General features: G+C 41.0%; 111 protein-coding genes and 5 tRNA genes (2 of these 116 cut by a window edge). 17 read left to right on the forward strand and 99 right to left on the reverse strand.

All coding sequences use genetic code 11. The features are described 5' to 3' along the window. From WC848_03360 to rpsB, 25 genes are all read right to left on the reverse strand, one after another. Positions 1–500, reverse strand: partial view of a hypothetical protein gene (locus tag WC848_03360; GenBank protein ID MFA5961694.1) — the 5' portion only. Its footprint begins 223 nt before the window's first position; only the first 500 of its 723 coding nucleotides appear in the window; its start codon is at positions 498–500; its stop codon lies beyond the left edge, outside the window. Positions 501–520: 20 nt separating this feature from the next. Next, complete coding sequence (gene cgtA, locus WC848_03365) at positions 521–1,480, reverse strand: Obg family GTPase CgtA (protein ID MFA5961695.1); 960 nt, start codon at positions 1,478–1,480, stop codon at positions 521–523. A 24-nt stretch (positions 1,481–1,504) separates the two neighbouring features. After that, a complete protein-coding gene (gene yidD / locus WC848_03370; protein MFA5961696.1) occupies positions 1,505–1,747 on the reverse strand; it encodes a membrane protein insertion efficiency factor YidD in 243 nt (80 codons plus the stop codon). 63 nt (positions 1,748–1,810) lie between these two features. Further along, complete coding sequence (locus tag WC848_03375) at positions 1,811–2,518, reverse strand: ChbG/HpnK family deacetylase (GenBank protein ID MFA5961697.1); 708 nt, start codon at positions 2,516–2,518, stop codon at positions 1,811–1,813. A gap of 4 nt (positions 2,519–2,522) precedes the next feature. Next, the gene (gene murI / locus WC848_03380; GenBank protein MFA5961698.1) at positions 2,523–3,302 is read right to left on the reverse strand and encodes a glutamate racemase; all 780 of its coding nucleotides are present in this window, start codon (positions 3,300–3,302) and stop codon (positions 2,523–2,525) included. 19 nt (positions 3,303–3,321) lie between these two features. Beyond that, positions 3,322–5,103 (reverse strand): ABC transporter ATP-binding protein, encoded by a 1,782-nt coding sequence (locus tag WC848_03385; GenBank protein MFA5961699.1) that lies wholly within the window; start codon positions 5,101–5,103, stop codon positions 3,322–3,324. Positions 5,104–5,176: 73 nt separating this feature from the next. After that, positions 5,177–5,413: a hypothetical protein gene (locus tag WC848_03390; GenBank protein ID MFA5961700.1), complete on the reverse strand. Its 237-nt coding sequence runs from the start codon at positions 5,411–5,413 to the stop codon at positions 5,177–5,179. A gap of 4 nt (positions 5,414–5,417) precedes the next feature. Next, positions 5,418–5,738, reverse strand: a complete 321-nt coding sequence (locus WC848_03395) for a hypothetical protein (protein ID MFA5961701.1) — start codon at positions 5,736–5,738, stop codon at positions 5,418–5,420. A gap of 73 nt (positions 5,739–5,811) precedes the next feature. After that, positions 5,812–6,057: a GIY-YIG nuclease family protein gene (locus WC848_03400; GenBank protein ID MFA5961702.1), complete on the reverse strand. Its 246-nt coding sequence runs from the start codon at positions 6,055–6,057 to the stop codon at positions 5,812–5,814. 89 nt (positions 6,058–6,146) lie between these two features. Beyond that, on the reverse strand, positions 6,147–7,922 hold the full coding sequence (locus tag WC848_03405) for an ABC transporter ATP-binding protein (protein MFA5961703.1): 1,776 nt from the start codon (positions 7,920–7,922) through the stop codon (positions 6,147–6,149). A gap of 75 nt (positions 7,923–7,997) precedes the next feature. After that, complete coding sequence (locus tag WC848_03410) at positions 7,998–9,743, reverse strand: ABC transporter ATP-binding protein (GenBank protein MFA5961704.1); 1,746 nt, start codon at positions 9,741–9,743, stop codon at positions 7,998–8,000. Positions 9,744–9,880: 137 nt separating this feature from the next. After that, the gene (locus tag WC848_03415) at positions 9,881–10,084 is read right to left on the reverse strand and encodes a DUF2892 domain-containing protein (protein MFA5961705.1); all 204 of its coding nucleotides are present in this window, start codon (positions 10,082–10,084) and stop codon (positions 9,881–9,883) included. Between the two features lie 146 nt (positions 10,085–10,230). Continuing rightward, positions 10,231–10,581: a hypothetical protein gene (locus WC848_03420; GenBank protein MFA5961706.1), complete on the reverse strand. Its 351-nt coding sequence runs from the start codon at positions 10,579–10,581 to the stop codon at positions 10,231–10,233. 161 nt (positions 10,582–10,742) lie between these two features. Further along, positions 10,743–12,332, reverse strand: coding sequence for an oleate hydratase (locus WC848_03425; protein ID MFA5961707.1), 1,590 nt, complete (start codon positions 12,330–12,332; stop codon positions 10,743–10,745). A gap of 227 nt (positions 12,333–12,559) precedes the next feature. Beyond that, positions 12,560–14,902: a hypothetical protein gene (locus tag WC848_03430; protein MFA5961708.1), complete on the reverse strand. Its 2,343-nt coding sequence runs from the start codon at positions 14,900–14,902 to the stop codon at positions 12,560–12,562. Positions 14,903–15,043: 141 nt separating this feature from the next. Then, a tRNA-Trp gene (locus WC848_03435) sits at positions 15,044–15,114 on the reverse strand. A gap of 4 nt (positions 15,115–15,118) precedes the next feature. Then, on the reverse strand, positions 15,119–15,772 hold the full coding sequence (locus tag WC848_03440) for a hypothetical protein (GenBank protein ID MFA5961709.1): 654 nt from the start codon (positions 15,770–15,772) through the stop codon (positions 15,119–15,121). Between the two features lie 74 nt (positions 15,773–15,846). After that, a complete protein-coding gene (rpmG, locus tag WC848_03445; protein ID MFA5961710.1) occupies positions 15,847–16,002 on the reverse strand; it encodes a 50S ribosomal protein L33 in 156 nt (51 codons plus the stop codon). Between the two features lie 57 nt (positions 16,003–16,059). Next, a tRNA-Thr gene (locus WC848_03450) sits at positions 16,060–16,132 on the reverse strand. A 12-nt stretch (positions 16,133–16,144) separates the two neighbouring features. Next, positions 16,145–16,227, reverse strand: a tRNA-Tyr gene (locus WC848_03455). A 33-nt stretch (positions 16,228–16,260) separates the two neighbouring features. Further along, positions 16,261–16,332 (reverse strand) — tRNA-Thr (locus WC848_03460). Positions 16,333–16,465: 133 nt separating this feature from the next. Next, positions 16,466–17,251 carry a tetratricopeptide repeat protein gene (locus WC848_03465; GenBank protein MFA5961711.1) on the reverse strand — a complete coding sequence of 262 codons (786 nt, stop codon included), beginning with the start codon at positions 17,249–17,251 and terminating at the stop codon, positions 16,466–16,468. 13 nt (positions 17,252–17,264) lie between these two features. Next, entirely contained in the window at positions 17,265–17,996 is a 732-nt protein-coding gene (gene ricT, locus WC848_03470; protein MFA5961712.1) for a regulatory iron-sulfur-containing complex subunit RicT, read from the reverse strand. Positions 17,997–18,056: 60 nt separating this feature from the next. Further along, entirely contained in the window at positions 18,057–18,641 is a 585-nt protein-coding gene (locus WC848_03475; GenBank protein ID MFA5961713.1) for a translation elongation factor Ts, read from the reverse strand. Positions 18,642–18,707: 66 nt separating this feature from the next. Then, complete coding sequence (gene rpsB, locus WC848_03480) at positions 18,708–19,547, reverse strand: 30S ribosomal protein S2 (protein MFA5961714.1); 840 nt, start codon at positions 19,545–19,547, stop codon at positions 18,708–18,710. Between the two features lie 334 nt (positions 19,548–19,881). Here rpsB and rpmE point away from each other — a divergent pair, with 334 nt between their 5' ends. Continuing rightward, positions 19,882–20,169 carry a 50S ribosomal protein L31 gene (rpmE, locus tag WC848_03485; protein MFA5961715.1) on the forward strand — a complete coding sequence of 96 codons (288 nt, stop codon included), beginning with the start codon at positions 19,882–19,884 and terminating at the stop codon, positions 20,167–20,169. A gap of 257 nt (positions 20,170–20,426) precedes the next feature. On the opposite strand, the gene WC848_03490 is transcribed toward rpmE, so the two are convergent. The 11 genes from WC848_03490 to WC848_03540 form a co-directional block, all read right to left on the reverse strand. Continuing rightward, a complete protein-coding gene (locus WC848_03490; GenBank protein ID MFA5961716.1) occupies positions 20,427–21,200 on the reverse strand; it encodes a hypothetical protein in 774 nt (257 codons plus the stop codon). A gap of 543 nt (positions 21,201–21,743) precedes the next feature. Further along, positions 21,744–22,196, reverse strand: a complete 453-nt coding sequence (rpsI, locus tag WC848_03495; GenBank protein ID MFA5961717.1) for a 30S ribosomal protein S9 — start codon at positions 22,194–22,196, stop codon at positions 21,744–21,746. Between the two features lie 10 nt (positions 22,197–22,206). After that, a complete protein-coding gene (rplM, locus tag WC848_03500; protein ID MFA5961718.1) occupies positions 22,207–22,599 on the reverse strand; it encodes a 50S ribosomal protein L13 in 393 nt (130 codons plus the stop codon). Positions 22,600–22,603: 4 nt separating this feature from the next. Then, positions 22,604–22,969 carry a 50S ribosomal protein L17 gene (gene rplQ, locus WC848_03505; GenBank protein MFA5961719.1) on the reverse strand — a complete coding sequence of 122 codons (366 nt, stop codon included), beginning with the start codon at positions 22,967–22,969 and terminating at the stop codon, positions 22,604–22,606. A 22-nt stretch (positions 22,970–22,991) separates the two neighbouring features. Further along, positions 22,992–23,960, reverse strand: a complete 969-nt coding sequence (locus WC848_03510; protein MFA5961720.1) for a DNA-directed RNA polymerase subunit alpha — start codon at positions 23,958–23,960, stop codon at positions 22,992–22,994. Between the two features lie 73 nt (positions 23,961–24,033). Continuing rightward, the gene (gene rpsD, locus WC848_03515; protein MFA5961721.1) at positions 24,034–24,669 is read right to left on the reverse strand and encodes a 30S ribosomal protein S4; all 636 of its coding nucleotides are present in this window, start codon (positions 24,667–24,669) and stop codon (positions 24,034–24,036) included. A gap of 91 nt (positions 24,670–24,760) precedes the next feature. Beyond that, on the reverse strand, positions 24,761–25,246 hold the full coding sequence (rpsK, locus tag WC848_03520) for a 30S ribosomal protein S11 (protein MFA5961722.1): 486 nt from the start codon (positions 25,244–25,246) through the stop codon (positions 24,761–24,763). A gap of 122 nt (positions 25,247–25,368) precedes the next feature. Continuing rightward, positions 25,369–25,755, reverse strand: a complete 387-nt coding sequence (gene rpsM / locus WC848_03525; GenBank protein ID MFA5961723.1) for a 30S ribosomal protein S13 — start codon at positions 25,753–25,755, stop codon at positions 25,369–25,371. Between the two features lie 33 nt (positions 25,756–25,788). After that, entirely contained in the window at positions 25,789–25,902 is a 114-nt protein-coding gene (gene rpmJ / locus WC848_03530) for a 50S ribosomal protein L36 (protein ID MFA5961724.1), read from the reverse strand. Between the two features lie 132 nt (positions 25,903–26,034). Then, positions 26,035–26,256, reverse strand: coding sequence for a translation initiation factor IF-1 (gene infA, locus WC848_03535; GenBank protein ID MFA5961725.1), 222 nt, complete (start codon positions 26,254–26,256; stop codon positions 26,035–26,037). 481 nt (positions 26,257–26,737) lie between these two features. Then, a complete protein-coding gene (locus WC848_03540) occupies positions 26,738–26,974 on the reverse strand; it encodes a hypothetical protein (GenBank protein ID MFA5961726.1) in 237 nt (78 codons plus the stop codon). Between the two features lie 94 nt (positions 26,975–27,068). Between WC848_03540 and thrS the strand changes: the two genes are divergently transcribed. From thrS to miaA, 3 genes are read left to right on the forward strand one after another with little or no spacing between them, the layout of a single operon-like run. Then, entirely contained in the window at positions 27,069–28,814 is a 1,746-nt protein-coding gene (thrS, locus tag WC848_03545; GenBank protein ID MFA5961727.1) for a threonine--tRNA ligase, read from the forward strand. Next, entirely contained in the window at positions 28,814–30,280 is a 1,467-nt protein-coding gene (gene miaB, locus WC848_03550) for a tRNA (N6-isopentenyl adenosine(37)-C2)-methylthiotransferase MiaB (protein ID MFA5961728.1), read from the forward strand. Before thrS ends, miaB begins: the two co-directional genes overlap by 1 nt. Next, positions 30,247–31,302, forward strand: a complete 1,056-nt coding sequence (gene miaA / locus WC848_03555; GenBank protein ID MFA5961729.1) for a tRNA (adenosine(37)-N6)-dimethylallyltransferase MiaA — start codon at positions 30,247–30,249, stop codon at positions 31,300–31,302. Before miaB ends, miaA begins: the two co-directional genes overlap by 34 nt. A 154-nt stretch (positions 31,303–31,456) precedes the next feature. On the opposite strand, the gene gatB is transcribed toward miaA, so the two are convergent. The 3 genes from gatB to WC848_03570 form a co-directional block, all read right to left on the reverse strand. Beyond that, a complete protein-coding gene (gene gatB / locus WC848_03560) occupies positions 31,457–32,923 on the reverse strand; it encodes an Asp-tRNA(Asn)/Glu-tRNA(Gln) amidotransferase subunit GatB (protein ID MFA5961730.1) in 1,467 nt (488 codons plus the stop codon). Between the two features lie 82 nt (positions 32,924–33,005). Next, the gene (locus WC848_03565; GenBank protein ID MFA5961731.1) at positions 33,006–33,506 is read right to left on the reverse strand and encodes a dihydrofolate reductase family protein; all 501 of its coding nucleotides are present in this window, start codon (positions 33,504–33,506) and stop codon (positions 33,006–33,008) included. A gap of 24 nt (positions 33,507–33,530) precedes the next feature. After that, complete coding sequence (locus WC848_03570) at positions 33,531–34,121, reverse strand: HD domain-containing protein (protein MFA5961732.1); 591 nt, start codon at positions 34,119–34,121, stop codon at positions 33,531–33,533. Between the two features lie 86 nt (positions 34,122–34,207). Between WC848_03570 and thyA the strand changes: the two genes are divergently transcribed. From thyA to WC848_03590, 4 genes are all read left to right on the forward strand, one after another. Next, a complete protein-coding gene (gene thyA / locus WC848_03575; GenBank protein MFA5961733.1) occupies positions 34,208–35,143 on the forward strand; it encodes a thymidylate synthase in 936 nt (311 codons plus the stop codon). Between the two features lie 18 nt (positions 35,144–35,161). Next, positions 35,162–35,653 carry a hypothetical protein gene (locus tag WC848_03580; protein ID MFA5961734.1) on the forward strand — a complete coding sequence of 164 codons (492 nt, stop codon included), beginning with the start codon at positions 35,162–35,164 and terminating at the stop codon, positions 35,651–35,653. Between the two features lie 246 nt (positions 35,654–35,899). Then, positions 35,900–36,376: a hypothetical protein gene (locus WC848_03585; GenBank protein ID MFA5961735.1), complete on the forward strand. Its 477-nt coding sequence runs from the start codon at positions 35,900–35,902 to the stop codon at positions 36,374–36,376. A gap of 48 nt (positions 36,377–36,424) precedes the next feature. Continuing rightward, complete coding sequence (locus tag WC848_03590) at positions 36,425–36,856, forward strand: hypothetical protein (GenBank protein ID MFA5961736.1); 432 nt, start codon at positions 36,425–36,427, stop codon at positions 36,854–36,856. A gap of 67 nt (positions 36,857–36,923) precedes the next feature. Here the strand turns inward: WC848_03590 and WC848_03595 are convergent, their stop codons facing one another. The 9 genes from WC848_03595 to WC848_03635 form a co-directional block, all read right to left on the reverse strand. Further along, entirely contained in the window at positions 36,924–37,823 is a 900-nt protein-coding gene (locus WC848_03595; protein ID MFA5961737.1) for a deaminase, read from the reverse strand. Positions 37,824–37,835: 12 nt separating this feature from the next. Then, a complete protein-coding gene (locus tag WC848_03600; GenBank protein MFA5961738.1) occupies positions 37,836–38,483 on the reverse strand; it encodes an adenylyltransferase/cytidyltransferase family protein in 648 nt (215 codons plus the stop codon). A 40-nt stretch (positions 38,484–38,523) separates the two neighbouring features. After that, complete coding sequence (locus WC848_03605; GenBank protein MFA5961739.1) at positions 38,524–39,084, reverse strand: AAA family ATPase; 561 nt, start codon at positions 39,082–39,084, stop codon at positions 38,524–38,526. Between the two features lie 304 nt (positions 39,085–39,388). Next, on the reverse strand, positions 39,389–40,297 hold the full coding sequence (locus WC848_03610; protein MFA5961740.1) for a permease-like cell division protein FtsX: 909 nt from the start codon (positions 40,295–40,297) through the stop codon (positions 39,389–39,391). 46 nt (positions 40,298–40,343) lie between these two features. Beyond that, positions 40,344–41,027 carry a cell division ATP-binding protein FtsE gene (gene ftsE / locus WC848_03615; GenBank protein ID MFA5961741.1) on the reverse strand — a complete coding sequence of 228 codons (684 nt, stop codon included), beginning with the start codon at positions 41,025–41,027 and terminating at the stop codon, positions 40,344–40,346. A gap of 37 nt (positions 41,028–41,064) precedes the next feature. Further along, positions 41,065–42,157, reverse strand: a protein-coding gene (prfB, locus tag WC848_03620) for a peptide chain release factor 2 (protein ID MFA5961742.1) whose coding sequence is annotated in 2 segments (ribosomal slippage) — positions 41,065–42,090 and positions 42,092–42,157 — 1,092 coding nt in all. Because the reading frame shifts where the segments join, the coding sequence is not laid out codon by codon here. Between the two features lie 4 nt (positions 42,158–42,161). After that, a complete protein-coding gene (locus WC848_03625; GenBank protein MFA5961743.1) occupies positions 42,162–42,905 on the reverse strand; it encodes a ZIP family metal transporter in 744 nt (247 codons plus the stop codon). A 132-nt stretch (positions 42,906–43,037) separates the two neighbouring features. After that, positions 43,038–43,556 (reverse strand): ferritin family protein, encoded by a 519-nt coding sequence (locus WC848_03630; protein ID MFA5961744.1) that lies wholly within the window; start codon positions 43,554–43,556, stop codon positions 43,038–43,040. Between the two features lie 17 nt (positions 43,557–43,573). Next, a complete protein-coding gene (locus tag WC848_03635) occupies positions 43,574–45,244 on the reverse strand; it encodes a hypothetical protein (GenBank protein MFA5961745.1) in 1,671 nt (556 codons plus the stop codon). 65 nt (positions 45,245–45,309) lie between these two features. On the opposite strand from WC848_03635, the gene WC848_03640 reads away from it, so the two are divergent. Continuing rightward, a tRNA-Thr gene (locus WC848_03640) sits at positions 45,310–45,385 on the forward strand. 10 nt (positions 45,386–45,395) lie between these two features. Here WC848_03640 and WC848_03645 read toward each other — a convergent pair. From WC848_03645 to WC848_03825, 37 genes are all read right to left on the reverse strand, one after another. Further along, entirely contained in the window at positions 45,396–47,522 is a 2,127-nt protein-coding gene (locus tag WC848_03645; GenBank protein MFA5961746.1) for a hypothetical protein, read from the reverse strand. Between the two features lie 95 nt (positions 47,523–47,617). Then, complete coding sequence (locus WC848_03650) at positions 47,618–48,886, reverse strand: cell division FtsA domain-containing protein (protein MFA5961747.1); 1,269 nt, start codon at positions 48,884–48,886, stop codon at positions 47,618–47,620. 77 nt (positions 48,887–48,963) lie between these two features. Then, positions 48,964–50,064 carry a PAS domain-containing protein gene (locus WC848_03655; GenBank protein ID MFA5961748.1) on the reverse strand — a complete coding sequence of 367 codons (1,101 nt, stop codon included), beginning with the start codon at positions 50,062–50,064 and terminating at the stop codon, positions 48,964–48,966. Next, the gene (locus WC848_03660) at positions 49,947–51,080 is read right to left on the reverse strand and encodes a GAF domain-containing protein (protein MFA5961749.1); all 1,134 of its coding nucleotides are present in this window, start codon (positions 51,078–51,080) and stop codon (positions 49,947–49,949) included. Before WC848_03660 ends, WC848_03655 begins: the two co-directional genes overlap by 118 nt. Before the next feature lie 70 nt (positions 51,081–51,150). Next, positions 51,151–52,095: a lysylphosphatidylglycerol synthase transmembrane domain-containing protein gene (locus tag WC848_03665; GenBank protein ID MFA5961750.1), complete on the reverse strand. Its 945-nt coding sequence runs from the start codon at positions 52,093–52,095 to the stop codon at positions 51,151–51,153. 82 nt (positions 52,096–52,177) lie between these two features. Continuing rightward, a complete protein-coding gene (locus WC848_03670; protein ID MFA5961751.1) occupies positions 52,178–53,356 on the reverse strand; it encodes a glycosyltransferase family 4 protein in 1,179 nt (392 codons plus the stop codon). 9 nt (positions 53,357–53,365) lie between these two features. Continuing rightward, positions 53,366–54,700 carry a UDP-glucose/GDP-mannose dehydrogenase family protein gene (locus WC848_03675; protein ID MFA5961752.1) on the reverse strand — a complete coding sequence of 445 codons (1,335 nt, stop codon included), beginning with the start codon at positions 54,698–54,700 and terminating at the stop codon, positions 53,366–53,368. Between the two features lie 22 nt (positions 54,701–54,722). Further along, positions 54,723–55,661 carry a glycosyltransferase family 2 protein gene (locus WC848_03680; protein MFA5961753.1) on the reverse strand — a complete coding sequence of 313 codons (939 nt, stop codon included), beginning with the start codon at positions 55,659–55,661 and terminating at the stop codon, positions 54,723–54,725. A gap of 22 nt (positions 55,662–55,683) precedes the next feature. Next, on the reverse strand, positions 55,684–56,025 hold the full coding sequence (locus tag WC848_03685; protein ID MFA5961754.1) for a hypothetical protein: 342 nt from the start codon (positions 56,023–56,025) through the stop codon (positions 55,684–55,686). Positions 56,026–56,033: 8 nt separating this feature from the next. Then, complete coding sequence (locus WC848_03690; GenBank protein ID MFA5961755.1) at positions 56,034–57,686, reverse strand: hypothetical protein; 1,653 nt, start codon at positions 57,684–57,686, stop codon at positions 56,034–56,036. Continuing rightward, on the reverse strand, positions 57,676–59,811 hold the full coding sequence (locus WC848_03695) for a hypothetical protein (protein MFA5961756.1): 2,136 nt from the start codon (positions 59,809–59,811) through the stop codon (positions 57,676–57,678). The genes WC848_03690 and WC848_03695 overlap by 11 nt, the downstream gene beginning before the upstream one ends. Positions 59,812–59,965: 154 nt before the next feature. Continuing rightward, a complete protein-coding gene (locus tag WC848_03700) occupies positions 59,966–62,359 on the reverse strand; it encodes a hypothetical protein (protein ID MFA5961757.1) in 2,394 nt (797 codons plus the stop codon). A 280-nt stretch (positions 62,360–62,639) separates the two neighbouring features. Continuing rightward, a complete protein-coding gene (locus WC848_03705; protein MFA5961758.1) occupies positions 62,640–63,353 on the reverse strand; it encodes a methyltransferase domain-containing protein in 714 nt (237 codons plus the stop codon). Positions 63,354–63,364: 11 nt separating this feature from the next. Next, on the reverse strand, positions 63,365–64,039 hold the full coding sequence (locus WC848_03710) for a class I SAM-dependent methyltransferase (protein ID MFA5961759.1): 675 nt from the start codon (positions 64,037–64,039) through the stop codon (positions 63,365–63,367). A gap of 8 nt (positions 64,040–64,047) precedes the next feature. Then, positions 64,048–65,076 (reverse strand): glycosyltransferase family 2 protein, encoded by a 1,029-nt coding sequence (locus WC848_03715; protein MFA5961760.1) that lies wholly within the window; start codon positions 65,074–65,076, stop codon positions 64,048–64,050. Further along, on the reverse strand, positions 65,066–66,223 hold the full coding sequence (locus WC848_03720; protein ID MFA5961761.1) for a glycosyltransferase: 1,158 nt from the start codon (positions 66,221–66,223) through the stop codon (positions 65,066–65,068). Before WC848_03720 ends, WC848_03715 begins: the two co-directional genes overlap by 11 nt. 4 nt (positions 66,224–66,227) lie before the next feature. Continuing rightward, positions 66,228–67,205, reverse strand: coding sequence for a GDP-mannose 4,6-dehydratase (locus WC848_03725; protein MFA5961762.1), 978 nt, complete (start codon positions 67,203–67,205; stop codon positions 66,228–66,230). Positions 67,206–67,251: 46 nt separating this feature from the next. Further along, positions 67,252–68,151: a glycosyltransferase family 2 protein gene (locus WC848_03730; protein MFA5961763.1), complete on the reverse strand. Its 900-nt coding sequence runs from the start codon at positions 68,149–68,151 to the stop codon at positions 67,252–67,254. A gap of 11 nt (positions 68,152–68,162) precedes the next feature. Then, positions 68,163–69,575 (reverse strand): ATP-binding protein, encoded by a 1,413-nt coding sequence (locus tag WC848_03735; GenBank protein MFA5961764.1) that lies wholly within the window; start codon positions 69,573–69,575, stop codon positions 68,163–68,165. Positions 69,576–69,600: 25 nt separating this feature from the next. Beyond that, complete coding sequence (gene galE, locus WC848_03740) at positions 69,601–70,602, reverse strand: UDP-glucose 4-epimerase GalE (protein ID MFA5961765.1); 1,002 nt, start codon at positions 70,600–70,602, stop codon at positions 69,601–69,603. A gap of 28 nt (positions 70,603–70,630) precedes the next feature. Then, the gene (locus WC848_03745) at positions 70,631–71,476 is read right to left on the reverse strand and encodes a glycosyltransferase family 2 protein (GenBank protein ID MFA5961766.1); all 846 of its coding nucleotides are present in this window, start codon (positions 71,474–71,476) and stop codon (positions 70,631–70,633) included. Further along, positions 71,473–72,645 (reverse strand): glycosyltransferase, encoded by a 1,173-nt coding sequence (locus tag WC848_03750; protein MFA5961767.1) that lies wholly within the window; start codon positions 72,643–72,645, stop codon positions 71,473–71,475. The genes WC848_03745 and WC848_03750 overlap by 4 nt, the downstream gene beginning before the upstream one ends. 108 nt (positions 72,646–72,753) lie before the next feature. Further along, on the reverse strand, positions 72,754–73,503 hold the full coding sequence (locus WC848_03755; protein ID MFA5961768.1) for a class I SAM-dependent methyltransferase: 750 nt from the start codon (positions 73,501–73,503) through the stop codon (positions 72,754–72,756). Continuing rightward, positions 73,481–74,641, reverse strand: a complete 1,161-nt coding sequence (locus WC848_03760) for a glycosyltransferase family 4 protein (GenBank protein ID MFA5961769.1) — start codon at positions 74,639–74,641, stop codon at positions 73,481–73,483. Before WC848_03760 ends, WC848_03755 begins: the two co-directional genes overlap by 23 nt. A 12-nt stretch (positions 74,642–74,653) precedes the next feature. Then, positions 74,654–76,498 (reverse strand): asparagine synthase (glutamine-hydrolyzing), encoded by a 1,845-nt coding sequence (gene asnB / locus WC848_03765; protein ID MFA5961770.1) that lies wholly within the window; start codon positions 76,496–76,498, stop codon positions 74,654–74,656. Beyond that, positions 76,499–77,413 (reverse strand): glycosyltransferase family 2 protein, encoded by a 915-nt coding sequence (locus WC848_03770; protein ID MFA5961771.1) that lies wholly within the window; start codon positions 77,411–77,413, stop codon positions 76,499–76,501. Between the two features lie 16 nt (positions 77,414–77,429). After that, positions 77,430–77,921, reverse strand: coding sequence for an acyltransferase (locus WC848_03775; GenBank protein MFA5961772.1), 492 nt, complete (start codon positions 77,919–77,921; stop codon positions 77,430–77,432). A 31-nt stretch (positions 77,922–77,952) separates the two neighbouring features. Further along, positions 77,953–78,990: a glycosyltransferase family 2 protein gene (locus WC848_03780; GenBank protein ID MFA5961773.1), complete on the reverse strand. Its 1,038-nt coding sequence runs from the start codon at positions 78,988–78,990 to the stop codon at positions 77,953–77,955. Between the two features lie 2 nt (positions 78,991–78,992). Beyond that, positions 78,993–80,468 (reverse strand): radical SAM protein, encoded by a 1,476-nt coding sequence (locus tag WC848_03785; protein MFA5961774.1) that lies wholly within the window; start codon positions 80,466–80,468, stop codon positions 78,993–78,995. A 192-nt stretch (positions 80,469–80,660) separates the two neighbouring features. Continuing rightward, complete coding sequence (locus tag WC848_03790; protein MFA5961775.1) at positions 80,661–81,656, reverse strand: glycosyltransferase; 996 nt, start codon at positions 81,654–81,656, stop codon at positions 80,661–80,663. A 77-nt stretch (positions 81,657–81,733) separates the two neighbouring features. After that, positions 81,734–83,611 (reverse strand): hypothetical protein, encoded by a 1,878-nt coding sequence (locus WC848_03795; protein MFA5961776.1) that lies wholly within the window; start codon positions 83,609–83,611, stop codon positions 81,734–81,736. Beyond that, positions 83,586–84,485, reverse strand: a complete 900-nt coding sequence (locus WC848_03800) for a hypothetical protein (protein MFA5961777.1) — start codon at positions 84,483–84,485, stop codon at positions 83,586–83,588. The genes WC848_03795 and WC848_03800 overlap by 26 nt, the downstream gene beginning before the upstream one ends. Further along, positions 84,482–84,748: a hypothetical protein gene (locus WC848_03805; GenBank protein MFA5961778.1), complete on the reverse strand. Its 267-nt coding sequence runs from the start codon at positions 84,746–84,748 to the stop codon at positions 84,482–84,484. Before WC848_03805 ends, WC848_03800 begins: the two co-directional genes overlap by 4 nt. Before the next feature lie 91 nt (positions 84,749–84,839). Further along, complete coding sequence (locus WC848_03810; GenBank protein MFA5961779.1) at positions 84,840–85,781, reverse strand: UDP-glucuronic acid decarboxylase family protein; 942 nt, start codon at positions 85,779–85,781, stop codon at positions 84,840–84,842. Positions 85,782–85,806: 25 nt separating this feature from the next. After that, positions 85,807–87,261 carry a hypothetical protein gene (locus tag WC848_03815; GenBank protein ID MFA5961780.1) on the reverse strand — a complete coding sequence of 485 codons (1,455 nt, stop codon included), beginning with the start codon at positions 87,259–87,261 and terminating at the stop codon, positions 85,807–85,809. A gap of 136 nt (positions 87,262–87,397) precedes the next feature. After that, positions 87,398–88,267, reverse strand: a complete 870-nt coding sequence (locus WC848_03820; protein MFA5961781.1) for a hypothetical protein — start codon at positions 88,265–88,267, stop codon at positions 87,398–87,400. A 183-nt stretch (positions 88,268–88,450) separates the two neighbouring features. After that, entirely contained in the window at positions 88,451–88,948 is a 498-nt protein-coding gene (locus WC848_03825) for a hypothetical protein (protein ID MFA5961782.1), read from the reverse strand. A gap of 55 nt (positions 88,949–89,003) precedes the next feature. On the opposite strand from WC848_03825, the gene WC848_03830 reads away from it, so the two are divergent. Continuing rightward, entirely contained in the window at positions 89,004–90,746 is a 1,743-nt protein-coding gene (locus tag WC848_03830) for a tetratricopeptide repeat protein (GenBank protein MFA5961783.1), read from the forward strand. A 29-nt stretch (positions 90,747–90,775) separates the two neighbouring features. On the opposite strand, the gene WC848_03835 is transcribed toward WC848_03830, so the two are convergent. The 4 genes from WC848_03835 to WC848_03850 form a co-directional block, all read right to left on the reverse strand. After that, positions 90,776–91,711: a glycosyltransferase family 2 protein gene (locus tag WC848_03835; protein MFA5961784.1), complete on the reverse strand. Its 936-nt coding sequence runs from the start codon at positions 91,709–91,711 to the stop codon at positions 90,776–90,778. 4 nt (positions 91,712–91,715) lie between these two features. Beyond that, positions 91,716–92,981 carry an oligosaccharide flippase family protein gene (locus WC848_03840; protein MFA5961785.1) on the reverse strand — a complete coding sequence of 422 codons (1,266 nt, stop codon included), beginning with the start codon at positions 92,979–92,981 and terminating at the stop codon, positions 91,716–91,718. An 84-nt stretch (positions 92,982–93,065) separates the two neighbouring features. Next, the gene (locus WC848_03845; protein MFA5961786.1) at positions 93,066–94,019 is read right to left on the reverse strand and encodes an SDR family NAD(P)-dependent oxidoreductase; all 954 of its coding nucleotides are present in this window, start codon (positions 94,017–94,019) and stop codon (positions 93,066–93,068) included. Positions 94,020–94,047: 28 nt separating this feature from the next. Next, positions 94,048–95,121 carry a GDP-mannose 4,6-dehydratase gene (locus WC848_03850; protein ID MFA5961787.1) on the reverse strand — a complete coding sequence of 358 codons (1,074 nt, stop codon included), beginning with the start codon at positions 95,119–95,121 and terminating at the stop codon, positions 94,048–94,050. A gap of 195 nt (positions 95,122–95,316) precedes the next feature. Here WC848_03850 and WC848_03855 point away from each other — a divergent pair, with 195 nt between their 5' ends. Continuing rightward, positions 95,317–95,697 carry a hypothetical protein gene (locus WC848_03855; protein MFA5961788.1) on the forward strand — a complete coding sequence of 127 codons (381 nt, stop codon included), beginning with the start codon at positions 95,317–95,319 and terminating at the stop codon, positions 95,695–95,697. 98 nt (positions 95,698–95,795) lie between these two features. Here WC848_03855 and WC848_03860 read toward each other — a convergent pair whose 3' ends face one another. The 4 genes from WC848_03860 to WC848_03875 all read right to left on the reverse strand — a co-directional run bounded on the left by WC848_03860 (position 95,796) and on the right by WC848_03875 (position 101,521). Beyond that, entirely contained in the window at positions 95,796–96,974 is a 1,179-nt protein-coding gene (locus WC848_03860) for a glycosyltransferase (protein MFA5961789.1), read from the reverse strand. Continuing rightward, positions 96,971–98,434 (reverse strand): DUF4012 domain-containing protein, encoded by a 1,464-nt coding sequence (locus WC848_03865; GenBank protein MFA5961790.1) that lies wholly within the window; start codon positions 98,432–98,434, stop codon positions 96,971–96,973. Before WC848_03865 ends, WC848_03860 begins: the two co-directional genes overlap by 4 nt. Before the next feature lie 141 nt (positions 98,435–98,575). Next, a complete protein-coding gene (locus WC848_03870) occupies positions 98,576–100,093 on the reverse strand; it encodes a choice-of-anchor Q domain-containing protein (protein MFA5961791.1) in 1,518 nt (505 codons plus the stop codon). A 156-nt stretch (positions 100,094–100,249) separates the two neighbouring features. Continuing rightward, complete coding sequence (locus WC848_03875; protein MFA5961792.1) at positions 100,250–101,521, reverse strand: ATP-binding protein; 1,272 nt, start codon at positions 101,519–101,521, stop codon at positions 100,250–100,252. A gap of 225 nt (positions 101,522–101,746) precedes the next feature. Between WC848_03875 and WC848_03880 the strand changes: the two genes are divergently transcribed. From WC848_03880 to WC848_03890, 3 genes are all read left to right on the forward strand, one after another. After that, complete coding sequence (locus WC848_03880) at positions 101,747–103,516, forward strand: hypothetical protein (GenBank protein MFA5961793.1); 1,770 nt, start codon at positions 101,747–101,749, stop codon at positions 103,514–103,516. A 49-nt stretch (positions 103,517–103,565) separates the two neighbouring features. Next, positions 103,566–104,903 (forward strand): hypothetical protein, encoded by a 1,338-nt coding sequence (locus WC848_03885; GenBank protein MFA5961794.1) that lies wholly within the window; start codon positions 103,566–103,568, stop codon positions 104,901–104,903. 220 nt (positions 104,904–105,123) lie between these two features. After that, complete coding sequence (locus tag WC848_03890; GenBank protein ID MFA5961795.1) at positions 105,124–105,537, forward strand: hypothetical protein; 414 nt, start codon at positions 105,124–105,126, stop codon at positions 105,535–105,537. A 29-nt stretch (positions 105,538–105,566) separates the two neighbouring features. Here WC848_03890 and WC848_03895 read toward each other — a convergent pair whose 3' ends face one another. From WC848_03895 to WC848_03910, 4 genes are all read right to left on the reverse strand, one after another. Beyond that, a complete protein-coding gene (locus WC848_03895; GenBank protein ID MFA5961796.1) occupies positions 105,567–106,682 on the reverse strand; it encodes a glycosyltransferase family 1 protein in 1,116 nt (371 codons plus the stop codon). A gap of 159 nt (positions 106,683–106,841) precedes the next feature. Further along, entirely contained in the window at positions 106,842–108,326 is a 1,485-nt protein-coding gene (locus tag WC848_03900) for a hypothetical protein (protein ID MFA5961797.1), read from the reverse strand. Positions 108,327–108,420: 94 nt separating this feature from the next. After that, on the reverse strand, positions 108,421–108,825 hold the full coding sequence (gene speD, locus WC848_03905; protein ID MFA5961798.1) for an adenosylmethionine decarboxylase: 405 nt from the start codon (positions 108,823–108,825) through the stop codon (positions 108,421–108,423). Positions 108,826–108,886: 61 nt separating this feature from the next. Then, positions 108,887–109,795: a cysteine synthase family protein gene (locus tag WC848_03910; protein ID MFA5961799.1), complete on the reverse strand. Its 909-nt coding sequence runs from the start codon at positions 109,793–109,795 to the stop codon at positions 108,887–108,889. Positions 109,796–110,125: 330 nt separating this feature from the next. On the opposite strand from WC848_03910, the gene prfA reads away from it, so the two are divergent. The 3 genes from prfA (at position 110,126) to WC848_03925 (ending at position 113,527) form a co-directional block, all read left to right on the forward strand. Further along, a complete protein-coding gene (gene prfA, locus WC848_03915; GenBank protein MFA5961800.1) occupies positions 110,126–111,190 on the forward strand; it encodes a peptide chain release factor 1 in 1,065 nt (354 codons plus the stop codon). A 4-nt stretch (positions 111,191–111,194) separates the two neighbouring features. Beyond that, positions 111,195–112,067 carry a peptide chain release factor N(5)-glutamine methyltransferase gene (gene prmC, locus WC848_03920; protein ID MFA5961801.1) on the forward strand — a complete coding sequence of 291 codons (873 nt, stop codon included), beginning with the start codon at positions 111,195–111,197 and terminating at the stop codon, positions 112,065–112,067. Between the two features lie 824 nt (positions 112,068–112,891). After that, the gene (locus WC848_03925) at positions 112,892–113,527 is read left to right on the forward strand and encodes a hypothetical protein (protein MFA5961802.1); all 636 of its coding nucleotides are present in this window, start codon (positions 112,892–112,894) and stop codon (positions 113,525–113,527) included. 179 nt (positions 113,528–113,706) lie between these two features. Here the strand turns inward: WC848_03925 and WC848_03930 are convergent, their stop codons facing one another. Continuing rightward, complete coding sequence (locus WC848_03930) at positions 113,707–114,732, reverse strand: MraY family glycosyltransferase (GenBank protein ID MFA5961803.1); 1,026 nt, start codon at positions 114,730–114,732, stop codon at positions 113,707–113,709. Positions 114,733–114,852: 120 nt separating this feature from the next. After that, a protein-coding gene (locus WC848_03935) for a glycosyltransferase family 2 protein (GenBank protein MFA5961804.1) crosses the window boundary here: on the reverse strand, positions 114,853–115,343 show its end. Its footprint extends 1,204 nt past the window's final position; 491 of the gene's 1,695 nt are visible here — the last part of the coding sequence; its start codon lies off the right edge, out of view; it ends in the stop codon at positions 114,853–114,855.

The raw sequence follows: 115,343 nt of genomic DNA on the forward strand, positions 1-115,343 counted from the left end.
TCTTCTTTCATTTCTGTAAGCTCCTTGTTTGGTATGGTTGAACTAATACTATCGGAAAGGCCAACTTCCTTTTCAGTCCTATTTGTCTTTAGATTAACAAATCGGATCACTGACACATTAGCCTTGAGCAAAAAATTAGTAGCATTAATGATGGATTCATATGCCTCTTTCTCCTTTTTTCTGTTCAAGATAGACCGATCAGAAAGACCAAGCGCTACACCCATCATGATGTCCATCTTCCGATTGACCTCCCCGATATAGCTATAAGAGTCAACTAAATCCTTAACTGTCTGATCCATTTTTTTTTGCGTCCTTTCTTTCTCTTTTTTTTGCAGTGCAATCCTTCTTTCATTTTGAACAAAAGTTAGAAAAGCAATCGAACCAAGAATAAAAATCGCCACTTCTTCCGCCCGTTCCTCAACAAGAAATGAAACATTTCCTCGGATGATATCCGGAATCAAAACAGCAACAGCAAATAAAATAGAAAAAATCCAATACATAGTGGCTCTATTATGGTTGATTATGCAGATAGCATTTCCAATAAATAATTCCTCAGTATGTTCAGCCGATCCTGATCATGGATCGACACAACAAGCACCTCCGGGTTAATTTTTTGCATCTCTTTTACTTTTTTGGCAATCTGCTTGGCATCGACCAAGTCAGTTTTGGTGAGCAAAATGATTTCTTTTTTTTGCAAGAGTTCATCGGAATATTTTCCCAATTCTTCTCTAATGATTTTATAGTCTTTTTTGCAATTCTCCGATTCTAAGCTGATGCAATGGACTAAGATTTTTGTTCGTTGAATGTGACGCAAAAATTTCATCCCCAATCCCCTGCCCTCCGATGCGCCTTCGATCAGTCCGGGAATATCAGCAATGATAACACCCTCCATTACGCCTAAATTTGGCTCGAGCGTTGTGAAATCATAATTTCCCACCTTAGCTTTGGACGCGGTCAATTCGTTGAGCAGAGATGATTTTCCGGCACTTGGCAGTCCGATCAGTCCAATATCCGCGATAAAGCGCAATTCGACGAATAGATTACGCTCTCCACCTTCCTTGCCCAGCTCCCTTTCTTTTGGTGAAGTATTGGTCGGCCCACGAAAGAAAAAATTTCCCCGTCCGCCGATCCCGCCACTCGCGACCAGGATGCGCTCACCCACTTTGATAATTTCCAACTCTTCCAAGGTATCTAAATCATGCAACACGCTACCGATCGGCACAGTCAAGATCAAATCTTTTCCGCGGTGTCCTTCGGAATTATCTTTTTTGCCATTCTGTCCATCTTCGGCGTAATATTCTTTTTTGTGCTTGTACTTATTCAACGCCGAAAGATTTGACACGCCTTCAAAATAGACGCTGCCTCCGTTGCCACCTTTCCCGCCGGTCGGCCCAAGGCTCATCTTGACTTTATTGAAAGCCACAACGCCATCGCCGCCACGCCCGGCATATACTTTTAATTTAACTTCATCAGTAAACAAAATATTTTAATCCTAAAAAATTAATCACTTTTTCTTCGGCACCGGATCATATCCACCTGCATTCCAGGGATGACAACGCACGATTCTTTTCAGTCCCAGAAATCCTCCGCGCCAAATACCAAACCGTTCGATTGCCTCGTAGGTATATTGACTGCAAGTCGGATGAAAACGACAGATCCGTTCGGAGATGACATAAGAAAGCGGTCCCTGGTCGAGAGAAAGAGTTTTTTGATAAAGCCTTATAAGCACTAAAATAATCCGTTTCATCTATTCTTATTTAACTCCTAAAAAGAGCGCCTGTCAAGCTAATTTGCCTTTTTTAAGCCAAAATCATACTTTGCCTAAAAAATCAAACTCCACTTCTCTTTCTGGATGAAAAACAACCTCTGTCAAACTTCCTGCTGGCAAATTCCGCAAAAAACTAAGCTCATTGACCCAATCAAAGCTAACCATATAATCAGTAGTATACATGGTTGTTTTTCGCATATCGACCAAACTTTTTTTGCGCAACCAATTTAACGCCTTCGCTACCGGACCAGAGCTGTTAAATTCTTTTTTTCCAAAGCGTACAAAGGGAATCTTGTATTTTTCACCCAATTGGATAACTGTCCTTAAATAAGGAGGAAAATAATGGATATACTCATGTGAACCGATTCCGTCCGGCACTTGACCAAAAATTTCTTCAAATTTTTCAATCTGGATCGCCCATTGCAATCCCACTTTTTCTGGGCTAGTTTTTCCCATCAAATATTTTAATATAAACACGATGGCCCTTCTTATTGGACTTTCTTTGAGTTTTCGATCGCCTCGCCAGTAGCTTGAATTATAGTCAACCAGATGCAAATGGATATCCAACTTGACTCCCGATTTCTTCAATTCCTCCACCTCATCAGCACTTAAATTTTCACTAATCATAACTTCGACACGATCTAATTTTCCCGTCCTCAATGATTTTAAGATATTAACATTTGCTAGCTTACTGATCCCAAAATCATCAGCAGAAAAAATGGCTTTTTTTCGATTTTTTTCATCTAACATAGGCTTAAAAAACTTGTTTTTTAATTATCACTTTCTGACCCAAAATTTGAAAAATATTTTTCTGATAATGCTCGACGAGATCGGAAAAATAATAAACATCTTGCTGGACCTTTTTTCCCTTACCGGAAAAAATCTTTTTTGTTCCTTGTGCAATCTCTTGAGCTGAGCTGATAATCTGCACGTCTTTCCCCAAATACCCCTCGATCATTCTTTTAAGCAAGGGATAATGAGTGCAACCGAGCACTAACATATTTAATCGCTTCTTCTTCAAGTCTTTCAGATATTTTTCCACGACCAGCTTAGTCACTTTTCCGCTCAGCAATCCTTCCTCGACTAAAGGCACAAAAAGCGGGCAAGCCCTGGAATAAACTTTCATAACTTTATCCAACGCTTTAATCTTCTTAGCATATACTCCGCTGCCTATCGTGCCTCTCGTACCAATCACACCAATCTTCAATTTTCTTTTTAAAGACCTTTCTTTTTCAACTCGAGCGACCACAGGATCAATCACGTCATAAAAATTAATCTTGGGGTATTTTTTACGCAAAAAATCAGCGGCAAAGGTTGAGGCGGTATTGCAAGCAATCACGATGTCTCTCGCTCCCCTTGAAATCAAAAATTCAGTGATTTCCACCGCATAGCCCCGGATCACATCCGAACTTTTGTCACCCCAAGGATAGCGCGCCGAATCGCCAAAATAAACAATAGGACAATTTGGATTGGCCTTTTTGATTTCCTTAGCGACAGTCAGACCGCCAATTCCACTATCGAAAATTCCGATCATAAATTTGGCTTTATTGCGATTACTCGACGTCCCCAACTTTTTGCAGATTGATTAGCTTCTGATAGAGTCCACCGGAAAGGCGCGAAAGCTCAGTATGATTTCCCTCTTCCACTACTCGACCTTTCTCTAATACAATAATCTTATCCGCTTTTTTGATTGTACTCAAGCGATGTGCAATCACAATCACCGTCCGATTTTTACTGATCTTGTCCATCGCATCCTGAATCAACCGCTCTGAATAAGAATCCAGGCTTGATGTCGCTTCATCAAAAATAAGGATCCGCGGATTAGCCAAAATTGCCCGCGCGATTCCGATCCGCTGACGCTGACCGCCAGAGAGCTTAATCCCCCGTTCGCCCACCGTCGTCGCATAGCCATCCTTCAGTTGCAGGATAAATTCTTCCGCATTAGCCGTACGTGCCGCTGCCATAATCTCCTCCCTGCTCGCGCCCGGTTTGGCATAGGCGATATTTTCGTTGATACTTGTGTCAAAAATTTCCACCTCCTGCGGAACGATGGCCATAAAGTGGCGAAAGGCATACAAATCATACTCACGCAGATCCTTGCCATCCAAAAGCACCTGCCCGGCACTAGGATCATAATGGCGATAAATCATCCGCACGACTGTTGTTTTTCCGCCACCAGATGGTCCGACCAAGGCAGTCACGCAGCCAGAATCGATGGAAAAATTGACCTTTTCTAAAGCACAATTCGCGCTGTCTTTATAGCAAAAAGAAATATCTTTAAATTCTATTTTTCCTTCAATCTTTTTCGGCTTCAATCCTTTGGGATTATTTTTAATATCTGATTCTTCTTTGGACAAAACGTAGAGACGTTCCACAGCTTCACTAGATTCCATAATCCGGTCGTAAAGTCGCGAAATGCGGAATAATGAAAGTAGAGCTTTTTCGGAAATAGTATAAACAAAGACTATACTACCGATCGTGATTTGACCCTGTATTACCAAATAAACCCCAAAAATTAACACAAAAGCACGACCGAGATCAATCACCAAATTTCGCGCTACGTTATATTGAATTATTTTTCTATATTCCTTAAGTATACTGCTTTTTACATTTCCAGTCGCTCGGGAAAATTGGATATGTTCCCTTAGTTCCGCCACAAAAGATTTGACGGTATTAATATTGATTATTGATTGAGTCATGAGGCTGGCTGCTACCTCTTGCTCATCAAATCTATTTTTACGAAAAGGATAAACTAATTTATTTACTCGGAGCGTGAGCAAGATGAAGGCTGGCACAAAAATCAAAATTATTACCCCAAAATGCCAATTAACCACAAACAGCGTAATGGTGGTGAAAATAATTTGAAAAACCGTCGGTGCAACTTCAAATGAAAAATTACTAAATAATGTTTCAATCTTATCAACTCCTCGTGTCACTTTTATCACCTTGCCACCTGTATTTTCCGCTTCATGATAGCCCAAACTCAAAAACACCATCTTCTTGTGAGCATTGTTTGAAAGATAAGCAATGATGTCCACGAGAACATCAAATATTCGATTGTCCGCCAAATAATCAAGAAAGGAAATCCCTTGATTGATCAGAAACATCGCCCCGACCAAAAGCAAAATATTACTCAATTGAGACGGGTCAAAACTAGTGATTCTGTCAATCACTAGTTTTAGCATATAGGGACCGACAAGGCGAACTACTTCCATTGCCATAATCAAAACAAGCAAACGTTTAATCTGCTTCTGACTCGGCTCCAAGAGTTTCCAAATTCGCTCCCAGAAGCGTCCCAAGTCCATTTTCGGCTGTTTTTCGGCTGTTTTTTTCATTGAATCGGCAAAAAAATAAAGGGTTGCGACCCTTTATTGATTATATCCCAAAAGGACCTTTTTAGCAAGTGGTCTATTTTTTCTTACCTTTGCCGGCTTTCCCCAAAAGCACTGCCACGGCTGCACCCAAAGCGGCTCCGATTCCCGCGGAAATCATGGCGGCTTTTTCTGGATTCTTCTTAGTATACTCCTCAATTTTTTTTCCGACGTTTTCCAATTCTTTTTTGGCCTTAACAATTTCCTTTTCGGCCACTTTTTGCAATTCGACCTTCATCTCAGTCGCCTTGCTCTTGATGTCTTTTGCATCCATATGATTATTTTTTAATAATTAACAGTCCGACGAGGATTGAAAAAATTCCCACAATCGCGTAGCCAATTCCACTGCTTAGCATTAATATCTCATTGATAAAAAGAACTAAACTGATAAGCGCAAAAATGGTACCAACAATAATGAGAAAGGTGCCGATCAAACTTTTTTGAAAGGCCGCAACCATCTCTTCGATCCGGTGTTTGATCTTGTCTGCCAAGTTATCGGCAAAATTTTTGAAAAAACTGACACCCAATCCAGAAAGCATCTCCTGCCAATCAAATCCACTCCCCTCTTTTTTAGTCTTTGTTTTTTTTGTGACTACCATATTTTTATTTTTTAGTTTATTTATTTTTACTTATTTATTATACCACGATAATTTCAGAACGCAAAAATTAATATCAACAGGTCGTGATTAGTTGTAATTTGTCTATCCTCTTTAGCTTTTTGATCCGCGCTTCTTCTTTCGATGCTGTAGAACGATTTTTGAATTTTTTGGAATAGACCAATTTGACCGGACGGCGCGCAGCAGTATATTTCGCACCCAATTTTGTTCCATTGTGCTCCGCGATTCTGCGATCAAGGTTGGTCGTGATTCCAATATATAGCGTCTTATCAACGCATTCAACGATGTAAAGATAATACATTTTTTTATTATAACACTTGCTCACTTTTCTCACTCTTATCCTGTCTGAAATTTAATCTTTGCTAAAGAAGTACTCCGTCTTTTATTAAACTAGCTTTCCCGCTTTCCGTGTAAAAGCAGTTCCACGGCATGTTGCATCGAACCGGCATGCGTGACTTCTCCACCGTTGACAAAAAAAATTTCGTCGGCATTTTCAATCGTGTTAAGCCGGTGCGCAATGATCACTTTGGTCGTTTTTTTCGGCAATTTAGCGATAATTTCTTCCAACAGCTGCTCAGTAACCGTGTCAATGTTGGCCGTTGCTTCGTCTAAGATCAAAATATCCGGACTGCGCAATACCGCTCGGATAAAAGCGATCAATTGTTTTTGTCCCAAACTGATCGCATCCGCGCCTGAGACAATCTGCGTATCGAGCCCTTCCGAAAAACGGGAAAGTAGTTTTGTCAGATGCGCCTTTTCCAATGCCTGCGCAAGCTCAGCACTAGTGCAATTTCCATACTCTTCATTGCCATATATGATATTTTCCCGGATCGTGCCGGTAAAAAGAAACGGTTCTTGCAGAATAAATCCGATTTTTTTTGTCCGCTCATCCGACGAATAACAGCGGATATTTTTCCCTTCCAAAAAAATTGCTCCCGCAATCGGATCATAGAGCCGTGCCATCAGCGACGCAGTTGTTGTCTTGCCGCCACCAGTCGGTCCGACCAATGCATAGGTTTTGCCTCTTTCCAAAGCAAAGTTAATATTTTTCAAAACATCCCTTCCACCTTCATAGTGGAAATTGACATTCTTAAATTCCAATGCTGCTTCCAAGGAAGAGCTTTTTTTCATTTTTTCTACCGGCTCAGTCCCCAAATTGGACTCAAGCGCCAAAATTTCCGCGATGCGATCAAGGCCCGCTAAGGCCAATTGGAGCGACGGCCAGACCGAAGCTAATTGGCGGAGCGGATTGTAGAAATTATTGACATACAGCAAAAAGCCGATCAGCAATCCTACAGTAAATTGACCGATGGAGATGAGATAGATCCCGTAAGCTAAGACGACCAGCTGTGCCAAAGATGAGGCAAGCGTATAGAGCGGATTGAAAATATTACTTGCGATGCCGGCCGAGATGGAAGCAGCATAATTCATTCCGTTCGCTTCTTTGAATTTATTGCGGAAATAGTCCAGCCGATTGAAAGCCACGATCACTTTGAAATTATTGATGCTTTCTTGGATCTCTCCACTCATTCCGCCAAGCGTCCGCAGGCTCTTGAGGCTAGACCGCTTGACCCAAGGAGAGAGCATCTGAGTGCCCACCAGCGCCACGATAGCTGGGAGAAGAGCTACCAGTCCGAGTTTGAAATCGATACTCAAAAGAAAGATTCCAGTACCAATGATCAAAATGACATTGCCGAAAAATTGCATGAGTGCCTGGGAGAAAAATTGATTAAGTTTGTCTGTGTCATTATTGATCCGCGAAACGATATCTCCTGTTTTGTTTTGATTAAAAAAAGCCACCGGCAGTTCTTGCAATTTACTAAAAATTTTATTGCGCAGATTAAAAAGTAAGCGCCGGCCGACTCCCCCCATCGTTTTGATCTGGAAATAACTTGAAGCCAATGTCAAAAGAAAGATAAGCGCTAACAATCCGGAATAGAGCAGCACGCCGTGAAAATTTTTATCGGCAATATAGTCGTCCACGATATGCGCGATAATGATCGGTACGATCAATGTCGCGGCGGAACTGACCAACATCGCAATGATTGCGAGTGCCACCGAACGCCCCTCTTCCTTCATCAATGGCACCAGCCGGCGCCAGGCAGTGGTTAGCACCCCTTTTTCTTTTTCTTTTTCAATATCAGTTTTTGTGAGCGAATAATTCATAACCCGTATATTATTTGTATATTTGTAAATTTGCCGGCCGGCCGATTGGCAGATGCGAGCTTGTAATTTGTAGTTTCATTCATATTGATTCGTACTTCTTTGTGACTGATAGATCTGGACGTATTCTGGCGATGTTTCGAGCAATGCCTCGTGCGTACCCTTGGCTAAAAGCTCCCCCTCCATGATTAAAATGATCTGATCATAATGCTCAATAGAAGAAATTTTCTGCGTGACCGAAACAAGTGTCAGCCCTGGATAATTTTTGGCGACATTATTCAAAATTTTGCTCTCCGTATTCGCATCGACGCGCGCGGTAAAATCATCCAGCAACAATATTTTCGGATTAAGCGCCAGCGCTCGCGCTAGCATGACGCGCTGTTTTTGTCCGCCAGAAAGGCTTGTTCCCCGCTCGGAAACAATCGTATCTAATTTTTTGGGAAGTTTTCCGATAAAATCATCTAACTCTGCGGTCGCAATCGCCTTTTTTAAATGTACGTCTTTCACGGTATTGCTAAAAGCAATATTTTCCCGCAAACTCAGATTAAACATTACGCTGTCTTGAAAAACAAAGCCGATTTGACTATGCAGATTTTCCTTGTCATATTGCTCGATTTTTTGGCCATCAAAATAAATCTCGCCGGATGTCGGCGCAAGCAACCCGGTAAGCAGATAAAGCAGCTGGGTTTTCCCCGCAGCCGTGGGTCCGATAATCGCTGTCTTGCTACCAGCAGGAATAGAAAAAGAAACATCCCTAAGCGCATACTTCTCGCCAAAATTGACGGAAACATTTTTCACTTCAACATCTCCCTTGAGAGAGACTTTCAACCCGCCAGTTTTCTTTTCCACCGGAGCTTTAAGCACCATTAGTATCCGATCATAGGAAGCTTGAGCTTGGGCGATGACATTGCTCATAAAACCAATGATGATGATAGGAAAAATTAGGATCGCAAGGTAACTATTAAAAGCGGTAAAATTTCCCAGCGACATCGCTCCTTGGATGACAAAATGCCCGCCCAAAGCAACGATGACCAGCGTGGCAAGGTTAGTAAAAAAAGTGACGACCGGGATAAGACTAGCGAACAATCCCAGAATTTCCAGACTGACACGCTTCGCTTCCTTACTGGCAGGCAAAAATTTTTGATATTCGCTCTCATGCGAATCAAGCAAGCGGATAAGCGCTGCCCCCAAAATACTTTCACTGATGATTTTATTAAGCCAATCGATTGCTTCCTGTGATTTGACAAATAATTTACGCACTTTACTTAAGACAAAAAAGAAGCTCAGTCCGATAAATGGCATAATCGCAAGCACAGAGATTCCTAATTTCCAATCAGTGATGAGCAATAGCACGGCGATGCCGACAATCAAAAAGATGGATGAAATGATTGAAGAGACAGCGATCGAAACAAAAGTTTTTACCGCGTCGACATCGGATGTCAGATTAGTCAAAAGCTTGGCCGGCGTGGCAGTTTCAATATAGGCATAGGGTTGGACGGAAATTTTGGCCACAAGTTCATCGCGCAAATCGCGCGCGGCCATTTCTGATGCATAGACCTGTACGATGTTTTGCAAATAAGTAAAGACGAAAATGCCTATAGCGATGACGGTAAACTCAATCGCTAAATCAGGGACGGAAAAATGTCCACTGGCATAGGTATCGATCGCCCGCGCAATAATTTTGGGCACAGAAATGCTTAGCGCATTAGCAATAATTGTGAGAATGACAAGCCAGCTAATAATTTTTTTGTAACGTCCAAGCAGACCGAGCAGTGTCGGTGCCAAAATTTGAGGATTATTTTTTTCAACTTTCTTTTTTTTCATCTCAATTAAGCGATTTCGTTTTTCTCGCCAACTAACAAAATCAGCAACTCACGTCGCTACTTTTATAAAACAAAAACCAGCGATAAATTTTCGTAATTTTTGTTGAAAAGCCAGTATTGATCCACCCTTGCCAGGTCCTATTTTTTCTCCCCGATCGTGTCAATCCCGAACAATTTATACAGCGCGCAAAAACCGGTTGCGGCCGTGATAAGCATGACCACTCCTAATACAAAGAGCATACCACTCGTTATGCCAGAGAAGGATAACGCTCCGAGCGCTAGGAAAACAACCCCCAGAATAGCCCTTAGGCTGCGATCCAAGTTACTCTCATTTTTTTGCATATTTTTTAGTTTAAAAATTAGCTCACCTGAATTATACACTATAATTTTAAACAAAGAAATAAGATCTTGTATCGATCTTATTTCTTTCGCTTTATGTGGCATTCATTTTCTCGTTAAGCCAATTATGATCTCACTCGCAGGATAAATCAGCTCATGCTGGGATGTCCGCGACCCATTGAGGGTGAAGACATCATACCCCACAGAGAAGAACCGATGATGACTAGGCCGAGAATGACGCTATTCCAGGTTGCGCCTACCGTTGCCATTGCTAAAAACAAGGGACTGATCAGCATCCAGAAACCCAAAAGACCATTTACCCAACCGACCCACACAGAACTTTCTGCATCCGAAAGCGCAATCAGGGCGAAAATTGCCACTAGGATTCCAACAATAAACGGATTGCTATAGAGCCCTACTGCCATCACAAACGCCGAAGCCATCAGCCATAAACCGGCCACTAAACTTATACCACTCGCGATTTTTACGTTGCTACTCATATGCTTTTCACCTCCTTTCGTTTTTAACCTACTCTTACGCTATTAGTACGATTTATAGTTGGTTTAGGATTAATTTATCAATTCCATCATGCTTAAAACCAAAAAAACGCCGATATTAAGCGTTTTTCAACCCACTATTCAGTAAGTCCAATTTTCAAACCTTATCTGAGAATAGTTTTTATCGCCCTGAATATATTGCCCGGGTGACGATACCCCTTGAGGATCGGGTCAATCTTTTTATCCAGGCCCAAAAGAGAATAAACCGCTATTTGAGCCGATCTAATTGAGTATTCCACCGTAAAAACAATGTCATCCGGTATCTCGCAAAATTGACCCAAAAAGGCAAAATTCTTCGCGCCAGTTGGCACTACACGTGGCCGATCTTTTTTTGACCTTGGAGAAAATTGGCTGGTTATGTAGGGCATTACGCACGGAATGCAAGTAGCCGATCCGATGATTTTGTCCTTTTGTTTCTCAAAACCCAAGTGCCCGATCAGCTCGATCAAAATCTCCTCCCCAGTACACTCGTACATTTCTTTCTTGACAAAATTACCTTTTTTGTCCGGACGCAAACTGTAGCCCCAACAAACATCCACGCCTTTGCTTTGTCCTCTAAAATGTGGCTGATGCGGAATAGTGATTGACATGCCCCAATTGGAAGCGTGAAAAGTCGTTCCTCCTCCAGTTCCCTCAATATTGCCGGTCAATTTTTTCATCAGCGCAAAAAAAGTTTTGTTTCTAAAAGTAACCGTAAATGATTCCCATTTTGATTTTTTGGCGTGATTATCAAAAACCTTAGGCCGGCCGAAATCAGGATCGAGAATAGATATTTTCTCCCAAAAATTCCAAGCTGCGCAGTTTCGCCTTTTTTTTAGTTTTGGCGCTGCATGCATTGATCCGAAACTAGCATTGGTAGTCATCGAGCCAAGGGTGGCGAAAACAATGTCCTCTTCACCGATCAAAATACCCCTCTTCTTTTTGTTTTTAGTGAACAAGATCTTCTTGACCGCCTTTTCCTTTTTAGCAATCTCCATCGCAAGGCCAGTGACAATTGTTTCCTTTTTGAAATTGACGCCTTGGCCTTCCAACCATTTCATGATTGGCAGTACGAGTGAATCATGCTGATTATATGGCGTGTTTTGGATGCACTCCATCGTGTCATAAAAAGGCAAGGCATGGAATGACCTAAAAATATATCTTCTAAATTCCGCCAAGCTGTGCCAAGGCTGAAAAGCAAAAACCGTACTAAATTCAGACCAAAAATTTGTCTCAAAAAAAGTTGCGTCAAAATATTCATCTATCCGCAAATTATCCAAAGTTGCTTCACGCCGCATCAGAACTTTTGACAAATTCCATCTATCTCGCCAACACAACCCAAGTGTATGAGAATTGATAATCTGGCCATTCTCCACCAAGCGCGCTTTGGCAAACGTTTTTATCCTCAAATTATAATTATCTATCTGGTCTTTCACGCTCAAATTTTTATTCTCAAGGGATGGCACGCGAGAAAGCAAGGCATATGTGCACTCGAAAGCATTTTTGGCTAAAATCCTGTGCCCTGTCATAATATAGGCCTTTCCGGAATAATTTCTTTTCGCGTCCAAACTGCCCCCGATCGCGCTGTTCGCCTCCAAGATAGTGATATTTTTCCCTTGGAAACCACCGTCCTTAATCAGATAAACCGCACCGGCCAAAGAGGCAATCCCGCCACCAATAAAATAGGCTTTGTTATTTTTAGTATCTGCTCGCATAGCTATAAAAAATTAATTTCAACGACACATTTATTATAGCAAGAAAAGAAACTATTTGCGATTTTATTCCGAAGCAAAAAAAAAGAATTACGTAATTAATTACGTAATTCTTTTTTGCACGCCATAGTGAAGGACGTTAGAACTATTTTTATTAAAAGAAAGGAATACATTTATATTCCAAGCTTCGATTCCCACACATCAGATTAGGTAATTATGCTATTTATAAACTACTGGCCTTTCTGCATTTTTTCTTTAAGGATTTCTACTAATTCAGGGGAATAATGCTCAGATACATGGCCTGCGTTATCTCTATACTTTCTGAACCACTCTGGATGCTCTGACCTAAATATTTCAGCATTCTTTTGAATTGTTGGGCTCGTTACGCCAGTAAGCTTTGCTACAGAAAAAGCGACAAGCCAGCCATCTGGCACCGACATAATTTCTGTGAAATAGTCTTTTATCTTTTTTACTAACTCTGGGTGATAATACTCCATCTCTAATGATTTCGGATGCCTGAATTTACTAAACCACTCCGGATGATTCGGCCTAAATTCTTCAGCGTAATTTTTTACAGTTGTGCGGTCAACACCCAAACTAATTCCCAGACCTCTAGCAATCATCCATCCCTCTGGAGCTACTCCTAATTTCCCATATTTATTAAAAAGTATTTCTGAAAGCTCAGGGGAAAAATATTCAAATTGTTTACCCATTCGATGTTCATAATATTTAAACCATTCCGGGTTTCCAGCTCTATACTCTTCTGCATGGTTTCGTAAGGTTTCTGGTGATATACCAATTTTTTTTGCTAAACTAAAACCCATTTCCCAGCCATCCGGCGCAAATTCTTTTTTTTCATGTCTTTTGGCTAACATTTTTATTAGCTCAGGAGAATAATATTCTAAGTTCTTCCCATGTGAGTTCCTATGAATCTTTGTCCATTCCGGATTTAAAATTCTTTGTTTTTCTGATTGATCATGCAATGTTTGAACAGTTGTGTTCCATTTTTGCGCTAAAGTATAAACCGAACTCCATTCGGCAGGAGCAATTGATGTTCCGTGGTATTCATTACGTATTTTTTCAACTAATTCGGGAGATAAATATTCAAGTGGCTTTCCTCTATGATTTTTATACACAAAAAGCCATTCTGGGTGTTCGGACTCATATTTATTTATATAACGTTGGATAGTTCTAAATGTCACTCCGACTGAGTCAGCTAGTTGATTCGTAGTCATCCAGCCATCTGGAACAAGCACGAGACTTGCATCTTCCTCTTGGATGATTTTTATTAAATCTGGATGAAGATGCTCGCTTCGCCTTCCCATGGTTCCCCGAAAGGTCTTAATCCATTCTGGATGATCGATTCTATATTTCTCTACTTTATTTTGTATTGCATCAAAAGTAATACCACTCTTTTGAGCAAAGGCATTTTTTGTCAACCACCCTGCCGGTGCCAACTCCGTTTTTTTAACCTCCCTGTAAACGGTGTCTACGAGATCTGGATGAAGATGTTCCACTTGCTGGTTCAGATGATTTCTATAATTCCCAAACCACTGGGGATAATCTTGTCTGTAACTCTCAACATAAGCTCGTAATGTCTGTGGCGCTATACCAGCCTTTAAGGAAAAAGCGGCTAGATTTAGCCAACCATCAGGAACAAGTGGAACTAGTTCTCGCTCATTTAATTTTTTTTTGATCATCTCCACTAATTCAGGACTATAATGAATCGCCACATCGCCCCTCATCGTTGCGTATCTTTTCAGCCAATCAGGATTAGATTTTTTATATTTTCTGACTATCGCTTCAATAGAGCCAGAATTCAACCCAAGCAAAGTTGCTAATTTTACAGGCGTTATCCATCCTTCAGGAGCATCCACTGAACAACCGATCTCTTCGACTAACAAATCTTTAATTTTATTCTTCCAAATTTCCCTATGACCTTCTTTATTTTTATCAGGATATTTTACAACAGACACGATGTCATGGGGCATTGCAGATAGCTCTTCTTTCGTCTTATTCATATAATCCCTCCATTCTTCTTGTTTAGCTTTATGAACAATGAAAGTGGCGTTTCCTTCCTCATTATTAACAAGAACTAATTTTTCGATTGATGGCAAGATAAAAATTAAATAACTCAACTTTCTCATCATCTTGGGATCATTTTCGCCTTCAACCACAGAATATTTCAATCCCAATTCAGCGAGGGTTTCCATGAGTAGTGCTGAGCGAGGAATGACACCTGCCTCCTTGAAACCGTTTCCGCTTCCCGTAGTTATTTCCATTTCAGAAGGTGGCAATATTACTTCGTCCAGCTTCGTGTAATCATCCGGCAAGCTGATTTTTCTATTCTCACTGATTCGCTTTTTGACAAAATTGTCAACACTAAAATGAGCTACTGGAGCCTGACCTTTTTTCGTTTGCATGTAGCTCAGAAATTCCTTAGCATCAAGCAAATCAACTATATCAGTAAGGTGAATTCCCTTGCGAAGAAGTAATGCTAATTTTAGGTTTATTTCATTTTTTAGTTTGTGATCTGCCGATTCAATTGTTGGAAAATTTGGTTCGCCCATCATAATATTGATTTTGTTTTAAGCTCTTTATACATATCAAAACTACCAAGCATTGTTTTTATATTTTAATTCTATCACAAAAAATTCTAACTTCCCACTGCCCTACCAAAAAAGAGGCTCAAATAAGCCTCTTTTTATGTCCTGCACGGGGTGCAGGAATCGAACCTGCGCCAGAACTTTTGGAGAGTCCTATACTGCCACTATACGAACCCCGCGTGTTTATTGCCTTGAAATTTCCCTAATCAGAAACAACATCTCTTGCCTTATTTGTTTTCCATAGTATCTAACGCTAATACATCCCTGATAGTCTTCCCTTATTCTCTTGCCAGCATTCGGCTTATTATAGGGCTTAGTGAATTGCGCTTCTGGTATTCTAGTAACATTCGACCAAAACTTAATCTGCTTTTCAACGTTGTGATAGCTATGCACATGAACTAGCGCTCTAAATCTCTTTTCATCAACACTGAATGCTTTTCTGAAAGTATCAATAAAGTACTTAATAAGCTTCGGATCTGAATTTATAAAAGTCAACTGTGACTTTTCAGTTTTTCCACCTTCGCACCAATAAAGCAACGCACACACAATCTTTAGATCATTTTTTAGCAAAACACATCGACCAATGCTATTTTTAACATTTGCCAATATTTTCTTGTCCTCGCTTACTATTCTTTTTCTAACTGATTCATTCCCTTTATTTCTCCCAACGACTCCCAGCTTGTTAATTCTTTCTTTTGCAATCTTGGATAATTCAACTTCTCTCAGCCACAAGCTTGCCGTGCTTTTCGCTATTCCAATTTTTTCACTTATTTCCCTGAAAGAAAATCCCCGCTGTCTCAGTTCTGTAGCTTTCTTTTTCAAAATATCAACCTTCATAAAAAATCAAACTAAGACTATGAGTTACTTAACATCTAATCTTAGTTTAACAATAATTTGGCCAAATTGTCAAATTACTTCATTTCCTTATGCATCGTATGCTTTTTGCATTTCGGGCAATGTTTTTTCATTTCCAATTTTTCCTTGATCTTCTTCTTGTTTCTGGTTGTGAAATAGTTGATGTTGGCACATTCCAAGCATTTCATCTTTGCCAAGTTTTCTCGTGACATAATGGTATGATAAATTAATTTAACTTGATTAAACCTTCTCTCTTTCTTATTCTCGTGAGCCGTTGTCCGGAATCGGACCGGAGACCTTTTCCTTACCATGGAAATGCTCTACCGACTGAGCTACAACGGCATAAATTTAATGTGGGCCGGGAGGGATTCGAACCCCCGTAGACCGAAATCGGCTGATTTACAGTCAGCTGCGATTGACCACTCCGCCACCGACCCACTTTTTCCGCTACTCACAATAATTCATTCGTGAGCCGAAGATCGGAGTTGAACCGATAACCTACTGTTTACAAAACAGTTGCTCTGCCATTGAGCTACTTCGGCAATATATAATTTCCCCAAACCTTAATAGCGCTACTATTTACAAAACAGTTGCTCCCTGCCTGCCGGCAGGCAGGTGCCACTCCGCTACTTCAGCATATCAAGCGCGAGTTAATTTCACGCTTTTTCTATTCTATCAGCTTCCTAGGATTTTTTCCAGTTTTCTGATCTTATACCGTGCGTTACGATTTCCCGGGTTTAATCTGAGCACTTGTTTGAAACATTCCTTGGAATGTTCCAAATTTTTCACTTCCAGATAATATTCTCCCAATCGCTCATAAGCTTCGATATCTTTCGGATTAGCCGCGATTCTTTCGATGAGCAATTCCTCTAGGCGACTCTTGGTTTCTCGTCTTCTTTTCGGTACCACGACTCGATCACTGATGATCGGACGAAAATATTTCTCCTCTACTTCTTCCTGGATCGCTCGTTGTTTCAATCCTAATCTTTCACGGATATTTTTTTTCTCCGGATCATACTTTCCCACCTTATCAATAATTCCATCCAATATTTCACTTTCATTTGCTGCCGGTTTTTCTTCTCTGCGCTCAAGATTCTCTTCCAACTGCGGTTCAGGATTCGGCCCGTTTTCGACCACCCTTGAATTTCTTTTTTTTCGGATCCCTTCGCCCAAGTCCTTGAGCTTATTTTCTAATTTCAAAAAAACAATCCGCGATTTCTTGACTGACTTTTCCAGCACGACCAGCAAACCTTGTTTTAGTCTTGTCGTCACTTTAGCCATTCCGGTATCCTGCCGGGAATAATCACCCACCCCACCATCGACCGCCCGAAACGCTCGTTCATTTTCCAATTTCTCCTCTCGCTCCAGACGATTGATTTCCGGAGCCTTTTTTACCAAAAAAATAATTATTCCAATAACACTGAAAATGACTAAAATTGGCGGAATAATTTGGTACAACATAAATAGGTTAGTTTTATTTTAACTCTTCTTTTTTGACTGACAGATATTTTCCACTTCGCAATTTCACCTTGACTTCCTGCGTGATTGCGTTCACCTCAATCACTGTGCCATCTCCCTCGACTGTACTAATCGTGCTATACATCTCCGGCATCCCTTCTAACATTTCCCGATAACTTTGCGCTTCATAAGCCAGGCAACACATCAACCGACCACAAGCGCCAGAAATTCGCTCCGTGCCTCTGTGTGCGATCTGCTGGACGCGCGCCATATCGGTCGTAATGCTAGGAATATTATTTTTCGTATTAATGCAACACATCGCTCGGCCACACACTCCACAATCACCCAATTTCCGAGCTTCATCTCGCGAACCGATCTGTTGCATCCGGATAGCTTTCTTGAACTTGAGCGAAAGATTTTTGACCAATTCGCGAAAATCTACCCGGCCGTCAGATGTAAAAATGAAAATGATCTGTTTACCATCTAAGCTTATCCGCGCATCGATCGCTTTCATCGCTAGTCCAAGTTTTTTGAGTTCGCTCTTGCAAAAATCCAACGCCGCCACTTTTTCCTTTTCTTTTTCTAGAAAACTTTCCTTGTCCCTTGTTGTCGCTAGGCGCAAAACTTGCTCTTTTTCTCTTGGACAGTTTTCATGACCATCCGCCTCAACCGTTCCTAATTCATTAAAATGTTCACAGGTAACAACCACGCGGTCACCCGCTTTTACTTTGATTGCGCTTTCGCACATTCGCGGCCCTTCCCAGGAATATATTTTAACAAAAACATCCATCGTATTTCAATCTACTGTTTATAGCTCCATCCGAGTAAAACCACCCACGCGGATATTTTCTCCAATCTTAGCAATCTTTTCTGTAATCAGTGCTTCAATAGTTTGGTCAGGATTTTTTACGAAAGGCTGAGTAAGCAGTGCCAAGTCTTCCCGAAATTTCTTCTCCTTGCCTTCTAGAATTTTTGCCATAATTTCTACCGGCTTATTTTCCGCTTTCAATTGTTCTTGCCAGATATCTTTTTCCTTTTCCAGTGTCTCAGTTGGGACATCTTCTGGCTTCACATATTGCGGATTCATCGCTGACACGTGCATTGCCAAGTCTTTTGCCAACTCCAAAAATTCAGTGTTCCGTGCCACAAAATCACTTTCGCAATACAGTTTTACAATCGCTCCCAATTTATTGTTCGGATGAATGTAGGATACGACCACGCCCTCACCAGCTTCCCGATCAGATTTCTTGGCTGCTTTCAACTGTCCCTTTTTGCGGATAATCTCAATCGCTTTTTCCTCATCTCCATCAGCCTCATCAAGCGCGTTTTTTGTTTCCACGATTCCCGATCCAAGCATTTCCCGAATCTTTTTTATTTGCTCTAAGTTTGCCATAATTTTATTTGTCCGCCGTAGTCCTGAGTACTCTTAGGACGAAGGAGGATCAGTCCTCTTAACTTTTTATTTTTTCACTTCAGCAGCTGCTGCCACTGCAGCCTTCTCAATTGCCACTTTTTCTACTGCCATTTTTTGCTTGGCCGCCAAAACAGTTTTAATCACATAGGCCATCAAAATTTTCAAAGATGAAACGGCGTCCTCATTGGCTGGAATGATATAGTCGATATCACGCGGATCGATGTTAGTATCAGCGAGAGCAATCACGGGAATATTTTTGATTTTGGCTTCCTTGATGGCTAGATTATCCTCCACTACACCAGTCACAAAAATTGCGCCTGGTAAGCGATCCATATTCTTGATTCCACCCATCTTCGTTTCCAAGCGCTCCAACTCTTCGGCAAATTTCATCTGTTCAAATTTGGTGTATTTGCCATATTCTCCACGTTCCAATTTACCTTGCCCGTCACGCAGATACCTTGTTCGTCCAGAAATTGCCGCATAGTTAGTGAAAGTGCCACCCAACCAACGCTCCGTCACATAGGGCATCTCACAACGCTTTGCCGCTGCTTCCACAATTTTCTTGGCTTGCTTTTTTGTTCCCACGAACAAGATCTTCTGCCCGCTCATGATCACTTTTTCCATAAAGGCCAACGCCTCTTTCAACATCTGCGCCGTCTTTTGCAAGTCCAAAATGTTGATCCCGTTTTTCACACCAAAGATAAATTCATCCATCTTAGGATTTTTTCGGGATTTGTGATGTCCAAAATGCACACCATTTTTGAACATCTCTTCCAGATTGATTTCCAATTTCGCAAAATCGAAATCAGAAAAACTGTCGGCCACCTCTCCTGCCGCGCTCTCTTTTCCAGTCCCTGTCGGAACTGAAACATTCTTCTCTTCCATACTATTATTCCTTTAATAATTATACGCCCCTCAAAAGTGAGTTGCGTTTCCGCTATTTTCCGTTAATTCTGAAGTTATTGGCTTAGAATCAGCGTCTTAATCCCCTCGTCTTTCGACTCTTGGGGCAGGACAACGCCCGGAAAATATGAGTTTTTGTACCTAGCTACTATATCAGCTCCCGCACCACTTGTCAATTTCCCAAAGCTGTGCTAAATTTAGCAAGTTAGTGAATAACTCAATTTAACCCAAATTTGCCCAGTTTTAAGAGTCCTAAACGATCAGGCCCCAAAAAAGCCTTATTTCCAACTCTCAAGGGCTAAAATCAGTCAATTTTATGAAAAAAGACATCCATCCTAAGTATTTTCCCAACGCCAAAATCATCTGCGCCTGTGGCAATGTGATTGAAGCGGGATCCACGATTGAAGAAATGAAGGTTGAAATCTGCGCCGCTTGCCATCCTTTCTACACTGGCAAGAAAAAATCCATGGACACCGCCGGCCGCGTCGACCGTTTCAAGAAAATCGCCGAAAAGAAAGCCGCGCCAAAAGTAAAAAAGGAACGCATCCGAAAACCCAAAGCCGAGACCAAGAAAGTAGTTTCGAAAAAGAAGTTGAAGAAATAATCTTTTCCATATTTTCAAAAAAGCCCAGGCAGAAATGTTTTGGGCTTTTTGTATTTTATAAAGTTGTCGGTTTAGTGTCTCCTGACCTGAACCTCCTAATTCTTAGCTAGCTGATTAGAAATAAAAGGTTCAATTCGGGAGAATTGAACCGACAAGATATCAATCTTTTTGTAAAAAATACTGGATTAAAAAATCCCTCGCTTAAGTTGCCATTGGGCAAGCTTTTGAGCGAGGGATTATGCTGAGTAAGGATAAGATTATTCGGTTGTGCCATAAATACGTTCGGCTTCGTTTTGATACCAGCCTCTTATGGCATCTCTGGTTTTTTCATTTAATGCTTCCAAAGCCGGTATCATTTCAGCCAGCCTTTCCTCGGTCATTTTTTCCGAATCATCGTCGGAAATCAGCTCAAACATAGGACCCATCAATAAGTTTTTGACCGCTTCAATACTTATATCCTGCAGGGTTTGGTTGCAAGAATTCAAGAACTCCTTCTTGGTTTGAGTCCTGCGAGTAATCGCATCGGCGTATTTATCGATATGCTCAATGAGCTCAGTTACTGGAGTATTATACTCGTCAGCGAGGGTTTGAAGCACATCGATCAAACTCCAATAATCCTCATAGAGATCCTCAATGCTCATGTCATTCGTTAGATGTTTAACACAATCTTTCAAAGACGAATCTAACAGTGCATATTCCTGTTCATCTAGAGCCTGTCCCGTGAATTTCTCCATACTGTCGTTAATTGCACCTGTGAGATGCTGAACGTCTTTCGCTGAAAACAGTGGCTTATCCCGCGCATTGCGCTTGAGACGTCGAGCGACTAAGCCAGCAAGTTTGTCCGTTAATTTGAAGTGGAGCTCCTTAGAAAAACGTGAAAAATACTCATCATCCTCCAAAGGCTCAATTCCGTGATATTCTTTAATTGCTGCATTCAGAGACATATTTTGTATACGCGCTATTTGCAAACGAGCCCATACAAAGGATTTAAGCTCTTTCAAACTTAACGCTGACCGTTCTCTATTTATCATCTCATTGTTCTCCTTTCTTTTCAATTAACAGCACATTTCCAACCGCCTCCACACAACGTAGAGCTAGTCAGAAAATGACTGTTAATCGGCTAGGTAGTTTTTTAATGTACGATTTTATAGCATGCACCCATTTGAGGTTTTTGTCAACCCAGAAATCTGGATGGGCTTTAGGTAAAGCAAATCTCTCAACGTGTCATTCCCGCGAAGGCGGGAATCCAGGTTCCACGAGCTATGAACTCCAGAAAATCGAACTACAAGTCTAACAAATTCTCTATTTTAGCAAGTCTTGAGTTTTAATAATTCGTTTTTTCTTTATATTAAGTCTGAGGTGCCTGGATCCCCGCCTTCGCGAGGATGACACCTAATCAAAAAGAAACGAGCATATAGCTCGTTTCTGCAAAAATACAAATATAATATAAACCTTTAGCGTTTCGCCCACTTATGGGTCGCTCCGCTCCTTCAAACCCCTCGGTTTGAATAATTCCGCCAACTGAAACCTCCCGGTTTCCGACCCTTCCCCACCACATTGTGCAAAAAGATTTACTATCTTTTTGCCCACTGTGGACTTTTTCTCGCTTTCTTGAGTCCCGGTTTCTTTCTTTCTACCACTCTGGCGTCTCGGGTGAGGAAGCCCTCGGCGCGCAGAACTTTTCTCAGACTCTCGTCAAATTTAATGAGCGCTCGGGAGATTCCCAAACGGATCGCTTCGGATTGGGCGTTGATTCCCCCGCCAACTACTTTTACAGTCACATTGAATTTCTCGGAAAGTCCCACGGAGGTCAAGGCGGATTTTACCGTGTCAGAAAAACGAGCGACAGAAAAATATTCTTCCAATTTTTTGTCATTGACCAAGGTGTCAGTCGGCGTGTCAGTCGGATAGATGCGGACTTGCGCAATGGCGGTTTTTCTTTTGCCGACGGCATAGAGATATCTCCCAGCCTCGGATTTTTCTACCACTGCGTCCTTTTCAATTTTAGCTTTTTTCTTGTCTATCATAGTATAAGTATTAGTTAGTTGTTCCATTGATCGCGTGAGTGTGCTTATCATCGACATAGATTAAAAGTCGTTTCATCATCTTGTCGCGCAGTTTGTTTTTGCAAAGCATGCCATAGACTGCGTCTTTGATCACTTTTCGAGAATCTTTTTCGATCTGATCATTGAGTGTCGTCGCAGTGATTCCACCTGGATAACCGGAAAAACGGTAATAAATTTTTTTCTCCCCCTTGCCATAGGCGATTTTAACATTGTCCGAGTTGGTCACAACCACGAAATCGCCTCCATCGACGTGTGGAGCGAAATCAACCTTGTTCTTCCCTCGCAAAATCCGAGCAATTTCGGTTGCCATTCGGCCAGGGGTCTTATCTGTCGCATCAAAAAGATGATATTTTCTAGTAATCATAGGTTTAGTAGACGAATTCGATAACGGCAATTCTTGCAGAATCGCTTTTTCTTGGCGCTAATTTAATTATTCTGGTATACCCACTGCTTCTTTTCTCAAATTTATCCAAAAATTCTCCGGTCAGCTTTTTCATCGCCATCGCGGGAATATATTTTTTAAGATCACGAACCACAGCCAATTTTCGCACCGGATCCTTGGCTTTTTTGGCCTTATTGATCAGTCGATCGATCTTACCTTTCAGTTCCTTGGCTTTCGCTTCAGTCGTCTCGATCTTTTCGCGCATGATCAAACTGCCGAGCATCGTACGGAACAATGCTTTTCTTTGATTCATCTCTCGTCCCAATTCCCTTCCCTTATTTTGATGTCGCATAAAATTTTAACTTAGTCTTCTCTTAGTCTTCTTTCTTGAGATTAATTCCAAAGTCTCCGATCGCTTTTTTAATTTCCTTGATACCTTTCGCTCCCATTCCTTCCAATTCTCCCACTTGCACTTCGGTCAATTTAACAATATCAGCAACAGTAGCGATATTAGCTTTTTCCAATACATTCAATGTTCTAGTAGAAAGATTCTTGAGTGCGGTCACTTCCGTTTTGGTCACATCTTCAGTGACAACTTCAGCCACTTCCGCCTCAATTGGAGCTTCGACGACTTCTTCTTCGATAACCTCCTCCACTTCTTTGATTGAAGTTAGAACTGAGAATTGATCACCAAGAATCTTCACGGCTTGAGCGAAAGCGTCTTTGGGTGAGATACTCCCATCAGTCGCCACTTCAAGGATAATCTTTTCAAAATCAGTCCGCTTCCCGACGCGCATATTTTCAATCGTATAGTTCACGCGGCGGATCGGAGTATAGATTGCATCCAATGCAATCATGCCAACTTCTTTTTTATCTCTTTGTTGTTGGTCAACTGGTACATAGCCGATACCATTTTCTACTTCCATTTCCATATCAAATTCACCCTTAGCATTGGTGATCGTCGCAATTGGAGCGTCTTTTGTAATCACTTCCACATCCGTCGGACATTTGATCATTCCGGCAGTGATCACCTTTTCCCCTTTCACACTCAGCGTTACAGTTACCGGCTCATCTTTGTGTGATTTCAGGCGGACTTGTTTCAAATTAAGCACGATCTGGATCACATCTTCCAACACATTAGGGATCGTAGAAAATTCATGTTTCACGCCCTTGATCTTGACAGAAGTGATGGCAGAACCTGGCAATGAAGAAAGAAGCACGCGGCGCAGAGCATTACCTACGGTTGTTCCATAGCCCGGATAACAACCATCAATTTCAAACCTGCCAGTCTTTTCATCGACAGGAATATATTTAGGTTTTTGCGGTAACGTTATTGCTTGCATTTGTTTGTAAAATTTAATAATTAGGGAAGATTTAACGTTAGTTTCTTAGACTTAACGCTCTTCCAAATTTTAATTATCGAGAGTAATATTCCACCACCACTTGAGCATCGACGCCTATTCCAATTTCTTCACGAGTTGGAAGGCTGATCACTTTTCCTTCAAGTTTAGCTGAGTCAAATGAGATCCAACTTGGAAAATCTTGTTTATTCTTAAGTGCTTGATCGATATTTTTGAAATAATTCTTCTGTTCCTTGCCAGCTTTGATACTGATCACCTGTCCGACTTTCACTTCATAGGAAGGGATAGAAACCTTGCGACCATTGATAGCGATCAGTCCATGATTGACCAATTGTCGCGATTGTGCGCGGGAAGCGCCAAAGCCCATCCGATAAACCACATTATCCAGCCGGGTTTCCAAGCGGATAAGCAGCAGGTCGCCTGTTACGCCTTTTTTGCCCTTAACATCACTGAAGTGTTTACGAAATTGTTTTTCCAAAACACCATAGATGCGCTTGATTTTTTGTTTGGCTGCGAGCTGGATACCGTATTCACTGCGGTTTCCCCGCGACATTTTTTTGCCGTGGACTCCAGGAATATAGGCGCGTTTAACCATTCCACATTTTGGACCGTTGCAACGGTCACCTTTGAGGAATAATTTTTCCATCGCTCTGCGACATTTTCGACATTGTGCTTCAGTATCTCTAGCCATATGCTCTTTCTAAATAAATAATTTAACGTATCTCTTTAATCTTTATTATAAATCTTGTCCGCCGTATCCGCCGGCTGGCGGAGCAGGAGGATTAAACTCGACGCGGTTTCTTAGCGCGACAACCATTGTGTGGAATTGGAGTCGTATCTTTGATCATTGTGATTTCAAAACCGTTGTTTGCGAGAGCGCGGATCGAAGCTTCTCGTCCAGAACCAACTCCCCGGACAAAAACTTCCAATTCCTTCACTCCATATTTACGCACTTTTTCTGTCACATTCGCAACAACCTGAGTCGCAGCATATGGAGTGGCTTTTTTAGCACCCTTGAAACCCAAAAGTCCGGATGAGCACCAGCCCAAAACTCCGCCCGTACTGTCAGAAATATTGACCAGCGTATTGTTGTAGGAACATTTGACGGTTGCACGGCCTTTCTGCACTTGCCTTTTGGCCTTTTTAACTTTTTTGGCTTCCGGCTTAACTTCTTCGCCAGCTAGAGTGGAAAGAATCGCCTCATCAGAAATTTTCGCAACTGGAGCAGTCGCGTCTTTGGCCTTTTTTTGTTCTGTATCGTTCGTCATAATAATATAAATCACTTTAGTTATACCCGCCTTCGTAATTTACCTACCCACAGAGATTGGATTTACATCTCTTAGTTTGTCCACTGGATTCCCGCCTTCGCGGGAATGACAACTTTTTATTTCTACGTCTTTTCGGTCTTAACACGGCCAGATCCCATCGTGCGTCGCACATTGCCACGGACGGTTCGGTTATTGGTTTTGGTTCTTTGTCCGCGGACAGGCAAACCTCTTTGGTGCCGCACGCCACGGTAGCATCCCACTTCTTTCAAGCGTTTTACGTTTTCGCGTACTTCCAATTTCAAATCACCTTCAATCTTGATCTTTTTCTCGACATAGCTTCGGATACTGTTCTGCTCTTCTTCAGTCAAATCTTTTGTGCGCTTGTTCTTGTCGATTTTAAGCTCAGCCAAAACATCTCCGGCAGTATTCTTACCAACTCCGTAGATATAGGTGAGGGAAATCTCGATTCTTTTATTGTCAGGCACGTTTACTCCAGCGATTCTTAACATATGATGATTTATGAGAATTGATTAAAAGTTTGCTTAACCCTGGCGTTGTTTATGCTTGGGATTAGAACAAATCACAAAAAGCACGCCTTTTCTTTTGACGGTCTTGCACTTATCACAAATTTTTCTCACAGATGCTTTGACTTTCATAGTTTGTATTATTAATCCTAAAATAAACTCTTACTCTCTTTAGCTAGTAAAACCTTTAAAATTTTCACCAGCGAGCTCGTCACGCCGTAGTTCTGAGTACCCTCAGAACGAAGGAGGAGTATTTTCAAATTTTTATTTAAGCCGTTGAACGACTCGACCTTTAGTCAGATCATAGGGACTCATTTCGACTAGCACGCGATCGCCTGGGATAAGTCGGATATAGTTCACGCGCATCTTGCCTGAGATATAGGCCAGAATTTCATGATTATTAGGCAGCTTAACTTTGAAAGTCGCGCTGGGCAAAAGCTCAACGACCACACCTTCTAATTTTACTACTTCTTTGTCTTGTGCCATAAGATATTGTTGGACATAAAACTAAGCATAAAAAAATAGACGGAATTTCTCAAAGCGTCAAAACCAAAAGCATTTTAGCTTTTAGTGATTACCCTTCGAGAAAAAGAGATGGTCCAAGTTCTTGCAGTCTAGATTTCCCTCTATTTGGACTAATATTTAGTTTTGTAATGTCTTTAACTATATTAGCGACTTTTCATTTGCTTGTCAATAGCCAAGCATATTTGACGATTTTACCGTAAAGCATTATACTAAAGACACAAAAATCCGATGAAGCGTTGACGTGGACTCACCAACCACCGAGTTTCTGCCAAAAGCTGGCAAAACAGCTTAACTAAAGTGTCCCGCCTTGGGCGGGGAAATTGAGTGGAACCGCGGAGATTACTTTTAGAAATAAAAGCAACCCGTCTCAAGCATCTGTTTTTAAGTTTAGAAAGGCCATGATAGGCTTTTCTGAAAACAGACTTTGAGACGGGTTTTTTGTTTAACAATGGAGATAGGGCGCGGGTGGTAAGTTATCCTCACCACACTTTATGCAAACACCCTTCAGGACGATCCGAATTGGTTCCCCAGAATCACCCATCTGAACCACGTGGAAAGTTTCATAGGCACCTCCGCGAGACTCTACTTCACCACAACGCGGACACATCCATTCAACGCCAGAGGGTAATTCCATTTCTCCCCCTTTAAAAAGAATCCCAACTGGAATTATCGTCGCCATACTAACACCTCCCTCTTTTATTGATAAACAGATTATTTTTTCAAAAAAACTAAGTCAGTACAAGAATAATTATTAATAACACTAAACAAATCATATGTCAACCGAACAAAAGAACGAAAAAATAGAAATATTGCGCCACTCGACTTCCCATGTCTTGGCGGCGGCGGTTTTGGAAATGTTTCCTGAGGCAAAATTTGCCATCGGTCCAGCCATCGAAAATGGATTTTACTATGATTTCGATCTGCCAAGAACTCTTATTCCCGAAGATTTAGAAATTCTAGAAGAAAAGATGCGCGCCATCATCAAGGCCAATCATCCATTTGAGCGAGCAGAAATTTCGATTGCGGAGGCAAGAGCGGATTTTGAAAAATTGGGGCAATTCTATAAAGTCGAATTGATCAATGACTTAGCCAAAGCGGGCAATGAAAATGTTTCGGTCTATAAGTCCGGCCCTTTCGTTGATCTTTGCTCGGGACCACACTTAGATTCCACCGGCGAAATTCCGGCCGACGGATTTAAACTAACAAAAATTTCCGGCGCCTATTGGCGCGGGGATGAGAAAAATAAACAACTGCAACGGATATATGGCGTCGCCTTTTCCAATAAATCTGAATTGAAAGATTATCTGCATATGATTGAAGAAGCGGAAAAAAGAAATCACGTCAAGCTCGGCAAAGAGTTAAGACTGTTTTCCACACATCCAGAAGGACCAGGTTTTCCATTTATCCATCCCAAGGGCATGTTGATTTGGAATGAATTGATCGGATATTGGAAGGAAGAGCACACAAAAGAAGGTTACCAGGAGATAAGCACTCCAATCATCTTGAACAAGGCTCTGTGGGAAAAAAGCGGACATTGGGATCACTACAAAGATAATATGTATTTTACCAAAATTGATGATGCTGATTATGCAGTAAAACCGATGAACTGCCCGGGAGGAATTTTGGTCTATAAATCCGACCTGCACAGCTACAAAGAATTTCCCCTCAAACTGGCAGAAATCGGGCTGGTCCATCGCCATGAACTTTCCGGAACTTTGAACGGCCTTTTCCGTGTGAGAATGTTTCGTCAGGATGACGCGCACATCTATTGTATGGAAAATCAGATCAAGGACGAGATTAAAAAGTTGATCGGCCTCATCGATAGGATCTATGGAACCTTTGGCCTTTCTTATCACATGGAACTCTCCACCCGTCCGGAAAACTCGACTGGCACCGATGAGATGTGGAAAACAGCGGAAAATTCCCTGAAAGAAGCGCTGGCGGAGATAAAAGCAGATTATAAATTAAATCCTGGCGATGGTGCTTTCTATGGACCAAAAATTGATTTTCACATCAAAGATGCCATCGGTCGCACCTGGCAATGCGGAACGATCCAGCTGGATTTTTCCATGCCGGAAAGATTCGAACTGACCTACATCGGAGAAGATGGAAAAGAACACCGTCCAGTCATGCTTCATCGAGTCATCTATGGCGCAGTCGAACGTTTTATGGGCATCCTCATCGAACACTATGCCGGCGCGTTCCCAACTTGGCTCTCTCCCGTCCAAGTTATGATCATCCCGATCTCTGAAAAATTCAATGACTATGCTAAATCTATCGGGACGCAATTCATTGCATCTAATGTCCGCGCCTCCATCGACGATTCTAACGAATCCCTCGGCAAACGCATCCGCCTGGCGGAAAAACAAAAAATCCCCTACATCTTGGTTGTAGGAGAAAAAGAAATGACCGACGGATCGGTTGCAGTTCGCAAACGTGGAGAAGAAAAGAAGCAGGAGATTTTGAAGGTTGACGAGTTTTTGGAGAATGTGAAAAAGGAAATTGAAGAAAAGAAATAATGCCACCAAAAACCTATTTTATCAAAACCTTCGGCTGTCAAATGAACATCTCGGATTCTGAAAGAATCGCCGGCCTCTTGGAAAGACCTCACCCCAACCCTCTCCTTAGTAAGGAGAGGGGGCTTAAATTAGCAAAAAATATTAACGAGGCAGATTTAGTTATTTTCAACACCTGCGGAATCCGCCAAGCCGCGGAAAATAGAGCCTACAGCATTATTCATACCTTACGAAAATCACGACCAAAAATAAAAATTATTCTCACTGGCTGTCTCGCCAATCGCAAGGATGTTCAGGAAAGATTAAAAGATAAGGTTGATTTGTTTTGTGAAATTAAAGATTTTATAAAATTGGAAAATTGGATCATTAGAAATTGTTTAGAAACCTTGCCTACCGGCAGGCAGGTTAGAAATTCGAAATTAGAAATTTTAGCACAAAAAGATGCTCTTCAGCGCGATAAAAATATAAACTATCTTTCCACTCTACCCAAGCATACCAACAAGCACCAAGCGCTTGTGCCGGTAATGACCGGCTGTAACAATTTCTGCTCCTATTGCGTCGTGCCATATGCTCGAGGACGAGAAGTTTCAAGGCCAGCTGAAGAAATAATCAACGAGATAAAAACTCTCATCAAAAACGGTTGCAGAGAAATAACGCTTTTGGGGCAGAATGTTAACTCATACAATTACTCATCGCGCTCTAAATCCGAAGCCCTAGAAGCTAATGTGGTTTCTACACTAGATTCCCGCCTGCGCAGGAATGACAATAATACAATAACCTTTCCTAAACTGCTTCGAAAAATCGAAAAAATCCCCGGGCATTTTTGGATCCGGTTTATGTCGTCGCATCCGAAAGATTTTTCTGATGAACTCATTGAGACGATTGCTAAATCAAAAAAGGTTTGCGAACACATTCATCTGCCGATCCAAGCTGGATCAGATAAGATTCTTGCTGCCATGAACCGCAAATATACCGCCCAACACTATTTAGGTTTAATCAAAAAAATTCGCACTGCTTTCAAAAAGTTCAAACCCGATGCGCCCTATTCCATCACGTCAGATATTATTGTCGGTTTTCCTGGCGAAACCAAAAAAGATTTTCTCGAAACGGCAAGGATTATGGAAAAGGTAAAATACGACTTGGTCTATTTCGGCCAATTCTCTCCCCGCCCCGGCACAGTCGCTTGGAAATTGAAAGATAGTGTTTCAAAACAAGAAAAATCCCGCCGTGAAAAATATTTGAATGAAATTTTGGCTCGTACGACTTTTGCCAAGAATAAAAAATATGTCGGTAAAATTTTGGAAGTTTTGGTAGACTCAGAAAAAAATGGATTTTATTTCGGACGCACTCGTTCAGGAAAAGATGTCAAAATAATCACCGACCAAAAAAACCTAACTGAGAAATTTGTAAAAGTTAAGATCACTAAGGCTAATATATGGAATCTAGAAGCTCGTTTGCTGGAAAAGTAGGAAATAATAAAATAATTGTCATTCTTGGCCCCACCTCCTCCGGAAAATCTTCCGTTGCGATTAAACTCGCCCAGAAATTTAATGGGGAAATCATTTCGGTAGACAGCCGACAGATTTATCGTGGGATGGATATTGGAACGGGAAAAGTCACAAAAGCGGAGCAAGCACTCGCCAAGCATCATATGCTCGACGTTGTTGGTCCAAAAACTAATTTCAGCGCAGCGCAGTTCAAAAAATATGCAGAAAAAATAATTGCCGATATTTTGAAACGCGGAAAAGTTCCCATCCTCTGTGGCGGCACCGGTTTTTGGATCAAAGCTTTGGTCGATGATGTGATTTATCCTGAAGTAAAACCGGACTGGAAACTGCGAGAAGAATTAGGTAAAAAATCTGCAGAGCAACTTTTTGTGATGCTCAAAAAACTCGATCCGGTTCGCGCGAGAAATATTGATGCTAAAAATCCTGTCCGCCTAATCCGAGCGATTGAAATCTGCAAGACATTAGGCAAGGTACCATTACCGATACGAAACAACGAAACAAATGCGAATCTGCGAACTAATTCACAAATTCGCAATTTCGTAGATTCGGATAAATTCGCCTGCCTGCCGGTAGGCAAGGCAGATTCGCATCGGTTTCATGATTTCCTGCAAATCGGAATTTCCTTGCCCAAGAAAAAACTGCACAAAAACATTGAAAAAAGACTGAAGCAAAGATTCGGGGAAGGGATGATTGAAGAAGTGGAAAGATTGCACAGTGAGCAAAAAATCAGCTGGAAAAAAATGGAAAGTTTCGGCCTGGGTTATCTTTGGATTGCCAAATTCTTACAAAAACAACTCCCGAAAGAGGAGCTGTTTTCCAAAGTCTATTTTTCTGAAAAAGATTATGCTAAGCGCCAGATGACGTGGTTCGGGAAAGATGAGAGAATTATTTGGCTTGAGAAGTATAGTGAGATTGAAAAAAAAGTAGAAAAGTTTATACGTGTCATTCCCGCAAAGGCGGGAATCCAGGCACCTCAGGCTTAATATAGGGAAAAACCAACTATTAAAATTCGAGACTTACTAAAATATAGAATTGATTGCACTTGTAATTCGAATTTCTAGATTCTATTACTGAAGGAACCTGGATTCCCGCCTTCGCGGGAATGACACAGCGACAAAACAACATCAAATTTCTCGCTCACAACTTCTTCCGCAACAGCTCTTCCGCCACTTGCGGATTAGCTTTGCCTTTAGACACCGCCATCACTTGCCCAACTAAAAATTTCAGTGCGTTTTCTTTTCCCGCTTTGAAGTCTGCGACAGATTTTTCATTTTTTGCAAGGACTGCGTCGACGATATTTTCCAGCTCGCCTGCATCGCTCATTTGGATCAAATTTTTCGCCTCAATTATTTGCGATGGATCACCGCCAGTTGCATACATTTCCGCCAGGACTGTTTGCGCTCCGGAAGAACTGATCTTGCCTTCGCCGATAATAGCAATCAGTTCGGCATAATTTTCCGGCGTAATTTTCAAATTTTCTATTCCTTCGCCGTTAGTCATCAGATGCTTTCGCAACTCTCCGACAATATAGTTAGCGGAAAGTGCCAAGCATTTTTCGAGCGTAACGGAAAATTCTTTGCAATCAATTTTCTCCTTAATTTCACTAACGACATTTTCAAAATAATCTGCGAGAGCCGGATCAGTCGTAAGGACTAAAATTGCATCATCGGCGAGAGCATATTCCTCCTTGAAACGCTTCACTTTCTGATCAGGCAATTCCGACAATTTTCTTTTCAGCTCCTTTGCGTATCCTGCATCAAATTGAAATGGCGGGATATCCGGTTCAGGAAAATAGCGATAGTCATGCGCCGATTCTTTCTTGCGTTGAGAAATTGTCATATTACGATTAGAATCCCAACCGCGGGTTTCCTGGACAATCTTCTCGCCTTTTTCCAACGCTTCCGTCTGTCGCTGGATCTCATAAGCAATCGCTTTTTCCACAAATTTGAACGAGTTGATGTTTTTCACTTCCACTTTCGTCCCGGACAGTTTTTCTTCACCTGCTTTGTATAAAGATAAATTAACTTCGCAACGCATATGCCCCTTTTCCATATCCGCGTCCGAAATCTTGAGATACCGACAGATCTGTTGCAACTTCTGGCAAAACACGCGCGCCTCTTCGGCAGTTTCGATGTCCGGTTCCGTCACAAGCTCCATAAGTGGCACACCCGCGCGATTAAAATCAACCAAAGAATAATTCACGCCTTTGGGATGAACCAATTTTCCCGTGTCTTCTTCCAAATGAATTCGTGTCACTCCGATTTTCTTCCCCAAGACATCCAGATGCCCTGCTTCGCAAAATGGCTGGTCATATTGAGAAATTTGATAGCCCTTGGGAATATCGGGATAGAAATAGTTCTTACGGTCAAATTTAGAGTCTAATCGCAACTGACAATTCAAAGCCAACCCAGCCAATTGCACAAACTCAATCGCTTGGCGATTCGGCACAGGAAGCGTCCCGGGTTGCGCCGTGCAAACTGGACAAATGTTGATATTTGGCTCGGTTTCCAATCCGAGTCCGTTTTTGCACGTACAAAACATCTTAGATTTAGTTTTCAGTTCCACATGGATTTCCATGCCGATGACGGGGGTGTATTTACTCATATAATCAAAATTTATTACTGATCAACTTTTTTCATACTAACTGAAAACTACGGATAAATCAATTCTGGCCAAAAAGTTTCTTTTAATATAAAACGCTGTATTTCAAGACCACGGAGTTAGTATTGATCTTCTCAATGCTATTTAGCTTCAACTCTGCATCAAAATCACCCTTAAACAGCGAGAGTCCATCGCCAAATATTTTTGGCTCAATTGTAATCCAGATTTCATCGATTAATTTACGCTCCAAGAAAAGCCCGTTGATAAAAGCGCCACCGCCAAGAATCGCCGACTCATATCCCAAGCCTTCCAACTCTCCAATAACCGCTTCTGGCTCGCCCTTGACCCACTTCACGCCTTCAATTGTTTTTGGGTTTTCTTCCAAAGTGAAAACCACATTCAAACGCTCTTTCAGCGGAGAAGGAAAAGTGAAAAAAGTCTTATCCCCCATGATTACAACACCGGCTTCTTTGGAAGCTTTTTGAAATAATTTTTTATCCTCTCTGCTTGTCCAATCAGGAAAATGATCGCTGGACTTGGCAATTTTGCCATCCAATGTCATCGCCATCATCATTATTACTTTCATAAATAAAATTCTACTTTAAATTTGTTATTTATTCCAATCACTTGATCGATATCTATTCTGCTTCGAATTTGCATGCCAACTATTTACATCACTAAGATAAATTTCCTTAAAGATTTTTTTAGCAGTATTTGTAAACAATTTCGGAGGAATCACTTTCTTTCGCCCCCCTACTTTTGATTGAAAGATTTTTTCATTAGCATCTTTTTGCTCCATCAGCTCCAAATCTATGTCTAGATTATCTGCGTCTTTGACAATTTTTGCTTCAATCGTTTCTCTTTTTTCCATTTCTTTGAACAGTTCCATGAATTCTTTTTCAAAAGTAGTCCCAGCGAGCGTGTCCTGGACTGCTTGTTCTTCATTTCTTTTGACATATTGTCGCGACATATAGTCCACATCCATCGACCGGCTTTCGGAAATATCATGGGAAAGTGCCAGTTTCATTATCCGTTCATGGTTACCCCTTTTTTCTTTCTTGGCGATGAGAAGGGCCAGCCACATTACCCGAAAGGTATGCTCCGTGTCGTTAGCTACTTTGGTCAAAAAAAACCGCTGCCAAGCCCTTTGCATAAATCTCATCCGTCCCACTTCAAACAAAAAATCGATATCCCTTTGCATTGCATTCAACTTAAAGATTATGTATAATCCATATACTAGCACATTTGGACTAGCCAGTAAACTTGTTAAATATTTAACTTCAATATATGCCAACATTTAGTGACATTGTGCCCATGAAGCCCTTCGCGGAAAGAACGCCAGATGAGCAATATAAAAATATGCTCCGGGATGTTTTGGAAAACGGTGTAGAAGCAATTTCTCAGCAAGGCACTAACGCCCTAACCAGAATTGGCTCAATTCCGATGCGCTTTAAGCTAGAAAATGGCTTCCCAGTGATAACCGAACGCAATATGAACCCAACAATGGCCACACTCCCGGTCACAATCTGGCAACAAGCGATTGGCGAGATTTGTGGTTTCATTAACGGCGCTCGGACTGTCGAAGAATTGGAAAAATATGGTTGTTACTGGTGGGATATGTGGTGTACAGAAAAAAAATGCTCCAAGCGCGGTCTCCCCACGGGAGATTTAGGACCAGGCTCATATGGCGCCGCATTTCATGATTTTCCTACGAGCGAAGGAACGCCTTTCAATCAATTTCAACATATCGTTGAACAAATTAAAGAAGAACCACAACTGCGAACGCATTTTATCTCTCCCTGGATCCCGCAATACACAGGACGAGGAAAAGGCAAGACCCAAAAAGTAGTCGTTTGCCCATGCCATGGCTGGATCAATATCCGCATTGTTAATAATAAGCTCACCCTGCACATGATGCAACGCTCAGGAGACACGCCAATTGGTGTGCCGTCTAATATGGTGCAATATGCCGCCCTCACAATGATGCTGGCTCACGTCACGGGCACTGAGGCCTATGAATATGTCCACACCATCTCTGACGCCCATATCTTTGTTGATCAAATTTTTGCGGTAGAAAAAATGCTTGAGCGCGAATCACGACCACTCCCGACAATGAAAATCAATACAGAAAAAACAAATTTATTCGATTTTCGCCGAGAAGATTTCGAACTTTCTGATTATAACCCACATCCGGGCATCAAAGGCATTCCTGTCGCGATATAAAATATTTAAGAAAAATATATGGCCAGCAAAAAATATACGGAAAAAGAAAAAAAGGGTTACCTGGATTTCAATCATGCCAGAACCCCAGAACAGATTGAGCTGATGAAAAAAATTGTGGAAGATGGCGTTTGTCCATTTTGCCCAGAATATCTGCTTAAATATCATCCCAAGCCAATTCTCAAGGAAGGCAAGTGGTGGTATGTTTCAGAGAATATGAGCCCCTATGAAGGCACAAGAGTGCACCTCATGTTTTTCTATAAAAAACACACTAACCTCACCTCCGAAATTGACCCGGAAGCGGCCAAGGAACTTTTTGAGCTGATTGGTTGGGCAGAGAAGGAATATGAAATGGAGGGGGGCTCATTTTTCGTGCGCTTTGGCAAAAGCGAATACACTGGCGGAAGTGTCGATCACTATCATGTCCAACTGCTCGTCGGCAATGCCAAGGGAACTGACGCAGAATATGACAAATTGAAAGTAAAATTAGGCTACAAAAAGCTCCTAAAGTAAACTCGATTTTTCAAAGCACCCTGCCATGCAGGGTGTTTTTGGTTGACAAAAGGATGAATATCCGCTATCCTACAGCATAAAGTTCATTAAGAAATATACGCTCAATTCGTCAATAGATTCATGTTGATTGAAGAGTTTATCATATTTTTAGTTTGTCGGTTTTTAACCCGAGAAGGATTCAAATGTGAATCCGATTATATTGGTCAAAAACATCTACGAAGGAGACACGACATGAAGAAAGAAAATGTGCCCAAAGGAGTTGATTTATCAACGATCCGCTCAAAAAAACAACTCGCAGCAACCCTGTCGGCAGAATGCCCCTGGTGCAAGTCCGATCATGACCAGGAAAGTCCCTTGATCATAAATCTGGGACTCGTAAAGATCAGGTACAACGTTTTTGAAAAACCCTCCAGGGATATGTTCATCATTCACACCGTCAAACACGTTTCCAGGAGAGAATTAACAAAAGAAGAGGCCTTCCAATTGATTCAGGCAGAAATCTGGCTGCTTGACAACTGGCATTGGGAGATTCAAGGATGCAGTATTATCCATCGCGTTAATGGTCTCAACTGCAACGCAAGTTCCGTTCCGGACAAGCATTATTTTAAGATGCTCGTGGCACCAGATGGAACCGGCAGCCCTGTCTACGAAACCTTGTTCAAGGATAACTCACTGGAAGCCGTGGCTCGCCGAAAGGAAAGAGCCGAAAATTTTTTTAAATAAAAAACACTTACAAAAAAGCGAGGATGATCCATGAAACGTGCATTTGAGATGGCAACACCGTTGGCCCTGCTGACGCGTGATGAACTCGGGTATTATCTCGGATTAAACCCCCAAAAACTCACCGCCCTGAAACTTCTAGGCGAGGACACCGCCGAAAACATTGGTACTTTTTTTGAGGCCTTCGTCAAAGGAAACGCCGTGATAATCCAGATGCCAGGTAAAGAGGAAAGGGAGTTGTTGTCCGATTTACAATTCCACCCCGCAAGCGATCATCGCCTGGAAAGAAAAGATTTGGCGTTTTTCGATGTCATGCCCGAAGGAATTTTTTTGACCAAACAAAGCTCAGCGGTTTTCACTTTGATCTGTGAGGCAGGACGAATGTTCTGGAAGCGTGTAGACGGTGGAGAAGACAACGTAGAAGAAATAACGGAAAGTGTTGTCTTTCTATGCAAACCGGCAAAATCGGCATCAGTCCAATAAGCTTAACGCTATATCAATAGCAACCACCACCCCCAAGGATACTTGGGGGCCATTTTTTTAGAAGGTTCTATTTTTCATACGCCACATTCCCCAAATCTTTTTCTTGTGGCAATTCCATATCAACCAAGATTATTTCCACCCCTTTTTCTTTCAAGATGCTTTCTCCATCGAGAACTCCATAGCCGATGTTGTAATAAAGTTTTTTGATTCCGCTGTAGGCGATTGACTTGGCGCACGGCGGGCAAGGAAAGTGGGTCACATAGATGCTTGCCCCCTCAAGACTAATCCCCTGTCTGGCCGCTTCTGCAATAACTGCCGCTTCAGCGTGAATGGCCGTTGAAAGATCGAGATGCATGCCCTTATGAAAGCCACTGCGCGGATCTCCGTTCACAAATGGCATATGTTCTGACGGAACATGATGATTACAAGCAGAAAGAATTATTTCTCCGTCTTTCACAACGACGCTACCAACTCTGCGCCACCAGTCCGAACTCTCTTTCGACGCATCATTAGCCAAAAGCATCAGTTGCTTGTCAAACTTAGCTTGTGAAATTTTTATGTCAGGATTGACGGGAAATTCCCGCACAGTATTGTGTTTATCCCAACGTAAAAAAATTGCATCAAAAATCACTTTTTTATCGGAAAAATATTCCTTAGCAAGGGTGCGCATAATATCCTCGTTAGGCATGATAATTTCCACTTCTTCCTTCTGGAACTGCTCTAGCTTTTTTTCGTCCAAAACTCGCACTTCGTCAAAAACCCCTAGAGACTCAACCGCTTTTTGCATCTTTTTTGGATCAAGAGCGCGAATTTCTTTGTAAAGGTAATCAAATTTTGAAATCAACTCTGACCCAAAAATATAGAGCTGGGCATCTTTATATTTTTCAAAAAAACGCAAATAACCCGCGTGAAGCACTGGGACGTAGGCGATGATTATTTTCTTTAATTTTTTATTTTCCGTGTCCATATTTTTAGTTTATTACTCTTTTGTAGGATCCTTTTTCTTTTTCTCTTCCTTGATTTCACTTAAGGACCGTTCAATTGCTTCAAGAATCCGTGGCGTCAATTTTTCCTCTAATTTCTTGGCAGTTGAAATTTGCAAGCGGCGAATTTTGGCGCTAGTGGAAGTAGTTGCTTGTGGCTCAAGCACGACTATTTTTCCACAAAATTCATTTAATTCTTCCAATTGTTTTTTATTATAAGTTTCTTGGGTGGCGATAAGAACATCCGGCTTCACCATTTTTGTCATTTGCCACTTTGGAGCGTTATGTGGTTTCAGAACAACCAAATCGACATAGCGCAAATGCGCCACCATTTCCATTCTTTCATTTTGCGGTACAATTGGGCGATCTGGTCCCTTTCTGATCCTAATTTTCTTATCATCATCCACTCCGACCACTAAAATATCCCCGTGCTTTTTCGCTTCCATAAAATATCTAGCGTGTCCGATATGCACCATATCCCAAGATCCCATCGTGAGAACGATTTTCATTCCTAGTCCCTTGCAATGGCTAATAGCCGCTTCCAATTCCTCGGGATCCAAGATGCACTTACCGCCGAATAGTCCCTTGGGTTGAACGATTTTTTCCTTTTCAGTTCCCTTTTCTTTCTTTTTCATTTTACGCATAGTCTCTTTGATTAGCCGATTAATCCAGTCCCCCAGAAAATTATTTCTTTAAATCTTCGATAATTTTATCCACTTGATGATATAACTCCAAAAATGTGCTTTCATTATTAACCACGAAATCGGCATAATTTTTCAAATCTTTAATCTGTGATTCAGCTTCTTTTTCATTGTCAGCGACAAACTCCGCATAGGTTTTTTGGGCGTCATCACTGTTTTCTCTCCGCTTAGTAATGCGATGATAACGAGTGTCCAAGTCCGCTTCGATATAGACCAGCTTAAAACCCGGGAGGCTTTTGAGATATTTGATGTCTGCCATCCGGCGCACGCCATCAATCACGATCACTTGATGCACATCCGCTTCCACATCATGACAAACTACGCGAGACAAAATGTCACCGTCAAAATTATCCCGAAAAAGTGTGGAAATTTTTTGCAAATTTTCCCGACTTTCTTCCAGATGCATCCGACGCGCCACATCTCGCAACGATGTTGAAAAGCGATGCGCACTGCCGTTATGCGTCTCTGTGATATGTTTGGCTATCGTGCCTTTGCCACTGGCAATTTCTCCCGCAATACCTAAGATGATTTTCATGAGTTTCATTTTTTACCGTGTCATTCCCGCGAAGGCGGGAATCCAGGCTCCACTAGTTATAAATTACGAACAATCAAATTATGAATCCTCTAACTTCCCTTTACTAACCAGTAAATTCTGTTTTTCTTTTGCTTGAAACCTGAGGTGTCTGGATCCCTGCCTTCGCGAGCCTGCCTGCCGGTAGGCAGGGATGACACAAGAAAGAAAACAAGTATGTAACTCTTCTATTTTACCCCTCTTTCCCGCTCTCGTCAAAAAAGAAAAGGCCACCGAGAACGTCCCCGATGACCCCTTTTTCAAACTTGTCAAATACCTAAATTTTCAAATATTTTCGAATCGCAAACCAGCTACTGAGCGTTCCCAAAAATGCTCCGACTAAAACTTGCATGCCAAAAATTAGGGCGAAATTAGAATAATAGAGGGAAAGCATACTGACACTAGGAATGAGATGATTTGTAAAGCCTTGCGCGGATTTGAGCACGACAAAAAGCAAAAGCATCGAAATGACTGAAGCAACAAAACCATAGATGATACCTTCGAAAATGAACGGCAGGCGGATATAGGTATTGGAAGCACCGACCAAGCGCATCACTTCCACTTCTTTGCGATGAGTGTAAATTGTAATCCGCACTGTGTTAGAAATGATCAGGAGCGAGATTAGTGAAAAAAGTCCCGCCACGCCCAGACCAATTTTGCGCACCTCTGCTACAATGGAATTCAAGCGATCAATTACCTCTTTGTTTTTGCCATAATTGATCCGACTGATATCATCCTTAAAGGAAGCATTTTGCAGATATTGACCAACTAGTTCATATTGATTAGGATCATTGGCTTGGATGACTAGATACGAAAGCAAAGGATTGTCCCCAATCTCATCCAAGGACTGCAAAATTGTCGGCTCGTTGGCACTATTTTTCTTGAAATTTTCCAACGCTTGCTCTTTCGTCACATATTCCACTGATTTAATCTCACTAAAATTTCCCAGATCTTGTTTAGCCTTCAAGATGGAATCTTCCGAAACACTAGCCTTAAAAAAAACGCTGACGTTAACCTTCTCCTGCATATTTTCAAGAACATTGTTCGCCGTGAGGACAATAATGAAAAGCGAGCTGACCGTGAAAAGTGAAAGAAGCATCACACTAACCGCCGCCACACTCAAATAACCATTACGCAAAAAATTGACCCACCCACTTTTGATTGTTCTCCCTAAAGTTAAAAGCATAATATTTTTATTATTAATTCTGAATGCGCCAAATACGCAAGCCTTTCTAACAAATTTTGTATTTTCCTTTGACATCATCACAAAGAATCTTTCCTCTTTCCAAGACAATCACTCTCCTGGCCGCTTTATTCACAATATCCCGGTCATGACTGGCTAAAATCACAGTTGTGCCGAGCTTATTAATCTTCAAAAGTAGTTGCATAATTTCCAAAGAAGACACGGGATCGAGGTTCCCTGTCGGCTCATCAGCGATAATCACAAGCGGCTTGTGTATCAGAGCTCGCGCCATTGCCACCCGCTGTTGTTCACCGCCGGAAAGCTCATGGGGAAATTTATGTTGGCGATCACCCAAGCCGACAATTTCTAAAATTTGCGGAACATCCTCCAAAATTTCTTCCTTGGGGATGCCACAAACCTCCAAGGCATAGGCCACGTTTTCAAAAGCAGTTTTTTTGGGCAATAATTTAAAATCTTGAAAAACCGTTCCAATGCTCCGTCTGTGTGCAGAAATATGCCGCCGGCTGATGCTGTCGAGCGGTTTTTCATTGAAAAAAATTTGCCCGTCCGTCGGAGCCTCTTCGGCATAGATCATCTTCAAAATGGTTGATTTTCCCGCACCGCTCTGACCAACGATGGAAACAAATTCACCGGGGATAATCTCCAGATTTATGTTATCCAGGGCGATATAGTCATCCTTATATATTTTTGAAACCTTATCAAACTTGATCATGTTTATTTTTTATTAACTATCTCCAAAACCTCTTTTATTATACACCACCTTTCAAATATTTCAAATAGCTTTCCATGAACTCTTTCAAATCGCCTGCCAGAACTTCTTCGACTTGCGCCGTTTCCCATTTTGTCCGATGATCTTTGACTAATTTGTAAGGATGGATGACGTAGGAACGGATCTGGCTGCCCCACTCGGCACTGGATTGTTCGCCGCGCAATTTTCTTTTTTCCGCCTCGCGCTCTTCTAGATATTTTTTATGCAATTTGGCTTTCAAAATTCGCATCGCCTGTTCTTTGTTTTGCAATTGACTCCGTTCATTTTGGCAAGATGCCACAGTTCCCGTCGGCAGATGCGTGATGCGCACCGCACTGTCGGTTGTGTTCACGCTTTGCCCGCCCGCCCCACTTGAACGATAAACATCCACCCGCAAATCTTCCAGATTAATTTTCACTTCTTTGATTTCTCCGATAATCGGCAATACTTCCACCACCGAAAAAGAAGTTTGGCGCAGATTGTCAGAATTAAACGGCGAGAGTCGCACCAAACGATGTGTGCCCATCTCGCTTTTGAGGTAACCGTAGGCATACGCGCCCGTCACTTCCAAGGTTGCACTTTTGATTCCCGCTTCCTGCCCGCGCGTCTCATCAACCAGCTTCATCTTGAACTTATTTTTCTCCCCCCATTTGAGGTACATCCGCAAAAGCATCTCCGACCAATCCTGCGCGTCCACTCCGCCTGCACCGGAATAGATGTTGAGAATCGCATCATTATGGTCATATTCACCAGAAAGCAGCGTCTTAAACTCAAGCTCATCTATTTTCTTTTCCATTTCAGTTATTTTTTGCTCCAATTCCTTTTCGTCCTCGGCAGTTTCCGTCATTCCGGAAAATTCCACCAGCTCATCCAACTCTTTTTCCAAAGTTTCAAAATTTTCCACTTCCAGTTTTAATTCTTCTAGCTCTCGCATCACAACTGATGCCTGCTGATTATCACTCCAAAAATCAACGGCGCGCGTCTGATCCTCCAATTCTAAAATTCTTTGCTTTTTTTGCGCTAAGTCAAAGACAGTCCCGAAGGTTCGGGAGTTTAATTTTTAGTTCAGTAATTTTTTTTACTTCGTTTTCCATAATGTTATTCTGCTAACAGTATTGCTAACATTAGCCCGATTCCGACCAAAAAAGCAAGGACTTGCAGAATGCCTTTTTTCGCTTCATTGTGTTTGTGAAGTTCGGGAATCAGATCGGTTCCGGCGATATAAATAAATCCACCTGCGGCAAACGGAACTAAAAAACCTTCTAATCCATCAATCTTCAAATCAAAACTCAGGATCAAGAGCGCGCCTGCCACTGCAGTCAATGCGCTTAGAAAATTCAAAAATAGGGCTTTTTTACGGGTAAAACCGCCATAAATCAATGACGCAAAATCACCAATTTCCTGCGGAATTTCATGAAAAATAACTGCCACGGTTGTCGCGATTCCTACGGGAATACTGACTAAATAGCTCGCGCCGATGACCATTCCATCAACAAAATTATGCAGCGAATCACCCACAAGGATGATGTAGGAAAAAGGGTGTGGATGATCCGCGCAAGGTTCTTCATGGCAATGACGCCAATGAATCACCTTTTCCATGACAAAAAAAACCAAAATACCAAAAAGAATAAAGAGCGAAACTAGAACACTATTTTCAGAACCTTCATAAGCTTCAGGAATAAGATGAATAAACGCGTCACCCATTAAGGTCCCGGCCGAAAGGCTGACGAGATAAATCAGATATTTATATAATTTTTTATGATCGATTGACAGCGTGAAAACGCCGATGAGTGAAATCAGACTGACGATAAAAACTGAAATTAAAGTATAAATCCAAACCATAACAAAATCAAAATTTAAAAATCAAAAATCAAAATGACAATTCAAAATACAAAATTAAATAATTTTATTCATTTTAAATTTTTATCTGTCATTTTTCATTTTGAGATTTGCATTTTTCATTATTCTATTTTTTTAAACAAAATTCTTAATCAATTCTATATGTCCCATCTCCGCCTGCATGATTGCTCCAAAAAATTTCCTAATATTAACCTCCTGAGCTTCTCCGGCAAATTTTTTATATAGCTCAACAGCGTGATCTTCCAACTCAATTGTTTTTTTAAAATTCTCGACGTCTTCGCTGGAACATTCTTCCGGTTTAATTTCCGGCATCGCCATTTTCAAAAGTTTGGTCACGATAATCGCGTGTTCCAATTCCACTTTCGCCAAGCGTTTATACATCTTGATGATCGGATAATCTTTGGCTTGACCGGCCATGCACAGATAGATTGCATTGGCCCGCGTTTCCAGCGCCAATGTTTCCAAAAGATTCTTTTTGGAAAGCTCACTGATTTCCGCTTGCACTTCAGCCACAGGCTCGGCCTCATTGCCCGATTTAATAAAATGCCCCTTCGCCCCACAAAACGGACAATCACTCGGCTTTTCAACACCGATATAAGCATCCCCGCAAATTTCACAGATGTATAATTTCATATGGTTTTTAAAAAAAATTAATTATTCCAACTCCAATTATAGCTAGGAACTTCGTCTGTAGATGGAAAATATTTATCGACCAAATTTTGTGCGATGGAAACAAACCGCCGTTGAGTTTTATCTTTATTTTTTATTCCCTTAGCAACTTCATTTTCGGCAAAGCCCATATTTGATTTTTCGCTTCTTTTTGAAATTTTATTTTTCAGCTTCCAGTCAACTAATGCTTTTGTTGGATCTCCACCCGCATAATACACAATATGTTTTGGCTTAGATTCTGGATGTTGTTGAAAATAATTTTCCCAATATTCAGAAGAAGGTATAGTGTTTTCTGCGAGTCGATAGGGATTCAATTCATTTTCTTGAAAGTGTTTCGTTAAAATTTTTTCATATTCTTTCTTTTCATTTTTTGCACCCCATATATTAACCAATTTTTTGCGCAATTCTTTATCCGCCAAACATTTAGCCGAATCTGTGTTTTTAATTCCATAATCCCTAAACACTTCCTTAATTTTTTCAATTTGTTCCGCTGAATCAAGGCCATCTGCCTCTTCCGCTTTTCTAACTAAATCTTGAACAAAACCTGGTTTTTCACCAAATCTTGCCAATAATATTTCTTTGATTCCTTCTGACAGCTGAATTTCTTTGTTTTGATCTAAATAATACTTTGATCCACTTTCTGCGTCAACCTTTGCATCTTGAGGAATAAACGCGAAACCCGCGTCAAGCGGTAATCCCTTTTCAATATCCGGCCAAATAAATTGGTCATTATTGCTACTGGTTGATGATAAATTTCCAGAAAATTCATACTGAGAAGCAATCATAGCCGAAGGAAAAGCAAAAAAAATCTCATTTCCGCTTTCAGAGCCATAAAAACTATCCGCCACTTCTTCGGTAGCAAGATGAATTGCACTTGAATCGGCAAAAGCATGTGGATCTCCTGTCACTGCCGCGTCAAGATGAACATGTATTCTACCTAATGCAGCATTACGATTCGGACAATCATCAAATTTCAAAAAATTAGCAATAGCCTGCTCCTTAGTGTTTTCTTGAAGAGCAATGCCAACCGCCGATCTAAGTTCTTTTTTTGCCAATACCACATTCAGCGTGTCACTATGTTCTCCAAGACCTTTTTGATGATTACCAAGATTCGCATGATCTCTTACTCCGTGTCTAGTCACATGCGTCAACATCTCACCAGGAAACCGCTGAAGAAGTGTCACATAATCCTCCATTGAAAGTGAAGACAAATGATCTTCTGTAAAATTTTGAGCAATATCTTCCCTGGAATATGGCATTTCCGCCCATTTCTTTTTTTCTTTAGCATAAAAATCAGCAACCATCAGTCTCGTTTCTTCAAGATCCTGCCTACCAGGCATCACTTCTGCGAGCTCATCTTCGATTTGGGATTGTTTGCCAAGTTGCGCATTCAATTCTCCTTTAATTTTTTTGATTGCAAAAAAATCTTTTATTTTTATAAAAAACGACGCACTATTATGATCTTCAACTTGATCGCGTAAGACTTCCAATTGTTTAACGATTTCGCTTTTTTCTTGCTCTTTCTTTTCAACAGCATCCTTATCTTCAAAGTGCTTTTTTCTTTTTTCGCGAATTTCTTGAGCAAGTTGACTTCGTTCTTCCGGAGATTCCTTTTTCGAAAAATCTCTGATAAATCTTGGTTGTTCATTCATATTTTTTTCGTATCAGTTGAATTATTTCCAATTTTATTCTACTATATATTAGTACTGCCAAAAAAGCCATCTTAGCTCAGTTGGTAGAGCGACGGTATCGTAAACCGTAGGTCATCAGTTCGATCCTGATAGATGGCTCCAAATAAACCTTTTATTCCGGCATCGTCGCGTTAAGCACAACATCCACCCGCTTTTCATTGAGCGGTATTTTGTTCACAAAAACCGGTGGCCAATATTCCACTTCGGCTTTTTCAATATTGGAATAAGTTTTCAGATAGTCGGCCAGTTCCTCGCTATTTTTTCCCAAAAGACCTTTTTTTAGATTTGCCAGATCAAGATTCGGTTGCATCACGTTTGAAGCATGCATCTTAATCTCAATAGTTTCCGCCTTAAAATCGGGAACCGCTTTCCCATAATCAATAATCACCGACCCAGCATCGATATTAATCTTTCCATTGCCCGATTTAGAGATTGCAGAATTAGCAATTTTTTTAGCATCACTTTCAAAAAAAACCAACGCACGTACGTGTGCAGAGACCTTAATCTCAAAACTATTAGTCGTCTCCCCTTCTGAATTAGACAAGCGATACACTGGCTCCTCGATCGCGATTGCATCATCCAAAATTATCGTACCAGAATCAGCAGAATCCTTCACTTTTTGCTTGACCGTGCTATTTATTTCCAAAGAAAGCTTATCTTTAGCATCACTGATATCCTTTGCTGTTACGACAGTAACTTCTTCATTTCCATCCCCGCCACCTGACATAGCAACGGAAGATTTAGCATAAATCTTGGCGTACTTATCATTTTCGCTGTTTTTAAACCCGGGGATGGAAAAAGTTGTTGCGCCAATATTATATCCACTCCCCGCCTCGTCGGCTACAACTTCCGCCTCAACTACGCCCGGCTTAACTTCTCCGCTGACGCTGGTTGTTCCGGGAATGGTCACGCCTTGCACCAAGCGAAACACTTTTTGGTCATCCGTCATAAAGCGAGTCGTAGCCACCAATGGCTGAGGTGAAGAACTGAATTCATTATAAATCGTAATTTTTCCTTTGGCTTTTTGATTAGAGGCGTTTTTCTTGCCGGTCGCATTGAACGTTTTTGCCACTTCCTCATCGAACTCCAAAAGCTTTGCCGGAATCTCTGATTTTTCATAATCAATGCCTTCGCTATTCACATTTCCCAAAAGCTCCATATCAACCGATTTGACTTCTTTTTTGGCTGAAATGGTAATGGTCGCCTTAGGAACATACAAATAGGCCACATAAAGCAACCCAGCAGAAAAAGCGATCGCGCCCAAAATTGCCAGCACTCTAAGAAATTTACTGCCTCCACTACCTTTTTGCCCGCCGGCTTTTTCTGAATAATCCGTTTTATTTTTATCGGAAAAACTATTGGCATAAAAAAACTTTTCCAACTGCTGGTCTCGCGGATCGGTCTTTTTTCCCGGCGTGGAATTGTCCGGTTCATCTTGAAGATAATTCGGTCTGGTTTTGCTATAGGGAATTGGAAAATCATCCGTTGCTTCCGGTGGAGGCGTCGAAACAGTCTTTCTCGACATAGGGCGAATTGCACTATTTTGCACACCAAAAGCACCCAGTTCGCCAGCGACCGCCACACGAGTATTTGTCCGCAATGCCACTCTTTTGGGCACAGCAACAGGACGCGTAGCAACCGAAACGTCCATAGAAGAAATTCTTCCTTTATTGGGAAATCCATCTTCTTGACTATCCGATGCTCGATCAAACTCATTTTTTTTATTACTAATTGAATCGCTTGTCAGCACAGGCCTTTCTCCTTTTATTTCTTCCAGCTCCTTCCAGTCATTTTCGCGACTAGTAAAGTTATCTGTCTCATTATTGGATACGAAAAAATCCGCCGAACCGATTTTTTCCAATCTTCTTTTATTATACTCATCGGGATTTTCCAATTCAGCTGTTTCAATTTCTTTTTTCAACTCTCCTTTTTTTGGTTGAAATTTCCGGTTATCCATAGAATCAACAGCCACTTCTTCATAATCATCTTCTACTTTTTGTTGGATAGAAATCCCCGCCTTTTGGATCAAAAGCTTTCCAAGTTTATCTTGAGTGACGATGCTTACCTTCAAACCAAGATTATCCGCCTCCTTACGCAAGAGTTTCAAGTTAACGATGCTTTGGATCAGCAAGGCTCTTTTTGGTACGACAAGTACCGCTTCCGGCGCCTCGGCCTTTCTGAGCTTTTCCACGATCGAAGTTATTTCTTCATCGATGTCGATATAAAATGTCTGATGCATATATGTCTGAACCACTGATTAGCACATGAACGCACTGATTTCACAGATTAAATCATGTGTAATCAGAGTAATCAGTGTTAATCTGTGGTTCTGAATTATTTTTGAATCATTTTCACTGCTCTTCTTAATATCCCTGCCAGCACTTTTTCCTCCCCGACGATTTCCAAAACGAGATTGGCCAACCCCATTGGGGTAATGTCTTGCGGATCGCGAAGCATCCTGGTTTCATCGAAAATATTCACCACATCTTTGGGTTGCAAAAAACTGATCGTTGGCTCTTTGGCAAAAGGCAAAGTCTTGGTCCAGCGAGAAGTCAGAAGCGCTTTTTTGATTCCCGGCAATCCCGAACCACCACCGCAAAGGAATACCCGATTTGGTAACATATCATTATCAGAAAATTCAGAGAGTGACAATTCCACTCCAGACAGCCAAACATTGCAATCATCAACAAACATCTTTTCAATTTTTTCAGAAACATCATCCCCCAACTTTCCTTCCGCATAACGAATTTTGAACGCTTCCGCCTCTTCAAACCCGACGCCCAGTTCCACCGCCAATCTTTTGGTAAAAGCCCGTCCACCCAAAGCAAACATTTTCGTGCCTTCCAGTCCACCATTGCGCACCAGCGCGATATCGGTCGTTCCTCCCCCAATATCAACAAAAATCGCACTGAAATCAACCACATCATCCACGCCCATCGATTTGGCTACGGCATATGGCTCGGCAGCGATAGAAAGCAGATCAAGCTTTAGAGCATCCGCAATCGACTGCAATGCGCCCAAATGTACCATTGGCGCGTATGCATTAAAAACAGAGATGGAAACATCCTTGCCTTGAAAGCCCAAAGGATTGGTGATTTTATAGCCATCAATCCGCACATCGACAATCGCCGCATTGATCAATTTTACTTCAATTTCACTGTGACCGGTTTCCCAAGCCAACTGCTGACGGATACGATCAAAAGCTTTCCACTGGACTTTTTGAATGATATTTTTCAGTTCCGGAAAATCGATTCGCATTTCCGGCTTAATTCGCTCATAGTGCACGGTCGTTGTCGTTCCTTTCACTAGTTCTCCGGCAATCCCCACGATCGCTTTTTCCACTTTTTTGATCCCGGCCATTTTCACCGCCAAATCAATCGCGCGCTGACAATTCTCAATCACGCCGGAAATATCCGAGACAGCGCCACTATGCATATCCTTCAGTCCTTGTCGCGCCCGCCCAACGCCTTTCACGATTCCTGTGCTATTCTCAGAGTCCACTTTGAACACAAGCGCCTTGACCACTTCGGTACCAATATCAAGCGAAAGATAATAATCTGATGAAGATTTTCCAGTACTAAAAATTTTAGAAAAGATTCCCATTGAAAAAAATATTTTTACTTTAACTCCAATGGTTTAATTATAAAACAAAAGCTGATTTATTACAAATACGGAATTTATTATTTAAAGATTTTTGCATCAGTCAAAAGTGCCGAAGCATAAATAGAAAAGACATCAAAAAATTCCAAGTCTTGGTTGGAAAAATCTGGCTTACTCTTGAAACCCAAAAAGATAAATGCTTTTGGTTTGCTTTTCAAGTACAGTGGTAGCAACATGCAATATTTCAACTTTTTATTTGCGCTGAGTTTTCCCAGTGGCAGATCCTTACAATATCCACGCGCGCAAGATCGAGCTTGAGCTAAAACTTTCAAAAGTTCTCGGCTCTGCGCTGAGAGACTTCTGATTTCTGCCGGAGTATAATTTTTTGCATCCGTGGCAGATAGCAACCTGAGCGCGCGCCCATTAACATCTTCGTATTTAAACAATGCCCCAAACCCAGCTGAGGAAAAATTAACCAAAGGACTAAGCATCCGCTCCAGGATTATTTTTTTTCGGTTTTTATAGCGCACAATCAACTGACTAAGTTCAGAAAGAAAGGAGATTCTCCGATTTATCGTACCGGCGTGCTGGTAGGATTCCAGCAGTTGTTCTTCTTTCAATTTCCGATCTGTCACATCATTGCCGACTGACAAAATTCCTTCCAGCTTACCCTGCTTGTCATAGAGCGCGCAATTGCGCCAGACGAGCCAGACCCGCTCGCCGGTTTTTTTAATATTTTCATTTTCATTTTTCGTATAGTGCCCGGGATTTTTGATGATATCTTTCATCATCAGCGCCAAGTCCCGTCCGGATGATTCCGTCTTGGGAATGATAGTGCCTACGGAATTGCGTCCGATAATTTCTTCTTTGCGATAACCAAAAAATTTCTCTGCAAATTCATTAAAAAAGGTGATGTGACCCCGCGTATCCAATCGTAAGATGACACTATTGACATTCTCGACCAATTCCCGATATTTTCTTTCGCTACCAATCAATTTATCCGTCGCATTAAATTTTTCCGCTCCTTCTCCGACTAGCGGAGTCAATGATTCAATCCGCCCTATTAGCTCCTGCGAAAACGCATCTTTCTTGTCATCTGCGAGATGTATTGCTCCAATAATATCCTTTTTACCATAAATCGGAATAAAAGCGACTGAGCAGTAATCCCCCCCCGAAAACATTTGATGCAATATCTATTCTGCTCTTTTCTCTTGCGCCCTGAGATATAGCCCAAACAGTCACCGGTATAAAAAGATTTTCCCTCCGTCTTACTGGAAATAGCTTGGATGCAGACACATCTTTTTCCATCTGCACCAACCACTGGCAAGTTTTGATCAGAACTATGATTAGGATTGGCATAAGAATCATACGGCAAATAACCATTCTGATCAAAAATTTTTATGCAGATATGTCTGCTTCGGGTAAGTTTTTTTACATACTCTAAAACAGCGTCAAAGTAGCTTGATCTAGAATCGGCCCTATTTGATAATCGTAGCAGCTTATTAGTTGTTAAGAGGTATCTTCTCGCCCGATCGTGACTTTGGCGTAATCGCAGACTCGAAACTCCAAAGGCGAGATCATCCGCTAATTCTTTCAAAAGAGCCGTTTCTTTATTGCTAAACGCATCTTGATCCTGGGCATAGATTGTCAGCGCTCCGAAAACATCCCCACTAGCGCCTTTATCCTCGAGTGGCAGTGCAATCGAAGAGGCAAAACCCCTTTTTAGTGCTTCTTTCCTCCAAGGAGCAAGTGCCAAGTCATCCGAAAGATATTGACCGTACTGAATCTTTCGCTCACGAATGGCGCGTCCGGTCGGACCTTGTCCGCGCAATGTTTTTTCCGACCAGCTAATATTGGCTTTCTCCAAATAACCTTCTTCGAAGCCGGTCTGCGCCACAGGAAGAACGTTTTTTTCCAAATCTTGCTCGGCACTACCCACCCAAGCCATCCGGTAACCACCAATTTTCACGATGATCCGACAAATATCCTTGAGCAGTTTTTTTTCTTGTTGAGCATGCACCAGCGCAACATTGCAAGCACTGAGCATTGATATATCTCGATTATGTTTTGCGAGTTCCGCCGTGCGTTCACTTACCCGCTTTTCTAATTCCTCATTAAGTTTTTTCAAATTCCGCTCCGCTTCAATGTGTTTTGTTTTATTATCAGCAACAAACTTATTTTTTTGTTCTCTTTTCATAGCGTTATTCCTACCCCCCGCTAATTTATGCCTTCGAGATAACACAAGATCCGCTCAATGGTAAAAAAAATCATTTCTGTCCAATGTTTTTTCTGGCTTTTAGGTACATCGGAAAAGCAACAAAACTTAAAAGCATCTGGAGAAAACGTCCCAGGATTGCTGCGATGATGATGAGTGAACTGGGCACGCCGAAATAACCGAAAAAAGTGACGTAGGCCCATTCCTTGAGACCGATGTTGTTGACCGTGATCGGAATGGATGAAACGATTGTGATCAGAAAAATGACCGACAGATAATTAAGCACTCCGATCTGCACGCCCAAAGCCTTGAGTAGCACAAAGTTAGCCATGGCCATTCCAATCATCGCGAACAGCCCACCCCAAACGATTGAACGCCCCAGAATGCCATGATCATGCGTGTAGCCTTGCAGTTCGCGAAAGAAATGCCGGATTTTTTCCGGCAGAAAGCGCGCGGATAATTTTTGTAAATATGCTAAATCTCTAATTTTAATAATCAACACATCAACTGCCAAAAAACCGATGATCGCCAGATTGAAAAGCAAAAGAACTCGATTACCCAAAACAAATCGCCAATTCAACAAACTGAAAAACAAAGCTAGAATTGTAGCCGCAACCAGACCAGTCAACCGATCAATTACCACCGTTGACGCCGCCTCGGGATATTTTTTTTCAAGTCGCCCAATCTGATAGGCGCGATAAGTATCCCCGCCGATAAAAGACGGCATAAAATTATTCACAAACGTACCGGTCAGATAAAACTTAAAAAAGTCTCCGAAGGGAGCACGAATTTTTTTGTGATTAGCGAGAATTTTCCATTTGTACGACGAGATCATTATCCCCAAGAGTATCAACGCTAGATAGAGCGCGATCTGCCAGATTTGCACGCGCTGCAAGTTGACCCAGGCTTCTCGCCAGTCAACTTTAAGAATGACCCAGGTCAAAAGCCCCAGACTGACGGCAAGTTTCAAGATAAATTTAGCGAGTTTTTTTGTCATTCTTTATTTCTCAAGTAGTCGGTTCAATTCTCCCGAATTGAACCTTTTATTTCTAATCAGCTAAATTAAACTGGATATTTTCTTATTTCTTATTTTTACTAACTTGCTCATACACCGCAAAATACTGCTCCGCCACACTTTTCCAGCTCATTTTTTCAGCGATTTTACGGCTTTCCATCCCCATGCTTTTTGTCAGTTCTGGATTATTGATCAATTTCTCCAGTTTTTCCGCGATATCATTACCATCCTTAAATTTCACAATATAGCCATTCGCTCCCTCAACAATCAATTCATCCGCTCCACCGGTTGGCGTCATAATGATCGGCATTCCGCTCGCCATCGCTTCAAGCATATTATTACTCATCCCCTCATTGTCAGACGGCAGAACAAACACATCTGATGCCTGATGGTGATGCACATATTCCGTATTAGGATCAACTAGTCCAGTAAAAGAAACTTTATCTTCAATACCGAAATCTTTAACTTGTTGTCTCAACTCTCCCTCAGCGTTGCCTTCTCCGCCGGCAATAGTGAGGCGCAGATTGGGATATTTTTTGTAAATCTTCGCAAAAGCATCAATAGCATAGTTAAAACCTTTTCTTCTAGAAAGCCGAGACGCGCAAAGAATAGTAAAATTCTCATGGGGCACGGGAGATTCTTCAGGCTTAAAAACATCCGTATACACCCCGTTATAAATAACTCCAATTTCTTGGCGCTGATTGCTTTTAAGCGCAAGCTTTTTAATCACCAAGCTATTAGCAATTACCGCAGCGGCCATTTTCCAAATGAACACGATCGGCCACTTGAGGATAAAATAAATCCGCATAAATCGCTCGCTGTAATACGGAACATCTGAACCACGAAGCGATACGACATAGGGCAAGCCAAATTCAAATCTTAAAAGCATCGAAATAAACCCGCACGGCACGGTAAAAAACGAATGAGTCAAATCATAGGGGGTTTTTTCACGTTTCGCTTTTTTAATCAATTTTCTGGCAAAAAAGAAAGCTTTCCACGAATAAACGATTAATTGTTTTTGCGATTGATACATCGCATTTTCTTTATTTTTACCGATTGGCAAACGATGGACATGAATATTTTCGCTCAGGTTGTCTAAATGATATTCACTATCAAAGGAAGAAGTAATTAGATCGACTTCTAAATCAGAATATTTAACATATTCTTTCAATATGTTTTCGGTAGCATGAGCCGCTCCCCCGCCGAGTGGCGGATATTCATAGTTGAAAAATAATACTTTCATAAATTCAAACTATAAAGAAGCACGGCCGATTGAATGATAATCAAAGCCGAGTTCCTTCATCTTTTTTGGATCATAAAGTAACCGTCCATCAAAAACTACCGCCTGTTTCAAGCGCTTTTTAACCTCATCAAAATCAACACTGCGAAACTCTTTCCATTCGGTGATGATAAGCAATCCGTCAGTTCCGTCAAGTGCATCGTACTTACTTTCAAAATAAGTAATATTTTCATTGTCGCCAAAATATTGCGGAGTTTTTGCCATCTTCATCGCTTCGGGATCATGCGCCTGGATCTTCGCTCCGCGAGAAAGTAAATCATTAATAATAGTGATGGCCGCCGATTCGCGCATATCATCCGTTCCCGCCTTGAAAGCCAGTCCCCAGACGGAAAATGTCTTGCCTTTCAAATCTTCGCCATTTTTTTTCACCACCATATCACTCAAGACATGTTTTTGTTTTTCATTAGTAGCTAGTGTTTGCTTGAACATCTCAGCTTCATAACCGCAATCTTTGGCAATTTTTACAATCGCTCTAACATCTTTGGGAAAACAGCTACCGCCGAAACCGACGGAAGCATAAATAAAAGCCTCGCCTATTCTAGGATCAGCGCCAATGGCTTTTCTAATATGATCAAAATCCGCTCCGACGCACGCGCAAATATTGGCCAAGTCATTGCTCAGTGAAACCTTAGCCGCCAAAAAACTATTCGCAGCGTATTTGACAGTTTCCGCCGTTTTCGGATCCATGGCATAGAAACGGCTTTCTCGACGCATGAATGGCGCATAGAGTTCTCGCATTGTTTCAATTACAGCCGGATCATCTGCACCGATCACCACCCGACTTGGTTCCATAAAATCTTCCACGGCGGTTCCTTGCGCCAAAAATTCTGGATTGCTTACCACGAAAAAAGGAATGTTGGATCCGCGCTTTTCCTGCTCTTCCGCAATCGTTTTTTTGACCAACTCGGCCGTACCGACTGGTACAGTCGATTTATCCACCACAATCAAAGGATGGTCGATAATCTGTCCCACTGAACGCGCCACATCCAACACATGACTAAGGTCTGCACTGCCATCTTCGTTGGGCGGAGTGCCGACAGCGATAAACAAGATATTGCTCGCTTTCAAGGCTTCTTCGAAATTAGTCGTATAGCGCAAAGTTTTCGCTTTGAGATTTTTTTCCACCAATTCGTCTAGGCCATCTTCGTGGAGTGGCACTTTGCCCGCACTAAACTGATCAATCTTCTTTTGATCTTTGTCAACACAAATAACTGTATTGCCCATCTCGGCAAAACACGCACCGGTAACTGAACCGACATAGCCTGTTCCAATAATTGCTACTTTCATATATTTTTTCTGAGATTAATTATTAACTTTCAATAATTTCTTTGATCGAATAGTTCATATGTCCTTGACTTTTGTAATAATTCTTGATAAGAATGTCAGCAAGAAGTCCAAAGATAAATAGCTGGATACCGATGAGCACCAAAAATATGCCCATGAGTGGCCAAATTTTGTCGGAGAGCGAAGTGTGAAAAAATATTTTCATTACCGCCATCCAGATCAAAATCAAAAATCCCGCAAATGACAAAACCATACCGCTCCCACCAAAAAGATGGAGTGGTCGGTTAGCATATTTACGCCAAAACCAGATCGAAACCATATCCACAAAACCCTTGATTCCTCTTTTCCAGTTATAGAAAGTTACGCCGTGAATTCTGGGATGATGAGATACTTTCACCTCTCCGACTCGATAGCCCTGCATTTCCAAAATAGCTGGAATAAACCTATGCATCTCGCCAAAAAGATCAATGTCTTTGAAACACTCTCTTTTGTAGGCTTTGAGACTGCAACCTGAATCATGAATCTTGTCCTGAATAAGCACTTTACGCAAAAGGTTAGCTCCCCTGGAAAAAAACTTTTTAGAAAAACTATCCTTGCGTTTATGGCGCCAGCCAGCCACAATATCATAACCTTTTTCCATTTCTTCCAAAAGCAAGTGAATATCCGCCGGGTCATTTTGCAAATCTCCATCTGTAGTAATTATGATCTCTCCCTTGGAATTTTTTATTCCAGCATCAAATCCGGCCGTCTGACCAAACCATTTTCGAAAATTAATCAATTTGAGTGGAGAGAGTCCTTTGCAATTTTCAAGCGTCTTGTCCGTTGATCCATCGTTGATAAAAATAATTTCATAACTTTTCCCCATTTTTTGACAGGCCTCGACAATCCGCCGGTGCATTTCTTTTACATTATCCTCCTCATTGTTTAGCGGTACGATGATTGACAGTTCAATTTTTTCATCCATAAATCGATGAGTTAATAGTTAATTAATTCTTATTGATTATAACACCATCCTTCTCTTCGTGCAATTCAAAAAAGGCCATCGTAGCCGTGAAAATCATCAAGTAATATGCCCAGATTGCGCTGGTTTCCGCCCAATCCTCCTTTTTCGCTACAAGCAAAGCGGCGGTTGCAACGAGCAAAATGATCGCCCCACCGGCCGGAAAGCGACTAGAAATCGGGTGTAGAAGAAATAGTACAAATAAAATGAAAAAAATCGCGTTGGCAATTTCCCATTGGAAATAAAATGCCATCCCGACGGTGAACAAAACCAGTACCGCTTCCAGAAAGATTTTGAGAGAAATTTTGGGAAAAATATTTTTTGACATAGTGATGATTATTTTAATTTCAATTCAGCCGTTATTTTCAAATTCTTAAGCGCAAAAGACTTGCCCTTGCTCGTGTCGCTCGGATCATAGGTAATTTTGAAATAAACCGTGCGCGCCTCTTTTGTGGGAACAATATCCGCATCAAACACTTGTACTGATTCTTCCGTTACAACTGGAACTGTATTATCAGCGACAGCTAAAGAATCTTGCGCTTCTGAAGTATCACTGCTGGAACCATCAACGCTTTCGCCGTTATCAGCTTCAATAGCAGTCGTCGCCAACTCAGAACCAGCCGAAAAGGGCAAATCGACCCAGTCATTTTGATCAAAAGAATAACTCACCTTGACCTTTTTCCAGCCGGCTTTCACTTGCGAAGCGGAAAAATTCAATTTACTGATCGGGTAAAGCATATTTACGGCGTAGCTAAAACTAGCATTATCTTTGGCGGGAGCATAAATAATTTTGTCGCTTTCGCTAAATTCCGTCCCGGCGGACGCCCCAGACAAATCGAACAAATCAACAAATTTCCCTTCGGTCGCATAAGAATACCGGCCGCTGCCCTTGCCCAAATCTTCAATCTTGGCGCCATTGAAAATTTTCATTCCGCCTTCCTGCAACAACTGCGCGCCATAAATTTTGAAATATAAATCACCATCGATCGGGTACATCTCCTTTCCCTTTTTCACTACAGCGATTCCCGCAGAATATTTATCCTCCTTGCTTCCCTTGAGTTCCAAATAATTCTGTTTGCTGACATCGACTTTCGAATTGTCCAGACTGATGAGATAATATTGGTTTTTTTCCAGCATCCCGAACAAGGGAAAAAGAAAAGTGCCGTCAGCTTGGCGATATTTCTCGATGCTACTAAAAGAAAAGGCCGTATCGACAATAACAGCCCCGTCATAGGAAACACTTTCACCGTCATAGTTCACTTTGCGCAAACTCAATGTGTATTGCCGGCTGCCCGAATTGAGATTTTTGTTTATATCAATCTTAAGACTCACGGCGGAAATCACCGAGTCTTTCGCCTGAAAAACTTGCCCTAAAATTGTTTTGCTATCTTTCAGCCAAGGAAAAGCATAATCAGAATCCGTCTGGCTGGCGGTAACTGCCTCCAAATTCGTTTCGCCCACCAGCGTCTTTTTCATCGCTACCAATTCTGCCTGGCTGGTCGCATTGAGCTTGGTGATGCCGACGGCTTTGATGAAAATATTTCCCGCTGAATTGGGGTCCTTTTTTTGAAACAATAGACTGTCAAAGCCATCCGACAAATAGAAAAATACTTCTTGCGGTTGGAATTTGTCAGAAGGAACGAGATTCAGCTCGGCAATCTGACTTTCCTTCTCGGTATAAGTATTTAGATCCATCAGCACCGGCATCGCTGAATCGCTTTTTTCCAAAAAAGTCACGCGATAATAGCCAGAGGGCTGATCTTTAAATATATCATCGACATAATAGTAACCGTTATCCTTTGTCAGTTGCGGTTTTTCCGCCACGGTGCTCAAACATTTCCCCGAAGCGCAAGCTTCAGTCGTTTTTTTATGATTAGCATAAAGCGCCTGATTAATCACAAACACCAACCCCAAAAAAGCCACCACCAAAAAAATGCGCTTATTTATCTTAAGAATATTAATTAATTTTTTCCCAAAATTATTTTGCATTTTCTTTTTTTTGAACAATATTACTATTATGCCTCTTTTCTTTCCAAAAAACAAGCGTCAGTAGCGAAAAAAAGATTGCCCCAAGCGAGATGATTCCGCCCAAGTATAGATAACTTTGCGGGCGATAATATAGGCTCAGTGCTGTACGACCATCATTATCCTTAGCGCAAGCATCAGCTATCTCGCGCGGGTAAATGAGGAATGCATTTAGCCCGGCATCAGTCATCTTGTGATTTTCCACCGGCAAGATCGCTTTTTTTCCCAGCAGCGCATACCAAGGAGTATTGCCACAAACTACCTGCCAATCCGGGTGATATTTTTCCGCAAAATTGACCCGGACCGGACCGTCAAAATTTTTGAGCCTAAAATCCCAGTGCGCCGAATTTTCCAGGGAATAGTCCACCGGCGCAAAAGTAATCTCGCGATGGATCGTCTCTGGCTCGTCTGTCAGATAAATCCGCGGACGCGCCGTCTCGTTTTCAAAAATCGTTTTTTCTCCAAGCCCCAAGTCCAGCTTTTTCCATTCAGGATTAGCGACAAGATTTTTCACCATATAAAAATTTGCTTGATCACTCACGAGATAGCGCACCGCGGACTGTGAAAGCAAGCGCGTGGCAAAATTTTCCGAGAAAAACAATTGATTTTTTTCGTTTCCGCTCGGCTCGCCACCCTGTGCGTCAGCATAGTCCTTAATTTTTTTCCAAAAGTCCCTCCGTGTTTCAATCTCGTTGATCTTAGGACGATAGCTGGAAAAACTCGCCCACATAGAATCGCTCGGATTCCACAGCGTCCGAAAAGATCCGGTTTGCAAGAAAGTATAGTCACGAATTTTCACCTCATCGCCAGCCATTTTTTGTGGAGTGAAGATCGTAAACATCTCGCCGGTCAAGATCGGTCTTACATTCAAGAGAAAAACAAGGCTTGCTCCGAAAAAGACAAAATATTTCAGGAATTTTTTTTGAGCAAAATTTTCAAAAAGATAACTGACAAAAGCGCCGATCAAAATCGCATAGGCCAGGGCGATGGCGAAATAGAACTTGCTCGCTTCGCGAAAGGCATTGAAACCGGGAAAATGCTGATGCAACCAAACATAGGCGCTTTTTAGTGGCAAGGCGTCTTGTTTAGAAAGAAACACAGCCACCAACGCGACAAAAAACCAAAAAACAATTTTCTTGTTTTTGCGTTGCCAATACGCTCCGAGCAATGCCATTAGCGGAATCAGCCAAAAATAAATTGGGATTTTTTGCGTATCAAACCATTTCGGCTCTCCGCCATTCCAAAAAGGATGAAACAGCGTCAACGCTTCTCCCAGATCCAGCGAGTAATTATTCCCCACCAGACCACGCGCCAAAATATCATTACCTGCCAATGATCCCGTCACTGCCGTGGGCATGAGCCAGAAAAGGTTAAGGAGCAAAATCAAGCTAAAAAAGAGTGCCAGCGCCAAAAAATTTTGGCGGAAAAACAGCTTCTTTCTTTCTCTCCCTTTTTGCATAAATAAAAACCAAAACGGCACCGCCAGAATGATAAAAAACAAAATATAAAAAACCCGAAAATCATGCCCGCCAACCACGACACAAACCAACGCTGACGCGATCAGATTTTTCCATCTTCCTGTATCAAAATAACGCCAAAAGAAAAACATCGCCAATGGCGCAAACGTTCCGGCGAGCGTCAAGGAAAAATGCCCCTGGGTGTTTATTGCCAGATAATAGGTATTGCACGAAAAAACCAGCGCCGCCACAAACGCCCCGAACTTGTTTTGCAAAACCTGCTTGGCAAAGAGATAGCTGCATAGCGGAGTGAGAAAGGCGAACGGCCAAAAAATCACAAACTTATCTGCCACATTAGAATCAAGACCGAATGCACCAAAAAAGGCCGGAAAAATTTTCCATGCCCACATCCAAATAAACAAATTCGACCCGCCCAAACTGATTTGCGAATCCCAAGCCGAGTAATGTAAAAAATCGCGCGAACTTTCCGAAAACCAAAACCAATAATCGGCATGGGAAAAAATGCCAAACGACAGCCATTGGTGATAGACAACAGCAGAAATCAAAAGCAAGACCCAGATCGGCCAATGTATTCTCCCCCAAGTTTTAATTTTTTCGAAGTATTTTTGCATTTTTTGATTTCTACAGTAAGCCTCCCAACTTTCCTATTATACCAAGACATCCCTAAGCTGTCACTTTTTGCGCTAAATGCACAATATTGAGATTATAAAAAATAGTTTCGTATTTTTTCTCTTAGTGTCATTATACTGATATAATAACACTAAACTATTTTTGGGTCAAATTTTTTCGCTTTCGCCAATCATAACCCAGATAAACAATACACCCAAGCAACGTCGACAAAGATATTGCCAGCCCGACATAGAAAAGTCGCTGTGGCCAAAACTCCACTACCATTTCAAAGTCGTAGGATCCGTCAGCGTTTTTAATGCATTTAACATTGCCATTGTCACAAATCTGATTCGTATCAATTACCCAAGAATTGGCATAGCCGTTGGCGGTGAGATGATTGGCATTGTTCTCAATCGGACGCCGAAACCAGGTCTCAAAAATATTACCATCGGGCAGATTATCATTCTGAATTGTCCCCTGAAAATTCTTGGACACAAAATCAATATTATATTTTTCAACATAATCCGTCTGCTCTTCGCCGTCCACCCATTTCTTATGCTCAATCGCTTTCTCCCGCATATCCCCCAATGTAGTCACATAACCCTGATCAATATAACTTTGCATCTCATCAACATTAGCCTGATCATCCCCGTTCCCATCTAGGATTTTATAATTCCCCAGCGTGTCATTCCCGCGAAGGCGGGAATCTAGTCTTTGTCCTGGCGAAGCCAAATAGCCCTTCCATCCCTCATTAAACGATTCCGAAAACACCAACGGAAAAACTCCCGACGCACCGTGCACTCGCACTCGATATTTGGTTGGATTGATTTTTTTGAATTCCAATGTTGGCATCATCACCCCACCCTCATCTGCGCAAGGAGCAACCGCATTAGCCTCTTGAATTTTTTTCAACAGGTCTTCTTTTCCAGCGTTCTGTCCAGCCAGAAACACGGCTGAACGAGTTTGCCACTCCAGACCAGAAAGAATATTAGGAAGACTTTCTAGCGGACGGCCAGAAACGAGAGAATTTCGTGGAGTATAAAGATGCGGAAGAAATTGATCTTTTTTTAACTCATAAATCGACAGTTTTCCAATTTCAGTTTTATTCGTTAGAAAACTACTCTCATCCGCTCCAGTCAAAATAGCGTCTTGCCCGATAAAATTCACATCCGTTTTTTTCTTTTCCAGAAAATCGACACCCAGATCACTCCTGGCCACCAAAAACCCCACGCTCCGTGTATTTTCATAATTCAAAAATCGTTTGTCATCCGCAATTAAATAATTTTGCAACTGCTTGTTTAGTTTATCATTATAACTTTCGTCATAGCTAGCGTTATTAAAAAACATTTCCCGAGGAATAAAATAACTAAGTGGCTCTGGCATATCATAATTCTGATTGGACCACTCAAATGTCTGATACCAACTCACAATAGGCATTATCTGTGCTTTACTGTCAATTTTCTTTTTTGAAATATACTCATTGATCTGATAATAGTAACCAGGGATCTCGAATGGTCTATACAGAGGAAAAAGAAAAAAATACGGAATAAACTTAGCTAAAACGAGAATTGCAATGAAAGCAGAAAAAAATATTTTGTATTTTTTTCCCTTCAAAAAATCCAAAATATTTATAGACGAATAAGAAACAAAGACAATAAGAATTGGCAGAATCAAGCGATTGAATTTAAAATAGTCCCTAAAAAGCTTGAAACCTGGAACATGATTCCAAAAGATGCCAAAAATTCCCATAGGATTGTTTGGCCCCAATGAAAAAGTAAAAAAAACAACATACAAAATCCATAAAACAATCAGCTGAATTTTTCTTTTTTGATTCTGGTCATTCTTAATAAAATAAATACTGAAAATTGCAAGCAAAACAAAAATGAAGGAAGCGCCCCTATCGAAAGAAGTGAATACCGCCGGATAAAACTTACCCGCATGATCACCGGTTGTTGAGAAAATAAAATCCAGAGAAGGTCTATTTAAATAGGTAGTAACATAGTTCAACACACTATCCGTGCTCGCACTATTTTCTGAATATTTAGCATAGTTAGATTTTTCAGTAAGTGCTGAATAGGCATTATTAAAAATCCAGTAGCTATTTAGAGCCAAAAATATAGCTGAAACTATTATAATATTTTTTAAAGTTAGCCAAATTTTTATTTTTTCTTTTACCGAAATATTTTTAATAAAAATCTCCACTAGTGAAAAAGAAAAGATAAAAATAATTGACAATAACATCGAATGAAAATCAATTGGAGCGAACAAGAGCACGGCGAGCAACAAAAACAAATAAAATTTATTTTTGGGACTATTCTTGAATCTTAAAAAATAATACACAGACATCACTAAAAAGAGTGTCCCCCAAATAATTGTCAGGTTGGAAATGAGCCAAGTCCTCACCATCTCATTGGCAATTACAAAAAAAGAAATTGTAGCGATGAGCCAACAATAGGAAGTTTTTTGCAAACCAAGAACTTCAATTACTATTTTATAAGAAAAATAGATTATAGCGCAGAACGCCAATACTGCAGAAAATATACTTGTCATTGGAAATCCTGATAATTCGAAAATAACCTTTAACAAATTTGGAAATAATGAGGGAAAGAACACGCCTTGATTATCATTAAAACCTTCACTCCAAGAAAACAGGCTATGATGTAAGCTCTGGAGACTATTTATGCTAAATTGCGTATCTGAATTGCCAAATATGAAATGGTTTTGATAATTGACAAAAAACAATCCCCCCATGAGGATGATAAAAAATAGCTTTATTTTCAGATCTTTTCTAAAAAAACTTAACCCCATAATAGAAAATCAAAGTTTTGATTTATTTTCTTATCTTAAAAGTCATAAAATGACTATGCGTTTTATCTATATTTCCAAACCAAGCTGGGAAAGGAAAATACCCAGCACCTGCAATATCCTCAACCCTGAAATCGTATGCCTCAAGATACTCCTTCAGCCCACGTATATTATAAATTCTAATATGCCCCCAATAATCTATCAACTTCATTTCAGCATGTAAAGAAAAAGGATTTCCTATGCCAGATTTTTTTTTCGAAAAATTAGTCAAAGAAAATATTTGCCACCCCATCAAACTAGAAAAAACATTGCACCAACTGCTTGCATTTTCAGTACTTATTATCGCATACCCTCCTGGCTTTAAAATTCTATAAATTTCCGAGAGAAAGTTGTCTGAATTTGTTAAATGCTCAATAACTTGATTCGCATGAACTACATCGAAATAATTCGATTGCAAATCAAAGGCTCCGTTTAAGTCAAACTTATATACACAAACTCCCCGCTCCTCAGCTAACTTTGCTTTTTTATCAGCTATTTCAACTCCGGATATATCATTAGTTTTAATTTTTTTGGCAATTATTAGAGTTATGTTACCATCATCACAACCAAGATCGACAAACCTAGCTTCACTATTTAATTCGGCTAATTTTATTATATTTTTAAAATTAAAGCTTACAGCTTTTTCAAACATCTTCTCTGCCGTGCTCTTGAAACGCCCAATTATTTCTTGAAATATCATACAATAATTACTTAATTTAATTTTTTAACATTTATCAACTCAAATGCCACCCGAGGAAAATAATAAACGAAGATTTGACTGAAACTAGCACCAAAAAACCAAAATGGTTTTGGCCAAAATCTTATTGAAGTCATAAGATCATCCCCCATTGTGTCACCCTGGACCTCTTGGCGTAAAAATTTCAAACCCGCCAAACCATGACTGTGATATCCGAGTTTTTTCATCTTATCATAATCCCAACCAGATAGATGCATCTGTAATGGATTGTTGTCTACGGCCTTTTGCGCAACAAATCCATTCGGTGAAGAAACTATCACTTTTTTCCTTGCCCATTTTTCAGTTTTTTTCAAAATTTCCATTCCCACCTTTTCGGGTAAGTGCTCCAACACCTCAATCATAATCACTGCATCAAAGCTGTTTTCTGGGAACTCCAAGTCTTCAATTTTTTTATCCAAATACTCACTATGAATATTTTTCTTTTTTGATTTCTCCAGATAAGGAGCAAACGCTTCCACGCCAACACTACGCGTTATGTTTTTGCAATATTGTAGCGGGGAATCCGGTCCGCAACCAAGATCCAAAACTGTTTCACAATCTTCCAACTCCTTCTGTAAATTATAAACCAGGGTATGCAAGACCCTAGAAATAATTTTATTATGGTATAATTTTTGAATAATTTTTTTCATGCATCTTTCTAATTGTTAAACTGGATACTTTTTAGCTGGTCAGCTATTATATTCAATTTATACCAATCAACCAACGGAATCAAAATAAACCTTGGAGTAAGCACTGTCCCCAGCACGAAAAACCAAAATTTCAAATCAAGCACATTTTTTCTTCGCTCTCTTAATAAGATCTTTATTTCTCGCAAAAGTACGCCGGGCTTAGCATAATTTTTCAATTGAACTAGCCCCATAAAATTGGTCAAAATATGCTCCTCTCCCCACTTTCTTTGCTTTTCATATTCTTTTCCGGCAAACACCGTTCGATACATTTTGAGCCACGATTCGGTCGGAGAAAGATCATAAATCGAAGAAACCGATCTGGTTTGACTGTCCATTATTCCAATTGCAACGGTATACTCCTTGAGAAATACACATTTATGTTTTCGCAGAATTCCCGCAAAAGGATAGATATGCGCCGGAAAACATTCATCATTAAAAGGTACTTCTAGTAATTCTCTGCGATAAGCCAACCCCGAGAGCTGACCAACTGATTCAAAAATTTTCATAAACTCCTTTTTGCCATCAAAAATCGAAATGACTTTAGTTTTATTTTCATCATATGGCAAAACCGCTCGCACCGGTTTTTTGATGTCTTTTTCAAACCAAAAATAAGGCCTCGTTACGACACCAATGTTCTCATCCAGGAGAAAGGCGTCATGCGTTTTTCGTAAAGCATCTTTGGCTAGTATATCATCTTGCGCCATCAAAAACAAGATGTCGTTTTGTGCCCGCGAAACAATATTTTGCAGATTAACCGCATAGCCAAGATTCTTTTCGTTTTTATAATATTTAATTCTTGAATCATTGAAAGAATCGATTACTTTTTTAGTTTTCTCAATCTCCTTTTTCGGCTCCGGCGGATTATCGTCGCCAATAATAATTTCAAAATTATCAAAATTCTCTTGCTCCAAGACACTCCGAAGCATAATCCCAATCAAATGAGAGCTTTTATACACAGGGACACAGATGCTAAAACTGAAAGATTTATTATTCGACATTTTCTTGCAATATTCTCAAATGATTAAGAGCGATCGCATTCCAATCATATTTTTTCACAAAATTGCTAGCCTCAACAGCAATCTCACTTCGTTTATTCTCATTATCAAGCATTTCAAGAACTTTTAGAGAAAATAGTTCTACGTCATTTTCTTCCAGTTGTAAAGAAAAATTTTCAAAAATTTCCTGATACACTGACAGATTCCAGGAAATCACAGGCACACCACAAGCCATCGCTTCTGCCACTGCGATACCGAAACCTTCTTCATGGCTGGGAAATAGAAAAATGCGACTGCGCTTGATGATAGAAAACGATTCATCATTCTCCAGAAAACCCAACAGCTCAATATTTTCCCCCAACCCGGCGTCGGCTATTTTCCGTTTCATCTTTTCATTAATCTCGCTACTCCCACCCCCCATAATCGCCAACCGCACCTTTGGTTTTTTTTCGACAACTTTTTTCCAGATATCAACCAAATCAAAAATTCCCTTGCTGGGATTCAATCGAGCCAAAAATGTTGCGTCATATTTTTTCGTATTTTCGCCAATTTTGAGATTTTGAAAATATTCAACATTGATTCCCGGAGTATTAACCGCAAATTTATCCGCGTTAAGTCCAAAACGCACCAATCCATCTTTAATTTGATAATTTATATTTATTATTTTATCGGCGCGTCTGCAAAGCATAAAGGAAAATTTCTGACAATACTGGGCGAAAAAATTTCGCATCTTATTTCCTGGCCGTTTTCTCCAATCAGGATATATATGAAAAATGCATTGAAACCACACCGTCTTTGGATATAGGAGTTTATACAGAAAAGCAGGAATAACATCCGGAAAAAAATCCGATCCTACATAGAGTATATCAATGTTTTTTTTAAAAACAATACTGCTGGCATAAATCGTCCTCAATACATAGTTAAATGGTAGCCAGAGCTTATCAAAAAAATGCAAAGACAGGCCAAATTTTATATTTTTGACATCACTCTCGATGGATTTTTTTCCATCAATATTTGTAATACAATAGACCTGAGCGAATTCTTCTCTAACCCGTTTAAATATCTGAATCATCATTTGATCGCCCCCGCTCATCCCTCGGCCATTATTCCAAAACGCATTTAAAAGAAGAATGATGTTTTTTTTCTTCATCTAATTATTTCTTAGTTAATCTTTCCATATCGGCCTCCATCATCATCTTAACCAATTCCTCAAATTTCACTTGCGGCTTCCAGCCAAGTTTTTTTCTGGCCTTATCCGATTTCCCTTGCAGAGTGAAAAGCTCCGCCGGTCTTTTGAATCTTGGATCTAGCTTGACATATTTTTTCCAATCCTTAATTCCTACATGCTCAAAGGCAATATCCAAAAAATCACGGATTGAATGGGTTTCTCCGGTAGAAACAATATAGTTGTCCGGTTTTTCTTGTTGCAGCATTAGCCACATCGCCTCAACATAATCACCAGCAAAACCCCAGTCCCGTTTACTATCCAAATTTCCCAGTCTGATTTCGTTGGCCAGACCTAGTTTTATTCGTGCGACACCATCCGTTATTTTCCGAGTCACAAACTCAATCCCTCGGATCGGCGATTCGTGATTGAATAAAATTCCATTAGCGCAAAACATCCCGTAACTTTCTTTGAAGTTTATCGCCATCCAATAGGCATATAGTTTCGCAATCGCATAAGGACTGCGCGGATGAAAAGGCGTTTCCTCTGTTTGGATTCCCTCTTCGTGACTGTTGCCGAACATCTCACTTGTTGACGCTTGATAAAATTTAGCGTTTGGAGCAAAGTTTTTAATTGCGTTTAGGAGATATAGAACACCTAATGCGTTTATTTCCGTAGTCAATCTCGCTTGATCCCAAGAAGCACCCACAAAGGATTGAGCGGCTAAATTATACACTTCGTTGGGATTGACGTTTTTTATAATATTAGTCAAAGAATTTTCATCAGTCATGTCACCGGAAACATATTCAATTTTTTCAGTGATTCCCAAATAATCTAAATTGGAAAAATTTGGATTAGTATAGCGTCGAATAAGCCCATAGACTTTATACTCTTTTTCCAAGAGTAACTTTGCCAGATATGGTCCGTCTTGGCCGATGATTCCTGTGATTAGTGCTGTTTTTTTCATATTATCATGTATTGTCTATTATTATACCACCCTACTAAAAATTCACCTAAGTCTTCCCGCTAAAAAAATACCTCCACCCATCCCAAAAACCTCTCCAATAAATTTTCATCAACTCCGGCCGGCCGGATTTTAGCATCAGGAAAGAATAAGCCAAAGGCCAAAACCAGGAGAAAACCAGCATAAACACCAGTTTATGATACCAGGCGCCATAGCGCAAAATGATAATGATTCGGTTGCGCATCAGATAATACGCCTTGTCATTATTGAACTGCCCGACCAGCGTCCTTGTTCCGTGCAGATCTTTTTGGGCAATGTTGTGATAGGTTTTCGCCTCAGGGATCATCCCGCACTTGAAACCGAATTTTCTAGCATTGAACGCAAAGTCCGGTTCCGTATAATCATTTTTCAGTTTTTCATCAAAATAGCCGGCCGTTTCAAAAACGGTTCTGCGCACCAAAAAAACATTCGGCACACCATCGCTGTCAAAAACTTTTTGGGGAGGATTATTTTTTCTGCCAAAAGTCATTCCGGTAAAAAAGTTAATTTCCTGAAAATCCAAATAGTTTTCTTTGTTGTGCCACCAATACATCGCCGGCCCCACAATGCCATATTCCGGATTATTTTCCGCAAAATCAAAAAGTGTTTGAAACATTTTCACGTCTAAAATATTATCATCATCGACAAACACGACATATTTCCCTTGTGTCGCTCGCGCGCCGATATTTCTTGATTTCACCACCAAACAGTTCTGCGGATTGTGGATGATTTGACTGTTTACAACCGACAAATCCTCCGCCACTATTTCTTCCGTCCCGTCACTAGAATTGTCATCCACCACAATCAACTCCCAAGCAATACCCGAAAAATCCGCTTTTTTGATGGAAGCGACGCATGCCAAAAGTTGCTCCTTTCTATTGTAAGTTGTAATAATAATTGATACATCCATAATAGCAAATCCTAAATTTTAGCCACCTCCCAATGCCCACCTTTGTCCGGACCGATGCGACGGATAGCCCCGGATTCTTTCAGTTTGGCGATATTTTTCTCCACTGCGCGAGATGAAATTCCCAGTTTTTCAGCCAGTTCATTTGCGCTTATCTCGTTTTGTTCTCGAATAATATTCAATATTTTCTCCGAACTTTTCTCCGAACTTTTCTCCGAACTTTTCTCCGAACTTTTCTCCACAATTTTCTGGGTAGTTTTCTCCAAACTTTTTCGCCTTGTTTCTTCAAATTCCTTACTTAAAATCGTAAAGCAAAAACCTCCAGAAGCCTCTTCGATAAAAGGTTCTGGCAAGCCATAGTCTTTGATTTGCTCGATAGCACGTTTAACTCCGCTTCCATACCGTTCAATCAGCCCGGCATCGCGAAAAATTTCCGCCACTAGCTTGTTGCGCGGTTTTGATTTTCGTCTTCCGGTTTTTACATCATCCAAAGTTAAATCAAACGGTAGCCAGCCACTATTCCAAAGTTCGAGCTTGTCGAAATAAACTCGGAACTGAGAATGGGTTCCTTCTTGATAGTCTCTGTGAATTATCGCATTGATTACTATCTCTCGAATAGCGTCAATAGGATATTGCCATCGTTCTTCCCGCTGAGGATTGCCCGTAATAATGAATTCTTTCAGAATGTATGTTTTTATGAATTCCATCACTTCATCCACTTCGCTGATCAGATCCTGTCTGATTATCCTGTCTTTCTTGATTGTGATATCGTCCTGAAATAGACCTATCTGGATATCGGTTTGCCGGGAAGGGACTTTCGCAAACAATAGCAAGCTGGCATTGGTCGGATATTCGTTACTATTTTCTTCCACTATTAAGGAATATTTGCGCAAAAAGCTAAAAGCATCACCCAAGTCAATCCCTAAATTTTTTTCGATCATACTCTTGATTTTCTCAATTTTTTCGGAGTCCAAATCATCCAGACTTTTTTCTTTGTTAGGATAAAAATCCCAACTGGAATTTTTTGTTCGCAAATACATCTCCGATATTTCCTGCAAAGTCAAAAGATGATTGCCATTATTCTTTCGCTGATAGAACCTTCCTTTGAAAGACACGGGTTTCAAGGGAAATTCAGCCACCTCAAAGACAACGACTATTTTATTGTCAATTACCTGCTTTTCAATCTCAACGCTCAAAAATGGTTGCGTTTTACTTCTAATTTCGCTAGCCCAACGCCCGATACTCTCCCGATTCAATTCCGTACCCTTGATTTTTTTATCATCAGACACGCCGACAATCACCACCCCGCCTTTACTATTAGCGAAAGCAACCAAACTGATAATCACCTCGTCAGAAAAAGACAACTTTAATTCAACATTGGCATTTTCTCCGCCTGCTATTATCTTTTTTATGCTAATTTCATTCATAAGTTACAATATGACTGTCCCTAATTTATCGCCGATATCCTTCCGGATACCCCGCATACCATTTGCGCAAACTTTCCACGCTTGCGACAAGACTTTTTTTCGGTTTCCACTTCAAGACTCGCATCGCTTTTTTGGGGTTAGCATAAATTTTGGCATATTCCCCTTTTCTGGCCGCCGCTTTTTTTCTTTCCAGTTTCAGACCGAAAATCTTTTCCACTTCACTGACAATTTCTTTCACTGAGTAGCCTTTGCCATTGCCCAAATTGAACACATCGCTTTTTCCGCCTTTTTCCAAATACTTCCAAGCGGAAAAATGCGCTTGAGCCAGATCTTCCACGTCAATATAATCGCGGATCGGCGTGCCATCTGGCGTTTTTACCTTGGCGCAAGTGAAGGCGAACGGTTCGATGCCCAGCGCTCCGCGCACGGCGTTTTGCATCAAAAGCTGAGACGGTTTTTTGCTGTCGCCGATCACTCCATCGCTCGAAGCTCCGCAAACATTGAAATAGCGTAAAATTACAAAACGAAAAGCATGCACCTTGCTGTACCAAGCAAGCATCTTTTCTGTCATTAATTTTGACTCACCATAAGGATTGGTTGGATTTTGCGGATGTTTTTCATCCACTGGAAGATAATTTGTCTCGCCATAAGTCGCGCAAGTGGAAGAAAAGATCAGTTTTTTCACTTTTGCTTTGCGCATTGCTTCAAACAAGTTAAAACTACCCAGAACATTATTTTCAAAATACAGTTCGGGTTGCTCCATTGATTCGTTAACCAGACAGAGCGCCGCGAAATGGATAACGGCATCAAGCTTATGCTGTTTAAACACCTTTTCAATGTCAGCCGGCTGGCGCAAATCACCGCGTACAAAATCCAGCTTACCGATTTTTTTGAGAATTTCCAACGGTTCCCGAAATCCGCGCCCTAAACTATCAAATACCACCACCTCATAGCCTTGTTCCAAAAAAAATTTCACGGCATGACTACCGATATACCCCGCCCCGCCAGTAATTAATATTTTTGTCATATTATTAATTTTAGCACATCCCATCCAATTAATGCACCAGATAATACATTTTTAGCATCACACGAAAAAACCAATTGACCTGCTCCGCCACAAAATCATTCGGCAACGTCAGGATGGCGGTTTGCGTATCCTCCGCCTTTTTGATCGTTTCAATTTCGGCCGGAGAAAACTGAGCCGGAAATTTTAATAGCAAATTTTTCATGTTATTACTATTATTTTTCACCTCACGCGTCCAATAGGATTTTCCATCTACGCGGTGAAAATACTTCGTGCCTTTTACTATGCTAAATTCATACCCAGCTAGAAAAGCTTTGTAACCAAAAGACCAGGATTCAAGAGCGCCAAATTCCGTTTCATAGCCACCAACTTTTTCAAAAACCGCCCGGCGAAAAAGATAGTTTCCGTCCACGACCGGATGAAAGGAAGTTTTGCGCAGGTCGCCAAAGACCATCTTGTCTTTCAGAAATAACCAGTGTTTATAGATCAGATCCAGTCCCAAAAAGTCATAGAAAAAACAGATATTTTGAAAAGTGATTAAGTTGTCCTTTTCTGTCACAGCAGATAACAGTTGGTAGAAAGATTTTTTGTCCAAGTAGTTATCCGAGTCGATGAGAAAAAACCAATCGGCCGTAGCTAATTTGGCACATTCATTGCGCGTAAATCCCCCACCGCGATTTTCCGAATTCTTGCCAATCCTGACATTTTGCGGATATTTTTGAGCATACGCTTTTAGAAGATTATAAGTACCGTCTTTCGAACCGTCATCCACCATACAAATTTCAAACTCCGGAAGTTTCAGATCGATTATTGAATTGACAGTGTCGTCAAGTGTTTTTTCACAGTTATAGCACGGGATAATAAAAGAAATTTTCATTGTTGATTAATAAGTCTAATTAAATTTTCCTCAAAAATATCCTCCCAATCAAATTCCTTAGCATATGCGATTGCATTTTTGCGATACTCTTGCAAAGTTTTTTCATCTTTGAGAAGCGCAATTATTTTCTCCGCGATTTCCTCCTTGTCTTGACTAATCACAAATCCGCAACGCCTTTTCTCAATTTCCCTGGCATTGTGCGCCACGTCAGAGAGCAAAATTGGTAGCCCGCCCGCCAGATAAGCTTTGACCTTTCCCGGATCAGAAAAATTGGTAAAACTCAAGGCGCCACTTTCGTCATATTTTTCGTACAGCGCCACGGCCGCCGCACATTTGGAAAGCATTTTTTCCACCTCGCTATGCTTTTCCACGTAACCCACAAACTCCACGTTCTTTCCTATATCCAATTTTTTAGTTTGCTTTTTTAATGCTTCCAGATAGCTTCCATCGCCGATTACTAAAAACTGAAAATCGGGCAACTGTCCGATTACGGCAGGCACTGCCCTCAAGGCATACTGCACTCCCTGCTTTTCCAAAATATGCCCCATAAACACCAGGGTGTGTTTTTCAATTTGAGAAAAATCCAGACGCGGAAAACGGGAAAACCAAATGCCGATCGGAACGGTGATTTGATTGCCACCGGAAAAGCCGAAATATTCTTTTCGCGCCTGCGCCATCCGCGGAGAGAGATTCCACGTTTCATCAGCATGCCGCACACAAAACTGATCCAGTTTATGATAGAAATAATTGAGAATTTTAATATCAAATCTTTTGGGATTATAATCTATCACGTAGTAGATCACTTTTTTGGTTTTGCCGAAAAAGCGCAAAACTATGCCGGAAAAAGCATTGAGATTATCGCAACCGATAAACAGATCGCTCTTGGGCATTTTTTGCCAGGTCCAAAAAATATTCAGCGCGATGTCGATTGAATAGACCAACAGGGCGAAATTCTTTTTGATCTTACGATACTTTTCTTCTTTTAACTCCCCCTTTTCATAAACCTCATATCCAGAACCGGACAATTTTTCATCCCAAAAAAGCGGATGCCCGATAAACAAAAGCTTGCCGACACTATTATTCAGCAAATATTCCCGCAAATCCTGCGCCGGACCGGTCGCATAGACATGCGTGGCAATGACAATATTTTTAGCTTTCAGTTCTAGCATTATTTTCACGACTTACGCATTTGCCCAAGTCAGCCATATTTTCTCTCTTACTATTTTAACATAACATATCGCAACGTGCCAAAAATTTCAAAATTAGCGTTTCGATTATTATTTTTTACTTATCGCAAGCAAAACCGGACGATTTTTTCGCGGTGTCGCGCCTTGCGAGATAAAAAAAACATACCAAACCAGATCGACCAGCTTAGTGATCAGGGGCAATATGATTTTTTTCAGCAGTTTTCCCATAAACCGCTTATCATCAGGCGCATAAGCCACCAATTCCTCAATCGCAATATTTTTCGCCTCAAATCCGGACAAAAGCAAAACTTCCCGCATTGATTCGGGAGTATAGAGAATTTCGTGGGTGATGTCCGTATAGCGATCATGCATTCCTCCGATAGCATTATTGCCATTGGGAATATTGACGATCAACTTTCCGCCGGCTTTGAGCGCATCTTTCAAAATACTCAAGAACGGCACTATCTGTTTTTTTTCAATATGCTCCACCACATGATAGATAGTGATCACATCAAAAAAATCCGCCCTATCTTTCAGATACTCTTCGGCAGAAATTTTTTCTACCACAAAACCTTGCTTTTCGCAAAAAGCCACGCACTCAGGAGAGATGTCGATCCCCTTGATATTTCGATAGCCCAGCTTGGAAAAAGTATGCAGATTTTGCCCCAATCCGCAACCGATGTCCAGAAACCGGCTTTCCTTATTTTCAGGCAAAGCTGCGCCAATATACTTTTTGTTCCAAAAATAGAGCCGTTCATACTCTTCGTCGATGTTATTTTCCCGCTCCGAAGAAGAATAGATCAGTGACATATAGTTTTCAAATATTTCTTTTTTCGGCATATTGTTCCGCGATTAAATTTAGATACTGCCTGGCAATCTTTTTCGGCTCAACGCATCTGCTGAGTTGCTCTCTCTGCTCACCTGTTTTTATTTTGGCATTTTCATAGTTTTGCATAATGGATTCTATTTTTTCCATAAACTCATTTTCATTATTCTGTTCGATAACAATATTGTCATAATCCGGAAATGTTTTCAGATACTGCGACACTCCGCAATTCCTCGTCACGATCGTCGGCACATTCAAAAAAATCGCCTCTACGGCCGTATAGAGGAAGGCTTCAAATTGGGAGGGTAAGACGACTATTTTTGCGTTTCTGATGATTGCTGAACGCCTCGCCTTCTCTCCAGTGTAGCCAAAAAAAATCACTTGACTATTCCCGCGAAAATAGCTGGCTAGTTTCTCAAGATCAGCTCCTAAGATAACAAAATACATGTAGGGGTAGGTGGCTAATATTTTTGCTATTATTCTTTTCAAAACCTCACCGCCTTTCTTTTTCTGCACGCTTCCATAGAAAAGAAAATACTCCTTGCCTCGAAGATTCTCCGGAAAATCCTCATCACCAAGCTCAACATTTTCCAATGCGGCAGGAAGTGGAGCGATATTCATTTTGGAAAAATCAATGTTCCACAGAAAAAAAGAATAAACACCCATAAGCGAAGAACTGGTTAGAATCACCCGGGCTCTTTTAACAATGAACTTCTCAAAAAAATTCAGAACGGAGCGAAAAATGAAATATTTCAGACCGCGCCTTCTTTCCAAGGCATACACTTCATGACTCGTCCCATGCAACCGCGCGAGATAGTGATACTTTTTTCCCAAGAGCATTTTAGCTAAGATACAATAACCGCCAAAAACTTCATCTTCAATAACATCGTAATTTTGATAATTTTTTAAAAGCCAGCGAGAAGTGGCCCAATGAACGCCTAGCAGATTTTTCCGATTAGCTTTCACCCTAATCACTTCCACTCCGTCTTCCATCCCTCTCTTGTTTTTTTCAAAAGAAACCGCCAACACAGAAACACAGATTGATGGATCGCAACTTTTAATCGCTCTCGCCATCTCGTACACATATGTTCCGATGCCCCCCGCTCCGGTTTCTGGCGGATATTCAGGGGAGATAAATAATATGCTTTTCATAAAAAACATAATTTAGCCTAAAAAATACTTCTTATGCCAATAATTAAAATTAAACACTCGCAAAAGCTTAAAGCGATGATCGGCTTTGCCGTTCATATGTTCGGTGTGCATCAATTTCACATATTCCAGATCAAAAAATCCGTTATCGTGAAATAAATACTCCTGAAATAAATCTTTCAATTCGTTTCGAATCCACTTGTCCAATGGTACACCAAAACCGCTTTTTTTCCTATAGATCAGGTCTTTGTCGAAATATTTGCTCGCCAATTTCTTTAAAACATACTTTTGCTCGCCGTTTCTGATTTTCCAATTTCCCGAAAGCGAAAAAGCAAATTCCGCCAAATCCTTATCCAAAAGTGGATTGCGCATCTCAAGCGCTGTCGCCATTGTCGCCCGATCTCCTTTCACAAGATACCAATCAGGCAATTGAATTTTGCAATCAAGAAATAAGCTTTTATTGATTGCGTCTTTTTGTCCAAAAGTATTTTCATATTTTCGCGCTTCTGCAAAAATTGACTTCAAGCTTATCGGTTTTTTCAATAATTTTTCCGCTTCTTCCGGCAGAAAACTGCCACTGCCAAAAATAAACTGCCTTTGGGAAAAATCTAACCCAAAACTGTCAAGTAATTTGTGATAAGGATTATTTTTAGGGGTTATTTTTTTTCCGATACTCGCCAAAAAACTCAAATAGCGATTATTTTCAATAAACTCTTGCGCTTTGTATTTTGAATACCCCCCAAAAAGCTCATCTCCGCCGTCGCCACTTAAAACTACTGTGATTTTATCTTTGGCAAATTTGGAAACAAAATAGAGTGGAATAATTGCCGCGTCTGCCATTGGCTCGTCCAAATAATCCAAAATTTCCAAAAAATTTTCCCGCACGAGCTGGTCTTCAAAGTAGCAAAGATTATAGTTTATGCCAAGTTTTGACGCCACCCGCTGAGCATACTCCGATTCGTCCGCTTCCTTGGAATTTTTGTAGCACACCGTGAAAGAATTCACTTGCGGAGAAAAATCGGAAAGATATTTCGTGATTAGACTGCTATCCACTCCCCCGCTTAGAAAAACGCCAAGTGGCACATCTGACATTAGTCTTTTTTCGACTGATTTTTTGATCAAATCCTCTGTTTTGGCCAGTACCTCGTTTTCTGAATAATTATTATTTATTTTAATTTCTTCCAGCTTCCAAAAATCGTACTTATTAATTATTTTCCATTTTTTCAGATCAAACTGAAAAGTAGTTGCCGGTTCCAGTTTTTTTATTTTATCTAAAATACTATTAGGCGAAGGAATGTAACCATAAAACAGATATTTTGCCAAAGACAACTCGTCGATCTTTAATTTTTGTTTAATTTCGGGATTTTTAATGATGGCCTTTAGCTCAGATGCGAAGCAAAAAATTTCTTCGTCTAAATAGTAATACAACGGTTTTTTGCCGAAATGATCGCGCGCTAGTGTCAAGAGATTATTTTTCCGATCATAAATAGCAAACGCAAACATCCCCTCAATTTTTTCCACAATTTTTTGCCCAAATTCCTCATAGCCATGAATCAAAATTTCCGTGTCCGATTTGCTTTTCCATTGGTAACTTGTTCCTAATTCTTTTTTGATAGTTTGGTAATTATAGATTTCGCCATTGAAAATTATAGCGACACTTCCATCTTCATTAAACATCGGTTGTCTTCCTGCCTGCGAAAGATCGATGATGGAAAGCCGTCTTTGCCCTAAGGCAAGATTATTAATAAAAAAATCACCCGATTGGTCGGGGCCTCTTTTTTTGAGCGTTTCAAGCATTTCCAAAAACAACTCTCGATTTACCGGAGTGCTTCTATTTAGTTGTCCTAAAATTCCACACATCTATTTTTTTAATGAATTCACCAGCCTTCCGGTAAAAAAATACCTTATTCCATCAAAAAAACCGTCCCAGTATAACCCCACCAAATCAAATCGTTTTTCTCTTAGCATAAACAACGAATAAATCAATGGCCAAACCCAAGAAAAAAATAACAAATAACCGGTTTTTTGAAACAAATTGCCATGTCTAACAATAATCACAGTTCTGTTTCTCATGAGACAATACGCTTTTTGCTTGAACTTGCCTCCTAGGGCGCGCGCGGTTTTATTATCTGCCAGAGTAACATTGTGATATATTTTTGCTTTTTTTAACATTCCGCATTTATAGCCATATCTTCCCGCCCTAAAAGCAAAATCTGACTCGGCAAAGGTTTGAATCAACTCTTCGTCAAAAAGACCACAATTCTCAAAGACCTCTCTCTTGATAAGAAAAGCATTTGGAACGCCATCACTCTCACAAACGGCATGATTTGTTTCGTCAATCATACCGGATGTTTTTCCGGTAAATAGATTAATTTTTTGAAAATCCAAATATTTCTGTTTTGTCTTAAGATAATACATCGTCGGACCCACTATTCCATATACACTATTCGTTAAAGCAAAATCAAAAAGCACCCGAATCATCTCACGATCCAAAATATTGTCATCATCAATGAACAAGATAAATCTGCCGGATGATTTCTCATACCCCATATTTCTCGCTCTCGCTGTCATTTGCTGAACACTATTGTGGATAATTTTTCCATTGGCAACTTCCAGATCCGCAAGTTCGAATTTCTCAGTGCCATCATTTGAATTATCATCAACTACGATGATTTCCCATGTCCCAATATCATGCTGGGAAGCATTGATCGATTTAATACAGCTCAATAATTCGCTTTTCCTATTTCTAGTTGTTATAATGATAGATAAATCCATCTTGTTTATGATTGGCTTAATCAAATCTGTTTCTTATAAAGCGTGCCGGCACTCCTGCGACAATTGAGTATGGCTCAACATTTTTCGTCACAACTGCGTTAGCACCCACAATCGCACCCGTTCCGATGGTCACGCCAGGCGACACAACCACATTCACGCCTAGCCACACATCATCCTCAATTACAACCGACCCTCTCTTTTCTCCTTGAAACATCATAGGAACTTCTTTTTTTTCAAATTTGTGATGGGAAGTTAAGATGCTACAATTCGAAGCAATCATCACATTGTTGCCAATTTTCAGCCCCCCCTGACCGGATATCGTGGAATTACGATTAATTGTAACACAATTTCCCAGCTCAATTCCCGCCGGACTCATCAGATAGCAACCCTTTGCGATAAAAACTCTTTTCCCGATTTTCTTGCAAAAGAGACCCCAAAAAGCCGCACGCATTCTGGCGACTGAAAATACCGTTTCATTAAAAATTTTTTGCAAAATAGCAACCAGCATTATCTGTTTTTTATTCCGATTTAATCCATATTTATTGCTTCCAATTCTCCCGACTCATCTCCGCCTGATTGAATATTCCCACAAATTTGCCCCAAGCATAAACGATGAGTGTCACCCAGCAAGCCGGAAGGTGAAAAAACCAAGCCCTGTCTTTTTTTCTTGAGTAACCAATCAGCGCTTGCCCAAACAAGGGAAAAATCAAAACCGTATAGAGCAAAAATCGCAAAAGTCCCAGCGATGATTCTCCGCCAATTTCAAATTTGCTCCAATCAAACACGCGTGACTTGTTTTTTTTGTGAAAGGTGTAATCCTTAATCCGTCTTTTTTGCTTCCTGATGAATTTGCCAAAATCCGCTTCGCAAAAAGTGTGGATGATGCCAACTTTGACTTTGGCAATTTGAATCGCACCGCACTCGGCGATTTCCTTGGCAATCACGTCGATGTCAAACAGATATTTCCCGGTGTTGATTTTTTGCAAAAAAGCGGTGCGAAAAATTGTGCCGTTCGCGCCGACAGTCGGGATACCAGCCTTGGTTAATTTAATTTTGAGATAATCACCGCAATCAATTTCCTCGTGTGGCACCGCCGTCCATTTTTGGGTCAGATAGTTCCAACGATCATAATTGCCTAAAAATAGGCAGACGGGGTCGTTCATTCCAATTAGCGCGCAGTAACGTTCAATGTAACCGCCTTCACGACGCCAAGTATAGCTGATCGGTTCAGATAGCATAATTTCTTGGTCCGCGAAAGGTGCCACCATTTTTTTCAGCCACCCGGTGTCAGGCAAAAAATTATCCGAATCCAACGTCAGTGCCAGTTCATTTTTCGCCTCGCGCAAGGCCACCGCTTTCCCAGACTCGGCAGTTTTCAAAGGATTAGGAAAAACTTTTCCGCCATACTTTTTAACAATCTCCACTGTTGCGTCAGTCGATCCGCCATCGCCAACCAAAAACTCGAGCCTATCTTTGGGATAGTCCTGCTCAAATAGGCGACGCAAACATTCATCCAGCGTCAACTGCGCGTTGAGCGTCGCCATATAGACACTAATTGTCGGCAAATTATTTTCCATATCTAGCAATTTTCTTTTTTCGTTTTGGAAAAATCAATCATCTTTCCCAGCCATTTCCAGCCGGCTACAAAGAGAAATTTCAAATCACCCCAATTGCGAATGGATATTAATTTCCGCCAGATAAATTGCGGGCTGGCAAATGACTTATACAGCCCCTGCACCAGATCTTTTGCTTCAAGGGAGCTGATCTGCGCTTTCATCACCATTTCCCGCTGGTCATAGTGGGCATAGTCTAGCGTGCGCAATAAATCATTTTCGGCGCAATATTTGTGGAGCGGCGTGCCTGGGTAGGGAATGACGATCGTGCCCTGCAAGGTGTCGACATAACCTTCTTTGAATAATTTTTTGGCGAGTGCAATTGTGCGCTCGGCCATCTCTTTCGTTTCCCAAGGATAACCGATCATGGCTGTGATATGCGGTTCTAGTCCGGCCTCTTTGCACAGCCTGAGTCCCGGCTCAATTTCTTCCACTTTGAGATTTTTGTCGATCCGATCCAGCGTTTCTTGATTGGCCGATTCCAGTCCGAAAAGAATGAAGCGAAAGCCGGCTTTTTTCATCATAGCCCAAATTTTTGGATCGCGAATTCCTGTGATGCGCATATTGCAACTCATCGTAATTTTTTTATTGTACCCTCGCTCAATCATCCCGTTGCAAAAATCTTCCAGCCATTGCCCGATGGGAAGCGAACCGGAATCTTCCATAATTTCCCGCACACCCAGTTTGATCAAATTTTCCACTTCAGCCAGCGCTTTTTGCGCTGACATCGTGCGAAAACTCTTGCCCGGAAAAAGCGTCGTCCAAGAACAGAAAGTACAGCGCCCCCACCAACAATCCCGCCCGCTCATGAGGTATGCGCCAGGAGTATACTTGAAATTGCCATTTTTGTAGGCATACAGTTTCCATTTCGTCAGCTCACGATCGATGAGTGGCAAATCATTGAGGTTGTGCTTGGATAGATCGGCTGGTCCGGAATTAACAATTTTTTGCGCGCCGTCGCGAAACCAAAATCCCCCTTCTAATATCTCGCCATTTTTTAAATGATTCGCCAGATTCAAAAGCATAAAATCATAATCCCCGCTCACCAGCACAAAATCAACCAGCGACTCGCGCAGAGACTCTTCCGGAAAAGCCGTCACATGATCGCCCATCAGGACTATTTTCGCCTTAGGCAATTTGGTTTTGAGCTTGGCAATGATCTCCCAATGCATTTTCACCACTGGTGTTTTTGTCTCAAGGGCAATCAGATCCGGCGCCTCAGCAACTATTCTTTTTTCCCAAGCTTCATAATCCAAACCTTCCGCAATGCCCTCGTCCCAAAAAACGTCATAGCCGTTCTTTTTGAGAAGAGACGCCGCATAAGCGGGAATGACGGGATAGATAAAGGTTGGGGTGCTAAACCACTGAAACTGACGATTTTGACCAAGACAAGCAACGCCCTTTCCTGATTTCAAGGGCGGATAAGAAATAGCGATTTTCATGAGGTCTCTACGAAATACGAGTCCGTACCTACCTGCCGGTGGCTCACCGCCAAAAACTATGGCCGACGGAGCGCAGACAGGCGAATATACGAATCCGCTTTGATCAAGTTATAAATTAAAAAAACGACTTCTAGGTTTCATTTTCTATAATAAACCAAAATGCTATTTTCTCCAAGGCTCTAAAAACACTTACTAACGCATCTTGCTTTTAAGCTCTCGCGTGAAAAGAAAACCTTGCAAAAATCTTGCTCCGTAGACTAGATGTGTAAGAAAAACATACATCAGAGCATAGAGCGCTATCGGTAAATTTTTTTGACGACGCGTGATATCAAAAAGGACAATGAGCATCGCCAGGCTATACATGATCCAGCCCAAAAGATAGAGAATTTCAAAAAAAACAAAAAAATGGCCAAGAATCAGTCCGATAAAAACAAACAGAAAAAAAGCACTGGGGATGAAATAGCGGAATTTGAAGGAAGTTTTGGGATATTTTTTGGCAAAAAATCCGCGATGAATCCCATATCCTCCTATCTGTTTCAAGTGTCGCAAGAGCCCCTCGCGCCGATGATGCCAAACGATCACCGCTGGATCATAAAGAATCTTGTTATTTTCCTTGAGTTTATCAATCACATCCAGACAAAATTTTGTGTCTTCCCCTGGCCAAAAATTACAATCAAAACCGCCTGCCTTGAGAAAGGCGCTCTTACGCACGGTCAGATTGACAGTCGGCCAGTCAGAAACTAGATGTTTTTCTCCCACTGGAACATAGCGCTCAGGAAAGCCGCCAGAAAGTTGACTGAGAAAGACCGCTCCGGAAACTTTTTGCAAAAAACTGTCCGATCCGGGAGTGATCGCCGGACCGCCGACAGCAGCGATACTTTCATCGGAAAAATCTTGATCTAAGATATTCAAAATGTCTTTACGCGGATAAGCATCATCGTCGATAAAAACTAAAAATTCACCCTGCGCATCGCGCACGGCCAAATTTCTTTTCACGGCCGGACCGCGACCACTGCCAATCTGCCTGGTTTTTGGCCAAGCTTCTGCCGTTTCCAGACCTTCGTCCGGATAAATAATAATTTCGTAGTCATCTCGCGAAATCTCCAGAATCTTCGGCACTGATTCGCGAATATAGTCGTTGACAACTTTAACCGGAATGATGAAACTGTATTTTATCAAATTAGCCATTTTTTGAGGTTTACGCACTCACCCTGCTTACTTCCATATTATACACCCACCAAACAAAATTGCGAAACTCTCCGTGCTTATTTTTTCAAATACGCGAGATTCGCCAAAAGCAACTCCTTCCCTTCCGGAGTGACTATTTTGGCAGTGGCAGTTTCGAGGTGCTTTTCCAAAAGCGCGATCTCCAAACTGATTTGTCTCTCCAGTCCCGAAATCAGTGCTAAACGCAGTTTACTATTGAGCGCATAAGCGCAGTTTTCAATCCCCAAAAGGAGCTCTTGGGAAATCTTGAGACTCAGGAGATGGGCGGAAAGAAACTTTTTCTCTGTTTGAGTTTTGATCAGTTTTTGCGCAAAATAGTAATCAATATTTTTTAGTATCGCTCCCGCATCGGTCACAACTTCCACCGAACGTTCCGCTGTTCCGACGTTCCCCGCGTCATCTTTCGCCACGATTTTCAAACCGTGCGTTCCTGGTTTTTGCAAACGCAGATCAATTTCGTTTTTTGCCAAAATTGCATTATCCCAAAAAATTTCCGCCGTAATTTTGTCCGCTTGAGATTGATTATCGCTAAGTGAGTACTCAATTTTAAGCACCCGATCGTTGGGATATTTTTTATTTTCTTTTGGATTCTGAATTTCAACTGTCGGCGCTTCCCTGTCACTATTTTCATCAATCAGTTTTCCCTCTTTAATTTCAACTGTTTTTTCCTCCGTCTCCCCTGCCACAGCCGTGCCAAAAATTTTTGCAGTTGATTCTTCCGCCACCCCGTCGCTACGCTCCGAAATCTTGGCTACCTCCACGCGGTAATCACCGCCATTTCCCGTCCCTTCGGTGATGATTTGATATTCTCCGGTTGACACCGGATCAGGAATAGTGATAAATTCATTTTCAATTCCATTGTAGCCCGTATAATATGCTCCTTTGATCTGATTTATGTCTTCAAGCGGTCGGATCTTTTTCCCTGCCCAATGCAACCCATCTGGCGCGATGATTTGAACGTCGATGGGAGAATACACAGAAACAATTAAAAGATTTTTAATTAATGAATCATCATTTTCTCCAGTTGGCCTAACTCCGGTAAGCAATTCGAGTATGTCTTTTTGCGCTTTTGTTGGAAGATCAACATGCGCAGCATTAATTTCGACATATTCATCACTAGGTATATTTTCACTTTTGGCTGATTCGAGTGGAACGGTTCCGTCTCCAATGCCCTTTGTTAATCCTCTATCTCCAATAAGTGGAATCTCAAAACCAAGAGGGTAACCATGATCCCAATACTTGCCCATTTCTGGAGCGTCAATAACTTTGAATCCAACTATTGTGCCCTCATCACTTCCAGCTTTTCCAACTATTTTATCAAATTCGATATAATTTAATTTGCCTTTTTTCTCTGCACTGTTCAAGTTTTCTAAAAAAATATTCTCAGGATAGTCTAATGGGTAAATTTTATAGACGTCGTCATTCTCAACATCTTGCAAATAATTATACACTGGTAACAATTCTTGCAGTGAAGCGATTGGTCTTTGATGGATATAGTCAAAAAGATCGGCATACTCAGGATTTCTTGCTTCCTGCGCTTCTTGTGTCAATATATGTTTCGTATACATATCCGACAAATCCCAAAACCAGCCATCTCCATCCCATTTCAAATATGCCCCCGGCGCCCCGTTCTGTGGTGTTCCAAGCGTAACTAGTTGATCAATATCATCAGCATAATAATCTGATTCTACATATTCGCGAGCCAGTAGTCCTCCCATTGAATGCGCCACGATGTCCACTTTTGGCCAATTATTTTGCGTTGTAATGTCTTGGATTTTTTGCGCCAGAAGTTTTGCATTTTCAATATTGCTATCGCGCCACTCATAAGGCAACTCAAATAAATCCCTATCTGGGACATACCCATTATCCACAAACTCCTTGTAGAGATTATCATAAGTATGCAAAATCAGATCCATTCGCCATTCGCCATCTTTTTTTTTGTGAACCCAAAATTCCAGGAATAAGCAGCACTGGATCTTGATATTTTTCCTCCGTGAGATGATAGGAGCAGTCAATATTTTCATTGATTGCCTGGAATTCACCATCGCCAAGGTCAAGCACTTTTTCCGGACCAGTACTTTTTCCCCACCAATTGTAGCGAAAATCTGCCATTACTCCATCTTCACCCTTGGAACAAAACACGTCTCCGGTGGCATTGTAAGAAAAAAATGTTCGATTAACTTTCACATCTTCTCCTTTTTCCAGACTAGCCATTATACCCAGATTGTTATCATGGATACGACTTCCGGAAATTCTTAACCTTGAGCCATACCAAGCCATAATTGCCCCAGTTGGACTGTCGGCATAAACAGTACTAACAAATGGATTAAAAAACATCTGTGGCGTATAGCTTCCTCCACCACTAATATCAGCATTCATAATACTCGCTTCTCCGCCATCTTCGATATTTATTGAATAAGCGAATCTAGGATTAGTCTCTTCCGTTTTCTGAAAGATAACAGGGTTTTTTTGTGTTCCCTTCACGAATAATTTTCCCGCCACGTTTAAAGAAGATCTTCTGTCAAATGTCACTTTCACGCCACCTTTAATCACAAGCGTTGCCCCAGCCTCAACAGACACTGTTCCTTCGATGAATTTGTCCGATGTCCATTCCACATAACCCTTGATATCATCCGGACTCTCCTCCTCTCCTCTAACAAAGTCTCTAACGTCATATTTTTTCAATCCGATATTTTCTTTCCCAAAAAACGCTACCTGAAATGGCGAAATTGGTGCTAAGCTTAAAATTAAAGTCAATAAAAAAATACTTATTACTCGTACCCTCTTCATTTTTGTGAGAAATATTTAATTATTAAATATATATTGATTATTGGCCAAATTAAAAGAGCAAAATATCCCAACCATTTCACATCATAAAAATCAAACATCATTGAACCAATGTTCAACAAGAAGCTCAAATTTCCTAAAACTGAAAAAACGACCAACGCTAAAAATTTCTTTTTAGTCGTCGCCAAAATTATCAGCGCAACAAGCACAGACAAACCCAAAAGGCCTAGGCTCAACTTCAAGTCAAATGTTGGATCAGAAAACATACTTTTTTTTGCAAAACTTCCTCCGTCAAAACATTTGCCGGGGAGTTTTTCATTTTAATTTTTATTACGCACTTTATATTAAAAACTTTTTCTACAATTCAATACTCTTGAAATATTCAATCGTTTTTTGCAGACCGGCTTCCAATTGCACCGTCGGCTCCCAATCTAGTTCTTTTTTGGCAAGAGAAATGTCCGGTTTTCGCTGGCGCGGATCATCTTGGGGTAAAGGTTTGAAAATAATCTTGCTTTTGCTTTCCGGAATCATCGCAATCACTTTTTCCGCCAATTCCTTAATGGTAAACTCGATCGGATTGCCAATATTCACCGGGCCGACAAAACCCTGCTCGTTGTTCATCATTTTCACCATGCCGGAAATCAAATCATCGACATATTGAAAACTGCGCGTCTGTGAGCCGTCGCCATAAATCGTGATGTCTTCATTTTTCAAAGCTTGGACGATGAAATTGGAAACCACCCGGCCATCGTGCGGGTGCATATTCGGTCCATAGGTGTTGAAAATGCGAATGACGCGGATCGGCAAATTGTGCTGGCGGTAATAGTCGAAAAAGAGAGTCTCAGCGCAACGCTTGCCTTCATCATAGCAAGAACGGATCCCGATCGGATTGACCCGCCCCCAATAACTTTCCACTTGCGGATGCACCTCTGGGTCGCCATAGACTTCGGAAGTGGACGCTTGCAAAATCCGCGCTTTTGTCCGCTTGGCGAGGCCTAGCATATTGATTGCGCCGTGGACAGATGTTTTGGTCGTCTGCACCGGATCAAACTGATAGTGAATTGGCGAGGCCGGACAAGCGAGGTTATAGATCTGATCAACTTCGACGTAGAGCGGAAAAGTCACATCGTGGCGCAGAAACTCGAATTTTTTGTTTTCCAAAAGATCCAAAATATTATTTTTATTGCCGGTGAAAAAGTTGTCCACGCACAAGACTTCATTTCCTTCCGCCAACAGTTTGCGACAAAGATGCGAACCAATAAATCCGGCTCCGCCGGTTACGAGAATTTTTTTGGACATAAAAAATTTTAAATATTTATAATTTCTAGTTTACCGCCAAACCGGAAGGTCCGGCTGGCGCAATCTCATCACCAAGCTCTGTGGAGAAAGGACTTTCATCCGCTCCAATATCCCAAGGAACGGTGCGCGTATCGCCGTCAATATCAACTGAAAAACTCAAATGAGCATCACTAGCCAAATTCGATCCGGCATCAATCGCTGCGGTGTCAGTGTCATCCAGATGAAAGTCTTCTGCATCCGTGGTCAAATCTGTGAAAGTTAATGTTTGTGAATCAATATTATGGCTGCCCGGAGTATCATCCAAATCGCTTATATTATACTCCGACGCTAAATCAAACGATCCGGTACCACCATAACCGATGCCACAGTTTTGCGCAATATTATTTTTAGCCACAATAGTGCCCAAATCGACTTGAAAACAAACATCCTCGCCACCCAGAGTTGCAAAGGCGCCATAAACGGTGTTGTTGTAGGCATAGAGCGTATTGGACTCACCAATCAGATAAATTCCGCCTTCACTGAAGCCGGAAATAATATTATTCCAAACCTTATACGTTCCCGTCTCAGTTCCCGTAGCCATGATGCCATAGCTGGTCCAGCCTTCCGCTGGTGCTTTTATGATGCAATTACTTATCCTGGTCAGTCCGGAAATGTTGGCCAGGGAAACACCAATCGTATTCCCAGTTCCCATATTATCATCCAAAATTTGCAAACCATCCAGCCAGACATTTGGACCGCCAATATTGATCGGCGGGTCACTCTGATTATCCCCATCAACAGAATGAACTGCTAGCGTATATTTACCCGTCTCACCCCAGACTCCTGCGTGCCGCTGACTTGTGCCTACTTGCGTCGTCAGGTTAGGTGTAAATATTTTAATGAAACGAGTATCATCTGTCGTCCAACCACCAACCATCACGACTCCAGCGCTAACATCATCTTCTGCGTCACCATAACAAGCAATGTTCCATTGCAGATCGCCCGCCACCAAATCATTACCCAGATCATTGGCAGTAGCATCACCTCCAGCCGTCCAGTCATCAAAGTTAGCCACCGTCGAATCAAAAGCTAAACTTTCAATTCCTGCTTCAGCATCAACAAGTGATGTATAGGCACGATAAACACTAACAACCTGCGTAGCGCTGGCGCTATGCGGAGCCCCGCCAGTCGAAGACTGAACGGAAAAAACGGAGCTGGAAGTTCGACCAGTGATAAAAGCCAAATAGACTGTTCCGGAAATATCATATTGCAAAACATCACCTACTCCAACATTATTCGGCATCGCATCAGAAAAAGTTGCCGTTGTGCCGGAAATTGTCACTGTTTCGTGCGTTGTGTTTAGATTGGTAGTATTGGCTGGTCCGACCGAACGATAAATTTGCGTCGCTGCGCTTGCCGAAAAAGAAAAAGACAGACCGCCTAAAAGTAGAAAAGAAAAAAAACATAATTCTAGTACTTTTTTTTGTGTTTCTTTTTTCATCTTTTTTATAATTAAAAAGCTTAACTTATTTGAAGTAATTATACTCCATATTAGACCAAAATGGCAAGTAAAAATACAAAAGGGACTTTTCCGTTTCAGAAAAATCCCTTTTATCGTGTTGCAAAACAAACCATCTTCATGGACAAGACGATGTGCCCACGTTAGACGCAAAGATTATCTTTTTTATCCTTAAGGATTCAAACAGCGGCAATCTTGACACATTTTTATATGAATATGCATTGGCGCTGACAAATCCGATTACACTGCAATCAGGACTAAAATCAGCGCTAACGAGATCGATAACCAAATCTCGATTAAACGTGTGCCACTGACCATCATTGAATAACCCCAACCCGAACGTTGCTATGGTCGCCGTGTGAGAATTAAGCTCGGGATCGATATATTTGTACTGCATCGTAGCGTTTACCGTGGAATTATCAGGAAGTAAAACGGAAAGTATAATCGAGATATAGGGGAGATAGCTTCCCGTCCCTGCCGCTAAAACTTCCACGTACATCTGGGTATTTTTCAGGTCGAGTCCAGTCAAGCTAGTCTTATTTTGACTGGCTGAGGTGGCGGTACCGCTAGTGCCAAAAAGTACTTCTTCGACACCATCGAGTCCATCAATAAGAGCACTACCCCTGACTTTTGTCCAGTTGTCATGGGCACCATTGCCCTCGACAACATTAACAACCAATTCGGTAGAAAAAGCCGACTCAATATTATCACCATAAGCCGTAACGGCGAAATATTGGTTAATGCCCTCCTCAAATTCCATCCCGATATCCGCCAAGTCAATCATTGTGACATTCCCAACATCCACCGGTGGACCATAGACGCCAGACTCCGTTCCGCGATAGAGCTTATAGCCCAATACGGCCGGATCATTGTTTGGACACCACGCCAATTTGACACTAGTCAAAATTGTGGCGCTAGCATTCACCGTCAGTATTGACAAAACTAAAAAAACGACCAAAGATCCAAAAAACCGATTTCTTTTCCTCATGGCTATTTCCTCCCTCTATTTTGAAGTTTTTTGTTTTTTTATGAAAATAAAAAAAGCAGACCTAAAAACACAAGCCTCCTTCTTGTTTTTTTGTTTTTTTATCTTGTTTAGTAAAGAGCCATTTCTTTGTTCAATGATAGTATATTTCCCGCTATAAATCAAGGGGATTCCCCCGTACCAAAATTATTCAAATTTCACCCGCAATTTTTTTCCCAGATACCGCTCATAGTTATCCGGGCTATTGATGTATTGAATGTCAAAATGATGGCTGATGCGGTAGCTGATGAAATAGGATTTCACTGGTGTATCGTCAATAATCACATCCGCCACCAGATGGAAAAATACCCCCAAAGCCAAGGCCAAAAATACAGTTTTGGCTAATTTACTCTTGAGCAAATAGACCAAGAGCAAGAAAATAAGCACATATTCCCAACCATGAAAAAACACATAAATCTTGCCTGATTTCAGAAATTGGTAACCATTTTGGAAATATTCCCATTGCCAATTCCAGCCAAAAGCCAGGAAATAGTCAATGAAATGATCCAGGTCAATCAGAAATCCACCCAAAAAACCGAATGAAAATGCCCAAAACGGCTTTTTCCAAATGCGCCACGCGATAAGACCAGCCAAGAGGCTAAAAAACAAATGGATCGAAAGATGCACCGGTAAAGATAAATTCATAAAAAATATAGCTTAATTTACTTCTTAAGCATAATATATTAGAATTAAAAACACAATGGCACTTAATTCCGACCAGAAAAAATTTATTAAAAAAAATTGGGAAACGCTTTCCTTGGAAGAAATGGCGGCCGATTTGAGTTTGCCGAAAAAAACTATCTTGAAATATCTCAAAAATCATCTGCCAGAAAAAAAATTCCGGAATTTATTCAGTAATAATCCAACTACCAAAGATACGCCTCTTTCAAAAACAAATGACGGCTTTGAACTGAAAACATTCCTTTTGGAAAATATCAACTATTTCATCCTGTTTTTTGTTCTGATTTTTATCAGCTATCTTAATTCTTTCGATAATGCCTTTGTTTCTGATGACATTCTTGGAACACAAAAAAATGCCGCTTTGTCCGACTGGAGCTATCTGCGCTATCTTGCCTCCTGGAGCTTCTTGCCACACTTCATCTTGGTTAAATTCGGACTAATTGCTCCTTTTTATTTTCGCGCCGTAAATATTTTTTTTCACCTTGGATCAACTTGCCTCATTTTTATCATTCTCACTCTTCTGGCTAAAAACAAGCCACTCGCTCTTTTTACCGCCCTGCTGTTCGCCGTCCACCCGATTCTAACCGAATCAATTTCTTGGATCTCCGCTCGTCCCTATGGCCAATATGCCTTTTTCTTTCTCGCCTCATTTCTCCTATACTTGCTCTCTTTTCAATCGATAAAAAATTCAAAAAAACTGCTAGTCTATTCTGGCACACTTTTTTTCTTTGCGCTCGTTTCTTCGGAAAAAGCGGTCGCTCTTTTTGCCATTTTTCCGCTCTATGAATTGGCCTTTGGCAATCTGAAAAAAAATTGGAAAAAATTTTTACCCTTCCTTATTGCTTCTGTCATTTTTACTTCAATCTATCTAACCAGAACGAGTCAAAGATTCTCTGATTTGAACACGCAATATTATGCAGATGCCAGCGGACTGTATAACCCACTGGTGCAAATCCCCGTGGCTATCAGTTCCTACCTTGGCCTCATTTTTTGGCCACAAGGTCTCACGCTCTATCACACAGAATTGACTTTTAACACAATCGGCTATCTCGCTTGCCTTTCTGTCTTTCTTCTTTTTTCCGGCCTCGCTTACTATGGTTGGAAAAAAAATCGCTTTGTCTTTTTTTGGCTTTCATTTTTCTTCATCTCTCTCACTCCAACACTCACTCCGCTCAAAGTTTCTTGGATCGTCGCTGAACGCTACGCCTACATCGGAACACTGGGCATCCTCGCCACTTTCGCTTACTTTTTTACATGGCTCTGGGAAAAATTTCCCCAAAAAAAAGTTTGGCTCTCTGCAATTTTTGCGCTGATAATTTTGGCGCTCTCCATCCGCACGATCGTGCGCAATATTGACTGGGACAATGAGGATAATCTTTGGATTTCCACGGGAAAAACCTCTCCATCCGGACACGTCATCTACAACAACCTCGGCGATGTTTATGCCCGCCGGAAAGATTATGACCGAGCAATTTTAGAATTTAAACGAGCCACCGAAATTAACCCCCGCTACGCCGATGCTTATCATAATCTAGCCAACACCTACCAAGCGATGGGAAAAATAGATGAGGCCATTGCCGGCTACCAAAAAGCGCTGGAACTAAATCCGGCACTTTGGCAATCAGCTCAAAATCTCGCTTCGATTTACTTCACGCGAGGTGAGTTTGGAAAAGCGCATGAAGCAATCAAAAAAGCGGTCGAAATTAGTCCGACCGACCAGAACTTGCAAGCAAATTTAAAGTTGATTGAAAGCAAGTTATGACAGACGTAAATCAAGGATCTTCTCGAAAATTATTTCCGCTTCCTCACGATATACATCGGCCGATTAGTCACTTCAGCGTGGATGTTGGCGATGTAGAGCGCAATAAGCCCAAGACAAACAAGTACGATGCCAATCAAAAACAGAATTACGACCGCTAAAATTGCCGGGCCGGAGAAATAAAGATTATTGGTTATATAGCGGTTAATCATGATGAAAATTCCCAGAAGCCCGGAAAAAAATGTGATAATAATCCCCAGATAGCCAGCCAGCTTCAGAGGAAACAAGCTGAAGGAAATCATGCTATTAAACGCTAGCCGGACCAATTTCCAAAAATTATAGGCCGGAACACCATGGATCCGCTCGTTGGCTTCGAAATAGATATATTCACGCCGAAAACCGAGCCAATCGATCAGCGCGCGCGTCATGCGATTTTTTTCCGTGAGCCGATTGAACTCATCAATCACGATGCGATCCAACAAGCGAAAATCAGTTGCGCGCGTCACAATTTCCATGTCTGATATGCGATTGATCATTTTATAAAACAGATAGGAACCCATTCTTTTTATTAATTTTTCCTTCTTACTTTTCTCTCGCACGCCAACGACAACCTCCGCGCCTTTTTCCCATTTCGCGATAAATTCAGGAATTTTTTCGATCGGATGCTGGAGATCTGCATCTAAAATTATACAAGCTTCTCCGCGACAGCTGTTGATTCCAGCTGTCACTGCGATTTCCTTGCCAAAATTGCGGGAAAAATCCAAAACATTTATCCGAGCATCTTTCTCGGCAATTTTTTCTAATTCCAAAATACTCTTGTCACAACTGCCGTCATTTACAAAAATAAGCTCCCAAATATAAGGAAGTCTGTCGAGTACCGTTTGAATTTTGGCATAAAAAAGCGGAACGTTTTTTTCTTCGTTATAAAGCGGAACAACAATAGAAATCATTTTTTTTCCTGGTTCCATATATTTATGCGGGCTCTTTAGTAAACGAGTTAAAGACAAAAGGCAGCGCGCTGAGCAACGCGACTGTTTGAGCAATAATGCCTATGGCCAGTATAGCAGAAATCGTATGACCGAAAAAGAGCATCGCGCTGGCCGCCGAAACAGCCACAAAGAGCATTCCGTAAACCACCTTCACTCGTTGCAAGGAAAGCAAATATTGCAAAGTCAAGTTCACTAGAGAAAACAGCACCACCATAATCGCAAACCAGCCTAAATAAGCCGAAACCGCGTTATATTTCGCGCCAAAAAGCAAAGACAGAATCAATTTTGGCGCCATAAAATAGACTGCGATAGAAATGACAGACACGATAGTCATCAGAGTGAAGGCCTGCAGGAAAAGTTTTTTTGTGTTGCCATTCTTATGATTATGTTCCGCCGACATGGAAAAAAGCACGGAAGCAATCACGCCGGTCGCAAAAAAAATAATTTTGGAAACAATCGTGAGCGCTCCATATTGCCCCGCAGAAATATCGTCAAGATTATGTTTGGCCAGAACCATATCCAAATTACCCAAAGCATTGATCGCCAGATTACCGAGAAAAAAAGTCATCACCGTAGTTTTCATCGCTCCCAAATTGAGCTCACTGATTTCGTGCTCATCATTTTTTCCGGCCACAAAAATGAATTTAAGACAAATGAGCGCGATAACATAGGTCGCGACAGCAGACAAGAAAAAACTGAACATCAATCCGTTAATTTTAAGTCCGATAGCGATAAAAATCAAAGCGGAAAAGAGCTTCAGAGCACCACCGGCAATCGCGGCCCAGCTTGATTCCTTGAATTTTTGCCAACCGGAAAGCATCCCGGAAGCCCCGGCAGAAAAAAGCGAAAGGAGCATCGAAGTCCAAACAATGATCAGTGGTAGTGTGCTTTCAATATTAAGGAATCGGCTGATAAGCGGAGTAAGGAGAATTGTCACGAGAAAAATCGGTACGCCATATTGCACGACTTTTTTGTTGAAATAACGCAAAAGTTCATAACTCCTTTTTTTGTCATTTTGCGCTTTACACTGCGCGGCATATTTCGTCATCACCATGACAAGCGTCGCCGCGGGAACGGAGATGATCATCATCAGCGAAATGAGCGACTCCGTCTCGCCATAAACCGCCACGCTCACCATTCTTCCCACTACCAAGTGGAAAATGTAATTGAGCACGTTATTCACCATACTGCCGGAAAACAGCACGAAGCTGTTCCAGGCAAAAGCGTTGTTACGAAATTTTTTGAGCATAATTGTTTAACTGCAGTGTCGGTTCAAGTCTCTGACTTGAACCATTTATTTCTTACTCAACTAAGCATCTACAAAAAGTCGCATTTATTTCACCTTGTAGTACTGTTTGTACCACTCCACAAAATTAGCGATCCCCTTCTCAATTCTGGTCGTCGGCTTCCAACCCAGCTTTCGCAGTTTTTTAATATCGGCCACCGTTGAAGGTACATCGCCCGGTTGGATCGGCATCAAATTTTTCTTCGCAATCTTCCTCACATTTTTTTCAATCACTTCAATAAAACGCAAAAGGGTTTCTTCCTTGTCGCCACCAATATTCATCACGCCGTAACCCGTACATTTGTCGAGCACAGTGAGCGTGCCGGACACAATGTCATCAACATAGGTAAAATTGCGACTCATTTTGCCATAATTATACACTTTAATCGGTTCGCCTTTGGTGATCGCATCTGTAAACAGGAACAATGCCATATCCGGCCGACCCCACGGGCCATAGACGGTAAAAAATCGGAGCGCCGTGATGTTAAGTCCGTAGATGTGGCTGTAGGTATGCGCAATGAGTTCGTCCGCTTTCTTGGAAGCGGCATAAGGAGAGATTGGCGTGTCCACCGGATCAGATTCGGAAAAAGGCACTTTTTTGTTGTTGCCATAAACCGAAGAGGATGAGGCAAAAACAAAATTTTTAATTTTATATTTAACCGCGGCTTCCAAAAGATTAAGACTGCCCATAATATTCACATCCGCATATAGTTTTGGATTGAGCAGTGAATTGCGCACGCCGGCCATTGCCGCCAAATGAATCACTTTGTCCAATTTTTCTTTTTTGAATATCTTGTCGATCAATTTTTCATCTCGAATATCTCCACGATAAAGTTTAAATTTATACCCCTTAAGAAATTTTTTAATGCGCGCTTCTTTCAGCGATGGGTCATAATAATCATTGAAATTATCAATAATCACAACTTCATCGCCCCGATCGATCAGCGCCTTCGTGCATGCCGACCCAATAAACCCCGCCCCTCCGGTAATCAGTACCTTCATAGTTTTAATTTATGCTTAAGAAATTAAATTACACATCTTCCATTTTTTTATACCACTCGGGCATCAGGTTAAATATCTCTGCTTGACGCCTGACACCTTCTCGATAATCCATTTGCGGCTCATACCCTAATTGGGTTCTTGCCTTGGTAATGTCTGCACTAGTTGCCACATCCCCAGGATCCGCATCAACAATTTCATACTTTACCGATTCGCCAAGGGCGTCTCCAACTGCATCAAACCAGCTTTTTAGTGGAATTACGTCCGACGTCCCAATATTATAGGCATTGTATCCAATATTTTTATCTAAACACAACAGAAGTCCATCCACCTCGTCATCAATATAAGTAAAATCCTTGGCTGTCTCCAATCCTTTGATTCCATATACAGTCAGCGTTTTACTATTGTGTACATAATTAATAAGCCGTTGGATAAGCATGCCGAAAGGACGCTGTAAAGGGCCATAGATAGGGCCAAAAATTCGAGCAATAGCAATGTTCAGTCCAAAAAGCTTGAAAAACGCATGGCTCAGTACCTCAACCGCAGATTTTGTGGCTCCGTAAACTGACCATGGATAGGACACGCCTTCTTCTTCCTTGACCTTATGATCTTTTTGCCCATAGGCCGAAGCAGTAGAGGCAAACACAAATTGTTTGATTCCAAATTCTTTTGACAATTCCAACAAATTAACTGAACCATCAACATTCACCTGCGTATAGAGTCGGGGTTGTTTTGCTGAAAGTGGGACACCAGCCATAGCCGCCAGATGAATAATCGCGTCTGGCTTGTGCGTTTCGAATAGATTTCTAAGCTTGTCAAAATCAACAATATCCACTTCTTCAAAAACAAACTTTCCTGGCGTGGCATCTGTCTTGGGATAATAGGTAGAAAGTTTTTCGTGCACAGGATTTATTTCTTCAACTTTTGTAAACTCAATAGGCTTATTGGCGGTGAGATTAATCAAGTCCAAATTAAACTCCTTGCAAACGCGAGGATAATATTCTTGAAAATTATCAATTGCAACGACATCATCGCCCCGACGAATAAGCGCCCGCGAGACATAGCTGCCAATAAACCCAGCCCCGCCTGTTACAAGTACTTTCATGATTTTTTGCTGATTTTATTAGTTAAAATTATCATCAAACACTCACCTCCTAATATTAGCCTACTTGAGAAAATATTGGAAGATTGACGAATCCAGTAATCTGTGCTAGGTTATAAAATCAAAACTGTATGGATTGAATATTGCCGACCGGAGAGAAGCCGGTTCTTTGTAAACAACTATAAAGGAGGAAAGTGTATGTCTGTTACCATAATCGAAAATGAATGGATTAAAAACGATGCCCTATTGGAGACAGCTCTCAATAAAATCGTCAAGAGAGTGACACAAACAATGCCACCAACCATCATCGCACTGAAAAAAAATGGCATAACCAACACTAATGATTACAGAATAGTCCGCGAGGATAGAGAATGGCTAATTTCGCTGTTTGGCAGGAAGTTTCTACCTGTCACAGTGATAAAAGAAGTTCTTCTTGTTGTAAGTCGCAACGAGAGTTACCGTGGCTTCGAATGTCACGTAAATCATCCTGACATTTTTGCAATCGTACTCGAGGAAATAGAAAGATTTTATGAGTTAAGCGGGAAAGATGTGGTCGTAATGAAGCAATATCTGAAATAACCCCCTTCGACACTTCCCGCACCATTCTTTTCATTCTCCGGCCGAAGCTACATTTCCTATCCATGGATGTGTAGCTTCTTTATTTTAAAAAGAACTTTTTACAATTTTGACTTTAGATATTTATAATACTCCCAGCTATGGCTATTTTTATTCGTATAATCTTTGAGGGTTTTTTCTCTTGCCCGCTCGCCCATTGCATGACGTAAATTTTTGGCTTCAATCAAACGCCCCAATTTCTCCGTCCATTCTAGCTCATTTCCAGCCAAAAATCCAGTCACGCCGTCTTCGATTGCGCCGCGGTATGTCTGCGTTGCCGCCGCGATTGTGGGCACTTTCATGATGGCAGCTTCAAAAAATTTCAACTCCGAGCGAGCTTCGCAAAATGGATTGCCAATTTCCAGTGGGACAATGTTAATGTCAACACTGGCAATATTGGCAAAATGTTTTTCACGCGGGACAAATGAAAATTGTTTTATTCTATCGCTAAATTTATTAAGTGAGCTCTCGACATCCAATGGGCCCACTAAAAATAATTCTACGTGGCTATATTTTTCCATGACCTGCATAAGCGCTCCTGTTATTGTTGCGAAATCTCGATTGTGGGAATGAGTGCCAGAAAAATAGCCTATTCTGACGGTCCCCTTTCCACCTGAAAATGAAGTTTCGAGAATCTTATCAGCATTTGATAAGTCTTTCTCGGAAAGTTTATTGGAAACAATGAAAACTTGCTTGCCAAGTTCGCGCATTTTTTCTGCCAAAAATGAAGTTGAGACAGTGCAAACTTTCACATATGCATCATTCACAAGCTCCACTCCCAAACCTTTTTCATAGAATTTTTTCATTCCGGCATTGCTGTTTGAGAAAAAATCCTGTGTTTTAATATATTTAGGGTCAAAAACAAGATCATCGGTTTCAAAAATAATTTCCTTTTTTTGTGCTTTTATCCTTTCAACCAATTTGGCTATCTGCGGGATGTTAGTGGTTTTATGAAAAATAAATATTTTGAACCGATCCGCACACTTGGAAAGCGCCGGGTGTTCTTGAACGGTAAAACTGCATCTGAAGCCATGCATTTTGAGTTCCTCCGCGATATGCCGAACTCGATAACGCGAACTATCCCCTACCGCTCCGCTTGAAATGAAAAGAATATCCCCCGATCCAACCGGACGCAACACGAAAAAAAATCCTGTTAAAATCTTTTTCAAGCCACCAAAAAAACCATCCTGCTGAAGCACAGAAAAAATCTTTCCCGTATAGCGGCTAACTACATCATTCATTGTTTTGTTTCTTCTTTAACTTCAAAATTCAAATCGCTATTCATTATCTGTTCTTGATTGAACTCGCCGTCTTTTGTTTTTACGTGGACCTTAACTGGAATATCTGAAACACCGGATTGTTTTTGAATGAGCAGCTTGTAATTATCACGCGGAAATTCAGCCGGCAATTCATATTTGATTTTCACATCAGTCTGTCCGCCAATCAGCACGTGCCCCATGAAACCAATCCAGGATTTGCCAAAATCTTCGCCGGCGCTGATATTGTTCATCATTACCCGCTCCAAAAGCGTGGCGCCTTTGGGCAGATAGAGTCGCATATAGGTGTGATAGTCGCTGGTGCGCCAATCGCCATATGGCGCGGTGTTTTTGTAGAGAATCTCTAGATTGACCGTCGGTTTTTCCGTCGTGAGATCAATGTCGTAGGTGATTTCCCTCTTTATGTAGTAATCGGTTTTCAACGCGCCCATATTAGCATCCACCATCATCAGGTAATCGCCACTCCAATCCTGCGCCATCTCTCCGGTCCAAAAAACACTGGAGGAAAGCGACTGCAAACTTTGATCCTTGAAATTAACCATCACGTTTTTGGATTGAAATTCTTGATGCGCCAGATCGGTCAGCTTGGAAATATTACCTAAAGTGAAAAGTTTGTTAATAATGATCGGCAATAATTGTTTCATGATTGCTTTGCGGTTTTGCGTATCAATATCCGGGTTCATGATATATTGCTTTTCGACCACTTCTTCCAATTTGAGAAAACCGTTATCTGAATTGAGCTCTACGTTGTAACCAGGCACGCTGATTGGTCCGGTCAATTTCAAAATATCATTGAGCACGGTGGCATTGACCGCAATCACGCCATCAAAATCTCCAGTTCCCCGGCCACTCAAGCGATAAAAATATTCGGCCTTAGCAACATTAGTGGGAAAATCCGGTGAGAAATTAGAATCGCGGAATTTCCAATTTTTGAGTTGCATCATCCGTTCGAAGGGATAGGGAGTCGGGATTTTCGCCTTGATCCGTTGATCTAAAAGATTGGCATCTTCGAAATAGGACGAAACGACTTCGCCATCTTTTATTTTAATGATGGCATATTGCCCCAAAAAGCCTCCACCAGGACGCAATTCCATATTGTTTTGCAAAAGAAGCATAAAAGTTTTTGTCGTTCCGTCTTTTTTAGTGAAATTCTCCACTAGCGTATTTAAAACGGACAACTCTTTTTGCTCATCCTTAGTGATCGGCAAAAGACCGGAAATTTTATTCAATGCCGACAAGGTTTTCACGCCAATAATCTGTTTATTGCTTTTCACAAAAGAAAAGATAAAAAAGCAGACTAAGATGAAAACGACAAAAAAACTCAACCGGATCACGTTTTTTTTACGCAGAAATCTTTTTAGGGCTAAAAAGAACCGCACGCGAAAACCTCTGGATCGCCCAGGCTCAAAACTTATTTTTGACATAAAGTAATAATTTTCTTTTTATGATAAAGAGAAAACTTGTTTTAAATCTTAAAAAATACATCCAAAACTCCTGCTAAATATTAGCACTTTTAGTCTAAACTGTCCAACCATGCCAACCAATAATACTTACCTAGAGAATCATCAGTCCACGAAAAGTCCACTTGGTGATGCTGGCGGAGTGGCATCGCTTTCGTTAGAAACATATTCATAGGCGCCGATATCCCAATTAGCGCCTTGCGGACGGGAGACGCCAGCCTTATCGACGATAAAATAGCCCGCCAGACTGACACCATGATCGATGGCGGGAGATCCGCCTTGCGGCTTGAAATTTCCATCAAGTAATGGGCTTCCTGTTCTACTATTCAATTCGAATGTCTCATGCGCTACTTTCCAGGTTGGCAAATCCAACTGAGACCAACTTCCGTTAAGAAACGTCTCTCCCGAAGAGAATAAATTATAGTCAGATTCAGTGACACTACTAGCGCTGGAAAAGGGACCGATGGCTAGTCCGCCATTGTTAAATAAATTATTTTCAACAACCGCGTCGGTGACACCTCCCAATTCTATGGCCGTCACTCCGTCAGCAGAAATGAAGGTATTATTGACAATCAACGCGCCGTCATCCTGCTTCAGATAAATCATGCCATTTGAACAGATTCCGGGGTTAACATCCATGACAAACAAGTTATTATAATATTTGGGACCAATAATGGGCCCTTCGCCAAATAAGGCTGTGGTTGTATTTGTGCCACATGCGCCGTGATAGTAATTATTGTAAATTTTAAGTCCGGTGACTTGAGTGTTTGTGTGTGCAGCAAAGACGTGGGTCAAATCAGTATGGATAGTTGGTGCGCCGCTCCACTTTAGCCCCCGACTCAAGTCATTGTTATATATTTGAACATTTTCAATCGATGAATCCACATAGCCAGACCCGACGGTGATAGCTACCGCGCTGTCGGAAATAGCATTATTATAGACACTAACATTGGCAGAAACTCCGCCATACCAGGAAAAATATACCACTTTATTTCCGTCATGAACCACATTATCATGAAATGAGATGTCATTAAGTACTCCGCTAAATTCAGCTGCCGTTCCATAGGCATTCTCCTCCGTTCCCTCTTCTCGGACATACATATTGGAAAATGTCATATTTTTAACTTCCCAATGAGACGGATTACCGGAAACATTAAGAAAAGTAGAATTGACCGAATTGCCAAGACCAGTTCCATTATCCGTATTTTCAATAGTCCCATTTTCTCCACCATCAATAACTATGTAATTTTTCCCATCGGCATAAATGGACGACAACTCCGCCGTTCCCCAGGCGGCCTGGGACAATTTCGCTCCTGGATCGAAAAAGATAGTTATCACATTACCATCCGATCCACTAGCTTCCACTACCAGAGTTGATGAGATCGTTCCGCACAAATGTACTGTGTCCCCAGGACCGATTTTGCTTTCAGCTTTGGGATTAGACCAATTGCCAGATGTATTAAACCAACTGATCGCATGCGCATTAACACAATCTGCGCCAGTATCAAAGCCGGATGTATTTTGGGTGATATAAAAATCCGCCGCGTGAGAATTTTTCGCCCAGCCGAAAAAGCCGTAGAATATTATTATGACGAAAAAGATTTTTAGTTTGTGTTTATGCATTTTTTGTTTCTATGGCTTCAAGTGAAATAACCTGGATTTTTACTGCAAAAAATCCAGCTTTTTGGCTGACTTAATTATACCACAAATTCAGGAAAAATTCCGGCTGATATTTTTCACGACGCTGATGTTTTAATAAATTTGTTTTGATATAAAATACTAGCGCTCTAACAGCCACCTCCAAAGTGGAATGAATTGAATTTTTCTATCTTTATACACCTCCTCACCATCTTCATCCCAAGTTACGACAACGAGTTTGTTGCAATTAAGCTCCTTGCTTGATTTGACCAAAGCCGACAATTCTCTTTCTTTGGTTTCAATATTTTTCAAGTCGTAGCAAACCTGGATAAGCTCAGTTACTTTATTGTTTTTTCTGATCAGAAAATCCACTTCACCGCCATTTTCATTTATATAAAAATACGTCTCCTTATTTTTCATTTTCAAATCCAAAAAAACCAAATTTTCCAGCATCCGGCCTGAATTGGGAGAATTTTGAAAAGAAATCGCATTTATCATGCCATTGTCGATGCAATAGATTTTTCTCGCACTGTTTAGCTGTTGTTTTAATTTGAAAGAAAAGGGCAAAAGTTCAAAGATTAAATAGGCTTCCTCTAAATAATTGACATAATTTTTCACCGTGTGTGAACTTTTTATTTCAAAAACTTTTTGCAACTTGCGATAGGTAAAGCGAGAACCAAAATTGGAAAAAAGATAAACGGCCAGTTCTTTCAATTCTTTCCCAAATCTGACTTTATGGCGAGGCATGATATCGCGACTGATTATTTTATCATACAGATCTCGCAAATATTGCTTTTTATTTTCAACAGAAAACAGCTCTGGGAAACCGCCTTGTTGCAGATATTCTTCCAGCGTTTTTTTGACAGTGGCTCGATTTTTCGTCAAAAACAAGTCTGTCCCTGAAAATTGTAGGCCTTTTCTTTTCAGAAATTCCCCAAATGAAAACGGAAATAGTTCAAGAGAAACATGCCTGCCAGTTAAATGTGTTGCCAATTCTTGACTGAGCAGTTTGGCATTGCTACCAGTGATCACTAAATTATATCCGGAACGCTTCAGGCGATTGGCAAACAATTCCCAACCTTCGATATTTTGCACTTCATCCAAAAGCAGATATTTCACGTTCGGAGTTATTTCATTTAGCACTTCCAAGAAATCGTTTAAATCTTCCGTCTTGGCTCCGATAAATCTTTCATCATCAAAATTAACATACCCATATTCCTTGCCCCTAAGAATTTGATGTGCTAAAAAAGACTTCCCGCACCTACGGACTCCAATGAGCACCTTGACTAAATTGTTTTTTAGCGCCTTTCTGACTTCGACCTCCTGATCTCGCTGGATGGTTTTAGTTTCTAGCAATTCGGCTATTTCCATCTTTTGCTCCAAAAGGACACTTTTAAGCTGTTGCTTTTCCATAGTTCCTCAAACTAACTGCTAATTATATTGCTCAAATAATATCTTTTTTGTGCAATATATTGCACATAATTACTTTACCCTATCCGCTTTCAACTGTCAAATTTCATCATTATCTTGCCACCAATTAACCACCCATTAGTCTTTCAGCTTTAAGTAACTGCGCTTTAATTTTAGCCCAACCTTATTTGTTTGGCAAAAAGTAAATTTCCCGATATAATAGAGGTGATGAAAAAACTGCAAAATCTCAATGGATATGAGCTTTTTTCCGCCTTCGGAATTTTTGTTTTGGGGTGGGATTTTTTGGCGATTGTCCTTGCAATGCTGCGAATTTTTTATTGGCCGATCTTATTAGCCTATCTTCTCGCCGGCGCCAGCTTTCTTTTTTGGCTCATGGTCAAAAATTACAGGCGCATAATCTCACGTCGATCGATCCCATCACTAATCGCGCTGATAATTATCACCCTATCAATTGTCACCCTAACTTTCTTCACCACGCCCTCTGTTTTTTCCGGACGCGATCAGGGATCATTCAGCGAAGCGGCTATCCGTCTAGCGCAAAACCATCAATTGGAGTTTGACTCGACTGCCTCGCAGGAATTTTTCAAAATCTATGGCCCGGGCACAGCGCTCAATTTTCCCGGCTTCAACTATACTCCCGGCGGAAAATTGGTGACTCATTTTTCTCTAGGCTACATTGCATGGCTCGCCGGTTTCTATGCTATTTTTGGTCTCAGCGGATTTTCTGTCGCTAATGGCGTTTTGTTTTTTCTTTTTTTATTGTCCTTTTTCCTCCTACTTAAACTCCAAGCAAATACAAGATCGGCTTGGATTGGACTACTTATTGCCCTCAGTACGTTCATTTTTTCCTGGCTGTTCAAATTCACCTTGAGTGAAAATTTAGCCTTGGGGTTCATCTGGTTTGGTGTTTTAGAGCTCTCTCTGTTTTTGAAATTTCGCAACCAGCTTTATTTCCTCTCCGCGCTGGGCGCATTTCTTCTGCTTGCATTCACCAGGATCGAAGCTTGGGCACTGCTACTGATGCTCGGCGGTATTATTTTTATTTTTCAAAAAAACGAGAAAAAACTTTTTTCCAAACATGATCAGAAAAATATTTTTTGGCTGTTGGGTATTTTTGTTCTCACTTTCACCAGCAACCTCATCGTCAACAGCCAGTTCTACCGCTCCTCGCTCAAGGGACTCCTGCATTCTTTCTCCCCCGCCGAAAGTGGTCTTGGCACGCTCAGTGTCCTGACATATTTATTTAAGATTTTCTATTATTACAACCTGCTGATTTTTCTCCTCATCGCCGCGCTCGCTGTCATCTACTTTCTCGCCAAGAAAAACTATCTGATTCTGATGCCTTTTTTTCTGCTTTTGCCATTACTCATCTATCTTGTCCATCCGGGAATCTCCCTTGATCACCCCTGGATGCTTCGGCGCTTTGCTTTTGCCATCATCCCGCTGAGTATCTATTATACCGTTCTAATTATTAACCGATTATTCACCAAGAAAAATTATCTTTTTTTTCTGATGGCCGCTTTTCTTCTATTGGCAAATTTAGCTTTTTCAGCTCCCTTGTTCACTTTTTCAGAAAACGAAACACTCCTTATGCAAACGAAGACACTCAGCGAAAATTTCTCCGCTACCGACCTCGTGCTGGTTGATCGCTTGGCTTCGGGCGATGGTTGGTCAATACCGAGCGGTCCGCTGAGTTTTCTTGGTGGCTTACAGGCAGTCTACTTTTTCAATCCGGATGATCTCGTCAAAATTGACACAAAAAAATTCACTAATGTCTATTTGATCATCCCTAATGCAAGCCTAAGTCTCTACGATAAATCCGGCCTACTGGAAAAACTAATTCCTCAAAAACCCTATAGCCTGAGCAGAAATCACCTGATTGTTCCTGATTTTACAAAGACCGGCGGACTTTCCGAAGAAAGACCAATCGACTACAGCAGTACAATAAATGGAGAAATTTATTTATTGAAACAATAATCCGCACAATTATTCATACATTCGTATAAATTCTTAATTCGTAGAGAATATGCTCGATCTGACCAGGGAAATCAAGCTAGATGAAAAAAATACTTTGCGCTACCGACGCTGGCAGGCTTTTTTCTATGCCTTTTGTTTTGCCAGTGCGCTCTATGTCGCTTATTTCATCTTTTTTCCCACCCAAGAATTTAACTTTTCCTTCACAATGTTAACGTCCAACAAGGGCAATGCGGTCAACCCAAGAACTACTGATGGAACATTAATCACTGACGGAAAATTCTCCGCCGGACAAAAAAGTTTTTTCGACACCTCGCTGGTCGGCAGTTTTTCTAAGATTAAGCTGAGCTTCACGCCAAATAGACTATCCACAAGCCCAGAAAATTCTCACATCGATTTGCGCAAATCCTATCGCGCGTTTCTTTTTCCCGAGGGTAGTCCAGTTGGTTTTAAAAATGGCACATTAGTTAAGCATGAAAACGCTTTCTATCTTATCTCTGCGGGAAAACTGAGAAAATTCAAAGATCGGTCGACACTTTTTGCGCTTGGTTTTTCGGAAAGTGCCTTTATCGATACTGACGAGCAAGATTTGAGCTACACTCCACTGGATGAAGAAATCACAGATACAAAAATTTACCCAGCAGATTCACTCTTCAAAATCGACGACGTTTATTATCGTTCAAGTACTGACGGAAGCTTGGAAAAATTCAGCAGCGCAGGGGCTTTTCACAGTCAGTATGAGGAAAATTTTGCCATCCCCAAAAATGCCGATTTTCTTAATGCTTACGCTGTCGCTAAAAATCCGATCGGTTTTGCTGATAGCTCCCTAATTTCCTATGGCACATCCGCTTTTATCGTCAGTAGGGATAAAATTTATCCGATCGGCGACCCAGATATCTTTCTGAATCAGGGCTATGATTGGAATGATATCATAATAGCAAGCAGTGATGAGCTTTCGCTCTATACTAAAGAAAAATTATTTACGCTCACTAGTGTGCATCCTGATGGAACAATCTTTTTCGCAACAGACACCCAAAAATGGTACCAAATAGAAAATGGGCAAAAGCATGAACTGCCTTCGGAAAAAATTGCCAATTCCTGGCTCAAAAAACATCCGATCTCTGTCCTGGCAAAAAGTCTCGAGGTTTTGGGCGGTTGTGATTTGCAAAAAGAAACTTTCGGTGGCTACGCCTGCCTAATTCCCCTGAACGACACGGAAGATACGGCGGGAAAATACTATGAATTCACTTTTGTGGCAAAAAATGACCTGAAAATTGACAACCTCAATCTGCTCTATGAAAAAAATATGACCATGCAAAATCTCAAACTCGCCCTGCGCAATATGATTTTACGGATAAAGGCTCGTTATGGAATTCAAAGCGCACCATAGCAATGCCACAAAATTAATAATTTTAGGACTTACGCGATTGCCCGAGTCAGCCGGTTTTTCTAAAAAAATCTTGTCTGAGAACGCCTTTTTTCTTCAAAATTTTCCATTGGTTGCCTTTGATAGAGGGAAAATTTTGAAAAGAAAAAAGAGCGTTCGAGTTATTTTTTTAGAAAATCCGACTACGAGGTGAAATGCGTAACTCCTAAATATGCAACATTCTATGCAAATATCCTTGAAACAATTCGACAAAAATACCATTGCAATTTTCTACAAACTCTTGCACGACAGCCTATTCGTGTTGATTATTTTTTTCAGCCTCACACTTATTGCTGAAGCGGTTCTGCCAGGCATCATTATTTCTCACATCGGCTTTTCTAAGATTGTTATTGTACTCCTGCTCAATATTTTTCTGATAAAGTTCTTGGCAGAAAAAATCAGTAATGAAAATATAGCCAAAAAAAATGACGCAAAAAATAAAAGCCTGGCAAAATTTGCCAGCCCTTTCATCATCCTTGGCGCGCTACTACTCTTTAATGATCAACTGGGAATGAACCTATTTCTCAATCTTTTCATCATCCTAATTTGCGGAATCATCGGATATTTGAGTTATCAAATTTTGTTCAACGAGGAATAATCAGGGCTTACTCGTTTGCCGAGATAAGCTTAACTTTTCAAATATTCCAAAGTTTCACGTGCGCATTTTTCCCAAGAAAACTTTTTGATCTGCTCAGCGCCTTTTGCAATCATCTCACTGCGCAGACTCTCATTCCCCAATACCTGCTCGATTTTCTCCGCCAAGTCAGCGGGATTTTTTTCGTCAAAATATAGCGGCGCATCGCCCCCCACTTCTCCTAGGCTCGAATTTAGGGCACAAAGGAGTGGTACACGTGAAGCCAAAATCTCAAGCACGGGAATACCAAAACCTTCGTAGAGTGAAGGATAAACATAGACGCTCGCGCCACGGACCAATGTTCCCATATCGGCAAAAGTCAGTCGACCAGGTGTGATAATATCTTTTCGAAATGGGCTACTCGTAATTTTTTCAAATACACCATCAGACAGCCAAGCCCTTTCGCCGGCGATAACCAATTTAATCTCCGATTTAGTTTTTTTCTTGAACAGATCATATGCCTCTACCAGCACACCCAAATTTTTCCGTGGCTGGATTGCTCCGGCATATAAAAGATATTCCCCTGCGATTCCCATCCGCTCCTTGGTTTTGTTTTCGATTTCCAAATTGCGCAGCACAGCAAACACTTCCGCGTCAAAGCCATGATAGATCACTTTGATTTTTTTCTCGGAAACGTCCGGATAAAACCGTAAAATATCTTTTTTGGTCGACTCGGAAATGGCAATGATTTTATCCGCTTTCCTAAACGCCCAATTCCCCAAAAGATTAAGTTTGAATAAATCTTTTTTGGGGAAATACTCGGGAAAATATTTATAGGCCAAATCATGCGCCGTCACCACAATTTTCATCTTTCCAATGCAACGAAGCGGAATATTGTGCATTGGCATCCAAAGCACTTCTGGCTTGTCACGGCACAGCTCTCCTGCCAACCAACCTTGCGTCCAAAAAACCGGACGATTTTTTTGTTTGATCCTGTAATTGGAAAAATTCGGCGACTTAAGCTCAGGGTTAAATTCATTCTTATGATATAGCAAAAATTCACTGGTCGGATCCAACGCCCCAAAAAATTTCAACATATTATGGATATACACACGCGTCCCATCGATCCGCTCTGCGTCGAGATCCGCTACTTGAATGCCAATTTTCATTTTTTTTAGGACTTACGCGTTTGCCAAAGAGTTGTTCGCACAAGCATTTCTCTTTACACAAAAGGCTAATAGTAAACCAAAATCAAACTGACCGAAATGAGGAAACGTCGCTTTTAGAATAATTCCTTGGTAAATGCATAAGTCCTGATTTAATTCAAATTAAATTAATTCACCTTTTTTAATTTTCCTGGCAAAATCCTTAAAGCCTTCTTGTTTGTCTTGTTCAAACATCGCCTTCACCGCGATTGGCGTTGTGGCCGGTGATTTCCAGTTGTAGATAGATTTCAGGTTTTTGCGCATCACGTAGGCGGTTTTGACCAGAAAATTCGTGTCCCCTTGCACTGGACAAGCGTAGATGTATTCACAAGGATCGCCGCTTTGATTGTAGGTACTTTTGATTTCAAAAGAGATCGGTAGACCCTTCTCCTTCATCACGCGATAAGATTTAACCGGGTTGGGATAGTGGTTGAAATTTTTGTTCAAGTGCTTGATCTCTTCATTTTTGATATTTTTAAGCTGGTTGCTTTCAATCATCACCACCCGCCCTAGTTTTTTGTCATAGAAACTCGCTCCACCCTTTTGGGGCTTGATCGGATTTTGCGCCACGATCTCCATCACCATCGAATAACCCTTCTTTCCTAGATCAAGAGCAAGCGTCAAACTAGGCAGGTCGATCGAGCACGTCAAATAACCCAAGTCTTCGACATTATAGGATAAAAGGTCATCGTGCTTGGCCAGCAGTTTTTCAAAATCTTTATTGGAAATCGATTCGCGTTTACTGGTATTTTTTTTATCCACGCGAAAAACCACATTGTCGTGGATTTTTTGCATGATCAACTGTCCATGATTGTGCAGTCGCTTATTCTTCTCTGTTGTCCGGTCATAATAGAGACAACCTTCTTTGATATAGATACCATGAAAACTGCGTTGGATCATAAAATAAACTTTTTTTGGATCAAGTCCGAAAAAATTGAACCGTTTGAATTCTTCCAAAATTTCCTCGGCTGTCTGTTCATTGAGGATTATGATCGTGCTCTGCTTGGCCAGCACTTTTTTGGGATTCTTGTGATTCCGTTTAGCAATTTGCACCACGTCATAAGCCATCTGAAGCATGTGCCTGTTGCCAAGAGAAATATTCATCAGACTCTTGGGATCCTTGCCAGTCACTTCCAACACTTTTTCTTCTGTGATATTCTCATTGATCTTTTTCGTTTCCTCGTCCAAACGCTTCCCTTCCAATCCCGCTTTCTTAGCTTCACGGATCGCTTCTTGGCGCATATGAAAGACGACTTCCGTCAAGGAAAACTGACTGAGATTTAGGAGGTATTTTGTTCCCAGTCCCAAGCGCGTCGCTTCGCCGGCCGCTGTATGTTCCCAGAGGAATTTTCCGGCTAAAATCGCTTTTTCCGCCGGAAGTGTTTTAATCTTATCATCATCCAGGGTGATAATCTTACTTTGATCGATCGGTTCAAGCTCGTCAAAATTTTCATAGCAGTTGATTGCCTTTTCATCCCGTTTAATATCCTTCAACGTAATTTTTTTCAGATCGGCGTAATAGTTCCTGAGCATCCATTCGATATAGCGGAGAACAGAGATACGATACTCTTCAAAGGAGTCCAGGTGAATCTTGGGTTTTGTGTTCATTAGTTTTATGCTTTTGGGCCTTAAAGGTTAAACGCAGGTTTTTGGCCTGCGTTTGAATTATACAATATTTTTTACTCCGAGTGCAATACAAGCGCTAACAGATATCGCAAACAGGATATTTCGTGCCTCTTTTGACAAAATTCGTTTCCACGTCTTTAAGATCAAACATTTTTTTAAAATAGTTCACTACAAAAGCAGTATCCATCCCATTTTTGCAAGTATAAGCGTCAATGCTGACAAAACCGCGCGCTGGAAAGGTGTGGACGCTAATGTGACTCTCCATAATCACCACAAATCCGCTCCAACCACCCGGGTCTTTAATCTTATTCGATTTGGCAAAATAAATTTCTGGTTCGCTCAAGCGATGCATCCCTAAAAGTTCAGGGAGTTCAGTGAGACTTCGCAAAACCAACTCTTTATCATTCAGCTTTTCAGGATCTCCCTGATATCCGTCGAGCATCAGGTGCTCTCCGAAATTGCACGTGTTTTTCTCTTCCATTTTTACTTAAAATAATTAAACTATTTATAAAATGCTCACGCAGAATACATTAAATTTTAGCTTATGTCAATATTTGCAAATCCCAAAGCTTGGTACTGAGATATTTCTCACCGCGATCAGGAAAAATGACGCACATCCGGCCAGAGATATCGCGCTTGGAAAGTTCCACAGCCGCCTGCATCGCTGCGCCAGATGACATTCCTACAAAAATCCCCTCTTCATTGGCAATCCGTCGCGCCATTACAAACGCTTTTTCACTTTCAATCGTCACAAATTCATCAATCTGACTCTTGTCATAAATCGCCGGCACAATCGCTTCTTCCATATTTTTCAGTCCTTGGATATAGTGGCCTTTTTCCGGATAAGCGCACACGATTTTAATTTGGGGGTTATATTCTTTCAAATATTTTCCCACGCCCATGATCGTACCGGAAGTGCCAAGCGAGGAGACGAAATAATCGATTTTGCCTGTCATATCTTCCCAAATTTCTTTGGCTGTCGTTTCATAGTGCGCGATCTTATTATACTCGTTGGAAAATTGATCCGGCATAAAATATTTTTCCGGATTGTTTTTGACAAGCTCGCGTGCTTTCACAATGGCGCCGTCCGTGCCTTTGTTCTCATCAGTCAATATTATTTTTGCCCCGAAGGCCTCGAGCATTTTTCTTCGTTCCATCGAAACAGCCGCGCTCATTACAATTTCGACTGAATAGCCAAGCACCGCGCCAATCATTGCGATGCCGATTCCGGTATTGCCTGACGTCGGCTCAATGATTGTTTTCTTTTTAGTCAACTCGCCATTTTCAATCGCCACCTCAAGCATTTTGAGCGCCACGCGATCCTTGATACTTCCACCTGGATTTTGCCCTTCCAGCTTGGCAAAGATTTCCAAGTTCTTATTTGGATTAATTTTGTTAATTTTCACCAGTGGAGTATTGCCGATTGTTTCTAGTATATTTTGATATAACATAATTTTAGTGTATAAAAATAAAATCCCGAACAATTTCGGGAGCCAGTGTTAATTCTTTTTTCTTTAATGCGTCAACAGAAAAAAGCCGCTCCCGAAACAATCAAGTGATTCGAGCAACAGCAAAAAGAAACATTGCGAAAAATTTGAGCTTCAAGCTTTTGGGGATTCATTTTTTTGTCTCAAATTAATTACGTAATTAATTACTTACATGAAATGCGTAGCAAAATTGGCTATCAATAGTTTTAATCTACCACAGATCAACGTTTATTACAACAAGATTGCTATTTGTTCAATTTGACGCTATAATACAAAGAGTATCAATCCAGCCCTATGCGCGAACAAATCGAACAGATCAAAGCCGAATATGCCCAAATTGCCCAAGAACTCAGTAATCCTGAGGTGGTTTTTGATACGCAAAAAATGACGCAACTCTCCAAAAAACAGGCCGAACTGAATGAAGTGATGCGCAAAATCGAAGAATTGGAGCTCTTGGAGAAAAATATGCGCGAAAATGCGGAAATTGTCAACAGCGAAGAAGATGGTGAGATGAAACAGATGGCCATGGATGAGAACGTCTCCTTGGCTGGAAAAAAGGTTATCCTGGAAAAAGAATTGGAAACTCTGCTTTTGCCCAAGGATCCACATGACTCCAAGAATGTCATCGTGGAGATCCGTGCCGGAGCCGGCGGTGATGAATCGGCTCTGTTTGCCGCGAGCCTTTTTCGGATGTATTCACATTACGCGGAAAAAAACCGTTGGCAAGTAAACTTGCTCAACTCCCACCAGAACGGCGTAGGCGGATTCAAAGAAGTCGTCTTTGAAATCAATGGCGCAGGGGTTTATGGCAAGATGAAATATGAATCAGGCGTCCATCGTGTCCAACGTATCCCGGAAACAGAAAAAAATGGCCGTATCCACACTTCCACGGCAACGGTCGCCGTTCTCCCGGAAGCTGAAGAATTTGATTTTAAGATTGAAGAAAAAGATATCCGCATCGACACTTTCTGCTCTTCCGGACCAGGCGGGCAATCCGTCAACACTACCAAGTCCGCAGTGCGCATCACTCACATTCCGACCGGCGTGATTGTTTCTTGCCAAGACGAAAAATCGCAACTGAAAAATAAGGACAAGGCGATGAAGGTGCTCCGCTCGCGTCTTTTGCAGGCAGAAGAAGAAAAACGCGCAAAAGAACTGGGAGATCAAAGGAAGTCTCAAATCGGCACCGGTGACCGCTCGGAAAAAATACGCACCTACAACTTTCCCCAAGATCGCATCACTGACCACCGCATCAAGCAAAACTGGAGCAATATCAGTGGAATTCTAGAAGGCAACATCGAACCAATAATTACTGCCCTCCAAGAAGAGGACACTAAGATGAGGTTAGGCAATCTTTAATTTTGTGGCTACGATCCAAACCATCTTCGATGAATATCGGTCAAAAATAGATAGTCTTGACCTGGAACTTCTCATCGCTCACGAACTCAAGCAGTCTCGTGAGTTTGTTTTAACCTATCCGGAAAAAACAGTAACCAGCAAACAGGAAACAGCGATCAGTAAACTACTTGCGAGAAGATTGAGACATGAACCCATTGCGTATATACTAGGACACAAGGAATTTTATGGCCTAGACTTCAAAGTTACAAAAGACACACTCATCCCCCGCCCAGAAACAGAACTGCTGGTCGAAAAAGCGCTGCAAGAAATATCAAACGCCAAAAATGCCCCGTTAAATATCATCGATGTCGGAACAGGATCGGGAAATATTATAATTTCTGTCGCCAAAAATTTAAAAAATAAACAAATAAACTATTTCGGTATCGATATTTCTGAAAAAGCCTTAGCAATCGCAAAGTACAATGCTAAAAAAAATAATTTAACAAAAATTAAATTTATCGAATCAAATTTGCTCGACTGTTTTTTAAAAAACAATGAAACAATAAAACAATTTAACAATTTAATTATTCTCGCTAATCTCCCCTATCTCTCAAAAGAAATCTATTCCGCCACTGAAGCGAACGTAAAAAACTTTGAACCAAAATCCGCATTATTTAGTCCGAAGGCTGGACTGGCACATTATGAAAAACTGCTAAAGCAGATTAGGCTTCTTGCTATTCACTGTTCACTGTTCACTGTTCACTGCCTCCTAGAAATCAGTCCCGAACAAAAAAAATCCCTAGGCATTTTGATTAAAGAAATCCTGCCTTCAGCTAAAATTAAATTCGAGAAAGATCTGGCTGGAAAATGGCGTGTTTGCCTAATCAGTTTGGATTAAAAAATCCTTCCTAATAAACAAAAAACCGCGTGTTAGCGGTTTTTTGTTTTATATCCAACGTTGATATAAGTCCTATGTTGACAACTTGCCAAACACAGAACGTTCCCCGAACGAATCGGGAAATCACACTATAAAAAGACTATTTTTTCTTCTTCTTTGTAGCTTTTTTCTTTGTAACTTTTTTAACAGTCTTCTTTACAGCTTTTTTTGCTGCTTTTTTCTTTGCTGCCATGTTAGTTCACCATCCTTTCTATTTTTATTTTTTTCCAAAGTTTCTTATTTGAAACTCTCTGAAATATTTTTTAATGATTTTGTTTCGACCTTTGTTTTTATGAAAAATATTTTTTAAATTTAAAAAATATTTTTCATAAATAAATTATATACCACCACTAAAAATTATGCAAGAGTAAAAAGTTATCCACAGGCAAATATTTTTTTATTTTTAAAAATAAAAAAAACAAATTACAACAGGACTTACGCATGCGCCAAAAAGTTGTTCGCACGTTCATCTCTTTTAGCATCTCAGCCCTCTGGTAAACCAGCAAGGGAAAACCAAAATGAAAAAACCGTGCTTTTGAGAATAATTTTTTGGCGCATGCGTAAGTCTAACCCAAAAAAGATTCGTCATAAAAAAATATTTATCTGATCTTTAAAAAAAATAAATACTCCAAAATTTATCCGCACATTTTTGTCATTTATACCAGAACCTAAATAGCCAAAATTGTCTAGTTGACGCCCTTCCCAGCTTTGCTAAAATTTAGTATTAGAAACCCGCTTCAACGAAAGCACATTAAAAACTTAAACTAGAAAGGAAGGTGAAAACTATGGAATCCAACCAAGAATCGAACGACAACCCGAACAAGGAAGAAGAAATGGCTGATGAATTTGGAGACTCCCCGACTACGGCAAAGCAATGGTTTCAGGATAATTTGAGGATCATTGTCAGTATTCTTGTTGTTGTTATCATCGCCGCCGGAATCTATTCTTACTCTAACCGCGCCCAAAATGTCGATCAGACAGAACAGACTCAACAGAGTGACATTCTCAAGGATTTGGCAAACAATGCCGGTACGGAAGAAAAGACAACGCCAAGTGACAATACTGCGACTTCTAATGCGGATAAGACAACTAAGACGTCTTCGGTAACAACCAGCCAGGAAACTGACCAATCTTTTGTCGAAACAGCCGGTAAGGGAGATGGAACGACCAAGCTTGCCAGAAAAGCATTGGCAGATTATTTGGAAAAAAATCCTGATTCCTCACTCACCCCAGAACACAAGATCTATATTGAAGATTATCTGAGAAAAAATGTAGGTCATAAGGGAGGAGTAAAAATAGGAACATCAGTAGAATTTTCCAAAAGCCTAATTTCCGACGCAATCACGAAATCCAAAACTCTAACTGCCGGGCAACTCAAAAACTTGCACAAATATGCCGTCAGAGTGCCATCGTTATCCTAGATTTAAAAAAACCGATTTTATTATGAAATAAAATTCTACTGTTCTTTCCTTATAAGTCGAGTATATCATTACTCCCTTTTATAAAAACATAAAATCCCTCGTGGCCTCAGCGCCAAAAGGGATTTTATGTTTTTTAGGAGTTACGTATTTACCCGAGTCCAAAAATAAGCTTTTTTATTTCAATCCTTTCTTGCGTCAGCTAATCGCCTATTTATCAAAAAAGAAATCGCTAGCATGATAGAAACTGCCAGGACAAGCGTGATGCTTTTGCCAAAAGTTCTTGTGTTCAGTGCGACAATGGCGATTAGCAGGGTCGCTAGATAATAATAACTTGCAATTTTTCTCTGCGACCAGCCAATCTCTAAGAGCTTATGATGTAAATGATTGTTATCCGCCCTAAAAATCGACTCACCTCTTCTCAGGCGCTCACCAATAACCCAAACAAAATCCACCAGCGGAATAGTTAGAACTAAAATAGCGGTGGCAATTTTTGTTCCGGAAAAAATTGCCAAGACAGCCAAAGAAAGCCCCATAAACATCGCTCCGGATGTGCCAGCAATGATCCGCGCCGGATTAAAATTAAACACCAAAAAACCCAAAAGCGTTCCCAAGAGGATACTAGAAATGATCGCTACCGGTGGCTGATTAACCTCAGGTTTGAAACTAAGGATAAAAATTGTCCCGACTGAAATCAGGCTGATTCCGCCCGACAATCCATCCACCCCATCTATCCAATTCACAGCATTAATCACAAAAACGATCCAGAAAACGACCAGCAACAGTGAGAAAAAAACCGTGCTACCCAGATTCAGATTGATCGTCCCGCCTACAAAAGGATTAGTCACATAGTAGATCCGCACCCCAAGAACAAAAACTAAGACGGAAATCGCCATCTGAAAAAACAACTGCGTTTTCCAGTAAATTTCTTTGATGTCGTCTCGCACACCCACCAGCATGAGGACGATTGAAGCAAACATAAAACCGAACAGTTCCGGACTGATGACCAAATCGCGATTGAAAATGATAGCTAGATTGAAAGCCAGTACCATCGCGATTCCTCCGATGCGATAGACACCTTTTTTGTGAATGTGTCGCTTGGCCAGACGTTTGCCCCAAGGAATTTTTTTGGCCAGCGGTAAAATAACTACAATAAGAAGAATAGTGAAAAAAAACGCTTCCAGGAATGGTACAAGATATTTTGGCATAGACCAGCATTACTGATTAACTTTCTGATTTTTTATTTTCACGACTTGCGCATTTGCCCGAGTCAGCCGTACTTTTTTTAGAAAATACAGTTGTGAGGTTAAATGTGCAACTTCTAAATTTTATTTTTTGCGCATTTTTTCCGTCACCCAAAATTCACCGAAATATTTTCCCAGAAGAATCCGAGTTTGCGAATCAATTGCCGGAAAAGATCCGAGAAATGGAGCAATGACTGGAACCAGTACCCACTGTAAAAGCATATAGATATTTCTCCAACGCGAATATTTTGCCGGGCGTGGCGGAAGCAAGAGAAAGCTCAAAGACATCGAAACCGCCAGACCAAGCATAGCCAGAGTCATTAGATAACGGGTATAGATCGGTAAATTATGCGCCAGCACCTGCTGATTAAAATCGTCTCCGCCTAAAATCAGCGGGAGCCAACCAAGAATTGCCAAAATTAAAGCCGAAGTCGCCCAGGAATGATGCCCCTCCAGCATCTCAAAAGCAGTTCTAAATTTTTGGCGAAAACTGATTTTTTTATTCGGTCCGATCGCCCGCATAATGACCGGGAAGTTCTCGATACCATAAGCCCAGCGTCTTTTTTGTTTATACT

It is taken from the genome of Parcubacteria group bacterium, assembly GCA_041659505.1.
GTDB lineage: Bacteria > Patescibacteriota > Minisyncoccia > Moranbacterales > UBA2206 > UBA9630.

Excerpts from the sequence above, each read along its gene's own strand:
- WC848_03600 (MFA5961738.1), bottom strand. The coding sequence starts at position 38,483 with ATGCGTAAAATGAAAAAGAAAGAAAAGGGAACTGAAAAGGAAAAAATC.
- prfA (MFA5961800.1), top strand. The coding sequence starts at position 110,126 with ATGCGCGAACAAATCGAACAGATCAAAGCCGAATATGCCCAAATTGCC.
- asnB (MFA5961770.1), bottom strand. The coding sequence starts at position 76,498 with ATGTGTGGAATTTTAGGACAACTAAATAGAAGCACTCCGGTAAATCGA.
- gatB (MFA5961730.1), bottom strand. The coding sequence starts at position 32,923 with ATGAGTAAATACACCCCCGTCATCGGCATGGAAATCCATGTGGAACTG.
- thrS (MFA5961727.1), top strand. The coding sequence starts at position 27,069 with ATGTCAACCGAACAAAAGAACGAAAAAATAGAAATATTGCGCCACTCG.
- WC848_03885 (MFA5961794.1), top strand. The coding sequence starts at position 103,566 with ATGCTCGATCTGACCAGGGAAATCAAGCTAGATGAAAAAAATACTTTG.
- WC848_03900 (MFA5961797.1), bottom strand. The coding sequence starts at position 108,326 with ATGAACACAAAACCCAAGATTCACCTGGACTCCTTTGAAGAGTATCGT.
- WC848_03830 (MFA5961783.1), top strand. The coding sequence starts at position 89,004 with ATGGCACTTAATTCCGACCAGAAAAAATTTATTAAAAAAAATTGGGAA.
- WC848_03440 (MFA5961709.1), bottom strand. The coding sequence starts at position 15,772 with ATGAAGGTTGATATTTTGAAAAAGAAAGCTACAGAACTGAGACAGCGG.
- WC848_03635 (MFA5961745.1), bottom strand. The coding sequence starts at position 45,244 with ATGAATGAACAACCAAGATTTATCAGAGATTTTTCGAAAAAGGAATCT.
- WC848_03590 (MFA5961736.1), top strand. The coding sequence starts at position 36,425 with ATGGCAACACCGTTGGCCCTGCTGACGCGTGATGAACTCGGGTATTAT.
- WC848_03430 (MFA5961708.1), bottom strand. The coding sequence starts at position 14,902 with ATGATGGGCGAACCAAATTTTCCAACAATTGAATCGGCAGATCACAAA.
- miaB (MFA5961728.1), top strand. The coding sequence starts at position 28,814 with ATGCCACCAAAAACCTATTTTATCAAAACCTTCGGCTGTCAAATGAAC.
- WC848_03875 (MFA5961792.1), bottom strand. The coding sequence starts at position 101,521 with ATGGAAAAGCAACAGCTTAAAAGTGTCCTTTTGGAGCAAAAGATGGAA.
- WC848_03475 (MFA5961713.1), bottom strand. The coding sequence starts at position 18,641 with ATGGCAAACTTAGAGCAAATAAAAAAGATTCGGGAAATGCTTGGATCG.
- WC848_03755 (MFA5961768.1), bottom strand. The coding sequence starts at position 73,503 with ATGCCGAAAAAAGAAATATTTGAAAACTATATGTCACTGATCTATTCT.
- ricT (MFA5961712.1), bottom strand. The coding sequence starts at position 17,996 with ATGTGCGAAAGCGCAATCAAAGTAAAAGCGGGTGACCGCGTGGTTGTT.
- WC848_03580 (MFA5961734.1), top strand. The coding sequence starts at position 35,162 with ATGGCCAGCAAAAAATATACGGAAAAAGAAAAAAAGGGTTACCTGGAT.
- WC848_03735 (MFA5961764.1), bottom strand. The coding sequence starts at position 69,575 with ATGAATGAAATTAGCATAAAAAAGATAATAGCAGGCGGAGAAAATGCC.
- WC848_03730 (MFA5961763.1), bottom strand. The coding sequence starts at position 68,151 with ATGGATGTATCAATTATTATTACAACTTACAATAGAAAGGAGCAACTT.
- WC848_03630 (MFA5961744.1), bottom strand. The coding sequence starts at position 43,556 with ATGAAATTATACATCTGTGAAATTTGCGGGGATGCTTATATCGGTGTT.
- WC848_03785 (MFA5961774.1), bottom strand. The coding sequence starts at position 80,468 with ATGAAAATCGCTATTTCTTATCCGCCCTTGAAATCAGGAAAGGGCGTT.
- rpmJ (MFA5961724.1), bottom strand. The coding sequence starts at position 25,902 with ATGAAAGTCAAAGCATCTGTGAGAAAAATTTGTGATAAGTGCAAGACC.
- rpsK (MFA5961722.1), bottom strand. The coding sequence starts at position 25,246 with ATGACGAACGATACAGAACAAAAAAAGGCCAAAGACGCGACTGCTCCA.
- WC848_03910 (MFA5961799.1), bottom strand. The coding sequence starts at position 109,795 with ATGTTATATCAAAATATACTAGAAACAATCGGCAATACTCCACTGGTG.
- WC848_03835 (MFA5961784.1), bottom strand. The coding sequence starts at position 91,711 with ATGGAACCAGGAAAAAAAATGATTTCTATTGTTGTTCCGCTTTATAAC.
- WC848_03660 (MFA5961749.1), bottom strand. The coding sequence starts at position 51,080 with ATGAAAAGAGAACAAAAAAATAAGTTTGTTGCTGATAATAAAACAAAA.
- WC848_03860 (MFA5961789.1), bottom strand. The coding sequence starts at position 96,974 with ATGAATGATGTAGTTAGCCGCTATACGGGAAAGATTTTTTCTGTGCTT.
- yidD (MFA5961696.1), bottom strand. The coding sequence starts at position 1,747 with ATGAAACGGATTATTTTAGTGCTTATAAGGCTTTATCAAAAAACTCTT.
- WC848_03775 (MFA5961772.1), bottom strand. The coding sequence starts at position 77,921 with ATGCTGGTTGCTATTTTGCAAAAAATTTTTAATGAAACGGTATTTTCA.
- WC848_03695 (MFA5961756.1), bottom strand. The coding sequence starts at position 59,811 with ATGCAAAAATACTTCGAAAAAATTAAAACTTGGGGGAGAATACATTGG.
- infA (MFA5961725.1), bottom strand. The coding sequence starts at position 26,256 with ATGGCACAAGACAAAGAAGTAGTAAAATTAGAAGGTGTGGTCGTTGAG.
- WC848_03405 (MFA5961703.1), bottom strand. The coding sequence starts at position 7,922 with ATGAATTATTCGCTCACAAAAACTGATATTGAAAAAGAAAAAGAAAAA.
- WC848_03690 (MFA5961755.1), bottom strand. The coding sequence starts at position 57,686 with ATGCAAAATAATTTTGGGAAAAAATTAATTAATATTCTTAAGATAAAT.
- WC848_03925 (MFA5961802.1), top strand. The coding sequence starts at position 112,892 with ATGGAATCCAACCAAGAATCGAACGACAACCCGAACAAGGAAGAAGAA.
- WC848_03410 (MFA5961704.1), bottom strand. The coding sequence starts at position 9,743 with ATGAAAAAAAAGAAAGTTGAAAAAAATAATCCTCAAATTTTGGCACCG.
- WC848_03395 (MFA5961701.1), bottom strand. The coding sequence starts at position 5,738 with ATGGTAGTCACAAAAAAAACAAAGACTAAAAAAGAGGGGAGTGGATTT.
- WC848_03880 (MFA5961793.1), top strand. The coding sequence starts at position 101,747 with ATGAAAAAACTGCAAAATCTCAATGGATATGAGCTTTTTTCCGCCTTC.
- rpsD (MFA5961721.1), bottom strand. The coding sequence starts at position 24,669 with ATGGCTAGAGATACTGAAGCACAATGTCGAAAATGTCGCAGAGCGATG.
- murI (MFA5961698.1), bottom strand. The coding sequence starts at position 3,302 with ATGATCGGAATTTTCGATAGTGGAATTGGCGGTCTGACTGTCGCTAAG.
- WC848_03750 (MFA5961767.1), bottom strand. The coding sequence starts at position 72,645 with ATGCTAGAACTGAAAGCTAAAAATATTGTCATTGCCACGCATGTCTAT.
- WC848_03805 (MFA5961778.1), bottom strand. The coding sequence starts at position 84,748 with ATGTTTTCTGATCCAACATTTGACTTGAAGTTGAGCCTAGGCCTTTTG.
- thyA (MFA5961733.1), top strand. The coding sequence starts at position 34,208 with ATGCCAACATTTAGTGACATTGTGCCCATGAAGCCCTTCGCGGAAAGA.
- WC848_03420 (MFA5961706.1), bottom strand. The coding sequence starts at position 10,581 with ATGAGTAGCAACGTAAAAATCGCGAGTGGTATAAGTTTAGTGGCCGGT.
- WC848_03795 (MFA5961776.1), bottom strand. The coding sequence starts at position 83,611 with ATGGATCTGATTTTGCATACTTATGATAATCTCTACAAGGAGTTTGTG.
- ftsE (MFA5961741.1), bottom strand. The coding sequence starts at position 41,027 with ATGATCAAGTTTGATAAGGTTTCAAAAATATATAAGGATGACTATATC.
- WC848_03815 (MFA5961780.1), bottom strand. The coding sequence starts at position 87,261 with ATGAAAAAAGAAACACAAAAAAAAGTACTAGAATTATGTTTTTTTTCT.
- WC848_03710 (MFA5961759.1), bottom strand. The coding sequence starts at position 64,039 with ATGAAAAAAATTATTCAAAAATTATACCATAATAAAATTATTTCTAGG.
- WC848_03790 (MFA5961775.1), bottom strand. The coding sequence starts at position 81,656 with ATGGCTAATTTGATAAAATACAGTTTCATCATTCCGGTTAAAGTTGTC.
- WC848_03745 (MFA5961766.1), bottom strand. The coding sequence starts at position 71,476 with ATGAAAATTTCTTTTATTATCCCGTGCTATAACTGTGAAAAAACACTT.
- WC848_03760 (MFA5961769.1), bottom strand. The coding sequence starts at position 74,641 with ATGAAAAGCATATTATTTATCTCCCCTGAATATCCGCCAGAAACCGGA.
- WC848_03845 (MFA5961786.1), bottom strand. The coding sequence starts at position 94,019 with ATGAAGGTACTGATTACCGGAGGGGCGGGGTTTATTGGGTCGGCATGC.
- WC848_03465 (MFA5961711.1), bottom strand. The coding sequence starts at position 17,251 with ATGTTGTACCAAATTATTCCGCCAATTTTAGTCATTTTCAGTGTTATT.
- rpmE (MFA5961715.1), top strand. The coding sequence starts at position 19,882 with ATGAAAAAAGACATCCATCCTAAGTATTTTCCCAACGCCAAAATCATC.
- WC848_03565 (MFA5961731.1), bottom strand. The coding sequence starts at position 33,506 with ATGAAAGTAATAATGATGATGGCGATGACATTGGATGGCAAAATTGCC.
- WC848_03400 (MFA5961702.1), bottom strand. The coding sequence starts at position 6,057 with ATGTATTATCTTTACATCGTTGAATGCGTTGATAAGACGCTATATATT.
- WC848_03895 (MFA5961796.1), bottom strand. The coding sequence starts at position 106,682 with ATGAAAATTGGCATTCAAGTAGCGGATCTCGACGCAGAGCGGATCGAT.
- WC848_03820 (MFA5961781.1), bottom strand. The coding sequence starts at position 88,267 with ATGAGGAAAAGAAATCGGTTTTTTGGATCTTTGGTCGTTTTTTTAGTT.
- WC848_03705 (MFA5961758.1), bottom strand. The coding sequence starts at position 63,353 with ATGATATTTCAAGAAATAATTGGGCGTTTCAAGAGCACGGCAGAGAAG.
- WC848_03850 (MFA5961787.1), bottom strand. The coding sequence starts at position 95,121 with ATGAAAGTACTTGTAACAGGCGGGGCTGGGTTTATTGGCAGCTATGTC.
- miaA (MFA5961729.1), top strand. The coding sequence starts at position 30,247 with ATGGAATCTAGAAGCTCGTTTGCTGGAAAAGTAGGAAATAATAAAATA.
- WC848_03570 (MFA5961732.1), bottom strand. The coding sequence starts at position 34,121 with ATGCAAAGGGATATCGATTTTTTGTTTGAAGTGGGACGGATGAGATTT.
- WC848_03675 (MFA5961752.1), bottom strand. The coding sequence starts at position 54,700 with ATGAAAGTAGCAATTATTGGAACAGGCTATGTCGGTTCAGTTACCGGT.
- WC848_03930 (MFA5961803.1), bottom strand. The coding sequence starts at position 114,732 with ATGCCAAAATATCTTGTACCATTCCTGGAAGCGTTTTTTTTCACTATT.
- WC848_03810 (MFA5961779.1), bottom strand. The coding sequence starts at position 85,781 with ATGTCCAAAAAAATTCTCGTAACCGGCGGAGCCGGATTTATTGGTTCG.
- WC848_03610 (MFA5961740.1), bottom strand. The coding sequence starts at position 40,297 with ATGCTTTTAACTTTAGGGAGAACAATCAAAAGTGGGTGGGTCAATTTT.
- WC848_03645 (MFA5961746.1), bottom strand. The coding sequence starts at position 47,522 with ATGCATCAGACATTTTATATCGACATCGATGAAGAAATAACTTCGATC.
- WC848_03650 (MFA5961747.1), bottom strand. The coding sequence starts at position 48,886 with ATGGGAATCTTTTCTAAAATTTTTAGTACTGGAAAATCTTCATCAGAT.
- WC848_03685 (MFA5961754.1), bottom strand. The coding sequence starts at position 56,025 with ATGTCAAAAAATATTTTTCCCAAAATTTCTCTCAAAATCTTTCTGGAA.
- WC848_03625 (MFA5961743.1), bottom strand. The coding sequence starts at position 42,905 with ATGGTTTGGATTTATACTTTAATTTCAGTTTTTATCGTCAGTCTGATT.
- WC848_03800 (MFA5961777.1), bottom strand. The coding sequence starts at position 84,485 with ATGAAGAGGGTACGAGTAATAAGTATTTTTTTATTGACTTTAATTTTA.
- rpsB (MFA5961714.1), bottom strand. The coding sequence starts at position 19,547 with ATGGAAGAGAAGAATGTTTCAGTTCCGACAGGGACTGGAAAAGAGAGC.
- WC848_03670 (MFA5961751.1), bottom strand. The coding sequence starts at position 53,356 with ATGAAAGTATTATTTTTCAACTATGAATATCCGCCACTCGGCGGGGGA.
- WC848_03415 (MFA5961705.1), bottom strand. The coding sequence starts at position 10,084 with ATGCAAAAAAATGAGAGTAACTTGGATCGCAGCCTAAGGGCTATTCTG.
- WC848_03725 (MFA5961762.1), bottom strand. The coding sequence starts at position 67,205 with ATGAAAAAAACAGCACTAATCACAGGAATCATCGGCCAAGACGGACCA.
- WC848_03595 (MFA5961737.1), bottom strand. The coding sequence starts at position 37,823 with ATGGACACGGAAAATAAAAAATTAAAGAAAATAATCATCGCCTACGTC.
- WC848_03655 (MFA5961748.1), bottom strand. The coding sequence starts at position 50,064 with ATGTTTTCGGGGGGGGATTACTGCTCAGTCGCTTTTATTCCGATTTAT.
- WC848_03855 (MFA5961788.1), top strand. The coding sequence starts at position 95,317 with ATGTCTGTTACCATAATCGAAAATGAATGGATTAAAAACGATGCCCTA.
- WC848_03605 (MFA5961739.1), bottom strand. The coding sequence starts at position 39,084 with ATGAAACTCATGAAAATCATCTTAGGTATTGCGGGAGAAATTGCCAGT.
- WC848_03425 (MFA5961707.1), bottom strand. The coding sequence starts at position 12,332 with ATGCGAGCAGATACTAAAAATAACAAAGCCTATTTTATTGGTGGCGGG.
- WC848_03715 (MFA5961760.1), bottom strand. The coding sequence starts at position 65,076 with ATGTCGAATAATAAATCTTTCAGTTTTAGCATCTGTGTCCCTGTGTAT.
- WC848_03720 (MFA5961761.1), bottom strand. The coding sequence starts at position 66,223 with ATGAAGAAAAAAAACATCATTCTTCTTTTAAATGCGTTTTGGAATAAT.
- speD (MFA5961798.1), bottom strand. The coding sequence starts at position 108,825 with ATGGAAGAGAAAAACACGTGCAATTTCGGAGAGCACCTGATGCTCGAC.
- WC848_03700 (MFA5961757.1), bottom strand. The coding sequence starts at position 62,359 with ATGACAAGTATATTTTCTGCAGTATTGGCGTTCTGCGCTATAATCTAT.
- WC848_03770 (MFA5961771.1), bottom strand. The coding sequence starts at position 77,413 with ATGGATTTATCTATCATTATAACAACTAGAAATAGGAAAAGCGAATTA.
- WC848_03840 (MFA5961785.1), bottom strand. The coding sequence starts at position 92,981 with ATGCTCAAAAAATTTCGTAACAACGCTTTTGCCTGGAACAGCTTCGTG.
- WC848_03865 (MFA5961790.1), bottom strand. The coding sequence starts at position 98,434 with ATGTCAAAAATAAGTTTTGAGCCTGGGCGATCCAGAGGTTTTCGCGTG.
- WC848_03870 (MFA5961791.1), bottom strand. The coding sequence starts at position 100,093 with ATGCATAAACACAAACTAAAAATCTTTTTCGTCATAATAATATTCTAC.
- rpsM (MFA5961723.1), bottom strand. The coding sequence starts at position 25,755 with ATGTTAAGAATCGCTGGAGTAAACGTGCCTGACAATAAAAGAATCGAG.
- WC848_03375 (MFA5961697.1), bottom strand. The coding sequence starts at position 2,518 with ATGTTAGATGAAAAAAATCGAAAAAAAGCCATTTTTTCTGCTGATGAT.
- WC848_03825 (MFA5961782.1), bottom strand. The coding sequence starts at position 88,948 with ATGAATTTATCTTTACCGGTGCATCTTTCGATCCATTTGTTTTTTAGC.
- WC848_03510 (MFA5961720.1), bottom strand. The coding sequence starts at position 23,960 with ATGCAAGCAATAACGTTACCGCAAAAACCTAAATATATTCCTGTCGAT.
- WC848_03490 (MFA5961716.1), bottom strand. The coding sequence starts at position 21,200 with ATGATAAATAGAGAACGGTCAGCGTTAAGTTTGAAAGAGCTTAAATCC.
- rpmG (MFA5961710.1), bottom strand. The coding sequence starts at position 16,002 with ATGTCACGAGAAAACTTGGCAAAGATGAAATGCTTGGAATGTGCCAAC.
- WC848_03540 (MFA5961726.1), bottom strand. The coding sequence starts at position 26,974 with ATGGCGACGATAATTCCAGTTGGGATTCTTTTTAAAGGGGGAGAAATG.
- rplQ (MFA5961719.1), bottom strand. The coding sequence starts at position 22,969 with ATGCGACATCAAAATAAGGGAAGGGAATTGGGACGAGAGATGAATCAA.
- WC848_03780 (MFA5961773.1), bottom strand. The coding sequence starts at position 78,990 with ATGGAAAATAATTTGCCGACAATTAGTGTCTATATGGCGACGCTCAAC.
- rpsI (MFA5961717.1), bottom strand. The coding sequence starts at position 22,196 with ATGATAGACAAGAAAAAAGCTAAAATTGAAAAGGACGCAGTGGTAGAA.
- WC848_03390 (MFA5961700.1), bottom strand. The coding sequence starts at position 5,413 with ATGGATGCAAAAGACATCAAGAGCAAGGCGACTGAGATGAAGGTCGAA.
- WC848_03890 (MFA5961795.1), top strand. The coding sequence starts at position 105,124 with ATGCAAATATCCTTGAAACAATTCGACAAAAATACCATTGCAATTTTC.
- WC848_03665 (MFA5961750.1), bottom strand. The coding sequence starts at position 52,095 with ATGACAAAAAAACTCGCTAAATTTATCTTGAAACTTGCCGTCAGTCTG.
- rplM (MFA5961718.1), bottom strand. The coding sequence starts at position 22,599 with ATGATTACTAGAAAATATCATCTTTTTGATGCGACAGATAAGACCCCT.
- WC848_03680 (MFA5961753.1), bottom strand. The coding sequence starts at position 55,661 with ATGGATGAAAAAATTGAACTGTCAATCATCGTACCGCTAAACAATGAG.
- WC848_03385 (MFA5961699.1), bottom strand. The coding sequence starts at position 5,103 with ATGAAAAAAACAGCCGAAAAACAGCCGAAAATGGACTTGGGACGCTTC.
- galE (MFA5961765.1), bottom strand. The coding sequence starts at position 70,602 with ATGACAAAAATATTAATTACTGGCGGGGCGGGGTATATCGGTAGTCAT.